Consider the following 115,343-nt stretch of genomic DNA (forward strand, 5'->3'; position numbering starts at 1 on the left):
CTCCTGTCGCTGTCTGTTCCCGAAGGCAAAGCTCTGATTAAAAAACATGGGATTACAGTTGAAGATTATTTCGTGGCTCGTTTAGATGCTAAAAATTATTTGCTCGAACAAAAAATTAAAAAGGATAGTATCAAATTAGAACGAATCTATGATAGGATTGAACGGAAACTTGGTATGAAGAAAAAGAATGAATGAATTTCTAAAATCTCCTGAAAATTCTCAAAAACCTACTCCCAAAAATAAGACAACAAAAGATTTTCAGAACCATCAAACCAAAGTAAAACAAATCAAAGCTGCGGAACAAGAGCAGTCCGTGACTGATTTTTTACATGAGAATCAAATAAAAAATTCAGAAAAAAACCGTCAGGAAATCAATCAACTTCTGGAGGAAAGACAATTGTTTGACGAGAATTTTTCACTTGAAGATTTGTCTCAGAGAGAAATCCAAAGACTTCGTAAGAATGAAAATTTAAACAAAGGAGAAAATACCTTGGAGAAAAATATTAATCAAGCTCAAACCGCCGAAAATCTCATTGACGAATGGAAAGCAGAAGGATTCAACAATTATGAAATTCTACAAAAACTCCTAAAAGCCCACGAAACAGGGCAAGTAAAATTACTGGTAGAAAAATACCAGCAATTTTCTCAATTTTTTGCCTTGCTCGAAAATAACGGCTTTGGGAGTGATACTGCCATAATTATCACCGTTATTAATCAGTCAAACCTAGATGTATCTTCTCCGAGAGCATTTAACCAAGTTGTCTTTGCGATTTTTGACGATAAAAACATCAGCGAAGCTACCAAAGCAAAGATTGGAAAACACTTCAATCTCAAACCAATTGTGACAGGCGCTGATTTACAAGAGAATCTGTTTACCAAACAAAAACAAATCCGAGAGCAAGAAGAACAGCAAAAAAACTTGGAGAAATCCCTTTCAATACTAAATGAGCAGACCGATCTCACCAAAACTCGGCTTAAAGAGCTCAAAGAAGCTATCCGAGATGAAAAAAACTTCGAGAAAAAACGAAAACTCGAACAACAATACGATGAATTGGAGGAATTACTCAAAAGACTGGAAAAAGATACCCAAACCCAGGAAAAACAGAAATCTGAACTCGAAAACAAAGCTATTTCCGATACTATTTTTGTCCGAGGAGTTACGGCAAATCTGAGAAATGGGGAAATTGTTTTGACCATTCCTAAATCGGAGACCAAAGTAACAGTTCCCAGTCATTTTGATAGCAAAGACATTGCCAAGGTCGTGAATGCTCATTTGATGTATGATTTGTTTCAGAACTACGGCTTGGAATCGTATTTGTTTTATCCGTCTGATTTTACAGGCGATTACCCGACTCAAGCAACGCTTGAGCGAAATAATGCGTTTCTGCACAAACTTGGAGTTTCCTATGATGGACTTATTCTGAAAAACTCAGAAATCATGGATTTACGAAAACTCTTTAATGATCTTATGTTGCCCAATATTTATTACTCAAACTTAACCCAGAAAGAGAATGCGACTCAGCGATTGCAAAAACTCGGTCTATTAGCCAATCGAGAGCTGAATTATCAGAAATTTACTGAAAAACTCCTCTGGACGAAACAGTTTGGAGAACCAGGGCTTAAAAATGCTACTTGAGTCTATGAGCAGGTTAACCCAACAAGTTAATCAAAACAATAAATATTGTGCGATGTAAATAGGGTTTGAATTTCAAAAATAACACGTTATATAATATGCTTCAAGACCATTTTTGAGTGTATCAGTATCTTCTACTTCACAATATCTACTCAAAATAATCGTAGCTACCTGATCTCGAAAATGCCACCCAAGAGAAAACAGAAAAACAAATCCGACAATAACTGTGCAGGTAAAAGATAAAAACGGGCTTTTCATTTTCGAAAGACAAAAACAGGGATATTTTTTCTTCTTTTTTTCTACAAATCAAGAGCCTCATTTAATGAAAACTAGGGGTTTTTTCGACAATGTTTTAGCTCATTTTTTCTACCCTCCTGAAAAGCTAAAATATCATGTTCAAAAAAGACTCTTCCACCAGAAGTTTTCTGATGAGGAATTTCATATCTGGTAATCAGGTAATTGAATCGCTGTTTTGAAATACCCAACAAACGAGCAGCATCTTTGTGACCGAGGACTTTTGGATTGTGCATATTAGTTTATTTTCAAAAAATCATAGACTAATATTTTTTCCGTCTGTATTTCATTTTGTCTTTTCTGGCTTCTTGGAATGCAATAATGTCTTCTTCAAAAAACACTCGCCCAGCGGAAGTCATTTGATGTGGAATTGAGTAGTGTTTGATTAAAACACCCAAACGTTGTTTAGAAATTCTAAGAAAATCTGCCACATCGCCAAAAGCCAATATTTTTGGTCTATCCATAATTTTAATGGTATTCGAAAAACTACCAAGAAATAGTTGCATGGAATGAAATAGCTTGGTATGATAAAACCAAATGCCTTTACCGCCTTTTACTGCAAATGATTTTGATGAAGTTATCAAACACCTTTGTGATGCGGATAATGTTTTTGACCATCGGGAAAAGTCAAAACACTATGAATTTATCCAACGTTTGGTTGCTTTGCTCTATGATTGGTGTGATGAGGAGAAGAAACAGCTTTAAAATCAGCCCAAAAGAGCCTGATATTTTCCTTTATTGATCCAAATCCCATCTAAAAACAAATTCCTTTTTTGCACCAATTCAACGTACTCCCCAAGAAATATTCTGGATAGTCCATATTTTTTTCTATCCTCTCTGTAAGTGTTTTCAGATGTGTTTCGCGTTCTGTCACAGTAAGTATTTGAAATGTTTCCGCATTGGTACCAATCTGTTCTTGCCAGTCATTGGATTGGAGAAATTTCTCATAGATTCTGTACTTATATAACAGAGAGCCTTTTGGAATGGTATCAAACTGCCCTCCAATAGCTTCAATGCCGCTATCAATTTCTACCATAAACACTCTTTGAATATCAGTTTGAACATTGCGTAAAACAAAAATCAAATCAGGAATAATAGAGACCCTGCCCAAAGTGAGTTTGGTTTCGGTAACATATTTTTTGCCGACTTGTTTTTGTCCTGCCTCGGTTAACACTGTTTTGAGCTTAATAGTAGGCAAGTGCAAAATATCCTGGTCTAGTTTGATCTGGAAATCCACCAGACATTTACGATGATAATAATGATTGATTGAAGAAAAAGGCTTTGTCACCAGGGATTTGGCATAGGTCTGATTGTCTGCCTGTTGTTCATTTAGAACAAGCTCCAGTCCTTGTTTTGTTAAATATGACAAGTAGCCAAAATTTAGGTTGTGACTTCTTGGGAGTTTGGCTCGTTTGATATAGCCTTTTCGGTCAAGATATTCTAAGGCTTGTTGGCAGGCACGGAGGGTTTTATCAGCATAAATTAAACGGTAAATTTGCTCTGTACACAGGTATTTATATCGAGCTAAAAAGACTAATAAACGGGTATGTTTGGTACTTAAGATATTCATAGGATGTCTTTGATTTTAGGGAGCTCAGTTTTCGGTTTGTTGACCTTAGAGACATCGCCTTTTTCGGTTTTTGGAGGCTCAACGGTTTTGGTATAGTAATTCTGTAAATTATGGTTTAATCGCTTACGATGTTGTTCTGGGCTGATATAGCAACTGCCTTTTTTTCCAACCAGAAAATCGTATACCTGAATTACAATCGGGTCATGGGCTCCCACTTTGACAATAAAGCGACCTTTCCCAAGTTTTGGGGTCTGTTTGCCTTTGAAATTCATCTCTTTGCTCATCTTCTCATAGTCTTTGTAACTACTGTAGCCAAGGCACTTGATGTTGGTGTTGGCAAGAATAGAATCTTTAAGGCGTGAATTCTGAACCTGTCCTAAAAATTGATTTGCTAATGTGATATGAAGTGCATATTTCCTTGCTTCACTTAATATTTTATCAATGCGTTCGGTAAGGTAGTTCTGACATTCGTCGATGTAACCCATCCATGGTTTGCGAAATTGCACAGGAATTCTCTCTTTTTGGAGTGCCAGAGTGGTGAGTTCCGCCATAATAAAACTGCCAAGCATTTTACTGCCTGATTCTCCTAATTTTCCTTGTGAGAGATTAAAAAGCAGACACTTTCCTTGATTCAATGATTTTTGGAGATCAAACGAACTCTCTTTGCAGTCAAATATCTTTGCCACGTGATAATTAGCCAGTGCATTTTCAAAACGGGTTAAAATTGAGGCTTTGGTGATCTCAAGTCGTCTCTCATTAAATTCATGTTCAAAAAATAGTCGCACCGATTCGGAATAATGCTTTTTTCCCAATAGTTCGTATGCCTGACTTGTTGGAGGTCTTAAAAAACGCAAAAAATCTCGTAGATTCATTCCTTTATGAGAAAGTAAAACTTGCATACAGTTAAAAATAATGCGCTCCATATTGGGCGAGAATTCCTGCGCCATTATGATTGAAAAAGCGTTTAGTAGTTCCTGTGATTTTACCGATACAAAGGCTTGTTTGACTGCATTAGGGCTATCATAGTATTGATGTTGGAGCGGATTAAAACGAAAATAATACCCGAGTTTACCCCCAAACGGGGGATAGATAAAGTATTTTATCATCTTTCCCTTTGAATTGTGATATTTCTGAGGCTAAATCGCCGTGAGGATCGAGCAAAAAACACCCTTTTCCATTCTGTAAATCAGAGTACATAAATAGTTTTATAAGCTCAGATTTGCCAGAGCCTGCTCCACCAAGTATCTGTACATTTCGCTGGCGATTCCCAAATGGAAATAAGGTCTTAAACCCTCCTTTGGTAAAAAAAAATACCTCTGGACGAAATTTAGTTTCCAGAAATTGAGCCTTATAAATGGCAATTTCTGCATTGATTTGGCTGAGTGATAGTTTTTTTTCATCAGGAGCTGGGTTTTGAGACATATATGTTAATCTCAACTGTGAAATTGTTAGAACGAATTTGAATTTTTTTTCTTTCTCTCCAAGCTCATAGCTAAATCGCCACCGAATTGCTGAGGGGATACTTTGTTTAAATTCATCAATTCGGGCTTTGCCCTGATGTGATTCTTGATTGTACCAATGAATCAGATAATCGCAGAGATCGTTCTGATCTCGAGCGGCTTGTAACAAGGTTTCGGGTTCAATGGAAAACGTTCCTATCTCCAGGGCGTTTGCTTGTTCTGATTTACTTATAAACGGTTCAAGGGGCAGACGTCCGTAGACTTGTTTTAGATAGCCTAAAAAATTGTATTTAGAGTTTTTTTTCAATGTGTTGTTTTATAAATTTTTCTAGTAAATCGCATTCTTTTTGTAGTTTTTGATATTGGGCAAGGTTGACAGAATTTTTTTTGAGACGATCTAATTCCTGCTCGACTTTGCGCAATTGACCCGCCAAAATTACATTAGCCCGCTCGGCAGCTCTTATTTCTGATTCTAAAGATTTGCCGTAAAAGGAATATTTTCGTCTGTAAGAAGCTCGTGGTCGAAACAATAGAATCAGGAGAATCAGGCTAACGGGAATGATAATATAATCGATCATTTTTTTACATTTTTTAGATTCTTCATTTGGATTTCATCAGGGCTTCGTTAGCGCTTCATTGAGGCTCTTTCTAATGAAGCTCAAAAACGCTGTAAAGTCACATTATATCTGTGTTTACTATCTTTTGTTTGTCTTGAATAACCTCCTTGCGAGGTAAATACAGACGTGTAGTGTCTGTATTTCCGCTCGCTCGTCGGTTAGCCTTGCGGATTCCAGGGAGAGTGCCAAGGCACTCTCCCTGGAATCCTCGCACGTGAACCTTATTATTTAAAAATTTTTTTGAGTACATATTTCTGGTATTTTGAATGCTTTTTTTCAATCTAAAATTTGAAATATATGTTCTCTATTTATTTGATATTTATCTCTCACTTTAGCAATACTATCCAATGAAAGAATTGAATAGATTCAACTACCCAACACCCAAGCACAAATAAAATCTCCTTTGAACTGAAAAACTCTTCGTAAATTTTTTTTGCCCTATAAATGTTGATGGTGTTTGAAGATGATTTTTCAACCTATCTTTTTTCGAGCGTATTTCAAATTATGCTTGCGATTTTTCTGGAAAGCCTCAATGTCTGATTTAAGAAAAACCATTCCTGAGCTTAAAACCGCATGGGGAATATTGTAGAGTTCTACCAATTCCCTTAAACGTGCATATTTAATACCTAAATATTCACACGCGTCCCCACTTCCTAAAAGATGTAATTTTTCTATATCCATGGCTACTCGACCAGATTTCGATCTAAATATTCAATGAGCGAATCGTACTGATACATAATACCTCTGGATGAGGTCATGGAATAACGGATTTCGTCGTTATTTCTGAGTTGCTGTAATTTACTAATACGCACCCCCAAAGTTTCCATCGCTGCTTTTGGAGTGACATATTTTGGGTGTCTGTTGGCGTTATATCGGTCAAATGCTTTCTCAATTGTTTGCTGTATATCGGCAATCAATTCGTCTTGATTGACTACCACCATTTTTTGTGATTTCATATTTTATTTTTTAGGTTGCATCTATAGTTTCGATTTGTGTTAGATCACGCTGTAAGCGTTCTCGCATAATTTTAAAATTGGCTAGATCAAGCTCAAAACCGATAAAATCTCGCTTCATAGTTCGAGCTACCAGTGCCGTTGTACCAGAACCACAAAACGGGTCACAGATTAAATCACCAATCTGTGAATGTTGTTCAATCATTTTTTGAATGAGTTCTTTGGGTTTTTGGGTAGGATGGACTTTGGTTCCATTAGTATATTTAGCCTCATTGCCAAAGCTATGGTTTCGCCATATATTTGAACCCCCGAGATGTAATTTTGTATTGGAGGTATGAAACAAAATCAACTCATGGCAGTAAGAGTAAAAAGATCCTGGACCAGAAAGTTTATCCCATATAATGAGATTTTTGGCAGATAAAACAGAGTCAAATAAGGGATAATAAAAGGCATACCCTCGCCAATCGGTAAAATAGAATACCACTCCATCAGGACGCAATATGCGTTTGAACTCTTTAAAAAGTTCTAGAAAAAAAGGCTTGCAAATTGCTAAATCGACAAAAGAACCTTTGCTCCCATTATGGGTCATGCCCAAAAAATAAGGCGGGTCAGCAATAATAAGTGTTACAGAGTTGCTTTGAATCTGTTTGATTCCGTCCAAACAGTCCATTTGGTAAATTGTGTTCGCTTTCATAGTGTGTGGAATTTTATGTTTTTGGTTTGAAAAATTGTTAGAAATACTGTTTTCCAGTAATACGAGATATAAGAAAACGTAGTGGCTTGATTGGTCATGCTCACGGGCAGATAGCAATCAACTTGTAAATCAGGATAAGAAGATTTAGAAAGTCCAAAATCTTTGATAATATTATTAGCATCTACGATGCCTTTTTTTTCTGCCTCAGATTTGGAACGCAAATAGAGTTTTCTTCGGGGGGAATATTCGAGCATATCGCTGAGATAAATTACTTGTAAGTTTCCGCTAAGCTGTAACTCTTCAAAAATTCTTGGGATTGATGCTAAAATATGCGTTTCGTTACTTTTGGGAACCTCTGTTTTAAAAACATTTAAAACTTTGCTATTGGCGATATTGCCACTGTTTTTTTGCAGATAGGAAAGAATCACTTGGTCGTCACTAGAATTAATGCGCTGTAAAAGCATTTTTTTTAAGATGGTTTCTCTTTTTTTGATTTGCTCTGCAGTGGGTTTTACCGATCCGCTTTTGTCGTCAAAAATAAGGGTGGTTTGGGCGTTTAGTGAAAACACCCAAAAAATGGAGATAATGATTGGAATTTTTTTCATGATTTCTCTGGTTTTTCGGATTTATAAAGATTGTTGTATTCTTCTTCGCTTAAAATTGGTTCGGTTGGTTGTTCGATTTCTTCACTATTTTTTTCTTCTTTTTTTTCTGTTTCAACTTTAAATACTTCTGTCTCGGGTAATTTTTCCTCAGGTGTTCCCTGTTTAGAGTCTTGGGCTTCTATGTTTTTTAGGTCAGCCTCAGCCTTTACCTCTTCTATGATTGATTCGATGTCTTGAAAAGCATCTGTTTTTTCAGGATTGATGAGTTCCTCTGCGGTTGGACTCATCACTTGTAGACATTCCAAAGCCTGATACCTGCCTAATTGAAATAAATAATCTCCAAGAATCTCACGAGCTTTACGCTGAACCGATAAATAGTGCTGATAATCAGTTTTGACCGCCACGATCTGATGAGCGCATCGCTCGTATTTGTGTTTGTATTTCAAAACTTTGGCAACCGTCAATTTGACTGATAAAAGGAGAGCCGAAGTAAGCAAGGCAATAAAACCTGCCAAGATGTAGAGCAAACGAGCAAGAAAATTTTCTAACTCAGAAGGTGTTGATAGCGTATTTTCAATTTGCTTTACTTTTTGCTCTTGGGTTTGAAGTTCGTTTTGTAAATCCCCATCTTCAGGATTGGTAAAAGCAGTCATTTGGAGATTTCCCAGATTTTCAATTTCAAGCTGATATCTGTTTTCGAGTTTGTGGTACTGATACTGCTCAAAGTTTAAAAACCCTGTTGCTAGAACATACAGAGCAATTGCCACAAGATAGACTTTGAATACTATAGGGATAAAACGCCTATCAGATTGAAGAAATAACTTGATAGGGGCGTAAAAATAAATTCCTAATAAGAAGCTCACGCCTAGAATGGTAAGTGCAAAGAGCCAACTTTTGAGTTCTGCCAATCCCAGTAAATTTTCGGCAATATTTTGGAAAACGGTAATTTCGGCGGCTAATGCTGAGATGTAAGCTATCAAAATAATCACAACTCATGTTGTGGTAATAGCCGATAAGATATTTTTTTCTTTTACCCCTTGGCCTTGCTGATAGTTTGAATTATCAGAAATAATTTCTGGAAATACTCTGAACTGAGTAACTTCACGGATAAGGCGAGAAAATTCTTCATAGGAAAGTTTGTTGATCGCATTAGAAAGTTCGCTAATTACTTTTGAAGAAATTCCAAGATTTTTTAATGAGGGGGATACATTAATTGGTGAGATATAGCCCTCTTTTAGGTTTTCATACTCGTGCGGTTCATCATCATCAAAGACTGGAACTTTTAAATCGTGATTTTGATCTTCCTTGGCAACTGCCTTTTTGGTATGCTTATCTATCAGGGTTATGAGTTTATAGTAAGCATTTTCCGCTTCAATCTTTGCTTTCAAAAGATATTTCCACTTGTTATGCAGAAAACTGAGTTTGGCTTGATTCTTTAGATACAAAGAGTGTGCAATTGATAAAAGTTTGAAGTGATTGCGTTTTCGAAACCTTTGAAAAAACCAAAAATCTTTTTTCCCAAATAATTTGTCAAAATCCAAGGATAGACTTATTAATGTCTCCCTAGTGAATGTGAGTAAAAAAGCAATGACTGCCGAGATGTTTTCTTGTGAGTCTTTTGTGTTCATAGGATTAGATTTTTAAAAGTGAATTGAAATGTTTTTTTATGCTTAATAGTGCTTGCCATTCCATGTTGCGCCGATTTATAAAATCTCTGTGATAAATCGACACAAAAAAATCTGTCCAAGGCTCAAAAACAATACCTGCTGAGATTTGGGCTTCTTTTAAAATGTTTTGGAGTAAAAGCAGTTTTATAATAAGTGGCAAAGTGGAGCGAAAAAAAACTCCTTTGAATCTTTGAAATTCTTTGATGCCTTGAAATGGGAAAAAGATGACTTGTTCAAAAAAATCGACATCACTCGGTGCAAACTTCAAAAGAAGATAATCAACTTGCTCTTGTGGGATGAGTTGTTCTGGTTTTTCAAAGGAGAAATTAAGGCGGTAGATTTTTTCTCCAAACTTTTGTTTGATTGCTTTGGAAAGGAGGTTTTTGTAATTTATTGGATTCATATTTTCTCTAAAATTTTTTGGGAATTTCAGAAAAGTAAAATGAGTCATATGCACAGAAAGGAACGTTAGAATGCACACTTAGAAATGCACTAGAAAATAAAAGACTTATCTAAATCCAGTATTTATAAGGCTTTAAAAGAAATAAAAATTCCTCTAAAAAAAATTTAATCTTTTTTTGTATTCGTATTATCTTTCGTTAAAAAATCCTCTAATCCTTGAGGAATTTTACCTGAACGATGAATAAAATACCCTCTAGGGATTTCAGTTTTTAAAAAACTTTTTGAAAATCGATCGCTTGGATTTGTATCAATAATGAAATGATTTTTTGTTAAGCGTTCTGGGTATTTAAAATCTCCTTTCCAATATAAACTAGGCTGTTGTTTTCCTATCATTTGAATTATTGATTTTGAGGGTAAATGAACAAAATATTGATTAGATGCAAACCCATAAAATTCTCGCTTATCATTTCCAAACATCTCTATCCTTGTTTTTACCATCTCTCGTATTTTTTGGCAGATGAACTCTACTCCCTCTTGCTTTATAATTTCGTAGGTATCATTTGTTGCACAAGGAATGCCATCAAAAACGAATTCTCCTTTGCGACGATCTGGAACATATAAAATTTCTGTTTCTAATAATTTAGGCATGACTTTTGCCATATTATTTTTTATCTAAATTTTATCAAGAATTTTAAATGGATCGATATCAAGAATTATTGTGTAAGCATGTTGAACAGCAATTAAAAGTAGACGGATATTTAGAAAAATCCTTAAAGAATCAAGCTGGTTTGATATATCAAGTGGTCGATGGACGCCTTGATTGTTACAAAAAAGAACTCGACCAACAAATACAACAAGAAACTGATACAAAAGAGAAAACTGCCATTAAAAAAAATTTCCTAGATAAATTCATTTCAAAAGAGTTCCATAGTTTTTTAAAAACGATGACTACCAAAAAAAGTGAACGTCGAACTTTATTAAAAAAATGTTTATTGAATCGTGAAACTGCACTTAATAATTTATTATCAGGCAAAAGCATAGAACCTAGAAGCAAAGATTTTTTTTGTGTTTACATCGGTAAAAAAGGTTGGAACGACTTTGTCAATTACTGTATTAGCGTTGAGTCTGACACTGAAGAAGACCTAGATATTGTCTGGAATAAGATAAATAAATCTTTTAAGCGGAATCCCATTGAAGAAATTCAAAAAAAGGAAAAATGGAAACAGATTTCTCAATACTCATCGATTTCTACTTTTTCTCTAATCCTTTTAATCAGTTTTCTACTTCTCTCTAAAAAAGAAGTTAATACATCTTCAACAAATATCGACGGAAATAATAATGTCAATGTTCAAGGAAAAGCTGTCTTTGTAGGAAAACAAGGAGAAACAAGTCAAGAAAGATTAAAGCTCAAAACAGAATTTTATAGGCAATATCAAGGAAATTACAATCTTTTTTTTCTTGAAGAAGGAGATGAAATTACAGCCATTCGTTATGGTGCCAGTAATTTGATGATTAATGAGAAAGGAATTTCATTATTTTATCAGAATTTTCAGAGCAAAAAAATTGTAGAGTCTCCCATGGAGCTTATAGAAGAGATTTCTACAAAAAGTAGTTTTTATTTTCGAGAAATTGCGAGTACTTGGTCTTATATGGCATCATCCCCCCGTATTCTATGATAAAAACAAGTAAAAGTTGAGATATTATTTTTACTAATTTATGCAGCAAATTTAAAAGTATCTACATAGGGTGTTTGTCGTTTGACAACGGCAAACACTCTTGCTATTAATTTGTTTCTAATAATGTTAACGGTACTCATTTTACTTTTGCCTTGTTTTATTCTTTTATGATAGTATAATTTCATTTCTGGGTTATGTTGTATAGCAGAAATAGCGCACATATTAATAATTGCTTTCAATTTTTTATTAGCCAAATGAGAGACTTTTGTACGTCCTTTAATACTAGTTCCAGATTGGTAAGGAAAAGGAGCAACACCACAATAAGAGGCAAACTTTCTCCAGTTTTCAAATTTTGAAAAATTGTCAGTAAACACAATCATCATTATAGCAGTTTGCATTCCTATACCTTTAACACTAGTAACAAGTTTATAGGTTTCTTTTAACATTATATTTTGGTCAATAATAGCTTGCATTTGAGTATTAATCTTGTGTATTTGTTTGGTTAGTTCTGCAATCATTTTTTGTTGAACGTCAAAGATTATTTTATACTCTTTTGCTTTATAAATTCTTTTTTGTTCTTTCAAAGTAACTTTAAAACCAGCTCTTTGTTTGTTAAGTTTTGTCCTTAAAGATAAGAGACTTTTTAGTTGTAATATACTTCTTTTAGGTAGCTTACTGGGTTTAAGTTCTTCTTTTAATCGATACCCATATAGAGCAATGCGTTTGGCATCAATTTGGTCATCCTTTCCACGAGCAATACCAATAGATCTTTTAATTTCTAAACCAGAAGCTATGAAAAAAGATAATTTTTGTTCAGTTAAAGACACAGATAATAAATGAGAGTACATTCCTGTATGTTCAAATACAAACATGGTTTCTTCTTTAGAGAAAGACGAATTTTTAAAACTCCACTTTAGCATTAATTTAAATCCAGATTTACTGTTCTCAAACTGTTGAACAATTTGTTTAGAATAGATACAAACATCAATTAATAATTTACTGACATCGATTCCGATAATTTCATTTGTTTTCATAATTTTGTAATTAGATATTAATAATAGTTACTTAAACTAAGACCTTTAATAAGGGCAGAAACTGAAATTCTATATGGTTCTAAGTAACTTTTAAAAAGAACGGAGACTAATACGGGGGATGGCTCTAAAAAGCTAGCTGGCCGCTAAAGTTCACTCCGTTCTTTTGTGTTTTTGGTTATCAACAAAATAAGAGTTATTAACAAAGAAAAAAAGAAGCAAAAAAAGAAATTTCATCATAACTATTATGTTTTTATTTTAAGTAATTATTTCTATTTGCTAATCTAAAGGATTATCTCTAAAAGAAAAAGTACGTAAGGAATTTTTGTTTCCCTATATTGGAGTTCGGGAAACTTCTTATAAGTCATTTGCCGCTGGAGCTTATGCTATCAAAGTAGAAAACTCCAAAAAATTTATCTTACCAACTAGAATGATTGAAAATTTCAATGTAGATACTCTAAAATACTGGAGAGATTTACCAATCAGTCAAATAGCTTACAACATTAAAATGAATACCGAATTTTCTGGAGAGAAGCTCTATAAGAAATTACACAATGATTTAAAAACTTTGACTGATACTCAAAAACGAGCTGTTTCGCATGTTCTTGAAATTTTGAAAAGTAAAGGCAGACCAATTGAATGGGAAGAGTTTTAGAATTTAAAAGTAACTCCTTTAAATAAAGTCATAAAAAGCCAAAAAAGACCTCAAAATGGATCAAGACTAATTGTTGTGTTTATGCAAAAATTGTAGTTAATCTATAGAGGAAGAATTCTGTGTTTTTGACCCCTCTAAATTGTAATCTAAAGGCTTTGATTTTGGCATTGAAAGATTCTGCCGCTGCATTAGTACTTCTATTAATGAAGTAATTCAATATTGATCTATAGTTAAGCCTGATAGAGTTTGCTATGGTATTAAAAGCCTTGTATGCTGTTTGTTCTACATCTTTATACCAATGCGCTAGTTTTGTATAAGCGACTTGTATTGAGTTTGCTGTGTTGAAGATATTTCTAAGTCCTTGTACGAGCTTAAAAGCTGTTTTGATATCAGGATATCTTTTAAAGAGGATGTTAGCTCTTACTCTTTGATCTTCTGTCCAATTACTTGGTGCTTTGTAGAGTAAGTATCTGCTTCTAGCCAAGAGTTGCTTTATGGTATCTCCATTTTCTAATATTTCAGGGTAATATTCTTTGTTATTGGTTTTGGCAAGTTTGATCCGTTCATTTTCTGTATCTATGGCTTCCCATCGATGTTTGATCCTAATTTCTTGAAGTGCTTCTAGAGCTAGTTTCTGTACATGGAATCTATCGGTTACTTGTATGGCTTTGGGGAAACACCGTTTGGCAATCAGCTTCATGGAGTTCGCCATATCTAGGGTAATTTCTCTGACCTTGTTTCTTTTCGCAGATGAGATTTTAAATAGGTGTTTGATAATAGGTTCTGCTTTGGTAGTAGCTATGATCGCCACAATACTTCCTTTCTTTCCTTTAGCTTTTTTATTGGTAACGATGGTGTAGAGTTCTCCTTTTGATAAGGCTACTTCGTCGATAGATAATCGAGTTCCTATATTCTCAGGGAAGATCAACCACTCTTTGGCATGAGACTTTTCCTTCCACTGTTTAAACTCACTCAAATAATCTCGATACTGCCTTTGGAACTTCTTCCCATTCACGCCATAGATTCTTGCAATGGTTTTGCAATCACTCTTCTCAGTATCGACTAATCTCTTTTAAAAAAGCAGCAAACTCACCTGTCATGCGAGTTCCCTGAGCTACTAGATTCCAATCTCTTTGAATGATTTGCCTAGTCTCTTTATCTAACCATCTACGTCGCCTTACGTGAAGATACACAGTGTTTCCACGCAAAGGAAAGTCTTCAATAGTAATCTCTTTGTGGAAACCATGAGCAATTACATTAGGATTTATGACTTCTTTAGGAACAACATTACGCTCTTCAAAATACAAATGAAGTTCCTCATTTCGATGAGTGTGTCTTACCAAATCAAAATGTTCTACGAGCATCTCAGGTAAGATGAATTTTAAAAGGTCTAAGGATAATTCCAATCTCTGTTTTTTTTTACAAAGATCAAAACTTTAATTCAATCCACACAAAACTTTTGACCCTGATCCCTAATTGCTTCGTTTCACTCGCAAAGACACACTTCATTCAATCTTCAATTAACAATTAATCTTCATCTGAACTCACACACAACTTTTGTGACTGATCCCTCAAAATGTTTCCTAATAGTTTCCTGATTTTCTGTAAACAAAAAAGAGTCACAATAATTTCGACTATAACTCTTTGGTAATCAAAGTGGACCCAGAAGGGCTCGAACCTTCGACCCCCTGATTATGAGTCAGGTGCTCTAACCAGCTGAGCTATGGGTCCTCAATAATTGGAGCAAATGTAAAAACTTTTTAAGAAAATAACTTGTTTTTCTAATACTTTTATCTAATCCGATTCATTAGATAATGACCAAATTCTCTTAGCTTGCTTTTATCCCTGTCATCAATACTTAAAGCAGAAAGCGTATCAAAAGATTTTTGAGTATATATACGAATCCGTTCCCGGATGACAGACGGAATGTTGTATTTTTCAAAAATTCGGGTAACCTCTAAAATTTTTAAAGAATCGTCTTCCGATTTCTGACGGTAATACTGTAATAATTTTTTCTTATCCCCGACATCTGCTAATGCCATAGCCTTTAAATACAGGAATGTTTTTTTGTTCTCTATGATATCTCCTCCCACCTGTTTCCCAAATGTTTCCGGATTGCCGAACGTATCTAGATAATCATCCTGCAATTGAAAAGCAATACCCAGATATGAACCAAAATCATATATCAGCTGACTGTCTTTGGCATTAGCTTCCGCAACAATGGCACCCATTTGTAGAGCAGCAGCAACTAATACCGACGTTTTTAAACGAATCATCGTAACGTATTCTTCAATCGTGATATCATCTCTCAGCTCAAAATCCATATCTAGTTGCTGTCCGTTACAAACCTCCAAAGCTGTTTTGCTAAATAACTTCGCCAATTTTTGAAAAATTGCGGGTTCGTAATTTTCAAAATATTGATACGCCAGGATCAGCATGGCATCTCCGGAGAGTATCCCTGTATTCACATTCCATTTCTCATGAACCGTTTTTTTACCTCTTCTTAAAGGAGCATTGTCCATGATATCATCATGAACCAAAGTAAAATTGTGAAATACCTCTACGGCCAAGGCCGCAGGCAATGCTTTTTTAAAGTCATTCGAAAAAATATCCGCTACCATCAATGTCAATACCGGCCGTATTCTTTTACCTCCCAACTGTAAAATATAATCTATCGGAGTATACAGACTCTCAGGTTCTTTAATCCATTTTTTTGTCTTTAAATAATGTAAAAACTCGGTTTGATAAGTTAAAATATCCAAGGCGAATAAAATTTTTGTAAAAATAATGCAATGAAAACGTCTATTTACTAAAAAATAATTAAAACTAAAGAAACTTTTTTTGTTTCTAAAGTTTCCTTTTGTATTTTTGCAACCGGAAATGAGAGAAGAAATACTACATAAAGCAGGAGAAATGTTCTTAAACTTAGGGTTTAAGAGCGTTACGATGGACGATATTGCTGCGGAATTAGGAGTTTCAAAAAAAACGATCTACAAGTATTTTGAAAATAAGCTAAAGCTTGTAGAGGATTCGACCGTAGCATTACATGAATCGTGTTTGACAATGATTAATATGATTATTGATCAGGGTCATAACCCGATTAAAGAAAATTTTGAAATCAAAAAAATGTTTAAAGAAATGTTCCAAAACGCTTCCTCTTCTCCTATCTATCAGCTTAAAAAATACTATCCCGCCATTTATGAAAAAGTAATGAAAAAAGAAATGGTTGCTTTTTCCGATTGCTTGAAATCTAATTTGGAAAGGGGAATTGAAGAAGGGTATTACAGAACGGCTATTGATATTGAACTTTATATTCAGTTCTATTTTTCCTTGGTTTTCAGTATTCATGAATCTGTAATTGAAAACTACAAAATACCTGATTTGGAAAAAGCGGCATTAGAATATCATACAAGAGCTATAGCTACTGAAAAAGGAATTGAAGAACTAGAAAAACATTTATAACCCGGATATGAAAAAAATTAAAATTTTAAGTGCATTCTTTTTTGTCAGCATATCAATTCCTGCTCAGGAAGTAGCAAAAAATATATCCCTGCAAGAGGCGATAGCATATGCTATCAGGAATAGTTATAATACCAAAATTGCAGCAAATGATATTGCATCTGCAAAAAAGAGAGTTTGGGAGACCACAACTATTGGCTTGCCACAAATAGATGCGAAAGCGGATTATCAGAACTGGCTACAACAGCAGGTTTCATTACTCCCCGCAGAAATTTTCGGAGGAAATGCGGGGGAGTTTGCAGAAGTAACTTTTGGAACAAAACAAAATTTGAATGCAGTCATTACATTAAGACAACTCATTTTTGATGGTTCCTATTTGGTAGGATTGCAATCGGCAAGAACGTTTTTAAAAATATCCGAACAAGCCAAAGAAAAAACCGATCGAGGAGTCAGAGAAGCCGTTATCAATGCATATGGGAATGTACTGATCACAGAAAAAAGCATTGAAATCCTGGAGAAGAATAAAAAACTCCTGGAAAAGAATTTAACAGAAGCTCAGAAAATCTATGAGAATGGCCTCAACGAAGAAGAAGATGTAGAGCAATTGGAAATTACATTAGGAAATATCAATAACCAATTAAATAGTGTCTTGAGAATAAAAGCCATTGCTTATCAGATGTTAAATATCACGCTGGGAAATCCAATTACGACAAAATTAAACCTCACAGATACTTTAGACTCTTTAACCGAACAAAACATCGACCTTAATTTGATTTCTCAATCATTTGATATGGAGAATCATATTGATTTTAAAATTGCCAAAAATAACAGAGAATCCAAACGATTGTTAATGCGTTATGAGCAAAGCAAAAGCTTACCTGTTTTAAAAGCTTTTATTAATTACGGAAGTACCGCAAACTCTAATTCATTTACATTCTTTAACAGCGATCAAAGATGGTTTAATTACTCTCTATTAGGCGTTAGTCTGGAAGTTCCTATTTTTAGTAGTTTACAGAGAAATTCAAAAACAGCTCAGGCAAGAATTGCGCTGGAAACAGCAGACATACAGTTAGAAGAAACAAAGCAAGAACTGAATTTACAGGTACAACGAACAAAAAGCGATTATCAGCTGAGTATTGAGGATTACAAAAACGCCAAAAAAAATGTAGCACTGGCAGAAAGAATTGAAATGAAACAGCGCATCAAATTTTTTGAAGGCATTTCTTCCAGTTTCGATTTAACTCAGGCACAAAATCAATTATATACACAACAACAACGTTACATACAGTCTATGCTGGATTTAATCGCTAAAAAAGCAGCATTGGAAAATGCATTAAACAACTAAAACAATCAATCAAAGATGAGAACACTATATATTGTATTAATGACCATTTTATTTTTCTTTTCCTGTGGAAAGAAAGAAACATCAATAGAAGCTGTTTTAGCCACCAGGGATGTTAAAAAAATCCGGGAGAAAAAAGCAGCACTGGACAAACAACAAAAAGAATTAGCTGAGCAAATACAACAATTAAATGATACGATTGCTAAGTTAGATCCTAGTAAAAACATTCCTTTAATCACTACTATTACAGCAGGACAACAGGTGTTCAAGCATTACTTGGAGTTACAAGGCAATGTTATGACCAAGCAAAATGTATTGGTATATCCCGAAGTGAGCGGCCTTTTGGAAAAAGTATACGTAAAAGAAGGGCAACAGGTTTCCAAAGGACAAGTATTAGGAAGAATAGATGATGCGGGAGCTACTCAGCAATTAGCACAATTGGAAGTAGTGGCAGAGCTGGCTAAAACTACTTTTGAGCGTCAAAAGAGATTGTGGGACAATAAAATAGGTTCCGAAATTGAGTTTTTACAGTCAAAAACAAATTATGAATCGACAAAAAATCAGGTCATACAAGCCAAAAAACAACTGGCAAAATTCAATATCAGAGCCCCTTTTTCAGGTGTTATAGACGACATTATCAAAGATCCGGGAACCGTTGTGAGTCCCGGTCCAAATGCTGAGATTTTTAGAATTGTAAACCTGAACAATATGTATATAGAGACCGATGTTCCCGAAGCTTATATTACCAACATAACAAAAGGAAAGAACGTAAAAATTGAGTTTCCTGTCTTAGGAACCTCTATGAATACTAAAATACGCCAGGTAGGAAGTTTTATTAACCCGGAAAACAGAACATTTAAAATAGCCGTTTCTGTTCCCAATAAAAATAACAGCATTAAACCTAACTTAACTGCCAAACTAAAAATAAATGATTATACCAATGAGAAGGCAATCCTAATTCCGCAAAGTATTGTTTCTGAAAATAGTCAAGGACAACAATACGTATATGTGATCAAAGAAATAGAGAAGGTCAAAAACCCGGAAGGAAAAGAGAGATTACGAGGAATTACAAAACAAGTGGTTATTGAAACCGGAAAGACACAGGGGGATCTTATAGAAGTGCTATCTGAAATAAATATAGAAGATCAAATTGTTAACGAAGGAGCGAGAAGTGTAAAAGAAGGACAATTGGTTACTATAAAAGAAGAGAGAAAGTAATGCATTTTAAAGTTTTAAAGTTAAAAAGTTTTTCAGCTCTTTTAGCATCGTGAGAGAGAAGATTCTTTTTTCGAGAAAAATAAAAGTTAAAAAGTATCATACGTTATGGCGAACCAACAGAAAAAAGTAAACAAAGAGTTTAAATTGTCCTCCTGGGCAATTAGCAATAAAACCACTATTTACGTCTTAATGATAGTCATTTTCTTCTTAGGCATTTCAGCATTTTTAAGTATGCCAAGAGAGAACTTTCCGGAAATTAAAGAAACTAAAATCTATATTAGTTCCGTATTTCCCGGAAATACCGCCGAGGATATAGAAAAATTAATTACAGATCCGTTAGAAGATAAGCTAAAAACGGTGAGTGGTGTCGTCGAAATTACTTCCACATCTCAGGAAGATTACTCCATTATTATGGTAGAATTTGATGATACGGTTACTGTAGAGGAAGCCAAGCAAAAAGTAAAAGATGAGGTGGATTCCGAAACATCCGGTGAAGATTGGCCCACATTCAATAATGCCAAAGTAGACCCCACTATTTTTGAGCTGAGTATTTCCGAGGAGTTTCCGATTTTAAATATCAATATACAAGGCGATTACCCTGTAGACAAACTAAAAGAGTATGGAGAGTATTTACAAGATGAAATAGAAAGTTTAGCCGAAATAAAGAAAGTAGACATTCGAGGAGCTCAGGAAAAGGAAGTAGAAGTTGCGGTGGATATTTATAAAATGATGGCAGCCAAAGTCAGTTTCAATGATATCATTACAAGTATCAACAATGGAAATATGACCACATCTGCAGGTAATTTGATAACCAGCGGACAGAGAAGAACGATTCGGGTGATTGGAGAAATCAGCCGACCTGAAGCTTTGGAAAACTTCGTGGTAAAATCAGAAAAAAATAATCCTATTTATCTGAGGGATGTAGCTACCGTTACCTTTAAAGACAAAGAAAAAATCACCTATGCAAGAGAGAAAAAAGCAGATGTGGTAATGCTGGATGTAAAAAAGCGTTCCGGGAAAAACATGGTAGCGGCAACAGAAAAAATCAGAAAAATAGTAACCGATGCACAAAAAAATGTCTTTCCAAAAAATCTGACGATTACCATTGCCAATGATCAATCTTCAAAAACCATTGGTCAGGTTGATGACCTGGTGAATAATATCATCTTTGGAGTTATTCTTGTAGTTATCGTATTGATGTTTTTCTTAGGCTTTAAAAATGCACTATTTGTCGGGTTTGCAATTCCTATGTCCATGTTCATGTCTTTAATGATTCTAAACATGGCCGGATATACTATGAATACCATGATTTTATTTGGACTCATTATGGGCCTTGGAATGTTGGTGGATAATGGAATTGTAGTGGTAGAAAATGTGTATCGCTTAATGTCTGAGGAAGGAATGTCAAGGGTTCAGGCTGCTAAAAAAGGAATTGGAGAAATCGCATTTCCAATCATTATCTCTACATTAACAACGGTAGCCGCATTTGTTCCTTTAGGTTTGTGGCCGGGGTTTATGGGGCAGTTTATGAAGTATTTTCCTATCACGCTTTCGGCGGTGTTAGGTTCCTCTTTATTTGTAGCCATCTTCTTTAATTCTGTTTTGGTCTCTCAATTTATGAAAACAGAAGATAAAAATATGCCTTTAAAGCGCATTATCATTATTTCCTCCACGGTAGCAGTCATAGGTATGTTAATTCTTCTTTCGGGAACCCCATTTAAAGCTATCGGTTCTATCATGGTATTCACGGCCATCATGTTGTGGGTATATCGCCTGGCATTAAGACCTTTGGCCAATGGGTTTCAGACTAAAGTATTACCGCGCTGGGAACGTTTTTATGAAAATATGCTTACATCGGCATTAAAAGGTTGGCGACCGGGGTTTATTATCGCAGCTACTTTTATGCTATTAATCATGGCTTTTGCAGGCTTTGGTGAGTCGATGAGAAGTAAAAGAACAAAAGTAGAGTTCTTTCCGGATAATGAACCCAACCAGATCATTGTGTATATAGAATATCCGCAGGGTACGGACATTGAAAAGACCAATGAGATTACCAAAGAGATTGAAAAAAGAGTACAAGATGTTATTGATTCGGAAGAATATATAGATGAAAACGGAGAGAATTTTTTAGTAGAAAGTGCCATTTCTCAGGTAGGGTCGGGATCCGGAAACCCACAAACAGATGGGGGATCAAATGCCGAAATGCCGCATAGAGGCAAGATTACTGCTACTATGAGGGAATTTAAGTACAGAAAAGGAGCAAAATCCAGGGTATTGCAAAAGAAAATTCAGGAAGCAGTAAACGACATATATCCCGGAGTTGCCATATCTGTTGAAAAAGATGCCGTAGGGCCGCCGGCGGGATATCCTGTCAATATAGAATTGGAAGGGCAGAACTATAAAGAATTGATAGAAACCGCAGAAAAAATGCGAGACTTTATCAATTCGAAAAATATCGAAGGAATTGACGAATTAAAGATTGATGTAAATAAAAAGAAACCGGCAATGCTGGTACAAGTTGACCGGAAAAAAGCAGGGGAATTAGGTGTGAGTAACGGCCAGGTCGGGCAACAATTAAGAAATGCCGTGTTTGGGGCAAAAGCAGGTATTTATAAGGAAAATGGTGAAGATTATGATATTTATGTACGCTTTAAAAAGGAAGACCGGTACAATACAAATGCCATCTTTAACCAGAGAATTACCTTTAAAGACCAGGCATCAGGGAAGACAAAAGAGATTCCTGTTTCTGCTATTGCAAAACAATCTAATACTTCCGGATACAGCGCTATCAAACACAGAGACGTAAAACGTGTCGTTACCGTATATTCCGCATTATCTCCCGGATTTAATGATGCCGGAGCGATTATTTCCCAGATTCAGGATGAAATGAGTAGTTTTACGGAGATACCTGCTACTGTAAAAATTGATTATACAGGCCAGATAGAAGAGCAAAATAAACAACAAGCTTTTTTAATGGGAGCGTTCTTTACCGGGTTGGCACTGATCTTTTTTATTTTGATATTTCAATTTAATTCCATTTCCAAACCCGCCATCATCATGCTCGCTATTTTTTTAAGTTTGATAGGCGTATTTGGCGGTATTGTAACTACCGGATCATCTTTCGTGATCATGATGACTATGATGGGGATTATATCGCTGGCAGGAATTGTAGTAAACAACGGAGTTGTGCTTCTGGATTATACCCAGCTTTTAATCGACAGAGAAAAAATAGAAAACAACAAAAATGAAAATAATATAGATATCAACGATATCAAAAATGCTATTATCAGAGGAGGTAAAGCACGTCTAAGGCCTGTATTATTGACAGCAATTACTACTATTCTCGGATTAATTCCGTTGGCAACAGGATTAAATATTAATTTTTATACATTATTTAGCGAGTTTAATCCCAATATCTATGTCGGAGGAGACAATGTTATTTTTTGGGGGCCGTTGGCCTGGACAGTAATATATGGGTTGTTTATAGCTACATTTTTAACTCTCATAGTTGTACCCATCTTATTCTTTTTAATCACCAAATTAAAAATAAGGTTACGACTGAAAAGTGTTTAATAGTTGAAATTTGTATGCCATTATCGGGAAACCAAATGTACATTTATGATTTTGACTTCCCTCTCGTTGGATATATAACTTGCTTTTCTTTGAATTGACCGATTTCTTCCCTTAATGTTTGATTGATGTTTTGAATCAAATCATTTTGGAATTTCATAATTCTCAATAAATCGTGCATTGCGTTTAAATTTTCCAATTGTTGAACTCATTTAAACTTTTTCAATTTGCTAAAAAATGGGTGTTTTCCGCTCTGTTTTTATCTTTTTTTCCTTTCGTAACGCTGCCTATGCAACTCAAAAAAGCTTTCAGCATATCTAAAAACTTCTAATTTTCGCTTACATCCAAAAAGTTTAAATGAGTTCGTTTATAAACAACCTCTTATAAATCAGCTTTTGTATATCTTTTGCTCATGTTCTAAATTTTTTGATGGATAAAAGAACACGTCAAATGTAAAATAAAACTGCATTAATGCAAAATAAATATACATTTGTTTTTCATTTATGAAAATCATTCGTTCAAAAGTGTGTTAATACATTACATTTTGTACATTTGAAGCGATGAATAATAAGCTTAACAGAATTAAAGAGATTTTGGTAAGACAAGGTGTTAGTCAAAAAGATTTAGCGGCTCATCTTGAAAAAAACGAACATACGGTTTCAAATTGGTGTATTAATAAGTCTCAACCTCATTTAAAAGAGTTATACAAGATTGCTGAAATCTTAAAAGTTAATGTTTGTGATCTGTTGGTTAATAACAAGGACAATTAATAATGTATTATAGACGTAAATTAATATTAGGAGTACTAGAGGAGTTTGGAGGAAAACTGAACCATACTAATTTTCAAAAAATTCTTTTTTTAGTAACAAGGAAACAAACCCAAAAATATTTTGATTTTGTTCCGTATAAGTATGGGTGTTTTTCTTTTCAGGCAAATCAAGATTTACTTACTCTTGGGAAGTACGACTTGATAAAATCAGCTACAACTCAAAAATCGTCCAATTGGATATTAACTAATGAAGATTCAAATTTCTTATATGAATTAAAAAAAGAAGACCAATCAGCAATAAAATCTGTAAAAAGAAAAATAGATGGTTTAGTACAAAAAGATTTAATCAAGTATACCTATTTGAACTACCCCTTTTATGCAACCAAAAGTCAAATTGCAAATGGCATTCTTTCAAAAGAGGAGTTTTCCAAAATACGTAAGCAGCAAAGAAATATTGAGAGACAAGAGTTTTTTACAATAGGATATGAGGGTATTAGCCTAGAAACATATCTTAATAAACTAATTATTAATGATATAAAATTATTGTGTGATGTTCGTAAGAACTCTTTGAGTATGAAATACGAGTTTTCTAAATCTCAATTAAGAAATGCTTGTGAAAGTATTGGTATTAAGTATGTACATATTCCAGAATTAGGTATTGATTCCGATAGAAGACAGGAACTAAATACTATGTCTGATTACAATAGATTGTTTGAAGAGTATGAGAATACTACCCTTAAGAAAAATCACCAATCATTAAAAGATTTATTTCAACTTGTAAATGACTATAAACGTGTAGCCATTACTTGTTTTGAAAAAGAAGTTTGTATGTGCCACAGAGGAAGAGTACTTAAAGCTTTAATTGCGCTTCCTGATTGGGATATACCTTATAAACACTTGTAAATGGCACGCAAAAGGTTTTACTAACTGTAACAACATATCCTTTACCTTCGAGAAGCTATGACGAACTTGTATGTACGGCAGGAGTTTTGGAAGATGGGAATTGGATAAGAATATATCCAGTACCACTAAGCTTTTTATTAGGTCAGCGAAAATCAGGCAAAATAGAATCCTTTAAGTATTCATGGATGGAATTAGACCTCAATAGACGTACGGATGATTTTCGACCAGAAAGTTTCTCACCTAAAAATTATGACTTTCGAGATTTAGAATTACTTGATAGAATTGATACGAAAAATAATTGGGCTTTTCGAAAAGAATTTTGTTTAAAAAATGTTTACACAAATTTCGACAAGCTAATTGAGGAATCTAAAGCTCCAACGAATAAATCACTAGCTACATTTAGACCTTTTTCCATAGAGCGGCTGGAAATTGAAGAAGATGAACGTGAATGGAAAAATGAATGGCAAGAATTGAGAAAGCAAGGCGACCTCTTTTCTCAAGATAAAGAACCCGAAATACTAATCCCTAAATTACCTTAACCCGTTGTCCATTTTGAACTAAAAAGTAAATTTAAACGTCAGTTCGAGTGATTTTGAGCTACGAAAAATCGTATCGAGAACATATTTAGAGCAAAAATTCTATTCTCGATACAAATTTTTCTCATTTTCAATCGAAAAATTTACTCGAATTGACGAATTTTATCAAAATGCACAACGGGTTACCTTATAAATTTTATTATCGATTCAAGGACGAAACAGGAAAATCAAGACGATTGATGATTGAAGATTGGGAAATAGGTCAGCTATATTGGAATTGTCTAAAAACCACAGGAGGAAATGAGGAAGAAGCATTGAAAAAAGTGTGTCAACGTTATGAAGAAGAATTCATTAACAAAAAAGACATTCATTTCTTCTTAGGAACCACAAGACAATGGCATATGAGACGTTCTCGGAATCCTTTTGTAATTATTGGTGTATTCTATCCTAAGACAGAAAGTCAATTAAATCTTTTTAGGTAATGAATATTAAAAAGAAATAAAACGGCATACAACAAAAATTGGTCATTTGACGGATAGTGCTAATTTTAAATATGGTAACATTTAATAAAATATTTAGCGGTTTGATAGGTTGGAGTTTCAAAATGCCAAACACTCCATATTTAAACCGTTGGAAAGTATAGAAGTTAAAAAGTTTCGAGTTAGAAACTTAACTTTTTAAAAACAGGAAAGACAGGTTATTTTTTATAAAATATGGAGAAATTTTTTTTTGCTGTTGATGAAGTTAAAAAAAAGTTAGAGCAATATTGTGTCTACCAGGACAGATGTCATCAGGAGGTTGAAAAAAAATTAAAGGAATTTAAATTAATAGCCATCGCAAGAGAAGAAGTTCTTTTACACTTAATACAACATGACTTTTTAAATGAAGAACGTTTTGCCAAAAGTTTTGCAAGAGGAAAATTTAGAATTAAAAAATACGGAAAACTCAGAATTGTAAAAGAATTAAAGTATAGAAATCTCTCCGAATACAATATCAAAATTGCCTTAAAAGAAATTGACGAACAAGAATATACAATAACAATACATAAACTGATAGAAAAGAAAGCAGCGATGCTTTCGGAACAAAACCTCATAAAAAAGAAAAAAAAGATATTGGATTATATGTTAAGAAAAGGATATGAATATGAGCTGATAATTGAAGCAATAGCTTTACTATACTCAAGTTGAAAATTTTGAAAGCTTCAAGTATTTTTAAAATCAGAGTTGAAATATAATCGACAAATATGTAGTATAAATTTTATTTATAGTGCTATAAATAAAATTTATGATGCTGCCAAAAAGTTTAAATAAGTTTCTTTTAAAAAGAGTGACAAATTTTTAAAACTTAAAACTTTCAAACTTGAAACTATATCACTTTTCTCGATGTAATGTGAAACTCTTCGTAGACCTGTAACAGGCTCATCAGAGTAGAAATTAAATCCTGAGTTTCTAATAATATGCTAAAATATAACGTTGTATTTTTAGGGCTCGTTTCATCTGTTCTGATTCTGGATACCTGATTTTCAATAGAGTAAGAAACATCTTTTAATAGTTCCTGCTTTTCTTTAAGAACTTCATTCAAATTATCAAAAGACCTGTTTTCAAAAGCATTACTTACTTTTTTCAGTAAACCGGTTAGCTGATTATCAATTTCTTTTAAATCCTTTAACTGAGCTTTCTTTAAATTTTTGTGATTGTTATTTACATGTTTATAACTTGCTTTGGAAATATAACTGATAGACTGTGCTACGTCCTGCAAATATCCTAATACTAGGATATAAAACTTACTGGCTTGTACGGAAGTATCGTCTAAAGATTTGATAAAGTAAAAAACACCGTTTTTCAGGTCGTCTATTTCATCGTTTAGTTTCCCCACATGTTTGCCTGTTTTTCGCAACTTATTCAAATCGTGTTTTGCCAGATCATTGACTACGTTGGTGTATAGGATATTGACACGTTGAGCTACTTCGGCAATATGATCTGAACTTTCTTCAATAACACCACTAATGGTAATCAATTCAGCCCTTTCTATATATTGCTGTTTTTTTACCTCTTTTGATTTTTTTCTGTGGCGTAAGGTATTTCTAATAATCAATATGGCCACCAATATCAGCAATATGGGAATAGTAGCCGTATCCCAATGAATCAGAAATGCTACAAAAGCAGCTGCTATAAAAGCGGTGATAGCAGTCAGGAACCATCCGCCGATCACATTGATAACTCCGGCCACTCTGTAGACCGCACTCTCTCTTCCCCAGGCTCTGTCGGCAAGAGAGGTTCCCATAGCAACCATAAAAGTTACATAAGTGGTAGATAGCGGAAGTCTCATTGAAGTAGCAATAGATATCAAAATACCCGCAACAATTAAGTTAACCGATGCTCTGACCATATCAAAAGCCGGTAATTCATAGGTTTTATCCTTAGGCAGTTTTATCATAGGTTTTTGGAATTTGGAATCTATGAATGCTACTGTTTTTTTTGATAACATATAACCAAGACCTACATTAATTCCCATAGAAGCTCTCACGATAATTCTTGACAAAGGATTAGGTCTGAATTTTTCATACCCTTCTCCCTGACGAGATAAGTTAATTCCGGTATCAATTACATTTTTGGCTTTTTTGGAAGTCCATAAGGTAATCACCATAATCCCTCCCGCAGCTAATAACAGCCAAACATTAGAAGACACTTTTTTTTCCAGAATTCCCATTGAAAAAGATTCGGCCATCACCCCGGAATCAGCAAAAGCCTGATAAGAATTCCATGCAGCAATAGGTACTCCGATAAAGTTGACCAGATCATTCCCGGAGAATGCCATAGCCAGAGAAAATGTTCCGATACCAATGATTAATTTGAGTATGTTTAATTTAAAAACTTTGATCGAAAATTGAGAAATGAGCGTCCAAAAAGCAAAACTTCCCATAATAATTAGTAGCGTATTATCTTCTATCATATATTTTATATTTGCATAAAAAGGAGTTCCTTTTAAGCCTTTGATAATGATAAAATAAGTAATTGCCGTAATGGCAAACCCTCCAAATAATGCGTTGATATATGTTGCTCTTTTCTCAAAATTAAACGAGTAGATGAGGCGGGAAATAAACTGTACAATAGCTCCGACAGAGAACGCAACCACCACCGATAGCAATATCCCGATAATAATTTTTGATGCGGTTTCATAGTTAATATATTCCCGGATAGCACTAAAAGATTCAGCATTATTTCCTGATATTTTTATGAATGAAATGGCTACGGCAGCTCCTAATAATTCAAATACAATAGATACAGTTGTTGATGTCGGCATGCCGAGAGTGTTAAATACATCTAAAAGCAAAATATCAGTCATCATTACCGCCATAAAAATGAACATGATATCCTGAAACATGAACATTCCCGGATTAAAGATTCCTTTGCGTGCTACTTCCATCATACCACTGGAAGTAATTGCTCCAAAGAATACCCCTATACTGGCAATAATCATGATATTTCTGATAGAAATGGCTTTGGAACCAATTGCTGAGTTCAAAAAATTGATGGCATCATTACTAACTCCTACCACCAAATCAACAATAGCCAGAGCAGCTAAAGCAACAAGCATTAAAATATATGGATCGTCCATAATTTGGCTTTTAAGTTTTTACAAATGTATACGCCCTTACCGGTACACATGTTAGGTTTATGTTATTTTTAAGCGTGAACTTTATACTTGTTCTTGCAATAGAGTATATTACTTCATTTAAGTTGTTTCAATGATCGGTACTGCACATTTCACAACTATACTTGAAATAAATGTTTTTAAAATTTTAAATAAATGTTAAGATCTGAGTTCTTATTAACAATTACTTAATCTTTCAATAATATTATTATAATTTCCAAATAATCTTCTTTTTACACTATTGTTTCAATTTTGCGAAAATAAATCATTACACAGAAATAATGCGAAGAAAAGTGCTACTAATGCTTTTAATAGCAATTGCCCATATGGGAATTGCTCAAGAGAAAGGAACAATTAAAGGGAAAATATTAGATAAAGAATCAAATGATGAGCCTCTGCCATTCGCCAGTGTAATTCTAAAAGGAACTACTACCGGAACAGAAACAGATTTGAACGGAAATTTTAGTTTAACCGTAGATTCCGGATCATATAAGGTTGTCTTCAGTTTTCTGGGATATAAAACCATAGAAATTCCTGTTGTTGTAAAACCGGGAGAAACAGTAATAATTAATAAAACACTCACCGCAGAGGAAGGGGTTGCATTAGATGAGATTCAGATAACGGGTTCTAAGAGCAAGGAAAAAATATCCTCCTTAATTATAGATCAAAAGAGGGCTATATCGATCGAGGCAAAAATCGGAGCCCAGGAGCTTTCTCAAAAAGGAGTTTCTGATGCAACAGAGGCTGTGGCAAAAACAGCAGGGGTCTCTAAAGGGTCAAAAAATATAGTAGTAAGAGGTCTGGGAGATAGATATAATTCTACTTCCTTAAATGGACTTCCGTTACCTTCCGAAGATCCTGAATATAAAAACATATCATTGGATTTTTTTGATACAAGTATTATTAAGAATATAGGAGTCAATAAAGTATTTTCTCCGGGCATCATAGGAGATGTCGGAGGTGCCAATATTAATATTGTATCGAAAGAGCTGATAAAAAAAAAATTTGCAAATGTCGGATTTTCTACCGGAGCCAATACACAAACACTAAGTAAAGAATTTTTAACGATTGATGGCACAAACCGTTTTGGAACGGGAAATGGATTTTCAATTCCGGTAAATAACCTAACACAATATACCTTTGCTGACTCCTGGAGACCTAATACCCAAAATCTTCAATCAAACAATAGTTTTTCTTTTTCACTAGGGAGAAAGTTTACTATTGGAGATGAAGGAAAGTTGAGTATCTTTTTAACAGGAAGTTTTGATGGAAAATACAACTATGTAGACGGCAATATCAAGCAAACCAATAGCATAGGAGCCATTTTTCTTGATCAGGACTTTAAAAAATACGAGTATAATGTTTCTCAAATCTTAATGGGAAATATAAAATACAAATTCGGAAAAGGCCATGAGCTCTCTTATAACCATTTGTTCATTCACAATAACAGACAGGTAATAGGAGATTACTCCGGATTTGTAAATCCGGAACAAACAGGGGATCTGGAATTTCAAAGAAGGCAACAGGTAAATGACAATAGTTTATATGTCAATCAACTTCTAAGTACATTTTTATTATCAGATAGATGGACCATAGAAGCAAAAGGTTCTTTAAATTTTGTTCAGGGGAATGAACCGGATAGAAGAACAAATAAATATCTTTTTAGAGATAACTTCTATAGTCCGCAAACCAATAGTGCGGGAGAGAACGAACGTTATTTTTCCAAACTACAGGAATTAGACAACAATGGTTATGGAAAATTTATCTACAAGTTAAAAGAAGATGAAGAAGATAGTAGCATACTAGCATTTGGAGAACATTTTAGATATACCGAAAGATTGTTTTCCGCAACTATTTTTAATCACGGATTTAATACCAGAGCCACTATAGATATTAATAATCCTGATGCTGTATTTAGTCAGGAGTCATTAAATAACGGTATTTTTAGACTGGAAACGGGTAGGGGAACGGCAAATAATCCTTTTGCTTTTGTGCCATTTACTTACAGGGGAAAAAAATTGATCCAATCCGGGTTCTCCAATGCTGTCTATCAATTTAATGAAAACTTCATTGTATCGGGAGGAGTCAGAGTTGAATCTGTTCAGCAAAGAGTTACCTACAATACAAATATTGCCAATAGTAATGATAACGGACCTTCTAATATTAAAAAATTATATGTGTTGCCGAGTTTCAATATTAAGTATAACTTTAATGAAAACAGTATTGTAAGATTTGCTGCAAGCCAAACATATACATTGCCTCAATTCAAAGAAACAGCTCCTTTTAAATATCAGGATGTCAGCTTTTCAAGTCAAGGAAACCCCAATTTAATTCCTTCTGACAATTATAATTTTGATGTTAAATACGAATACTATTTATCTTCAAGCGAATTGATTACAGTGACAGGGTTTTACAAACTCATTCAAAACCCTATAGCAAGAAGCGAGATACCAAGTGGAGGGAATACATTAACCTATTTAAATGTAGGGAATAATGCTTCGGTTTTTGGAATGGAAATAGAAGCGAGGAAAAGCCTTCTGAAAAGTGCTGAAACTGTTGATAATGAATATTCTTTGGATGCAGGATTAAATGCTTCTTTACTATCATCAAAAGTGAATCTTGATACCGCTTCAGTTGCCCAGTTTACAAACAGCTCAAGTGATTTGGAAGGAGCAACACCTTTTTTAATCAATGCAGATGTTTCATTTAATAAAAAATATGAGAACAGCGAATGGCAAACTTCGTTAGTATTTAACTATTTCAGTGAAAGAGTATACTCAATAGGGACCAGAGGTTTTGAAAATATTCTGGAAAAAGGAATCCCGACATTAGACATTGTTTCTTCATTGAGATTAGGCAAACACTACAACATCAAATTAAAAGCCCAAAATTTACTAGACCCGTCTTTTGAGCTAAGCAGAGAAGGAGCAAATAACGGAGGAAATGTCGTGTTAGGAAATTATAAAAAAGGTGTTAACTTAAGTTTAGGACTGACGTATGATTTCTAAAAAAACCTTGTTTTTAATAACAATTCTTTAAAAAACAGCTAATACATAAATAATATATACAATGCAATTTTGTATCAGTTAAATAAAACAATAAAAATGAAAAAAAATCTTTTAACCATTTTAGCAATTATTGCTTTCGCCTTTGCAGGATGCACATTAGATAATGATGATGCAACTGTAATTGTTCAAAACCCGACTACCAGTCAAAATTTATCGGGGAATTTAACATCGGATTTAACATTACAATCAGGTATAGAATATACATTAACCGGAGCACTTTTTGTAAAATCCGGTGCTACATTGACCATTCAAGCCGGAGTAACCGTAAAAGCATTAGCCTTTAGATTAGCAAATAGAAATAATTACTTAAAATAAAAACATAATAGTTATGATGAAATTTCTTTTTTTGCTTCTTTTTTTCTTTGTTAATAACTCTTATTTTGTTGATAACCAAAAACACAAAAGAACGGAGTGAACTTTAGCGGCCAGCTAGCTTTTTAGAGCCATCCCCCGTATTAGTCTCCGTTCTTTTTAAAAGTTACTTAGAACCATATAGAATTTCAGTTTCTGCCCTTATTAAAGGTCTTAGTTTAAGTAACTATTATTAATATCTAATTACAAAATTATGAAAACAAATGAAATTATCGGAATCGATGTCAGTAAATTATTAATTGATGTTTGTATCTATTCTAAACAAATTGTTCAACAGTTTGAGAACAGTAAATCTGGATTTAAATTAATGCTAAAGTGGAGTTTTAAAAATTCGTCTTTCTCTAAAGAAGAAACCATGTTTGTATTTGAACATACAGGAATGTACTCTCATTTATTATCTGTGTCTTTAACTGAACAAAAATTATCTTTTTTCATAGCTTCTGGTTTAGAAATTAAAAGATCTATTGGTATTGCTCGTGGAAAGGATGACCAAATTGATGCCAAACGCATTGCTCTATATGGGTATCGATTAAAAGAAGAACTTAAACCCAGTAAGCTACCTAAAAGAAGTATATTACAACTAAAAAGTCTCTTATCTTTAAGGACAAAACTTAACAAACAAAGAGCTGGTTTTAAAGTTACTTTGAAAGAACAAAAAAGAATTTATAAAGCAAAAGAGTATAAAATAATCTTTGACGTTCAACAAAAAATGATTGCAGAACTAACCAAACAAATACACAAGATTAATACTCAAATGCAAGCTATTATTGACCAAAATATAATGTTAAAAGAAACCTATAAACTTGTTACTAGTGTTAAAGGTATAGGAATGCAAACTGCTATAATGATGATTGTGTTTACTGACAATTTTTCAAAATTTGAAAACTGGAGAAAGTTTGCCTCTTATTGTGGTGTTGCTCCTTTTCCTTACCAATCTGGAACTAGTATTAAAGGACGTACAAAAGTCTCTCATTTGGCTAATAAAAAATTGAAAGCAATTATTAATATGTGCGCTATTTCTGCTATACAACATAACCCAGAAATGAAATTATACTATCATAAAAGAATAAAACAAGGCAAAAGTAAAATGAGTACCGTTAACATTATTAGAAACAAATTAATAGCAAGAGTGTTTGCCGTTGTCAAACGACAAACACCCTATGTAGATACTTTTAAATTTGCTGCATAAATTAGTAAAAATAATATCTCAACTTTTACTTGTTTTTATCATAGAATACGGGGGGAACGGATGTATATATTTTAGTAGAAAGAGGAGGAAAAATTATTGCTGATGGAACAGCTACTGCTCCCATCACTTTTACATCCGGTGCAACAAGCCCACAAGCCGGAGATTGGGGAGGTTTGATTATTAATGGAAATGCACCTTTAAGCCGTCAGGCAGGATCAAGTAGCAATGCAGCAACAGAAGTAAATAATACTATTTTCTTTGGAGGGAATAATACTACAGATAATTCCGGGATTGTAAATTATGTAAAGCTGGAATATACAGGAGCGAGAATTGATGACGAATCAGAACACAATGGATTGACATTAAACGGAGTAGGCAATGGAACTACAATTAGTAATATAATGATCATTAACGGAGATGACGATGCTATTGAGTTTTTCGGAGGTACTGTTAACGCATCTAATATTTTGGTAATAAATGCAAAAGATGACATGTTCGATTTTACTCAGGGATATGCAGGAACTTGTACCAATTTATACGGAGTACGAGAGAGTTCCTATACAGCAGTAACCTCAGATCCCAGAGGAATTGAAGCAGATGGAAATTTGGATGGAAATTCTCCAACAGATATCAACCAATCTGTCTTTACCGTAAATGGCCTGACAGTTATAAACGACGGGAATGCAGTGCAAATGTCCGATGCTGTTAAAGTGAGAAGAGGTGCTACTGCAACCATTACAAATGCTTACATAGCTCTAGGGCCCGGAGCAACTTACTCTGATTTTATTGACTTAGATGATTCTAAAGGAACAGCAACCATGGCAACATCAATTACTGCCGTAGGAAATCCTGCAAATGGATTAGACATTACAGATAATAAAAACACTGTAGGTGCAACCATTAATACATCTTCAGGAGCCACAGGAGGGGCAGACACAAGTGCTTTTGCCTGGACCGGATATAGCTTTAATTAGAAAGAGACAAGGAATAGATTTTTTAGAGGAAGCTGTCTAAAAAGGCAGCTTCTTTTTTTGATAGATAAGCTCAAATTATACCAAAAAGAATATGAAAGTGGTCTAAAGATGGTGTGAGGAAAATTTCAAAGTTCGAGTTAAAAAACACAGGTATAGCCTTAGTTACGCGGAGTATTTTTAGCGATGAAATTTGGAATTTTCATAGCAAGATAGGACTATTTTTATATTCTTTTTGGTATTAAATGCTCACTGAAAAGAGTGAGTTTTAAATTTCATTGTTAAAAGGGATTGATTTGTATTGTAAAATTGCCCCACCTTTGTAGTATAATCATGATATTATTTTAAAATTACAAAATATTACTCTCCCCCTTTTAATTAATATTTGCAAAGCCCAAGCCAAAAACTTGGGTTTTTGTTTATGAACTCATTTAAACTTTTTCAATTTGCTAAAAAAGGATCAATCCGAAAACTTGTGGGATTTTAAAGATATTATTGAAAACATTTAAGTTGAGTCAATCGCAAAAGCATCATTCAATAGAGTTTAAAAACTTAATAAACAGTTATTTAATGGATATTCATTTAAAAAAAATCTGAAATGATAAAATTTTTATTCAAGTCTTCCCCACAACTTTTTTGCTTGATCCCTAAAAAATTACTGTTTTCCGCTCTGATTTTGTCTTTTTTTTTCTTCCGTAGCGCTGCTATGCAACTCAAAAAATCCTTCAACAGCCCTAAAAACTTCTAATTTTCGCTTACATCCAAAAAGTTTAAATGAGTTCTATTGATACGCAATATGCTGTGTGCTTTTTAACAATTTGAAGTTTTAAAAACTCTAAATGAGTTCCATGTAAGTTTTTAAACTTTTCAACTTTCTAACGGTTCAACTATATTTTTTTGAGAAAAAGAAGAGACTCTTGAGTTTGACAGTTTGAGGTCAAAAAAAGGCATTTTCAAAAACTGAATCCTTGGTTTTACTGGGTTTATTGGGCTCAAGTAAATTTTATGGGTATTAAGCGAATAATTTTTCAAGTCTAAAGAGGAAAAATTGTGTATCTCTTACGCCTCTTTGATTGGCTCTAAAGAGTTTTATTTTTGAATTAAAAGACTCTGCATTTGCATTTGTATTCCTATTGTCAAAAAAGTTTAAGATGGTATTAAAATGATGTTTAATACTGTTCATTGCTGTATTGAAATTTTTAAATTCCAATTTTTCTGTATCCTCAAACCAATGTTCAAATCGTTGTTTGGCTTTTACTTTACATTTTTCTTGATAAATGCTTCTAAATTCTAAAGTGTGTTTATAGGCTTGTTGGATGTTTGGATAAAGATTACATAATAATTCTGCTCTTTGTTTTCATCTTCTATTGCTTTCCACCGATGCTGTACTCTAACATGCTGTAAAGCTTCTGTTACCAGTTTTACCACATGAAATCTATCGGTAACAATTTTAGCATTTGGAAAACAAATCTTAGCTGTTAAATTCATATTATTTGCCATATCTAAAGTTACTTCTTTGACTTGTTTGCGTTGTTCTAAGGGTATTCTTTCAATAGCAGTAATAATATCATCACTTTTAATTCCTTTTACACAAGCCACTAAAGTTCCTTGTTTACTTCGTCCGTTCTTGTTGGTCAAATAGGTATAAAGTTCACCTTTAGATAGACTTACTTCATCAAGACTTAAATACTCTCCTATATTCTTCGGATAAATAAGATAATCTTCACAATGGGGCTTTTGATTCCAACTATCAAACCCACTTATCTGTTTCTTATAATGGCGTTGTAAAGTTCGTGGGTAAATACCGTAATAACTCGCTATATTACTGATCGTATCTTCTCGGGCCTCTACCTGTAGCTTTTAAAAAATCAGAAAGTTCTGACGTTAATTTAGAACCTTCTGCAATGAATGAATAATCATTTTTAATCGCTCCCTTTTTAGTCTTCTTATCTCGCCATCGTCTTGTTTTTATATGTAGATAAACTGCTTTACCGCGTATGGGAAAATCTTGAATCTGTTTACTGCTAATAAAACCTTTGGACTCATAATTACCCTTTGAGTAACCCTCTGGTAGAATATTCTTCTCTTCTAAATAAATGTGAAAAGCATCCTTTTTAACTGAAATATCTCCTAATTCTTCAAAAAATACAATATCAAAATGAAGTAATAAATCTTGAGGGAGGATAGATGCTAATAATTCTAAATGCATCGTCTTTTTTTATGCATCTAAAATAATCAATCCCCATAAATTGTCGTTGACCCGTTTATTGTCTCGATTTGAAAAAATCGGCGTATTGCGAAACTATTTTTTTCTTCGATTTTCACAACCTAAATTTGCTCCATGGCATTCCTCAGAGCAGAGAAAAAAGCATCAGGCGCTTACCTTCGCATCATTCAATCTTATAAACTAGATGGCAGATACAAACACAAAACACTTTACTCACTTGGTAAGCTTGAAGACTATGATGTCAACCAACTAGAACGTATTACCAAGAAGTTATTGGAACTGTCAGGAAAGAATGTTGATGTTCTTGATAGTGGTCACCTTCATGAATTGGGTAGATACAACTATGGTTATGCTTTTGTAGTAAACAAACTTTGGGGCGTTTTTAATTTGGACAAGTTAGCTAGGGTGATTACTTAAAGGCATCGTATTCGATTTGATTGGCAAATGATCTTTCGCTTTATGATTGCCGAACGTATCAATGAGCCTTGTTGTAAGCTGCAAAGTAGTTTTAACCAATCTGAATACCTTGGTTTTGGTGATACTGAGATTCCTCTGCATCAATTTTACAGAACTTTGGATTTGCTGAGCAATGAAGAAAACTTTATCAAAGAACATCTTTTTACCCAACAGCACAGTTTATTTTCTACTGTACTTGATGTGGTTTTCTATGATGTGACCACACTTTATTTTGAATCTCAAGTAGAGCAGGATAATGCATTAAGACAAAAGGGCTATTCTAAAGACGGTAAAGCACACAAGATACAAATCGTACTAGGACTATTGGTTGATAAAAACCGTAATCCTATATCGTATCAAATCTATAGGGGCAATAGCTATGAAGGAAGTACGATGATTGATGCACTAAACACAATGAAACAACAATTTACCATAGACCGTGTGGTTGTGGTAGCCGATACTGCCATGATCGACAAAGAGAATCGCACCTTTATGGTAAACAACCAAATTGATTATATCATTGGAGATAGTAACAAAACACTTCCCAAATCGATCAAAGAAACATTAATTGATATTGACAATCATAAAGCTATAGAAGGAATATCAAAACAGACCTTTAGTTATAGTGAGACTACCTATAAAGGAAGACACATTGTTTGTAGTTACTCTGCAAAACGTGCACGTAAAGATGCATATGCTAGAGAAAAACTTATCGTTAAAGCCAAACAATGGCTTGAAGAACCTTCAAAATACAAGCAAGTGAAAAAAAGAGATGCAGGAAGGTTTATAACTTCAACCAAGAACGGACAATCTATCACACTAAATCTACAGGTCATAGAAAACGATGCCAAGTAAGATGGTTTTAAAGCCCTGTCTACGACAACAGATTTACCCATAGAAACTATCCTGTCAAAATATAGTGACCTTTTTGAAGTAGAACATACCTTTAGAGCTTTAAAGAGTCAACTGGAAATACGTCCAGTATTCCATTGGGCAGATAAAAGAATCAGAGGTCACATCGCAATGTGTTTTACAGCATTTACTTTTATCAACCATTTAAAAAATACAACCAATCTTCAGTACAGAGCTATCGTAAAAGCCATAGCGCTATGCAGGTCTCTTTAATAAAAGATGACAAGGCAAAGTCCAACATATACCTACGTTCCAAAGTTGATGAGTCTCAGCAGACCATCTTAGACAAATTAAAACTAAAAGTGCCAAACGATACAATGCCTCAAAATACTATAAATCAACAGTTTACAAAATAAAGTAGTGCACAGACTATTTTGTATATATCTATATATCAAATACTTAACACTTTAAACTGTCAAACTCAAGAAATTAAATGCTCACTGAAAAGAGTGAGTTTTAAATTTCATTGTTAAAGGGGATTGATTTGTATTGTAAATTGTCCCACCTTTGTAGTATAATCATGGCATTATTTTAAAATTACATATTACTTCCCCCCCTTTTAATTAATATTTGCAAAGCCCAAGCCAAAAACTTGGGTTTTTGTTTATGAACTCATTTAAACTTTTTCAATTTGCTAAAAAATTACTGTTTTCCGCTCTGTTTTTGTCTTTTTTTCCTTCCGTAGCACTGCTATGCAACTTAAAAAACCCTTCAACAGAGCTAAAAACTTCTAATTTTCGCTTACATCCAAAAAGTTTAAATGAGTTCTATTGATACGCAATATGCTGTGTGCTTTTTAACAATTTGAAGTTTTAAAAACTCTAAATAAGTTCCATGTAAGTTTTAAACTTTTCAACTTTCTAACGGTTCAACTGTATTTTTTTGAGAAAAAGAAGAGACTTTTTGCCAAATAGAGATCCTTCTAAAAATTATGTTATGCGCTCTATAAAATCTTCCGTAAGAATAGACTCATTACCAAATCTCAACATTAACTGAGCTACGGCAATGGTATCTTTTTCACAATATGTGACTATTTTATGTATATTTTTTTCTTTATAGTATACCTTAGCTACGTCACTTCCTTCCATATCCTCTTTTGGTGATGGAATATTTAAAATATGTGTTAATAATTTTAGGGAAGAAAAGTGTTTATAATCACCAAATTTCCATAGTTCCATAGTATCTATATGAGGAACTTCCCATGGTTTTTTCCCAAAAAGACGAAGTTTCTCAGGCAATACTATTTGGTGAATAATCATTCTTCTTGCTATAAAAGGAAAATCAAATTCTTTTCCGTTATGTGCACACAGCAATTTATTGGGATGACTAAAATAGGTATCCAGTAATTCTTTAAAATTAATCAATAGTGTTCTCTCATTATCTCCGTAAAACTATTTCAATCGGAAAATCCTCTTTTGATTTTTTTTAATAAAATAGCCAACAGATATACAAATCACTTTACCAAACTCAGCCCAAATACCGGCACGTTCGTAAAAATCTTCAATAGGAATTTCTCCTCCGCGCTGATAAGCCGTTTTTTGCTCAAATAATATTTTTACCTTATCAGGAACCAATCCCCAATTTTTATACTCAGGAACTGTTTCTATGTCTAAAAATAAAATGTTACTTAAGGATGCATTTAGATTCATAGTATATTTTTTGAGTTACTTAAAATAAAGTTGCTATTTTAAGCAAAATAATCTAAACTGAAGGCAAATTAATCGACTTTTTGTACCTAATAGGGTATTTTTAACTCCTTAAATCTCAAACTATCTAAACCGATTTTTTGAAGGGAAGCACCTATTTTGGATCAATCTCAAAAGTTGTGTGTGAATTTAAAATAGTATTGTGATCTTTGTAAAAAAAGGAGGTTGGATACTTATATAGATTTACTAAAATTAATTTTACCAGAGTTGTTAGTTGAACATTTTGATTTGTCAAAACATAGTGTTGAAAATGAAGTGATGCATTTGTATTTTGAAGAACGTAACATAGTTCCCAAAGAAGAATCAGAACGTATCTTGATAGCTCACGGATTTCATAAAGAGCTTACCATTCAAGACTTTCCATTACGAGGCAACACAGTATATCTTCACATTAAACGTCGTAGATGGTTAGATAGGAAGACCAAACAAATTGTACAAAGAGATTGGAATTTAGTAGCACAGGGGACTCGAATGACAGAGCAGTTCGCTGCTTTTTTAAAAGAAATTAGTAGATAGAGAAACCAGTGATTGTAGAACTATAGGTAGATTTTACGGAGTTGATGGTAAAAAACTTGGACGTCAATATCGTGATTATTTAAGTGAGTTTAAACAATGGAAACAAAAAAAACATGCTAAAGAGTGGCATGTTTTTCCTGAAAATATAGGTGCTTATTTATCTATTGATGAAACAGCATTGTCTAAAGGAGAACTCTACACCATTATTACCAATAAAAAAGCCAAAGGTAAAAAAGGAGCTATTGTAGGGGTTTTTGCAGGCACTAAGATAGAACCCATTATAGAACAGTTACTTAAAATATCCTCTAAAAAAAGAAACAAAGTCAAAGAAATTACACTAGATATGGCGAACTCTATGAAAAATATAGCCAAAACATGTTTCCCTAAGGCCATACAAGTAACTGATAGATTCCATGTGCAAAAACTAGCTCTAGAAGCGCTACAAGATATTAGAATAAAACATCGATGGAATGCAATAGACCTAGAAAATGACCTAATCAAGTTAGCAAAAACAAAAGGTAAAGAGTATCAACCTGAGATATTTGACAATGGGGACACTAGAAAACAACTCTTAGCTAGAAGTAGATATTTACTCTATAAATCTCCTGAAAAATGGACACAAAATCAATATCTAAGAAGCAAAATACTTTTTGAAAAATATCCTGATATTCAAAAGGCTTTTAACTTAAATCAGAGCCTTAGAAATATATTCAATACAGCTAAATCAATACAAATTGCATATACAAAACTAGCACATTGGTATAATGATGTAGAAAAATCTGGTTTTAAAGCTTTTAATACAATAGCAAATACAATTTCTATAAATTATCGGTCAATACTCAATTATTTTATCAATCGGAGTACAAATGCTTCTGCTGAATCTTTTAATGCTAAGATTAAAGCCTTTAGAGCGCAGTTTAGAGGTGTTAAAAATGTAGAATTCTTCCTGTTCAGATTAACACAAATTTTTGCCTAAAACACAACAATTAGTCTTGATCCCCTATTTTAAACCTGACAGGATGGTCCAAAAGAGCATTTAACCCCGAATGATGCGTTAGAAAATCCCTATTACAGTTTAAACTTGTTTTTAAAAAACCAATTTAAGTTTACTGGTTCCCGGCAATCTCTATATCAGTTAACTTTCGAATTTGAATACCTGCTATTTTGTTGTTAGCATACGTAACTTCTTTTCGTGTTTTTTTATTCCAAAAAAACCATTTGCCAACTTTTTTACCTTTTTTATAATAACCTATTTGAATTTTATTTCCTTTTTTGTCAAAACGAACCCACTCGCCGGTTAATTTTTTATCTTTAAAAAAACCTTGTGCTTTGATAGCACCATTTTTATTATAATACGTAGCTTTTACCAGATCTCCTTCTTTAGTAAAAACAGGCTCTTTCTTTTGTGAAAAAACCATCGTAGACATCATCATCATCAATATAAGAACAGAGTTTTTCATCGGTTATAGATTTTATATATAATTAACTTACACAAATGTAACGTTTTTCTAACAATAAAAAAACATTTACATAACTTTAATTTAACATTAAATTTAATCACTTCTGCTTTCTGTAAAAATCATTGTTATGAACTCGTTTAGACTTTTTGGGTTTAAGCGAAAATTAGAAGTTTTTAGGGCTGTTGAAAGCTTTTTTGAGTTGCATAGGCCTTAGCTACGCCGAGTATTTTTAGTGGTGAAATTTGAAATTTTCATTGCAAAATTGGACTATTTTAGTATTCTTTTTGGTATAAATTAAAGGGGCCATCGTTTTTAAGAAAAATATATCGTTAATTTGTGTAAAAGTCAAAATCATTTGAAATCATTTTTTAGATACTTTTTAGTTGTTGTTTTAATTTTCTTATTACAATGTGCGAAAAGAGGAAGACCTTCCGGTGGTCCTAAAGATGAGAACAAGCCTCTGTTTGTCGTGGCCAACCCTCCGTACGAATCTTTATATTTTACCGCTAAAAAAATTAAAATTACATTTAATGAATATATTAAACTAAAAAATGTAAATAAGCAGTTAGTGGTGTCTCCTCCTCTAAAATATCCCCCTTCTATTTCTCCTCTGGGGTCGGCAAGCAGGCACATCATTATTCGAATTTTAGATACTTTACAAGCCAATACTACCTATACATTTGATTTTGGCAATAGTGTTGAAGACAATAATGAAGGAAATAAATTAGAGCGTTTTAAGTATGTTTTCTCCACCGGATCATTCATAGACTCTCTTACCGCCAAAGGGCGCGTAAAAGACGCATATGAAAATGCATTTGATAAAGATATCAGGTTATTACTTTATAAAATAGACAGCAGTTTTACAGATTCTGTTGTTTACAAGCAAAAACCTAAGTATGTAACCAGTACTTTAGATACCACTTTATACCATTTTACAAACCTGCAGAAAGGGAAGTACCTGTTGATTGCTTTAAAAGATCATGCAGGTGATTATTTGTTTGACCCCAAACAAGATAAAATAGGTTTTTTTACTGATACGATAGTATTGCCTAAAGATAGCGTTATCAATACTCCCATTGCTCTTTTTAAAGAAACATTGCCTTATAAATTTAAAAGAGGAAAAGAAGCTTCCAGAGGGAAAATACTATTTGGCTATGAAGGAAAGGTCAAAAATATGAACATACGACTGCTCTCTAAAGTATCAGACAGTTTCAGGAGTGTTTCCAGATTTGAAATGGGCAAAGATTCCCTCAATTACTGGTATACTCCCGTTGATGTTGACTCCTTAAATTTTGTAGTTTCCAATGCGAATATATCAGATACGGTAACAGTAAGGCTAAGAAAAAAGAAAATAGACTCTCTGATGTTTGATTCTCCCATAAGATCAATATTAGAACTAAAAGATACTTTCAATATTACGACCAATAACCCTATCGTAAAACTTGATACCAGTAAAATCTCTTTAACAGATAAAGATACTATAGGTATCCCTTATCGAAGTTTTATCTCAAAAAAAGAAAATAAATTCGGGTTTATCTTTCAAAAAGAGTATAAACAAAAATATGCCTTATCTATCCTTCCGGGAGCTGTACAAGATATTTACCATCAGGAAAATGATACGCTTACCTATACATTTACTACCAAAGATATAGAAGACTATGGTGCTGTCAATTTGCAGGTAAACAATCCGAAATCTCAAGATTTAATTATTGAACTCACTTTAAGAAGTGGAAAACTCGTCTATAGAAAATTTACAAATAACTCTTCTGTTGTAGCATTTCCTCTGTTAATACCGGCAGAATATCAGATACGGATAATTATAGATGTCAATAATAATGGTCAATGGGATACAGGTAATTATTTAAAAAAAATACAGCCTGAAAAAATTATTTACTACGACGAGATTTTAAAGGTGAGACCGTACCACACATATAACCAAAATATTATGATAAAATAGAGCAGCTGTCAGATATCAAAAAGCGTGACGTATTGTTTTCAACTTTCAGACTTTCTAACTCAAAACCATATAAATTATATTTAGAAATCCTGCTAAAAATTTAGGTATAATTCATACATTAGCAGCTGCATAAAAAAAAGCCGTATTTCTATGTATACAAGCTTTCCAATACCTAAAAATGTTTAGACACAATGTCTCAAAAACTTACTATCTATTATACCCTAACGGATGAAGCACCGGCTTTGGCTACGCGTTCTTTATTACCTATTATTAAAGCATTTACAAGTACCTCCGATATAACGGTAACGACCAAAGATATTTCACTGGCTGCCAGAATCTTGGTAAACTTTTCCGAATATCTGCCAAAAGAACAGCAAGTAGAAGATGCTTTGGCTTTTTTGGGAGATTTGGCAAAGAAGCCCGATGCCAATATTATTAAACTTCCTAATATCAGCGCATCCCTACCACAGTTAAAGGCCGCTATTTCGGAATTGCAAGCCTCCGGATATGCGTTACCGGACTACCCGGATACTCCTGCTGATGACAAAGAAAAAAAAATAGCAGCTTTATACAATGTAATAAAAGGTTCTGCCGTAAATCCGGTATTAAGAGAAGGCAATTCTGACAGGAGGGCTCCAAAAGCTGTAAAAAATTACGCAAAAAAGAACCCGCATACCATGGGGTCCTGGCTTTCGGATTCTAAAACACATGTTGCTACTATGGAAGCCGGCGATTTTACCCATACCGAACAATCGGTTACCATTCCTTCAGCAACCACCGTAAAAATAGTCCATGAAAATTTCCATGGCGAGCCGACGGTTTTAAAAGAAGATATTGCTTTGCTCAAAGATGAAATTATCGATGCTGCCGTGATGCACAAAGAAGCATTGCTGTCCTTTTTAGAGGCTCAAATACAAGATGCCAAAGAACACAATGTGCTATTTTCGCTTCATATGAAAGCAACTATGATGAAGGTGTCCGATCCCATTATTTTCGGTCATGTGGTTAATGTGTTTTTTAAAGAAGTAATGACAAAACACCGAGATACTCTTGATGAAATAGGTTTCCATCCGAATAACGGGTTAGGAAGCCTGATTTCAAACCTCAATACGGTAACAGGGAATAAAAAAAATGAAATACTAGCCGATATTAACAAAGTGTATGAGAACAATCCTGATTTGGCTATGGTAAATTCCGATTTGGGAATTACTAACCTACATGTTCCTTCCGACATTATTATTGATGCTTCCATGCCTGCCATGATCAGAAATTCAGGCCAGATGTGGAATAGCAGGGGAAATCCGCAGGATACAAAGGCAGTGATTCCCGACAGTTCATATGCAGGAATTTATCAAACTACCATCGATTTTTGTAAAAAACACGGAGCTTTTGATCCTACCACTATGGGGACGGTTCCAAATGTGGGTTTAATGGCTCAAAAAGCAGAAGAATATGGTTCGCATGATAAGACTTTTGAAATTACAGCCGACGGTGTTGTCAGAATAATAGATGCGAATGATAGGGTTTTAACGGAACATACCGTAAAAGCCGGTGATATTTGGAGAATGTGCCAGGTAAAAGATGCTCCTATTCGGGATTGGATAAAACTAGCCGTAAAAAGAGCCAGAGCTACCAGTACTCCGGCTGTTTTTTGGTTGAATAAAAACAGAGCCCATGATGCGGAAATCATAAAAAAAATCAATGCTTACTTATCTGAACATGACATTACAGGATTAGATATCAGTATTTTATCGCTTGCGGAAGCTACTCAATTCACCTTAGAAAGGATTAAAGACGGAAAAGATACCATTTCGGTAACAGGAAATGTATTACGTGATTACCTTACGGATCTTTTCCCCATTTTAGAATTGGGAACATCGGCAAAAATGCTTTCCATAGTTCCGCTAATGAACGGAGGAGGATTATTTGAAACAGGAGCTGGTGGATCGGCTCCAAAACACGTACAGCAATTTATAGAAGAAAACCATCTTAGATGGGACTCATTAGGGGAGTTTTTGGCACTAGCCGTTTCTTTAGAACACCTGGGAGAAACCACAGGGAATACCAAAGCAAAAGTTTTAGGAGAGACGCTGGATAATGCTATGGAAAAACTCTTGGAAAATAAAAAATCTCCATCTAGAAAAGTAAATGAGCTAGACAACAGAGGGAGTCATTTTTATTTAGCTATGTACTGGGCACAAGAGTTGGCCAATCAAAATACAGATACTGAATTGAAAGTTACTTTTACTGATATTGCCAATGCATTGGCAAATAATGAGTCTGTTGTTATAGAAGAATTGAATTCGGTTCAAGGTCAAAAGGTAGATATTAACGGGTATTACCATACAGATGAGGTGTTGACTTCTAATGCCATGAGACCTAGCAACACTTTAAATAACATACTGGAAACATTGAAACTTCTTTAGAGATATTTTTTAGAAGTTTATGATTATATTTAGGTAATGGATTTTATCAAAACTACCGAGCAAGATTCCAAATATGACCATTTGGAAACCATGGAGGTTTCCGAACTAATTCAAAAAATAAATGCAGAAGATCAAACCGTTGCCATAGCGGTAGAAAAAAGCATTCCGCAAATCGTAAGACTGACAGAACAAATTATTCTCAAACTACAAAATGGCGGTCGGTTATTTTATATTGGAGCAGGAACCAGTGGCCGGTTAGGTATTTTAGATGCCTCGGAATGCCCTCCTACCTTTGGCATTCCTCACAATTTGGTTATCGGGCTGATTGCCGGAGGTGATGCAGCCATTAGAAAAGCAGTTGAATTTGCAGAAGATTCCTTAACACAAGGTTGGGAAGATTTGCAAGAACATGCTGTTTCGGAAAAAGATGTTGTTGTTGGGATTGCTGCTTCGGGAACCACACCTTATGTTATTGCTGCCATACAGCGTTGTAATGAACAGGGTATTCTAACCGGATGCATTACCTGCAACAAGAATTCGCATTTAAGCACTATTGTCCGATTTCCGATTGAGGTGGTAACAGGCCCTGAATTTATTACCGGAAGTTCCAGGATGAAAGCAGGGACGGCGCAAAAAATGGTGCTAAATATGATAACTACTGCTACTATGATACAACTCGGAAAGGTAAAGGGGAACAAAATGGTAGACATGCAATTGTCAAACAATAAATTGCTCCGCAGAGGGATTTTAATGTTAGTCGATGAATTGCATATAAGCGAGTATGTGGCTTCTCTATTGTTGGAAGAATACGGATCGGTAAGAAATGCTATAAAAAATTATACGGATGGCAACTCATAAGAAACAGTTAGTAAAGGGTTTAAAATACTTAGGTGTTTTGATTTTGCTTTTTATTGTTTCCCCTGTTGTATTGAGTATTTCTTATAAAGCATTGCATCTTTATAAAGAAGGATATCAATATATGCTTTCCATTGGTGCTGTAATGATTTCTTTTTTACTGCTATTGTTTACTGTTTTCTTTGCTTTTAAAACGTTTAAAATTATTGTAAGCGCAATTTTTGATTCCAAATGAGTTCATTGGTATTAAACTTCACAGGTTTTAAATGACGATTTTTACATATTTTGATTTTTAAATGCAACTTTTACACTTTCAAACTTTATAACACATGTCAACACACTATGAATTAGGAAAAAAAGGAGAGCAGATAGCTATCGATTATTTGGTGGAGAAAAAATATGAGGTTTTGGAGCACAATTGGCGCTATCAAAAGGCAGAAATAGATATTATTGCTAAAAAAGGAAATATACTGATTGCTGTTGAAGTAAAAACAAGAACTACCGGAAATTTTGGAGATCCCCAACATTTTGTAAACCCCAAAAAGATAAAATTAATGGTAATGGCCATGAACTCATATGTATTCCAAAAAGAGTTGGATATTGAAGTACGGTTTGACATTATAGCCATTATAAAAAACGAAGTAGCTACTTCTATTGAACACTTAGAATACGCATTTTTATTTTTTTAATCCGGAAATAATATTTTTTAAATGATTTAATGGTATAGGTGCTCCGATAATTTGCTTATCGGTGTCTAATACAAAATAACTGGGCGTAGCAACAACCTGATAGATTGCAGCTACCTTGTTATGCCATTTTCCTAAGCCTAGAGCATGGCGCCATCCGGGCAATGATGTTTTAAACTTATCCCATTTAGTTTGAGTTGTTTCCATGGCAAAAGCAATCACTTTTACATGGGTTTTATCTTTCATAAATGTAAATAATTGTGGAATTTCTTTCATACAATGAGAGCATTCCGTACTATAAAAAACCAATATATAATGATTCGCTTCATTTAATTCGGAAAGTGTAACTGTTTTTCCATTTTCTTCCCAGGAAAAATCCGGGGCAGTTCTGCCAATAGCGACTGACAGTTCGCGTATTACTTTGTTTTTAAATTCGGTATTTTGGAGTGCTTCGGGAAGTTGATCATAGTGTCGGGCAATCATGTAATCTACAATTAAAGCATATTTTATATCGGAAAATTGAGTCATTAAAAACTCTATAATAGCGACCTTAAACTGCTGATTCGTAATTAATTCCAGTACTTTGTCAACTGCTTTTTTGTGCAATGTCAACTGCTGGTCCGAATCTTCCGAATGGTTTACATAAAATACATAATCGTTAATACTGCTGATTAAAAAAGAAGAATTAAAAAGGTGTGGATTAGTAAAATCTATATAGTCAAAGAAATGAGTGCGTATATTGTCTTGATGTTCCTGAACGGTTTTTATTACTTTCGGAGCATTATAACGAGCTGCAGCCTTGATAAAATGAGCTATCAGAAAGCCGGTTGCTTTTTGGGAGTAGTCTTCCTGAATTTTTTTTACGCTAGCTACCGAAGTCTTATATGCTCTGGCACTTGTTCCCGTTGGCATATTTAAATATAAAGCCTGTATGGAATCTGTTTTTGATTGTGCTACGGAAATTGTTTTTAGATAATCCGTATACAACCTGTTTTCTTTAGACTTCTGAAATTCAACAAAAGGTCTGGGTAAACTCAAATCGATAGAAAAAACAATATCTTCTTTATTAAATAAAAAATCTACAAAACCTCCTTTTTGCAAATCGTAAGCAATTCTGTAATAACCGGGGGTGTCATTATCATTAAACAGGAACTCAAAAGAATCTACTATAACTTGTTGGGCATTTCTTTGCAAGGTATCTTTTTTAACAGCAACATTTCTTAAATACAACTGATTGGTACCTTCTATTTTATACAAATAAGCATTTTTAAAATCTTTAGAAGGGCTTAAAGTACCCGATATTTTATATTGCCCCTGCACAAGGGCACTTGTCAATAACAAAAAAACAACGATTTTTTTCATACGGATTCACTTGGTTTATATTGAACTCATTAAGAAAGTTTTTAATTTGAAGCATTCAAACGTATCAACTACAAAGCCTCCTTCTCAAGGAGTGTTCCAAAAGTACTGTTTCCGGAAGAAAATAAACTGATTTCTCAAAGATTTTTACACTGGGAACCTTTTTAAAACTTATTCAAAATGAGTTCAATAGTTCAATTGTTCAAAGTAATGTATAATTGCTTCTTTCATGAGTACGGTTTGTTCTCCGGGTTTTAAGTTTGGGAGCTCGGTAATGGTTTTATAATGCGGCCAATTATCATTGTCAAAATAATCAAAAGCATAATAACCATAAGGTTCCAAAAGTCTACAAATGGCAATATGCATCAGATGTATTTTTTCATCTTTTTTAAACCTTCTTTTTCCCTGTCCCAATTCCTGAACGCCAATTAAATAAATAATACCATCTATCTGTAAAGTAGCCCCGTCTGCAAATTGACGGGAAAGTTTAGCAACCAACAGATCCCATTTTTCCTTTAAAGAAATATTTTTGGTCATTGCGTTATTAAAAAGACAAAGGTATGAGATTTTACATACATTTGCGTTGATGAGGTTTCCGAAAAAACTAGATGATAAACTAGAAAAACGTACCGGCAAAAATGCAATGAGAACATTGCAAACCCGCACTCACCTGATTGATTTTTCCTCTAATGATTATTTAGGCATCGCTGCATCCACAGTTATTTTTGACCGCGTATACCAATACCTGCTATATCATAACATAAAAGCTAATGGAGCTACCGGATCGCGACTGCTATCGGGAAATCATAGAACGTATGTTATATTGGAAAAAACAATATGCGAATTTCACGCCTCAGAGTCGGCAACTGTTTACAACTCCGGATATAATGCCAATATAGGTTTTTTTTCTGCGGTTCCTCAACGGGGGGATATTATCTTATATGATGAATTTATACATGCTTCTATAAGAGATGGTATCAAAATAAGCAATGCAGAATCATACAAGTTTAGACATAACGATTTAAAAGATCTGGATAAAATATTGAAGTATCATATGACGTCTGCTAATGCAATAGCTGCTGACAAATCAAAATATCGCCAGGAAATTTTTGTGGTTACCGAAGCTGTTTTTTCTATGGATGGCGATACTCCGGATTTCATTAAAATGATTGCATTGGTAAAAAAAAACAATGCTTTTTTGGTGGTCGATGAAGCACATGCCGTTGGTGTTTTTGGAAGACAAGGACAAGGAATTTGTCAGGATATAGGTATGGAAAAAGACGTATTTGCCAGAATCATTACCTTTGGCAAAGCGTTAGGTTGTCACGGAGCAGCCATATTGGGAAATGAAAAACTCAAACAATATTTGGTTAATTTTTCAAGAAGCTTTATATATACAACCGCATTGCCGCCACATACCATTGCAACGGTTTACGAGGCTTATCATTATTTAAAAAATGCTGACGGAGATAAAAAACGACAAGCATTAAAAGAACGGATTACTTTTTTTAAAAAAGAGATCATACGATTGCAACTTCAACATGTATTTATCACAAGCAATTCGACAATTCAATCTTGCATCATTCCGGGAAATCAGAAAGTAAAGAATATTGCGCAAAAGCTACAGAAAGAAGGGTTTGATGTACGACCTATTTTATCACCCACAATCAGTGAGAATGAAGAACGGTTGCGTTTTTGTCTCCATTCCTATAATTCAAAAGAAGAAATTCGCAACGTTTTGGAGTTGTTAGCTATTTTTGTAGCCGGTTAAAAATATTAGGGCGTGTTAACACTAAACGAGAATCATGGATTTTTTAGCTATTTTTTTGGATTTTGAGGCAGTTTTTGCAGAACATAGCCGAGCTACGTTTAAAAAAGCTAACGAAAAAAGGCAGAAAAAGAGCAAAAAAGACAATTTTTGGCTTAGTGTTAACACGCCCTAATTGAATGCCCGTTTAGATACCGGAAAGGGAATGGTTAGACTGTTTTTAAATCTTTTAATATTCAATAAAAACAAAAGACTTTTCAAATGGCAAAAAAATATTTTATCACAGGAATTTCAACAGGTGTAGGAAAAACCGTCGTGGCAGCTATTATAACGGAAGCTTTGGAAGCCGATTATTGGAAACCTGTACAAGCAGGGGACTTACACAATTCGGATACAGCCAGAGTAGCGGCACTCATTTCAAATCGAACATCTGTTTTTCATAAAAATGCAATTGCCCTGCAAACCCCGATGAGTCCGCATGCAGCAGCAGAAATTGACGGAGTTCAAATCAAATTACACAACCTTACGGAACCTGAAACAAAAAACCATTTGGTGATAGAAGGCGCCGGAGGGTTATTGGTTCCTCTGAATGACAAGCATACAATTATAGATATCATTAAAGAGGAGTACAATGTTATTGTTGTTTCCCGCCATTATTTGGGCAGTATTAACCATACATTGTTAACTGTGAAAACCTTACAAGAAAAAGGGTATCATGTGTCTGTCATTTTTTCGGGAAACAAACATGAAAGTACCGAAGATATCATTGTAAAAATGACCCGTGTTCCCGTAATTGGAAGAGTAGATGAAGAACCCTATTTTGACAAGCATGTAATCAAAGAATATGCAGAAAGATTTAAAGCGAAATTATGAGTTTACAGAAAAGAGATAAAAAATACCTCTGGCACCCTTTAACGCAGCATAAAACACACCCTGACGCCATTGCTATAAAGAAAGCAAAAAACTGCATTTTAACAGATGAAGAAGGAAATGAATATATAGACGGAATTGCCTCTTGGTATATTGCCATGTACGGGCATTGCAATAGCTATATTATCTGGCGGGTTTCTAAACAAATGCGACGATTAGACCAGGTGGTTTTTAGTGGGTTTACTCACGAACCGGCAATACAATTATCGGAAGAATTGATGAAGATCTTACCCAAAAACCAGCAAAAAATATTCTTTAGCGACAATGGGTCAACCAGTGTTGAAGTAGGAGTTAAAATGGCATTGCAATATCATTTTAACAGAGGGGAAAAGAAACAGGTATTATTAGCTTTTGAAGAAGGGTTTCACGGAGATACTTTCGGTGCTATGAGTGTTTCGGGATTCTCAGTATACAATGGTGCTTTTGAAGATTATTTTATAGAAGTACAAAGGATTCCAACGCCGGGTAAAGAAAATACTCACCATATTATACAAACCTTAGAAAAGACAGTTGCAAAAAACAAGGTAGCAGGTTTTGTGTATGAGCCTTTGGTACAAGGGGCTGCCGGCATGAAAACGTATAGTATTGAGGGCTTACATCGTATCCTGAGTTTTTGTAAAAAACACCACATCATCACCATTGCAGATGAAGTAATGACAGGTTTCGGAAAAACAGGTACTTATTTTGCGTCCGATCAAATAGAAATCAAACCGGATATCATGTGTCTTAGCAAAGCACTTACAGGAGGCTTGATGCCTATGGCACTGACCACATGCTCTCAAAAAATATACGATGCCTTCTACAGTGATGATATTGCAAAGGGATTATTTCATGGGCATACCTATTCTGCAAATCCTTTGGCATGTGCTGCGGCTTTAGCTGCTACGGAATTATTACAAACTGAAAAAATTCAGAAAAAAAGTAAAAAAATTATGGCTTCCCACAAAGCATTTAATCAAAGAATAAAAACCCATCCAAAAGTAAAAGCAACACGCCAGATAGGAATCATCTTTGCTTTGGATTTGGATATCGAAGCGGATCGTTATGGCAATATAAGAGATCAATTATTTCATTTCTTTATAAAGAAAGGTGTTTTTTTAAGACCTCTTGGGAATACCGTTTATATAGCTGCCCCTTATACCATTTCAAAAAAACAATTACAGAAAATATATCAAACCATTGAAGAGTCGTTGACAATATTTTAAATTTGCTGAAAATTTATCATTTGAAAACCGCTGTTTCCATAACTTCAATTTCATCTCTTTCCGCGCTGGGGAAAAATCAAAGTGAAATCTGGAAGAAATATCAAAACCGTCATCATTACATGGTATCGAAATCATTCGATTCTTTTACTGCCTGGGTAGCAGCCATTTCCGATGAAAATAAAGAAGAACTACATGCACTACGGCTATCAAATTCTGCCTATAAAAACTTAGATCATACCGTACTATATGCCATCTATACTTCAAGAGAAGCAGTTAAAAAAGCAGGTTGGAAAGCCTCAGATTGTTTTGGAGTCAATATAGGTTCTTCAAGAGGAGCTACAGCATTATTTGAAAAGTATCATCGCTCTTTTTTAAAGTACGATTTTGCAGAAATACAAACATCACCAACAACGACATTAGGAAATATTTCTTCGTGGGTAGCACACGATTTACAAACCGACGGGCCGGAAATATCGCACTCTATTACCTGTTCAACGGCTTTGCATGCTCTGCTAAATGGAGTTGCATGGATACAGGGAGGAATGGCGGATAAGTTTTTGGTAGGAGGGAGCGAAGCTGCATTAACGGCTTTTACCATTGCTCAAATGCAGGCGCTGAAGATTTATACAAAAGAAAGTACTTTACTTAACGGGCAACACCAAAATAATATATATCCCTCCAGGGCTTTTGATTTGAATAAAAAAGAAAATACGATGGTTATAGGAGAAGGTGCTGCTATATTGTGTCTGGAAAAAGGAAAACCTAAGAACTCAATGGCCGCCATAGAGGGAGTCGGGTTTGCTACGGAAATTTTAGAGCATAGTGTTTCCATATCTACAGGCGCACAGTGTTTTCAGAAGTCAATGTCTATGGCCCTGGAGAATAGTAATCCAGACGAAGTAGATGTAATTATCATGCATGCACCGGGAACCGTAAAAGGTGATATTTCGGAGTATCAAGCCATAAAGAAAGTATTTTCTGACAAACTTCCTTTTTTAACCACTAACAAATGGAAGTTGGGTCACACTTTTGGTGCTTCGGGAATGTTAAGTTTGGAACTGGCACTTTTGATGTTACAGCACCAGCAGGTTGTTCTTGTTCCTTATGCCAAAAAGCAACATCAACCGGAGAGCATACGCAAAATTTTGGTAAATGGCGTAGGTTTTGGCGGAAATGCAGTATCCGTATTACTGGGGAAATAAAGGATTTTAAATAGTTTAAAGTTGGAAAGGTATAAAGTTTAAAGTCAGTTTTGGTATCGGTAAAATAGCACTAAAGGTAAAAGTTATATCAAAAAGAACCATATAAGATATTAGAATTTTTATATTTACGACTTAAGCTTTTTAGTGCTATATTTTTTGGTAAAGAGCATTTAAACTATAACAGAGATAAAGGCTTGGATTTCGTTGAACGCTTTAATGGGAAATATGTAATAGGAGAAGCCAAATTTTTATCAGATTTTTGGGGTTCTCAAAATTCCGATTTTGAAGATGCAATAGCAACACTTGAAGCAAAAGATGTAAATGCAATTAGAATTGCTATTCTTGATGGTATATTATATCTGCGCGGAAGATCGAAAATACATAAGTTATAATTCCCCCCAAAAATCGGACAGTAATTTAAGTTAGATTTTTAATTATAAATTTACTGTATCATGAGTAGAAGAAGATTCACATCAGAGTTTAAATTCAAGGTGTTTTTAGAATCCTTGAGCGAGCGTTATACGATTCAAGAGTTGGGTCGTAAATATGAGATCCATCCAACCCAAATTACCAATTGGAAGGCTCAATTTTTAAAAAATGGTCAAGCTGTATTTGATCGTCCGGTAAAGGATTCAAAAACAGAGTCATAAGAGAAAGAAGATCGTTATTTAAAGAAGATCGGTCAGCAAAAGATGGAGATTGATTTTTTAAAGAAAGCCTTGTCATGAATAAGAGTTCAAAACAGCGTAAAGAACAGGTTGACAAGGCAAGTAAGCTGTCTATTGTAAAGCAATGTGATTTATTACAAATTCATCGTAGTAGTGTGTATTACATTCCAAAGGGAGAGAGTTCATTGAATCTGGAGATCATGAGATTGATAGATGAGGAGCATCTGCTTCACCCATGGCTTGGAGTTCCTCGTATAACTACTTGGCTCAATATGGATAAGGGTTATAAGATCAACAAAAAGCGCATAGAACGCCTTTACAGACTCATGGGGTTGTCTGCCGTTGGCCCCAAGCCTAATACTTCCAAAAGAGGTAAAGGGGGGTCAAGCAAAAAAGTTGTGGGATTTAGATTTTTACGCATAAATTTTAGATAGTCTGAATAGGAAGAAAGGAACAGATCTTACGCCTCTAAATTGTAGTCTAAAAGTTTTTATTTTAGCATTAAAAGATTCAGCAGAAGCATTGGTACTTCTATTATCAAAGAAATTTAAGATGCTTCGATAATGACTTTGTATTGATCTAGCTACTGTTCCAAAACTTTTACTGAACTCTGATTTTTCTACCTTATCATACCATCTAGCTAGTTTTGTATATGCTACCGCCTTGTCTTTTGTCTTTTGATAAATCGTTGCCAGTTCTCTAGTAAGCTCATAAGCTCGTTCCAAGTTGGGGTATCTTTCAAAGAGTAATTCTGCTCTAAATTTTTGTTTGGCTGTCCATTTGTTAGGGGCTTTAAAGAGTAAATACCTACTTCTAGCTAGTAGTTGTTTGGGAGTATCTCCATTGTCAAGGATATTCGGTTTAAAGTTTTTTCCTGTTTCTTTAGCCAATGCTATTTCATTATTTTCTTGTTCTATGGTTTTCCATCTATACTGTATTCGAATTTCTTGCAAGGCATCATAAGCTCGTTTTTGTACATGAAATCGGTCTGTGACCTGAGTAGCTTTAGGAAAGGCTTTTTTAGCAATCTTTTCCATAGTAGGTGCCATATCCAAAGTGATTTCTTCTACTAAATATCGGTCTTTACTTGGAATTTTCCTTAACACTTCTATGACTCGTTCACTTTGTGTGGTAGCTACTATGGCTACTAAACTGCCTCGTTTTCCTTTACCTGCTTTGTTGGTAATCACTGTATAGAGCTCGCCTTGAGTAAGTGCTACTTCATCAATACTTAAATGAGTTCCTATATTCTTCTTAAAAAGCAGCCATTGGTCGGCATGAGCTAATTGATCCCAAGTCAAAAAGTTACTTAAATGATTGCGATATTGTTCTTCTAATCGCTTGCCGTTAAGGTGATAGTAGGTAGATAAACTTTTACAACTTACTGGAATACTATCTAACAAGCCTCTTTAAAAAAAGAGAGAACTCTTCTGTCATTCGAGTTCCCTTTGCTACCAAATTCCAATCTCTTGAGAATACTTCTGAGGTATCAACATCTAACCATCGTCTACGTTTTACTTGTAAAAAACAAGCCTTGTTACGTACTGGAAAATCTTGAATATATACTACTGGGTAAAATCCTTTGGAATGTAATTTACGATGAGATAACTCATCTGGTTGTATAGGTTTTTCTTCTAAAACCAAAGTAAGTTTGTTCGTTGAATCTTTTACCTCTTTAAGTTCAAAGTAATCTAAAATACCTTCGGGTAAAAAATGCTTCAGGAGCTCTTGTGTATGCATTTGAGTTTTTAAACCAAAACTCTAAAAAATTAACCTACTCCACAAACTTTTTGCTTGATCCTTTTTTATTTCAGACCATTTATCAAATTCCTTTTTATACTCTTCAAATATTTCTGTTGCCAATAAAGCTGTACTTGGCTTTCCTTCTAAGAGAGTTTGATAATCTTTAAACTTCAATTCCAATTGATTGCAATACCGTTTGAGTAAATGTTCGTCTTCAAACAGACCATCTTTTGATTTATCGTAATTAAACCAAGCAGTAACTCGATTTTTGAAATGATCGGCTGGGGCAGGGTTTTCATTTTTACGCCTAATAAACAGTGTAACCGTATTGGTGCCAGTTTTTCCGAATGTTCCGCTACCAAATTCAGCAATAGCAACAATGTCAAAATACTTTAGTAAGATTTCACGGGTTGCCACATAAATATTAGTGGATTTAGAGGTGCTTTTTGCGTTTCCTTTGGTTAGGATAGAAGAGGGCACAATGATAGCAGCTACTCCACCTGGTTTTAACAACTGTTTTGCTCTTTCAATAAAGAAGGTTTCAATACTGTTATTATTTGGGTAGCTTTTTTCTCCAATCGTTTCAATCAGCTCATATTTTTTTCTTTCGGTTTCAGAAAGTGTTTCCAAGAACCCTTTTACACTATACGGAGGATTAGCAACTAAAACAGAGAAACTATTGTCTTTGATATTTTTGTCATCCATAGCTTTACCAGAAGACAAAGCATCTGAATAAACAATATTGATGTCATCCTGACCGTACATGAAAGAAGAAACTTTGGCTACTTTCGATAATCTGTATTCTTTTTCAATACCATAAACATTTTCATAGAAGTCGGTGATTTTTGCTTCCTTCTCTTTTTCTACAATAGGTTTTATTTCTTTGGCATATTCGTTTAAGAAGTGTCCAGCACCACAAGCAAAATCAATCACTTTAGGGATCTCATCACCTTTTGTAATGATGTTTTCCAGAGGTAATGATTTCAAGATGAATTTCACAATAGGCATTGGTGTAAAAAACTGCCCTTCTGATTGTTTCACACCTTGATCTAAAAAGCCTTCGAACATATCACCTAAAAATTGATGCTCTTCTTTTGAGTCAGCTTCAGACTTTAATCTAATGTCTTGAAGCATTTGTACTATTTTTAAGAGTATAGCGGTATTTTGATAGAATAATTTTTCATTGTGGACATCAATAAATCCAAAATCGTTGTTGTTGAAGAATTTTAGTTCTTTAAAATACTTTTTAATAGTGTCTTTTGTAGCATCTGGATCATTCTTGAAAAAATCAAACGCTTTGTCTATTTGATCTGCACTAATGTAAACCACATCCTCTCCTAAGAATCGTTGCATCCCATCTTGATACAATTTTTGTAAACGGTCAATCAAACTAAATTGGTCATCATAAGCAATTCCTTTCCAATAAAATTTTAGTTCTTCTGGATTGTTAGTTTCGTCAACTATTTTACATAGAAATAAGTTGACGAGCTTATCAAAAGCATTTTCACGTCCCGAAACATTGTGCTGTCTCAAGATTGTAGCAAACTCATGGTATTTCCCTTGAATATCTTTACTACTAATGGTGTTTAAATCTTTTAGAGAGTATTTGGTTTTCCCAATTTTATAGGCTGGTATATCTTCTTCAAAAATTCCTTTTGTTGCGTAGTCCTGACTATAGGTTTCTTTCCATGCTTTGAAAATGTCTTCAATATCTAAACCTTTTGCTTTTTCGAATGAAAGAGGCTTTTTGTCTGCGAGTTCTGTCAGTAGTTTTTTATTGTCTTTCAGTGTAATAAGGCGATAATCTGCTATAACCTTGCTGTCCAAATAATCAGAAGCATACAAGCAAACAAACTAAGTACTTCCCGCTTGCTTTACATAAGAAAGTAACTGTCCTCCATTGATTAACGTTTTCTTCCAAGCATCATCAAACTCTTTTCCTTCTGTTTTGCATTCGATAATGAGCAGTGATTTACCTGAATTATCTTTTACCATAATGTCTGCACGTCCGCCACTAGTACCATGCCCAACTTTCCATTTGGGTTCAAGTTCAATATGCTCTGGTTTGTAACCTTGTTCAAAAAGTCAGTGAACACATTCAAAAACAACAAAGTTTTCTTTCTGCTTGAAGTTGCAAGTTTGCTTCTCGTTTATTGTGAAACCTTTGTCTTCTGGGTAGATAAGCTTTTCAGCTTTGAAATCAACTTTCAAATAAGCATTTGTTTCTTTGAATTTTTTAGAAAACGTGTCACCCTTACTTGAAAATCCAAGTTTTGTCAGTAGGTCTTTAAAATTATCTTTTGTAATCATTAGAGTTCAAGTTTTTTCAGATGACGCATTACTTCTCTTAATACGGTTTCAAAATCTGGTAAGTCCTGAATTTGGTCAGCCATAGATTTTTGCCACCTTCCTTTATATTGTGGTAACCGCTGTTCTAATTTTTGGTGAAAATCAGCTGGGTTTACATCTTTGTTTTCGCATTTCGTTTTGAATTCATTGATGTAGAAATCAACAGACATGTCATGAACTTCTAGTAAATACCAGATGTCATAAAAATCACGAGCCTGCATTCGTTGCATCACGGAACGCAATTTTTCTACCAGAACTTCCTCTAAAGAATAGCAGAGTAATTGATGTTCCTCTTGATCGCTATATCCAAGAAAAACGTTATTCATGATAGGCTCAAAGACTAAGTTCTCACTTCTTGAAATATCTACTTTTACCTTTTTATTTGCTCCTATTCCTCCAAGTGGACCAACATAGCTGATATAGAAGTTGATTCCTCCGTCTTCATGCTCATTGTTATCTATTATTTCTAATGGAATGTTAGCTTCTTCACTTATATATTCGAATACTTCTGCAAACCATTCAAATATTTGCTCGTTGGTAATATCATTATCAAGTAGTGTATAATCCAAATCTTCAGAAAATCTGTAATCTTCAAAATAGACTTTCTTTAAAACAGTTCCGCCTTTAAAAGCAATTACTTTAGAGAGGTCTTCATGCGAAGATATCCCTTGCAGAATCCATGAAAGGATGTAATCCTTTTCAATCTGCTGATCTCGAACACCGAATTCACGAGCTTTGTTTTGTATTTCTCCTGGTTTAATCATGTGTAAATAGCAGATTTAATAGTTTCAGTTTCTAAATTTTGTTGAATACTCCAACGGCTAATCATCTTTCCAGATTTTGGTAGTTCAGTATCTAAAAGTACATAAGAAGCCGTTTTTAGCTTATTTAGTTTAGGAATAATGTCTGTTTCTATTTCTAGGATTTCTATTAGAAATCCTAGTCGTTTAATAACTGCTTGTGATTTGAATTTTTCAGCATACTCCAAAAGTTTACTAAACTTGATCTTATTTTTTGATGTATAGATTGCTCTTGCCACTTCAACAATTCCACCTGCATAGTCAGGCTTAAATAAGCAATCAATAAATGTTTTTTCTAAATCAGAGCACAGTACTTTGTTGAAGCTATCAATCCATATTTTCTTAGCACCGAAAAAGTGTTTTTCATTGTGATAAATGAATTGAAAATCAATATCCTTTATTTTGATTTTTGAGGGGCGAATTTGTTTTGCAACAACTATTTGTTCCTTTAAAGAGGGTTGAGTAATTAAGTTATGAATTTGTAAAGCAGAGTAGTAGCCAATATAGTGGTTAGCTTCTTTAACTAGATGTCCAGCTATTATATGCCAATCGGGCATAAAGGATTCAGCATCTTTTTCGAAGGGAATTATATAGTACAACCCTTTTTTTAATCGCATCAATAATCCTCTTTTTACCATGTCGCTGAGCAGTTCTTTTAAAGCACTGTCACTTGATTGTGGTAGTGCGTTTATTGCATCAGTATAAACAAAACAGTCCTTATCCATCTGGTTGAAGTAAGTCAGAATTTGATTGGATTGAGTTGAAATATTTTTAGCTCTCATAGTTTGTAAGTCAGCTTTTAACTGACTACAATGATACAAATAATAAAATTTAAAACAATTATTTAAAGTAAAAAAGTCAGCTTTAAGCTGATTATTTCGATATGAAACATAATTTAGACTGCTAGTCTTTGAGTAGTGGGGAGGTGAAAGCTCTTTTGATTTTGTGAGGTACGAGCAAAATTAAATGTGCTTGAACGTGTGGTGGTTTTTCTTTTCCGCAATGGCATACAACGTCAGTTCGTCTCAAAAGCACATTAAATTATAGTTTAATTTTTCTGAAGCGCTAGAAATTTGCAAAAAGCACTTGCGTTATGATTTTTAATCAAATTCTCAAATCGTTTAGAAAATGACGTTATTGACTCAATACGATATCTCTTATTTGCTTAAATATGGCTTTATATAAACTAAAACAGCTTGTTTTCAGGAGTTTCATCAATGCTTTTACACCAATAATATTGATGATCCTTTTTAAATTGTAAGCTGTAGCTATCAATCCAAAGTCAGCCGAAGCTCTATTGATTCCTTTTTTAGTGATAATATGGTCAACTCCCCATTGCCGTTTTATGGTGCCATAGGGATGCGCTACAATTGCCTGTCTTTGTTTATAAGCATTACCACTATTTTTAATACGTTTGGCATTGTTTTCAATGTTTTGTGCGTATTGACTACGTTGCACAATTTTACCATTCACTTTAGCGGTGGTGCATTGTTCACGCATAGGGCAAGATTTACAGGCTTTGGTTTTGTATTGTTTAAATGTATAATTTCTGGTTTTATACCAACTGCCATTACTGGTTAAGGTTTGATTTTCAGGACAGGTGTAGCTATCGTTTTCTTTTTTGTAAGTAAAGTGTTCTACGTTGTAATTAGGGTTAGGTGGACTTGCTACATTTAGAGTGACAAAGAGTTAAGCTAATTTTATCTAAAATAACTTAACCATATGAAACGAAGAAAATACAGTAAAGAGTTTAAAGTTAAAGCAGTAGAATTAAGCAATGTACGAGGTAACACAAAGCAGATTGCCATGGAATTGGGAATCAGTGCAGATCTTATTTACAGATGGCGTAGAGAATTAGAACAGCGTCCTGATTTAGCTTTTAGCGGTAATGGCGTCAAACAACTCACAGAAGATCAGAAAGAGTTAGAGCGATTACGTAAACAGCTCAAGGATGTTACCATGGAGCGGGATATCTTAAAAAAGGCCGTGAGCATCTTCTCCAAGAGCGATCGGAAGTATTGAAATTTATCAAAGATTACAGTAGAGAATATCCGGTTGGGAAGATGTGTAAAATTTTTAAAATTAGTAGAAACAGTTATTACAGGAGTAAGAATTATGTTCCATCAGATAGAGATGGAAAAAATCGTATGCTACTCTCTGAGATTCACCGTATCTGTGAGCGAAGTAAATCCACTTATGGAAGTCCTAGAATTACAGAGGAACTCAAAGCTAAAGGGTTTAAAGTATCTAGGCCTAGGGTAGCACGATTGATGAAAAAACACGGGATTAAAGCAGTTCGTAAAAAGAAATTTGTTGTCACGACAGATTCTAAGCATCAATATCCAGTAGCTGATAATGTATTGGATAGAGATTTTAAAGCTACCGCTGCTGCACAGAAATGGGTTTCTGATATTACCTATTTAAAGACTGCACAAGGATGGCTGTACTTAACGGTAATTATTGACCTGTTTGATCGTAAAGTCATTGGTTGGTCTTTGAGCAATGGACTCAAAGCAAGACAAACTATCATTGCTGCATGGAGAATGGCTGTAAACAACAGAATGCCTTGTGAAGGTATGATTTTTCATTCTGATCGAGGTGTACAATACGCATCTCATGCGTTTGTTAATATCCTTAAAAGTTATCATGTAACACCCAGTATGAGTAGAAAAGGAAACTGTTGGGATAATGCAGTAGCTGAATCTTTTTTTAAAACAATCAAAACAGAACTAATGATAGACAATAAGTTTATATCCAACAAAAGTCTTCAAATTAAAGTCTTTGAATACATAGAAACTTGGTACAACAGATACAGAAGACATTCTGCTCTTGGTTACAAAAATATCATCGAATTTGAAAAATTATATCAAATCAAAAATGTAGCTTAACTTTTTGTACCATTTTTTGTTGCATATCCAAGGTGCTTGACTGCTTCTACCAATACCAGGAATAGCTACAAGAGTGTTAATACCTAAATGATCGGCGACATTAAATTCGCTAGCTGTATGATAGCCTTTGTCATATAGTGCAGTGAAGTTGGTGTGCCTAAGACTGGTCTTTGCACGTCTAAGCATAGTACCCATCGTTTTTTTATCATTGCTATTGGTAATTTTATAATCAATCAGTAATTTGTGTTTGTGATCTACTGTGGTTTGTGCGGTATAGCAAACTTCAGTGATGAGCCTGCGAACAATTTGGTGTCTGCTATCAGGATCAGTGGTTGATATTTGAGGGTTTTCACAAGAGTTGTCATTATCGAGTTGTTGCTTAATATGGTGGTACTTTGCTTTATGTGCCCTGTGGTTTTGGAGTTGCTTTTCGATGAGTTGTTTTTGATTGCTATGATCATCGTATGGTGCATCCCCGTCAGCGTTGGCTAAGGTTTGGTTATGCTGATCTAACTTTTTATCAATATAAGCTAAATGACGTTCTATTTTCTTTTTATTGTAATTGTTTTTTTTAGAATTTTGAGCCCTTAGTTTGGTAGAATCCCCTGCAATAAGCAAGCCTCCAATTAGGTTAAAGTTTTTGGCTATTGCTACACTTTGTCTAAATACTGGCTTGATTGCTTTGGGATTGTTTTTTCTAAATCGGTTAATGGTGTTGTGGTCAGCTTTGAGATTGCCTAAGAGCCACATGAGTTCTACATTGCGATGACATTCTTTTTCTAAAGCACGTGAAGAACCTATACGGTTCATGTAGCCGTAGATGTATAGTTTGAGTAAATCACAGGGATTATAGGGTGGTTTACCAGTATGTGAGAGCATTTGAAAGCCTAATGCCTTTAGTTCTATAGAATCTACAAATACATCAATAAAGCGAACAGTATTTTCTGAGTCAATTAAATCATCTAAAGCAGTAGGAAAAAAACTGAGCTGATTGCGAGGGATTTTCTTAATATATTCCATAGCTTTAAAATACAACTTTTTAAGAAATCTAAAAAGAAAATTAAACAGAGTTTTGAGACAGTCTGACGGGCTAGTATAAGAATAGTAGCCGACTGCATGGCACTTTCCTTTCGAGTTACAAGAAAGTTGAAGCGAGCTAAAGCCCTATAAAATACTACTGTTGCGGCTATTATTTTTATACTTTGTTGTGTTTTCGTGCTTTATTTTTCATTCTGTTTGTAGGGTTGACAAAGGCATACTCTTTGACAAGTTTTGGCTCTTGCGGCTGTCTCTTGAGCGACTTGGCAATGTGTATGGCTTTATGCGTTGGCAGTTTCATAATGTAAATTCTTAGTTAAGGCAAACATTATTTATTTTCTTTTTTATTAAACTTTAATTTAGGTAGCACAATCTTATATTCTTTATCATCTTTCTTATCAAACCAGTAAACTAAATACTCAACATTTCCACCTGTTAGCTGATAACCATCCTTGATAAAAGTGTTATATTTTTTATCAATGAAATGTCTTGAAAACAATAGCACATTTCCTCCATCTTTTTTGGCTAATCCTATTCCTACGTTATCCGTAAACTGTACAGTGTCATTCTCAAGGTCGTCTCCTGATTTGAGAGTATTAATTCTATTTAATGTTTTAAAATATTTTTGAGAACCCAAGTTAATGTCTTTGTGTCCTAATACTAATTCAAAATGTTTTGGCTGTTCTGTTATTCCTGTATATCTGATCATGTCTAGTTTGCTAGAGTCAAAGTCATCAAAAAATGATGAGTTACAATGTATCTGCAAACTTTTCTTTGCTCTAGAACAACCAACATACAAAACTCGTTTAGACTCCGTGTTATTAAAATTATAATCTTCTAGGAGCAAATATACATGGTCAAATTCTTTCCCTTTTGCTTTATGCATGGTTGCTATAATAATTGCATTGGCATCAGCATTTATCGCATCTTCCATTTTTATTTCTCGGATATAATCGTACCAATCTATAAGCTGTTTTTGTTTGTCATAATTCACTTCAAATTTCATAATAATTTCTAAACAGATATCAATGTGAATACTAGAATGATGTTTTGACTTAAAATGGTCTTTTGCTTCATTCCATTCGTTATTAAAAATTATACCAGCATCATTTTTTTTCTGTTTAAGAAATTCTGTAAAGGTTCTTAGTTCAAATAAGTGATCCAAACTAAATCCTTCTAACCCAGTAATTAATCTTGTTTTTTGATCAAATTCATTTAGAAAAGTTCTTAACATTAAAGCTTGTTTATTCGTCCTAACTAAAATGGCTCTTGTTCCATTAAAATTGTCTTTAATTACCATTTCTGCTAGTGATTTCTCCAAAAAAGAAGTAGTATATCTAACTAATCTGATATTGGATAAAACTTGTTTATTAACTGGCTCTAACACTTGAGTCTTTAACCGATTTGGCACTTTATTAAGTAATTCATTATTGAAATGAATGATATTTGAACTGCTTCTGTAGTTTTTAATTAAAGAATACTGAGTAGCATTATACTTCTTTTTAAACTCTAGCATGTTCTTATTGGAAGCCCCCCTAAACCCATATATGTTTTGATCGTCATCACCAACAGCAATCACTCTAATGTTACCCGCTTTCGTTATTATTGTTTGAATTAGTTCCCATTCAATATCGTTTACATCTTGAAATTCATCCAAAAGCAATACGCTTTTATTAATAATAGATGAGATATCAATTTCTTCAGTATTAATTGCTTTAATACAATCTTGAATTACATTTTCAGATTTCTTTAAATCTCCCAACTGTCCCATTAATTGAAAACAAAAACCGTGAAAGGTTGTAATTTTAATAAGCCCGGAGTATTCGGGAACAAGTTTTCGGGCTCTGGCTCTAAATTCTAAAGAAGCTGCTTTTGAAAATGTGAGCATTAAAAATTGTTCAGGCTTAATATCTTCTAATAACAATAGGCTAGCGATTTTATGAACCAAAACCTTAGTTTTTCCGCTTCCAGGGCCCGCTAAGATTAATATATTGTTAGACTTCCCATCATTTACAATTCTTGATTGGTCTGTATCTAATTCACCTATTATTTCTTTAAGGCGAGTAGGAGTTAATGGTGTTCCTATTTCCTTTTTTCGTCTTGGAAAATACTTGAATAGAAACTCTTCATAAGGTTGACTAAAGTAGTCATTAACATATGCTAAGGCAGATTCGTAGTTTTGGAGCCTTCTTTTGGCATATTCACCAACAATATGGATTTGTTCTGTCTTATGGTGGTAATGCTGATCCATTTTCTTAAAGTTCTCATTTGTGAACCTTGGTATTGAATCGTTAATTTCTTCAATATTCAGTCTATTGTAAGACACCATAAAACCGCCTTCTAACTTTATTGATTTTATTTGATTTAGAAATAATAGTGTCTTCTCATATCGTTTAACATCCTCCTCTTTTATTTGTCCGAATAGTTGATTGGAATTTTTGAGTTCTAACATTGAAAAACTAACAGGCAAGTCTTTTTTATCTTGAGTTTTTAGTTTTTCTTTTTGTTCAATATGAAATTTTTCAAGAAGTTCATACACATCTAATGTCAATTCATGCCTCCATTTTATATCCTCAGTTAATGAATCATACTGTTTAACTTTTATTTGGTATAAATCATTTTCTCGGTCTACTCGCTTTTTTTGAATAAAATTTCTTATTTCCCAATAATTAAGAATATTCTTTACTGCATCAATTGATGTTTTTTCGACACCTTCATCTATTATGTTTTGATTCAATTGCCGCATTGATATTTTAATATTCTTAGGCAATATTTTATGCATTGTAATTTCAATTTTCCGATAACGCTCAAGTATTTTTTTTGAGCTGTTGCTAGACTGCGTCAAATTAATAAATGCAGTTAAGTCTTTTGCATCTCCAAGAATTTGTAGGTCTCTTAATAAATCAATGACATCTCTTATTTCTTTTAGTTTCAACCCTGTTCTATCTGCCAAATAGTCAATTCTGCATTCATCATCCTTAACTATACGTTGAAGAACCCTTGAACAATGTTCTATTTGAATTTCAGTAATACCTTTACTTTGGTGTATTCTTTTGAGAGCTTTGGAAATGTTTGGAACCATCAAACTATTCGCAAATATGCTTGGTGAATTTTGCTTTCGTTTTAAAAAACCTTGGTATTCCAGTGCTGCAACTGAAGCCTTAACTCTAGTTTCTAATTCTTGAATTTCAGTATCCCAACCTGCTTTTTGTGCTATCTCTAAAGCAGAGTTACTTATCTTCTTTGTTTTTTTATATTTCGATAAATACTTGAGTGCTTGCCAAATTTGCTGAACCTCTTTTTGATTAATTTTGGTTTGTTGCAACAAACTAAAATGTTTGTTTAAATCCTGTTCGTTAAATAAAATGTAACATTTTGCTTGTATTTTTTCATCTCTTCCTGCTCTTCCTGCTTCTTGTACATAGTTTTCTAAAGAATCGGATATGTTATAATGTATTACTGATTTCACATCATCCTTATCTACTCCCATTCCAAAAGCTGATGTTGCCACAATAATGTCTTTTTCATTATTCATAAAAGCATCCATGTAATCCTTTTTTACATCCTTATCTAATTTACCATGAAAATAGGTAGAGTTAAAACCAGCCTTTTCTATTAAACTATGTATTTCTTCAACTCTCTTCGTCCTTGACGCATAGATGATTGCTGGTTTTTCACAACGGTCTAATAGAGGGAGTAATGCCTTCATCTTTCGATCAGGATCTTCAACATCGATTACTTCATATTTTAAGTTAGTTCTACTCGCTCTTGTTACAAATTCATTTAATTCAATATCAAGTTTAGTCTTGAAGTACGTTTTGATATCCTCTATCACTTGGGGCTTTGCAGTTGCTGTAAAGCATGATACAGGTATTTTACCTGACATCCTATTTTCTTCAAAGTTTTGAATGAAATCTGCTATGTATAAATAATCGACTCTAAAATCTTGTCCCCAAGAAGAAAAGCAATGTGCTTCATCAATTACGAATCTAGCTATTGAACGTTGTTTTAGAATCCTTGAAATTGTCGGTGACCGCAGAGATTCGGGAGATAAATATAATAATTGGACACCTCCTTTTTCTACCCTTTCAATGGCATCTTGTCTTTCCAATGGAGATAACAAGCCATTAATAGCTACAGCCTTTGTAATATCAAAACGTTTTTCAAGGTTCTCAACCTGATCTTTCATTAACGATACTAAAGGAGATATAACTACTGTTAATTGACGAGATAAAGAGCCTTTCATTAAGGCGGGTAATTGAAAGGTGAGAGATTTTCCTCCTCCAGTAGGAAAAACAGCTACAAATGAAGCTGACCTTATTCCGGCTCTAACTGTTTTTTCTTGTAAACTTATTTCTTCATTTTGGTCAAATTTTCTAAAATCTTTATAACCAAAATAGGATTGTAACGCTTTTTTAGGGTTTAGATTCGAATTACAATAATTACAACTCGGGTTTCCACAAAACTTAAACCTGATATCATCTAATATTTGTTTTGTTTTAGGTAGAGCCTTATTTATCCAATATGCTAAAACAGATTTATCTTCTTTAGTGTTTATTAGTGAAAAAGCATAGGCAAGTTCAATAGGATTGTCTTTGGCAAATTGAGAAATATTGGCACTATCACAAATTTTATTTTTGAATAACTCACTTATTTCAATAGCAGTATCAATGTTGCTGATTTTAAAATTAATTAATTTTAAAAAGCCTGAATAAGCATTTGAGCTAATAAGTAAATTAGCATAAACTTGTTGAATAACAGTATCTAATTCATTGAATTTATTGAGTTCGTCTATTAATAATTGCTTTGTAAGCTTGCAGTCTGACAGAGGATTATTATAATCACTATCGTTAACAATTTTATAACCTTTTACTAATTTGTTATACGGGTTATCGCTGAAAAGCAATGGAGACCAAAGCAGTGTATCTACTATTTTTTTATTTCTAAAAATTTCATGCCCAAGTACTTTTTCTAAAAATGGAATATCATGAGCAACTATATTGTGACCACATATATATTCAGTTTGATTAATCCATTTTTCAATTTTAGTAAGCTCACTTTCGTGTAATTCTTGTCCATTAAAAAGTGCTCCAACATCCTTTATCTTGCCATTCTTGTTGGTCTCAATGTCTATATATAGAATTTTGTTTATCATAATTTAGAGCATTGGCAAAAAATAGCTCTTTTGGTTTTTTTAGCGTTTGTCCATGTGTTGGCAAAAAACCAAATGTGCTATTTGTGCGGTTGGCTCTTTTTTCGCATGTCTCGTCCTAAAATAGGGCTACAGTTAATTATTAAAATTTATGCTACATTTTTGTGCACGTAATTAGGTGTTTTATAATCTAAAGATAAATGTAATCTTTTATTATTATATAATTTGATTGCATTTTTTGTTGCTTTTTTGGCGTGATTGATATTTGTAAATGTTTGGTCGAGGAAGAATTCATCTTTTAAAATTCCGTTAACTCTTTCGGCCATTGCGTTTTCGTAGCAATGATTTTCTTGGGTCATACTGATTTGTATCTTTTTTCTTTTCAAAATTTGAGTATAAACATTGCTACAATATTGTATTCCTCTATCAGAATGATGTATGATTTCTTCGGTATTTTTAGTTTGATAAATAGCTTTATTTAAAGCTCTAACACAGCCTTTAAGTTCTAAACTATCACTAATATCATAGCCTACTATTTTTCTTGAATACATATCAGTAATAAGTGCTAAATAACAAAATCCATTTATAGTTCTTATATAGGTAATATCCGAAGCCCAAACTTGGTTAGGTCTATTAATGATCAGGTCTTTTATGATATTTTTATATTTATAAAAACGATGGTAAGAGTTGGTTGTTTTAGAAGAATATTTTTTCCTTCTAATTAACAAATTATTTTCTTTTAAGATTCTAAATAACTGGTCTCTACCTATATTTATATTCTGTTTCCTAAAATCATTATGTAAGGATTTCATTAGCTTTCTAGTACCTTCTCTGGGTAATGTTTTCCTGCTTTTTTTAACAAGCATTATTACATTTTGTTCTATTTGTTTTTTAAGAACAAACCTTTTTTGATATTTGTAATAAGCATCTCTTTTTAACTCGAAAGCATTACAAATAGTAGCGATGGCGTACCTTCTTTTTTTTCTATTAATCGGTGCTATTTTCATTAAGGCTTTATGTTTAAGTTTTTTTTTAATTCTTCAACATTTTTATAGCCAAGATTTTCAGCAGCTACTTCAAGATAACTATCATTCACAAGTTTATCTAGATCCTTTTTAATAAGAAGATCTTTGAGTTGTTTTAGCTCTTTTTGAAGGGCTTTAATACGGGATAATTCGTCGTCTGTTTGCACGGTTACACGGGTGTTCATTAAATCTTTACGGTCATATTTTTTAATCCATACGTTTATCGTACTAGATTGTATGCCGTAAGTTAAGGCAATTTGTCTTTTGGAATGGTTTCCTTTGGTAAGTTCTGCTAATACTTTGAGTTTAAAACTCTCACTATAACGTCTTACATATCCATCATTTTTATACATATACTTGTTGTTTTTTGTATACATATTTCAGGACGGGTCACAACGGTCTTGTATATGAAAAGTAGCGGATTTTAGGCACTAGTTTTTCGGTTAAACGCAGACATTAAATATATGAATTTCACTTCGATTAAGCACTAAAAAGCTATTTTTTATATACGTTGTTACCCACTGGCTTTATTCCGTTCAGCTTGTTTTTCAGCGTTGGCAAAGACATACTCTTTTGCAATTTTTGGCGTAGCGTTGGCTTGAGCGAATTACAAATGTGTATGACTTTTAGCGTTGGCTTTATTTTTAAATGTTACTTATAGTCTTTGATTTATAGTCAACATTTCCTCAACTTTGCAATTGTGGAAATAAAGTCTAAAATAGGAAATCGTATTAAAGAATTAAGAGATGTTAAACAGATGTCTCAAAAGGATTTAGCTTATGCATCAGATTTAGACAGAAGCTACATTGCAAGTGTCGAAAACGGTCAAAGAAATATTTCAATTGTTAACATTGAAAAAATTGCTAATGCGTTAGGAGAAAACTTGACTACATTTTTCAATTCAAAGATATTTATATGACATTACAAGATTGCGTAAATAGCATTAAAACGACAGTAGAGAATGCAATTACAACTAATGGAACTGCAGGAAAAACATCTGTAATTAGGTCGCAAGGTGTAATTAATATGTTACACGAAGTTGTTAAAACGTCACTTATACAAAAAGGCGTGAATGCCAATTTAATTCATCCACCATTAATTAGGTCAATCAAATGGTGAAAAGACGTTAGCAGGATTTTTAAAGTTTAAAAAGCAAGATATTTGTGTTTTCCCAAATAATAAACCTCAAATTGTTGAACTATTAGATTTTAATGGATTGTACGCTACTGGAGTTACAGAACCTTATGGCGAATTATTTACAGAGCATATTTTGTCAGTAAATGTTAGAAGTCAATTGAGTAGCATTGGTAATAATATTGATACTATGTATGAAAGAACTTATGCAGAACCTTTAAATTTGCACAGAATACTACCTAAAATGGTTTTGGGAGAAGTTTATTTACTTTCTGTTAGAGAATTGGATTCCGCACAAGTAGCTCTAAACAATGTTGCATATAAATCTCATACGGCTTCTGTCGGTAGATATATTGAAAGGTATATTAAAGGTTTTGCAGCTTTGAATATGAGAAGTAGTCAAAGAGATGATGATTTTAAATATGAGAGAATAGCGTTAATATTGGCTGATTTTTCTCAAACTCCTGTTAAGATTTATAATAATAATGCAGAATTAAATGCTGATGGCATTCTACCTGCTGGCTCGACTGCAGATATGACGAATTTGAGTTATGATGGTTTTGTTGATAGATTGACAGAAGTCTATGATAAAAGATTTGGAACAGGAATATTAAGCTGATATTTATCAATTAAAAATTCATCAATTTTCATTCTGTCATCAAGACAATTTAATATTTGTATTTCTTCTTTTGTAAAGTTTGGAATAGTAAATTTCTCAATGAAGTTCTTCTGATAACAAGGGAAACCACCTTGAATAGAAACACTTGTATTGCTCACATAATAATCCATAACAATAGAATTCAAAATTTTCTGAACGATTGAAATGTTTTCTTCCTTTGACATTTCGTGAGTTGAATCCTCAAATAATGAAGTTTTATTGGAATTGTCTCGGTCAAAATAAATTCCGTAACCATTTGTGTAATAAGCATCTTCTTCCAGAACGAATAAAAATCTTGGATGTTTGCTAAATGTTGGGTTTAATATTTTTTTTCCGAAACGTGTAATTCCTTGTGTTCTACCCCAAACGTAAAAAGGTGAGAATACTTTTTTACCTTTTTCACGACCTTCTAATTTCTCTTTCTCCGAAAGTAAAAATTCGTAGCATTTAGGGTATTTAGCAATAAACTCTTCTTCCAAAATTGGAACTGCATTTTTAGAGTTTGTCTGATATGGAGTAATAATTCTTAAAGTGTTGTTTTCAATATCTTTTTGACTTTTAAATTGAGATATTTTATAAACAGGTCTTGTTATTTCTTTTTCAATTAAGAATGTTCCGTTTTCTGTGGTTTTTGTTAAATACCCGTTTTTTTCGTTTACAGAATCTATAAAAAAGACTTCGTCTTTTAAGGTTGCAATTCCTACAGCAATATTAAATAATTGTTTTATTGGAGTTCCAATGCTCTCAATTATTTTAATGTTTTCCTGTTCTTTGGTTTTTAATAAACGCCATTTTCCAACCTCCAAGTTTTCTAAATAATTAGGTGAGCCATTTGCTGAAATTAAAAAAGCAGAACAAGATTGCTCGTCTTTAATTTTGTCAAATAAAATAGATTCGTTTACCTTTTTATTAGCAAATGTAATTGCTGTGTAAGTTTGAGCATCAAAAACTTTTTTGTCTCTAAAATCTACAATTCTTGTTATACATTTATTTTGTAAAAAATATTGACGAAGTGATAAACCTGCTAAAGAAGTAAAATAATTATTTGGCGTAATGTATCCTAATTTTCCGTTTGTGGTTAATAGTTTATGTCCTAATTCAAAGAATGCGAAATATAAATTGAAAGTTCCGTTTTCGATACTTTTACAATTGTTGATTAAATACAACCTATTATCGTCACTTAAATCTTGGAACTTAACATAAGGTGGATTTCCAACGATTATTTCAAATTCGTTTTCCCAATCTGTTTTTAAACTATCTTGATTATAAATATTGAAGTCAGATTCTACAATAACTTCATTGTTTAGAAGTCCGAAAAGTGATAAAATTACTTTTGAACGTTTCACGTTGTAATTTAATATGTCAGAACCATAGATATTTTCTTTGATTGTTTCCTTTATGCTTTTATTGAAAGTCTTTTGGTAATATTCTACCAAGCCTATTAAAAATGCTCCGCAACCACAACTAGGGTCTAAACATTTGTCTTTGTTTTTTGGAGAAACTTCTTTGATTATAAAATCTACAACATAAGTAGGAGTAAAGAATGCTCCATTTACTTTTCGGTCATTTGTCGGAATTAAAAGCTCAAGATAATTTTCTAAAAGTTTTAATTCTCTAATGTCAAGAGTTGAAACAAGTAAAAAAATTTCTGGTTCTGTTTTAAAGTCAGCTAACAGTTCTGAAATTATAGGGCTTTTGTTTGTTTCTAAATTATTGTTTTGAAGAAAAGAATAAATGAGATGTTTCTCAATGAGGTTTATCTCGTGAGAATTAAGTAGTTCATTTATTATGCTTTTATTCATTTTTATTCCTGTTGACTATAAGTAACAAAATTAGACTTTTTATTTGAACTATCCAAATCGTAGCGTTGGAAAATTTTAGCTCTTTTGGTTTTTATAGCGTTTGATTTATGTATCAGAAAAAACCGAAAGTGCTAAAATGGGCGGCTGGTTTTCAGCTTGTGGGTAACTTGTTTATATACAGAACTTTCTTCCTCTTATTCTGCCATTATGGTGGTATATGCAGAAGTTTTGATTGTCTTTATGTTTTTTAGCTTTCATCATAAAACTAAGAAAATTCTAAAAATTCCCTTACAATTTAATGATATTTTACAGACCATTAAAAGGATTCTTCATTTTTTGAATACCGAGACTTTTGCAGCATTGATTTGGCAAAAAAGTTCGACACCCGAAGAACATTTTCAACCGGAATAACCTATTGGTTTTGAGGATTTAAAATTTTCGAGAAGGAAGAAATTTGAAGCCAAATCAATTTCAATACGGAATATATCGCTATTTTGGCAAAGGTCTCTATATATTTGTTTGATTTTTTAAAATAGCCTTATTTATGCCGCGGTGGATTTTATTTTTAATTATTTTACTGGCCATTATATGTACATTGGAGTTTTATGCTTTTCAGGCGGTTAAAACCATCACTAAAAACCGAATTGTTAAATGGGCTTGGATACTGGCAGGGATTGGAATTTACAGCAACTTTTTTTATATCGTTTTTACCACTCCAAGATCTGCCGGGCAAACCAGAGAATTTCAGATGGCAATGGGGTTGATGTTGACGATTTTGATCCCCAAAATAATTTTATTGTTAGTATTATTTGGTGAAGACGTGTATCGTTGGGTTGTAAAAATAAGTTCTTTTATCAGCGGCCCCGTACAACCTTTGGCAGGAAGGAGAAAATTTATTTCACAAATTGCCATGGGCCTGGCAGCCATTCCTTTTACTTCTTTTATCTATGGAATGGTTCGGGGAAGATATAATTACAAAGTAATGACATATCAATTATTTTTTAAAGACTTGCCGGATGCTTTTGATGGTTTTACCATTACTCAGATTTCGGATATTCATTCCGGGAGTTTTACCAATAAAGAGAAGGTGCAATATGGCGTTGATATGATTCACAGCCAACCATCGGACATGATTTTATTTACAGGTGATATTGTCAATACCAAAGCAGAAGAAATGGAAGGTTGGATCGATATGTTTGCAGCTTTAAAAGCTCCGTATGGCAAGTATTCTATTTTGGGGAATCACGATTACGGAGAGTATATCAGTTGGAAAACAGAAGAAGAGAAGCAAGCTAATTTTAATGCCATAAAAGAACTGCATCCCAGAATGGGTTTTGATTTGTTGCTAAACGAAAGCAGGTATATTGAAAAAGATGGCGAGAAAATGGCACTTATAGGCGTAGAAAACTGGGGAAGAGGGTTTAAGAAATTAGGAGATTTACAACAGGCAACTACAAAAGTTGAGCAATCGGATTTTAAAATATTAATGACCCACGATCCTTCTCACTGGGATGCACAGGTAAAAGACAATGATTTTAATTATCATCTTACATTGAGTGGCCATACACATGGGTTGCAAATGGGAATTGAAATTCCGGGAGTCATCAGGTGGAGCCCTTCTCAATACCGCTATAAGCAATGGGCAGATATGTATGAAGCATTTGGAAGGTATATAAATGTAAACAGAGGGTTTGGTTATCATGCCTTTCCCGGAAGAGTAGGTATCTGGCCCGAAATAACCGTGATAAAACTGAAAAAGAGTTGAAAATCAAGGCATTTTATTAAAAGAGATCTTTGCAGCATTGATTTGGCAAAAAAGTTCGACATCCGAATAACATTTTCAACCGGAATAACCTGTTGGTTTTGAAGATTTAAAATTTTCGAGAAGGAAGAAATTTGAAGTCAAATCAATTCAAATACGGAATATATCCCAATTTTGCAAAGATCTCTAAAAATGTTATATTTGTATATGTTATACACAACCATTGCCTTCAAAATATTGGCAAAAACGATAACAAATGACAAAATTTGGTGAATTAATTGGCGGTGATGAAAAGCCGGTTTTGATAGATTTTTATTTTGATTGGGAAGGTGAGGATACCAATTTAGATACTTTAAAAGATGTTGCTGCTGCTCTGGGGGATAAAGCGAAAGTAATTAAGATTGATATCAAAAAAAATGAATTACTGGCAGATGCTTTACGCGTTAAAGGAAACCCTACTTTTATGATATATAAGAAGGGAAAAATGAAATGGCGGCAGACAGGAGAACAGGATGCAAACACATTAATTAGTTTAGTACAACAATATCTTTAAAAAATTGCTTTAAAGGTTTTACCACTTTAAACCCGGAACTTTCAGGCTTTAAACGGTATTATAGGCTTTTTACCAGTCGTATAAATTCTGCTCTGTATCCCTGCTTATCAGTTCCCCTGCCCTCTTCGGCTAATTTAATCACATCTGTTAGTTTTGCATTATTGTGAAATTCGGATTTCCTTAATTTCATGCCAAACAAAGCTACGGCAGAGGCAAATTTCATGTCTTCCGATAGTTGATTTAATTCATCTTTCTGGATATGAATCATTTCTATACTCTGTAAACCTGACGGTTTTTTGTATCTGAATTTTACTGTAAATAGCTCATTGGGGTTAGATTGATGGTCCGAAAATTTTGTGTGCTTCAATGCCGGAACATCCTTTAAATAGCTGCTTTTTACTCCTATGGGAATGATTTCATATAGAGCGGTAACCGTATGACCGGAGCCTAATTCTCCTGCATCTTTGGTATCGTCCATAAAATCTTCATCGTTTAGCATTCTGTTTTCATAACCAATGAGCCTATATGCCTGCACTTTTTTCGGGTTAAATTCTACCTGAATTTTGACATCTTTGGCAATGGTATATAAGGTGCCTCCAAATTCTTTCCCAAAGACTTTTTGAGCTTCTTGCATTGAATCTATATAGGCGTGATTTCCGTTGCCTTTGTCTGCTAAGATTTCTAATTTGGAATCTTTATAATTCCCATATCCAAAGCCTAAGACGGATAAAAACACACCTGATTTTCTTTTATCTGAAATTAGTTTTTCCATAGCTTTATTGCTGGATTTGCCAACATTAAAATCTCCGTCTGTTGCCAGGATAACTCTGTTATTACCTCTTTTTTTGAAGTTTTTTTCTGCTAATGTATATGCCAATTTCAGGCCTGCTTCTCCGGCAGTAGACCCTCCGGATTCCAAATTATCTAAGGCAACAATTATCTTTTCTTTATCACTCCCTGAAGTGGGTTCTAATACAACCCCTGCAGCACCGGCATAGACAACAATAGCTACTTTGTCTTGTTTTCTTAATTGGTTCACTAAAAGTTTAAAAGCAGATTTCAGTAAAGGTAATTTGTTTTGAGAGTTCATAGAACCGGAAACATCAATCAAAAAAGTAAGATTAGAAGGGGGTAGTTTTTCTTGCAAATACTCTTTCCCTTGTAAACCTATTCTCACCAATTTTGTTTGAGGATTCCAAGGAGTTTTTACAACTTCGGTATGTATTGAAAAAGGATGATTGTCTCTAGGTTGAGGATAGTCGTAGTCAAAATAGTTGATCATTTCTTCAATTTTAATGGCATCAAACGGTATTTTTTGACCGTTATTTATCATTCTTCTGATATTACTGTAAGAAGCTTTGTCTACATCTATGGAAAAAGTGGACAACGGAGCTAATTGTACTCGTTCAAATTTATTTTCATTGATTTGTGCATATGACTCATCATTTTGTAACCTGTAATTTCCTTTTTTAGTAATAATCACAATGCATCCGTTTTTTGCTGATGTTCCGAACATTTTTTTGGCTCTTCCGGGTTTATAAACATTGACATGTTTTAGAGCGTCTTTTCCCAGGTTTTTAACGATACTGTTATATTGAGATTGAATGGGGATTCCATCTACAATATAAAGCGGTTCTTTATTGGATGTAGTTCTTCCGGTACTGCTGTTTTTATTGTCAGGAGTGATCTGTATTCCGCCGGTTTGCCCTCTTAGTTGATTGCTTATTTTATTGCGGTATGCTTTTCTCTCTTGCTTTTCCACACGTTTTGCAGATACTGAAACAGCATCATATTCCGGGCTAACTCCATAACCTATAACCACAAATTCATCAATTACTTTACCCCCTTCAACCATTTTTATATCAATACTATTAGCAGTTCCGACAGTTCTTTCTACTGTTTGGTAGCCTAAATAGGAGAAGATCAAAACATCGCCGATATTTGCTTTGATAGTGTATTTTCCGTCAAAATCTGTCTCGGTTCCGTTAGTAGTACCTTTAATTATAATAGTAACTCGGGGCAAAGCTCCGCTTGCATCCGAAACCGTTCCCGTAATTTTTTTCTGTTGTCCGTGAGTTGCTACTATCATTAATAGCGTCAGTGTGCTTAAGATTTTTTTTAACATGGTTGCAGGTTTTAAATTCCGGGTAAACCTACAACCGGCTTATTGTATAAAAAACAACAAATGAGTGAACGCTATCATTATGGCAGTTAACCCTACTTTTTGATTAGGGAACTATTGAGTCTAAAATTTTTATTCGTTGAATTTTTCCTGTTTCGGTTTCTTTAAATTGAGGAATGAAGTATATCTTTTTGGGGATTTCATATTTGTTGAGATTCGAATAGGTTTCTTTTGGAATGTGAAATTCGGTTCCTTCAATAAGTAATATTAATTTTTCTCCGAGAAGCTTATCATGCATACCTGCTACAAAGAAACGCCTTTTGATTTGTGGAGCCAGTTTTCTTTCTATCTCTTCCGGGTGTAATTTGATTCCTCCCGAATTGATCACATAATCACACCTGCCTTTCCAGTTGAATTGAGTAGGAGTTATTATCTCTACGATATCATTTGTAATTAATGGTGTATCGGAGATTTTTGGGGCATCAATTACCAAACAGCTCCTGTTGTCTTTTGAAATAGTAATATCGGGCAATACCTCATAATGTTTGGATGAAGGTTCGGAATTTTTAAAATGATTCAGTTTTTTTACGGCGATATGTGTACTTGTTTCTGTCATTCCGTAGGTGGCAAAAACTTGTGTAGATATCTTTTGTATTGCCCTTTCCAAATCGATATCAACTGCTCCACCGCCAACAATTAATTTTTTAACTCTATGGATATCCTGCAGCGAGTTTCTTAACTGCATTGGAATCATTGCTGAAAAATCATAGGTTTTTGAGGTGTTTTTCAGCGGATTGGCATCTGTTTTCACAATATCCAGGTGCCAACCCAATACCATAGCTCTTACCAGCATCATTTTGCCGGCAATATAATCTGCTGATAAGCACAAGAGGGCAGTTGTATTTTCAGGGAGATTAAAAAATCTTCCCGTAGTTTTTGCCGAATGTATCATGTGCCGTTTTTTTAATTCGATCTCTTTGGGCGTTCCGATAGAACCGGAAGTTGTTAAGGAAAGTGTGGGTTTTTCTGAAAACCAATCTCGCAAAAACAAAAAAACAGCATGAGGTGTGGTAGCGGCATATCTTACTAATTCTTCCTTTGATTCAAAAGAGTTCCCGTTTAGTTTAAAGTTACTGTGAAATGAACTATTCTTCAATAATGATTGGGTTTTCTATTTTGCCAAATAGTTTTTCTTTCCAGTTTGTCCAGCCGTATTTTTTAGAAAATACAATAATAATAATTGGGTATACTACCAATACCGGGAAAAATAATTCCCACCCGGCAGAGGGCTCTGAAATGTCTATATACAACGCATCTGTTTGGAAAACAGTCCAGTCTGTAGTAACAAACAATGCAGCAACAATATTATTGACCGCATGCATTCCCATAGCCAGCTCGGTGCCTTCGTCCATTAAGGTTATGATTCCGAATAAGAAACCTGTCCCGATGTAAAAGACCAGTGCTATATAGCCTATTTTTTCAATTTCAGGGTTTGCTGCGTGTAAAAGTCCAAACAGAATAGCAGTGAGAAATAATGGAACCCAATTGTTTTTAATGAGCATTCCGATTCCCTGCATCAAATAGCCTCTGAAAATAATTTCCTCGAAACTTGTTTGTAGTGGGATAAAGAGGATGGATACGACTACCAATATAAGGAAAGGTATCGGTTTAAAATTCCAAATGAAATAATCGGGGAATGCTATAATTCCAAGAGTAATCATTACACAGGAAACAACTGCCCACAAACCGGCTCCGTAAAAAATCCGATGCCAATCTATTTTTTTTCTTGAGGTAATGACTTCTGTTATCTTTTTTTTATGTAGTTTTTTTATGCATAAAATCAACACCGGCAATCCAAAAATAAAGGGCAATAACATCATAAACAGGTAGAAATTAGAGTTCAAACCAATATCCGTAAAATAGTGTTGAGTACTCTCCTGAAACCTGTCCATATCTCCCCCGACTTTAAAAAGTGCAACTATTCCGAGGGGTAGTGAGCCCATTTGTGTGGCTATAAAAACAGCCAATAATGTCACAATATACATCCACCAGTCATTTTGTCCTTTGTATGCTTGTTGTATGAAATTCATATCGGTTAAGTATAAACGCAGTAGCGGGTTTAGTTACTGAATTTTCATATTTTTAACTGGTGTTAAATTTACAGAATTAAATTCGATTAAAGACTTAACCCGCTATTGTGTTTATAGAATACTGTGTTTTCGTACTTTTTCGACTGTTTGTCAGTCAGCGTTGGTAAAGATATAACCTGAGTTCGACCAAAGAAAAGTGATTTTTTACCAAAGAAAAAGCAGATTATTTAGTATATTAAAGTATTGAAATTCAATATTCTAAAATAATTTCTGCTTATGGTTTCTATAGATAAAGTTACTGATATTTTTTGTTCCATTGATGATTTTTGTCAAGTTTTTGAACCAGCTTTACAAAAAAGGCTCATTTCTGAAGGAAAAAAGAAAAGAAAACGAGTTTTTACAATGTCGACCAGTGAAATTTTAACCATAACTGTACTGTTCCATACTAGCGGTATTAGAACTTTCAAACATTTCTACCTTTTTTATCTTCAAAAGCATCTAACAAAAGAGTTTCCTAATACTGTTTCCTATAATCGCTTTGTAGAATTGATGCAATCTAACATGCTTCCTTTAATAATCTATATGAAAACTTGTTGTTTGGGACAATGTACAGGTATTTCATTTATAGATTCTACGCCTTTGAGAGTTTGCAACAAAAAGAGGATTAGAAACAATAAAGTATTCAAAGGTCTTGCAACTACAGGGAAGTCTACTATGGGGTGGTTTCACGGTTTCAAACTTCATATTTTAATCAATGATAAAGGCGAACTTCTCAACTTTATTATTACTCAAGCCAATGTCGATGACAGAACTCCTATTAAGGAACATAATTTTCTCAAAGAAATAGTTGGAAGTTTATATGACGATAAAGGCTATATCTCTAAGGAAATTACTCAAATGCTTTTTGATGACGGATTACATTTAGTAACTAGCATTAAGAACAATATGAAAAATATGCTAATCACAATGCGTGATAAAATACTTTTGAGAAAACGTTCTGTTATAGAAACCATTAATGATCAACTTAAAAATATAAGTCAAGCAGAACATTCCAGGCATAGAAGTTTTGGAAATTTCATAACAAACCTAGTCGCAAGTCTTATTGCTTATTCTTTTCAAGAAAAGAAACCAGCTATCAAATTTGACAATCAAAATTCTACACAATTAGAACTCTTTTGCTAAATTCTTACGTCGAACTCAGGTATATAGTCTTTTGCAATTTTTGGCTTATGTGTTGACTTTAGCGAATTGCAAATTCTTTAGCAAAGTCGAAATAGGTGGAAAAACGACAAGCCCAACGTTTCTCAAGCCCTGCTTCTTTGTGATGTTGTGGATTGTTTTCACAATTCAAAATCATCTGAAATATAATTATCTGATTTAATTAAGGTAAACTCATAATAGTTACATAATTCTTCTAATGTATTGGATAATATTGACTTTTCTCCCTCTTCAGAAAAATTACCCAATAAAAGATAGTTTATTAATGATGTTCTAACCTTATTTTTGCTTTTCGAGTTTTTATCGCAAAACTTTTGATTCTTCCGGTTTGATTGTCATAAATACTGTAATACATAGCTATCTTCCTTTATAAATTTTACCGTTTGCAGTTAGTGTATAATTCCCTCTATCAACTCTTTCAAAAAGTTTCATCCCATTTGATGAATTACTGTTTAACTCGTGATGATTTAACTCACCTCTGATTGAGTTTCGGAATGTTTCTATTTTATATTTATCTTCCATTTCTTCTGATTTTACTCTTTCCAATAATGCTTCATAAATTTCAGGTATCGTTACTGTTTGAATGTCTTTTTTGATTTGTTCGTTTATAAAATCAACAATCATCGATTTTATAGAAGGAATAGTTCCGGGAAGTTCTTTTTCTTTTTCCTCTATATCCTTAATCGTTTTTTTTAAACCTTTATCTTTCAAGGTTTGATTTTCATTTTTTGTAAAAGCTTTGAAAACATCTGAGTATCCGCTTAAATATTCTTCATTTGGTTCGAAAACACTATCTGTGAATTTTATAGAATTGTAAATAGCTTTTAATTGAGAATTATAAATCGGTTTCTTTTCGTTAAAAATTGTATTGACTTCAAAATTAGTGAGTAAACCACCACCTGTCATATTCGCACTACCGACAATAGACGTTGTTTCTTTACCATTATTAAAAAGATATATTTTTGGGTGAAAAACTATACTTGTTTTGTTTGATTTTCTATCTCCGTAACAGTAAAATTTTAAATTTGGATGTAGTTTTTTTAGATTGATAAAATATAATATAGATTTAGGATCTGTGGTTTTAAAATCAAGTCCAGTAATTATTTCAAACTTACCATCATTATTTAGAGAAGTTTTTAAAGATTTTTCAATGACTTTAATACCCGTATATTTTAAAAATGCAACTGCTATTTGTGTGTCAATAGAATTCTGTAATTCTTGATTAATTACTTTTCCTATTGGATAATTTAAATTTGATAATATTTGAATTGAACTCATAATTTTCTTTTGTGTTAAAGATTGAGGCGGAAATCCTTTTTGTAAAAATAAAAAGATGTAATGTAAAGCCTGACCCAATAGGGGAACACCCAAATCCTTAAAATTCTACTTCTCTGTTATCAATAATGACTCTTTATATTTAATTCCTTTAATCTCATAAATTGTATGAAAAATTTTAGTTTTTCCAACATTATTTAAAATCTCAACTATTTCATGATATTCAATTTTATTAGCTGAAGATTTACTCTTTGGTTTGTATGTATTGTTGTATGAAACTGCGAAATACTTTACATCTAAATTCTCTGCCAAATCCTTGAAAGCACCTTTCGCTTTGACCGTACAATATTTACTCATATTTTCCGGTTCGGGTTTTAGAGCAACTCCATATAATTTTGGTTTTTCCCATTGAACCAAATTTTCATAAATATGATAAAATCGACTGTATTGTCTTGAGTTGTAAGGTGGATCGATGTACGCAATATCGCCTTTTAATTTTTTAACCAATTTGTTGGAATCTTCACGATAAATTTTTGTTCCTGCAAAATCTTCGGTTTGAATTAAACGAAAATTCAAAGGTCTTTTTGCAATTGGTTTTTTAATATATGCATCAAAATGCCCGACTGTATTGGCAAGTCTGTCTATAGTGTAAATTAAAGATGTTAAAAGGATTGCATATTCTTTTGAGTTTAATTTGTTTTTTTGGTTTTCAATATCTTGTCGAATATGTCCGATTAATTTTGAAACGTCTTTTTCATAAAATTTTCCACCAAAATTTTTAGAAAAATAGTTTTCCTTAATATTTTTTGGACTTAATGTATTGTATTCATTAACAATATCAATTAGTTTTTTTGAGTCCCATTTTTTGTTTTTAAAAAATGCTTGATAAGCGATATTATTTGAATATAAAATATCGTTTAATACAACACTTTTATACATTTTCATTGCCTCTTTTGCTACGATTGCTGTTCCCGAAAAGATGTCTATAAAAGTGGACTTGCTACATTTAGAGTGACAAAGAGTTAAGCTAATTTTATCTAAAATAACTTAACCATATGAAACGAAGAAAATACAGTAAAGAGTTTAAAATTAAAGCAGTAGAATTAAGCAATGTACGAGGTAACACAAAGCAGATTGCCATGGAATTGGGAATCAGTGCAGATCTTATTTACAGATGGCGTAGAGAATTAGAACAGCGTCCTGATTTAGCTTTTAGCGGTAATGGCGTCAAACAACTCACAGAAGATCAGAAAGAGTTAGAGCGATTACGTAAACAGCTCAAGGATGTTACCATGGAGCGGGATATCTTAAAAAAGGCCGTGAGCATCTTCTCCAAGAGCGATCGGAAGTATTGAAATTTATCAAAGATTACAGTAGAGAATATCCGGTTGGGAAGATGTGTAAAATTTTTAAAATTAGTAGAAACAGTTATTACAGGAGTAAGAATTATGTTCCATCAGATAGAGATGGAAAAAATCGTATGCTACTCTCTGAGATTCACCGTATCTGTGAGCGAAGTAAATCTACTTATGGAAGTCCTAGAATTACAGAGGAACTCAAAGCTAAAGGGTTTAAAGTATCTAGGTCTAGGGTAGCACGATTGATGAAAAAACACGGGATTAAAGCAGTTCGTAAAAAGAAATTTGTTGTCACGACAGATTCTAAGCATCAATATCCAGTAGCTGATAATGTATTGGATAGAGATTTTAAAGCTACCGCTGCTGCACAGAAATGGGTTTCTGATATTACCTATTTAAAGACTGCACAAGGATGGCTGTACTTAACGGTAATTATTGACCTGTTTGATCGTAAAGTCATTGGTTGGTCTTTGAGCAATGGACTCAAAGCAAGACAAACTATCATTGCTGCATGGAGAATGGCTGTAAACAACAGAATGCCTTGTGAAGGTATGATTTTTCATTCTGATCGAGGTGTACAATACGCATCTCATGCGTTTGTTAATATCCTTAAAAGTTATCATGTAACACCCAGTATGAGTAGAAAAGGAAACTGTTGGGATAATGCAGTAGCTGAATCTTTTTTTAAAACAATCAAAACAGAACTAATGATAGACAATAAGTTTATATCCAACAAAAGTATTCAAATTAAAGTCTTTGAATACATAGAAACTTGGTACAACAGATACAGAAGACATTCTGCTCTTGGTTACAAAAATATCATCGAATTTGAAAAATTATATCAAATCAAAAATGTAGCTTAACTTTTTGTACCATTTTTTGTTGCATATCCAATAGTTGTGTATATGGTAAATAGACGCTCTAACTGTAAATTATCAAACGTTAGAAGCGCCTTCAAATCATAATCGCTTCCCTTAAATAAACGAAGATAACCATTGACGGTATTACGAGATATGCCAAGGGTTATACCTATTTTACGATTACTTAAACCATCTAAATGAAGGCTTAGTATTTGTTTTAAATCCATAGGATCAAGTGTGTTTGCCATGCTGTTATTTTTATAATAAACAGCAAGGTAATTGCTTACTTAATCTCTATAAGTGGTCACTGTGTAATGTCAATGTGTGGCACAAATCAAACCGTAAAACTAGCACAGTTTAAACCGTAATTAATGGCACTATGACTCCGAAATCAATGGCACAAATCGAAACGGAATAGCCAGATTGTAAAAAACCCTTCTAAAACTGCCCAAATTAAGGCATTCCTAGGGTATGAATGGAGTGCGGCAAAAGGCAATGAGGGAATCAAATATTTAGGAGGTATTCAACTGGACAAGCTCGAAGGAGAAGATGAAGAAGTTGGAGATGTTGCCTTAGAAGAAGAAGACAAACGAGTATTAAGTAATATTTTTAACCTGAACAATATCAATACGCCTCTTTATGACCCACACAACAAAAAGAATGAGGAGAAGATTAACCATTTGATTAATCAGAGTTTTAAGGGTGAAGATTTTGATATTTCAGAAGAATTAAAAAATTCGGTAACAATGGCTTCCTTACTTGACATGATGGAATTCTCTCGAATCGATTTTTCTAAATCAATTAGTTTAACATCAAAACAACAAGCTTTTGAATTAAAAACTAAATGGGATTCAGAGCGATTAGGTGATGTTATAGATGTAAAAATTGGAGGCACTCCTTCAAGGAGTAATTCAAATTACTTTACTGGAGATAATTTATGGGTTTCCATTTCAGAAATGAAAGGACAGGTTATTACAGACACAAAAGAAAAAATAACAGAACAAGGAATTAAAGATTCAAATGTAAAACTTATCCCAAAAGGAACAACTCTATTAAGTTTCAAGCTTTCTATCGGAAAAACTGCAGTTGCAGGAAAAGATCTATACACAAATGAAGCTATTGCTGGACTTATACCAAAAGACAAAAAGCAAGTTCTAAGCCCATACATTTTTCATTTGTTTAATGCAAAATTGATTGACTTAGAAAATGTTGGTTTAAATACATTCGGAAAAAGCTTGAATAGTGGATATCTAAAATCTGAAGTAAAAATCCCACTCCCTCCACCAGAAGTTCAACAACAAATTGTAGTTTCTTGCTCTCTAATTGATAAAGAAGGGGAAAAGGCGGAAAAAGAGATTGAGAAGGGTTACGATATAATTGAAAAACTAATCACAGACTTTTCAAATCAAGGATACCCAACTAAAAAAGTTTCCAATTTATCCGAAGTCAACCCTTCAAAATCGGAAGTTAGAGAGGTTGATGAGAACACAGTAGTTTCTTTCATAGAAATGGCTTCTGTAAGCGAAGAAGGCTTTATATCTCATAAAGAAGATCGTTTACTCAAAGATGTGAAGTCTGGAAGTTACCGCTATTTCAAAGAAAAAGATATTATTATTGCGAAAATCACTCCCTGCATGGAAAATGGTAAATGTGCAATTGCAACAGGTTTAACTAACCAAATTGGATTTGGAAGTTCTGAATTTCATGTTTTTAGAGTAGATGAAGCGTTAACAACCAACAAATTCTTATTTGCTTTCCTGAACAGAGAGGTTATCAGAAAAGAAGCTGAACAAAACATGACCGGTTCAAGTGGGCATAGAAGAGTTCCAGATACATTTTACAAGAATCTACAAATTCCGGTTCCAACTGACAAAAAAAATCAGACGGAACTGATTTCAAATATTGAAAAGGCTGAAAAGAAAATCAAAGCCTCACAAGACATCATTGACGGGGTAACCAAACGAAAAGAAACTGTGATAAAGTCTTACTTGATGGGAGAAGTAACAGAACCTGAATTAGCCATAGCAGCAGAACCAAAAGTAGATTATAAAAAGAAATAGCCAACGCAAGTTCAAGCACATTGCAATCCTCCTACGTACGGTTGCAAAGAGCTTTCTCTCCAACGCTAAAAACGAAATGAATAAAATAAAAACGGCATATAACAATGTGTATAGTGCATAGCACCCTGCGGGATGCTACGACACCATACACGGACCGTTAGCATTCATTAAAACAGAGATGACAATCCAAGAAATAATATCTGCAATAGGACTTATTGGTTTAGGTGGACTACTAAAAGGGCTTCTTGATTTTTTCATTGCTGATAAAAAAAGAAAATCCGAGACAAAACATCAATTCAAAGAAACTAGATACAAAGCAATTATTCTACTCTGTTATACCTATGTTAATTTTGAAAGAGAAGGGACAACAATCATTGTACAGAGACCTGATATTGATTCAAAAGAAAGACTTTATAATGAACTAAATGCAGAATGGATTAATATGATACTTTATGCCTCCGATAAAGTTTTATTATCAATGAAAAACTTTTTGGAATCAGGTAAAGAATCGGAATTTAACGAACTTATCATTTCTATGCGTAAAGACCTATATGGAATCAAAACTAAGATTTCAATGAGAAACTTGAAACTACTAACAAAGCCTGATTAATTTGATTTTCTTCTTGTTTTTGGATATTGCTTCTGCTTAAACTCTGAAATCTCATCTCGTAATTTTTTATTCGCATTTTGAATCAATTCATTTTGGACTTTCATAATGCTCAAAAGGTCATTCATTGCATTCAAATTCTCTAATTGAGTAAAAACAATCCTTTCTAAATCTGCTTTTGTGTACTTCATCATAATAAAAATGATTTTTTAATTTTAGTTACTCATAATACATCATTGAATCTTCAAACAAATCAATAGTTACGTAATACGATTCAAATATAGTTTAAAAAGTTAAAAATTCAATTCTTTTTAATAAACTATTTTTACACTAAATGCTATTTACATAGTCTAAAACGATTCAAATGACCAGTAAAAAGAATTATAATAGAATACGGGTAGTTTTAGCTGAACAAGACAGAACAAACAAATGGTTAGCTGAAAAAGTAGGTAAAAATAGGACGACTGTTTCAAGATGGTGTACAAATGATATGCAACCGTCTATTGAGACTTTAGCAGAAATTGCTGAAATTCTAGATGTTGATATTAGAGAATTATTATTACCGACTAAAAAGTAAATCTCTCACAGCTGTGAGAGATTTGAAATTTACCAATCTCTATCACACCTGTGCGAGAATTAGAAATATCCAAATGAATGATTTAACTACATATAATGAATTTTTCAAAGAGATTGTCAACACAATCAGTTCTACTAAATATGAAGCTTATAAAGCACTAAACAAACATCATATTGCTCAAAATTTTGAAATTGGGAAACTGATTGTCCAAAACCAAGAAAAGAATAATTGGGGAAAATCTATTGTTGATACCTTATCCAAAGACATTAATAAAATCATTGATGGTGTAAAAGGCTACTCTCCTCAGAATTTATGGAGAATGAGGCAATTCTACTTAGAATACAAAGATAATGCTGACTTATTAGAATTAGCGTTAACCATTCCTTGGGGGCAAAATTTATTAATCCTTCATCAAGTAAAAGATATTGAAGAAAGAGCATATTACTTAGACGCTACGAACAAATTGGGTTGGAGTAGAGCCGTTCTACTCAACCAAATAAAAGCAAATGCTTATCAACATCATTTAAAAGACCCTAAACAAAGTAATTTTGAAAAAGCATTGCCAGTTCATTTATCCGAACAAGCTAATGAAGCAATGAAGAGTGAATATAATCTTGACTTTCTTGGAATTACCAAACCTATTTTGGAAAAAGAACTAGAAAATAGGTTAGTTGAAAATATTCGTGATTTACTCCTTGAACTTGGTTACGGTTTTAGCTTTATAGGCAATCAGTACCGACTAAAACTGAACCAAAAAGAATACTTCATTGACCTTCTGTTTTATCACAGGATATTGAAATGTTTGGTAGCTATTGAATTAAAGACTGTTGAATTTGAGCCTGAATTTGCAGGTAAGATGAACTTCTATCTTGAATTATTGGATGAACAAGAGAAACAACCAGACGACAATCCATCTATCGGAATAATTCTTTGCCCAATAAAAGACAATCTTGAAGTTGAATACACATTGAGAACAAATAATAAACCGATTGGAGTTTCTTCGTATAAGTTAACACAGGAATTACCTAGCAATCTGAAAGGAAAGGTTCCTACATCAGAAGAATTAAAACGAATGCTAACAATGGCTATAAATAATAGCGGGGATAGTGATAAATCAAAGAGCAATGACTAATAGGAAAGATAGTAGTAACCCGAAAGTTAATTACCTTAAAATCCGCTACTATTCATAGCCGGAACGTTACCTGCAACCCTGACCCGTCCTGAAATATGTATACAAAAAACAACAAGTATATGTATAAAAATGATGGATATGTAAGACGTTATAGTGAGAGTTTTAAACTCAAAGTATTAGCAGAACTTACCAAAGGAAACCATTCCAAAAGACAAATTGCCTTAACTTACGGCATACAATCTAGTACGATAAACGTATGGATTAAAAAATATGACCGTAAAGATTTAATGAACACCCGTGTAACCGTGCAAACAGACGACGAATTATCCCGTATTAAAGCCCTTCAAAAAGAGCTAAAACAACTCAAAGATCTTCTTATTAAAAAGGATCTAGATAAACTTGTGAATGATAGTTATCTTGAAGTAGCTGCTGAAAATCTTGGCTATAAAAATGTTGAAGAATTAAAAAAAAACTTAAACATAAAGCCTTAATGAAAATAGCACCGATTAATAGAAAAAAAAGAAGGTACGCCATCGCTACTATTTGTAATGCTTTCGAGTTAAAAAGAGATGCTTATTACAAATATCAAAAAAGGTTTGTTCTTAAAAAACAAATAGAACAAAATGTAATAATGCTTGTTAAAAAAAGCAGGAAAACATTACCCAGAGAAGGTACTAGAAAGCTAATGAAATCCTTACATAATGATTTTAGGAAACAGAATATAAATATAGGTAGAGACCAGTTATTTAGAATCTTAAAAGAAAATAATTTGTTAATTAGAAGGAAAAAATATTCTTCTAAAACAACCAACTCTTACCATCGTTTTTATAAATATAAAAATATCATAAAAGACCTGATCATTAATAGACCTAACCAAGTTTGGGCTTCGGATATTACCTATATAAGAACTATAAATGGATTTTGTTATTTAGCACTTATTACTGATATGTATTCAAGAAAAATAGTAGGCTATGATATTAGTGATAGTTTAGAACTTAAAGGCTGTGTTAGAGCTTTAAATAAAGCTATTTATCAAACTAAAAATACCGAAGAAATCATACATCATTCTGATAGAGGAATACAATATTGTAGCAATGTTTATACTCAAATTTTGAAAAGAAAAAAGATACAAATCAGTATGACCCAAGAAAATCATTGCTACGAAAACGCAATGGCCGAAAGAGTTAACGGAATTTTAAAAGATGAATTCTTCCTCGACCAAACATTTACAAATATCAATCACGCCAAAAAAGCAACAAAAAATGCAATCAAATTATATAATAATAAAAGATTACATTTATCTTTAGATTATAAAACACCTAATTACGTGCACAAAAATGTAGCATAAATTTTAATAATTAACTGTAGCCCTATTTTAGGACGAGACATTTGAGTTAACCAATCGGCGAGTTCGTATAGGTTCTCATTGTAAACCCCGAATTCTTTAGCATCCGAATCGGTTTGCCCTACTGCCACCCAATGGCTACGGCTGCCAATGTCAATACCTGCAGCATTGGTATTGACTACGTTTAAAGACATTTTTTCTTCCATTGTTAATATGTGCTTAAAGGCTCTAAGAGAATGTGCTTTAGGCAAAGAGATTATTCTGAACGGGACGGTCGCCAATGGACTAACGGCAAACATTCCAACCAGGATTGCGCTCGTGCTTACACAAGGTAGCAACACTTTGAAAAACGGTTTTGCAAAGAGCTGTAATTTAAAACCATAAGGTACAAATTTTACGTTAGCCAAGAGGCTAAAGTTTCCACGAGTCTATGAGGGGTGTCTCGTCCTAAAATAGGGCTACAGTTAATTATTAAAATTTATGCTACATTTTTGTGCACGTAATTAGGTGTTTTATAATCTAAAGATAAATGTAATCTTTTATTATTATATAATTTGATTGCATTTTTTGTTGCTTTTTTGGCGTGATTGATATTTGTAAATGTTTGGTCGAGGAAGAATTCATCTTTTAAAATTCCGTTAACTCTTTCGGCCATTGCGTTTTCGTAGCAATGATTTTCTTGGGTCATACTGATTTGTATCTTTTTTCTTTTCAAAATTTGAGTATAAACATTGCTACAATATTGTATTCCTCTATCAGAATGATGTATGATTTCTTCGGTATTTTTAGTTTGATAAATAGCTTTATTTAAAGCTCTAACACAGCCTTTAAGTTCTAAACTATCACTAATATCATAGCCTACTATTTTTCTTGAATACATATCAGTAATAAGTGCTAAATAACAAAATCCATTTATAGTTCTTATATAGGTAATATCCGAAGCCCAAACTTGGTTAGGTCTATTAATGATCAGGTCTTTTATGATATTTTTATATTTATAAAAACGATGGTAAGAGTTGGTTGTTTTAGAAGAATATTTTTTCCTTCTAATTAACAAATTATTTTCTTTTAAGATTCTAAATAACTGGTCTCTACCTATATTTATATTCTGTTTCCTAAAATCATTATGTAAGGATTTCATTAGCTTTCTAGTACCTTCTCTGGGTAATGTTTTCCTGCTTTTTTTAACAAGCATTATTACATTTTGTTCTATTTGTTTTTTAAGAACAAACCTTTTTTGATATTTGTAATAAGCATCTCTTTTTAACTCGAAAGCATTACAAATAGTAGCGATGGCGTACCTTCTTTTTTTTCTATTAATCGGTGCTATTTTCATTAAGGCTTTATGTTTAAGTTTTTTTTTAATTCTTCAACATTTTTATAGCCAAGATTTTCAGCAGCTACTTCAAGATAACTATCATTCACAAGTTTATCTAGATCCTTTTTAATAAGAAGATCTTTGAGTTGTTTTAGCTCTTTTTGAAGGGCTTTAATACGGGATAATTCGTCGTCTGTTTGCACGGTTACACGGGTGTTCATTAAATCTTTACGGTCATATTTTTTAATCCATACGTTTATCGTACTAGATTGTATGCCGTAAGTTAAGGCAATTTGTCTTTTGGAATGGTTTCCTTTGGTAAGTTCTGCTAATACTTTGAGTTTAAAACTCTCACTATAACGTCTTACATATCCATCATTTTTATACATATACTTGTTGTTTTTTGTATACATATTTCAGGACGGGTCAAAAACAACATCAAAACCGTAGCTATGGAAAGTACAGGCAACTACTGGCAAAATCTGCACGCTGTCCTTACCGCCAAAGGTTTTGAAATTACCCTTTGCAATGGAAAGTTTACCAAAAACATTAAAGGTAAAAAGACCGATGTGAAAGACTGTCAATGGATACAAAAGCTACACAGCTTAGGGTTACTATCAGGCAGCTTTTTACCTGATGAAGATACTGAAATTCTACGCACCTTTACAAGACACAGGAGTAATTTGATAAAACAAGCTGCATCAGCTACCAAGAAAATACAAAAGTATCTTAGACTGATCAATATCCGTTTGGATGTGGTCGTTAAAGATATTGTTGGACTTACAGGACTTAAAATTATAAGAGCCATCGCAATGGGAGAAACCAACCCTAAAACATTAGCAAGTTACAGACACTATAACTGTAAAAAAAGTGAAGAAGAAATCGGCAAAGCCTTGCACTCTAATGGCAGAAAAGATTTTCTTTATGCCTTAAAAGACGAATTAGACACTTATGAATTCATTCAAAAGAAAATTAGAGAATGTGATGACCAAATTGCTGAAAAACTTGATGATATAATCAGTAAAGACCCGGAGAAACAAGAACATCACATTGCTAAAAAGCCTTACAAACGTATCAATAAAAATACCCCAAAATATATAGATATCAACTTAAAATCCTATCAAATATTTAAAAGCATAGATTTACTTGCTATTGAGGGCATGATGAGTTATAATACCGTATTAGCCATTATGAGTGAAGTAGGCTATGATGGCATAAAAAAGTTTAAAACCGCTAAGCAATTTACCTCTTGGCTCAGACTTGGACCAAACAACAAAGTAAGTGGCGGAAAGGTGCTATCGACTAAAGTAGGCAAGGGAAGTAATCGGCTTAAAATAACACTTCGTAATGCTGCAAATGCTATTGGAAATTTAAAGGATAGTAACCCATTAAGAGATTTCTTTCATAGAATTAATTTTAGAAAAGGACGTGTCTCTGCCATCACGGCTACGGCAAGAAAATTAGCAGTAATCATCTGGAATATGGTCGTCAAAGGAGTACCATACCAAAACCCAGAAGGCTACCTTTACCTTGACCAAAAAAGAAAACTTGGATTAGTTAAAAGAATTAGAAAACAAATCGATAAATTTGGATTGACTAATGAAAACTTAGAACTAAATTTAAAACAACTGCTAGAGGCTAAATACTGAATGAACAAAATTTTATTAATATTACCCTTTTTTCTACTGACTATTGTAGGCTGTAAAGCACAGGATAAAGAACCATCTGATTTTATTCCGAAAGGATATACTGAATTTGAAAAATATTTTGGAGACCTTAATAAAGATGGATTGGAAGATTGTGTTTTGATAATCAAAAAGTCTGATACAGCAAATATTGTTACGAATCGATTTGACAAAAAAGTTGATAGAAATAGACGTGGAATTATTGTATTGTTTAAAAATGAAAAAGGTTATCAACTTGCTGATAAAAACTATGATTGTTTTTCATCCGAAAATGAAGATGGTGGAGTTTATTTTCCGCCAGAATTATGGATTGAAATTAAAAATAACAAATTGTATGTTCATTATGGACACGGCAGATATGGATATTGGAAATACAATTTCCGATTTCAAAACTCGAATTTTGAGTTAATTGGATATGATTCAAGTAGTAATCGTGGACCGATCACAATGACGGAAACAAGTATTAACTTCTTGACAAGAAAAAAATTAATCAAAGAGAACATTAATAAAAATGATGAAGGCGGAGAAGAAAAGTTTAAAGAAACTTGGAATGATATTGAAATAGAAAATCTAATCAAACTGTCTGAAATAAAAGACTTTGACGAATTAGATATGTATAATCATTAAATAAAAAACTGCCCACAACAACACCTAAACTGCATTAAAACGCAGTTTAGCCAAACCGCCGTCGGCAATTCACGAAGACAAGAACATGAAAGAAAAATATTTTTTCTGCTTGTTTGATGTTTTAGGCTTTTCTAAAAAGCTAGCGGATATTAGGGTGGAAGAAATGAATAAACTCTATCAGGTTTTAGCGAAAAGAGTAAATTCAATAAGTGGTTTTATTGCAATGGTTCCTAATGTTTCAGGTCATATTGGAGTTTGTTCAAGAGACATTGATAGCCATTATTTTAGCGATACATTTATTTTATGGACTAAAGCATTATCAGACCCCACGGCACGACTATTCACTGAATTGGTGAGCGACTTAATTTGCGATGGAATTGAAATGAATTTGCCTCTCAGAGGAACAATCACTTATGGCGATTTAATATTGGATAAACCCACAAATACTTTTATTGGCGAGCCTATTATTGAAGCTCATAACATAGAGGTTAATCAAGATTGGATAGGTGTTTCTTTTGGAAAATCTGTATCGGCAAATGAAGCCCGGCTGCGCCCGATAAGCAGCGGTGGATTTTTGTAGGCGACTCATAGGAGCCGTCAGCAAAAATACAGAGTAGCTGCGGGTGAGCGGAGCAGAAGCAGGGAGGCAGCAGCTTTTTTTAAAGCCAAGCGCAGCGGATAGGCGTAAAAAAGTGCTGCACAGAGGGGCGTAGCGAACACCTTTGATTCCGCTACTAAAGTTTGTTTCAAGTTTGAGGAGTTTCCAGTTCCGGATGCTGCTAAATCACCCACTATAAGTGGTATACTATCAATTTTTCTTATAGCACTATCAATAAAATTTATGGAAGATCGAGGAGTTAAAAAGTTTTTGGGTTTCTGGTTAAACTCATCCTGCTTTTTCAATAATACTTTTTATATCTTTGTATAACTATGGACGTGAAAACAATAAAATTAGACTTGATTAATTGGCTTATTCATCTTAAAGATGAAGCAATCATTAATAAGATAAATTCTATTAAAAATAATGATAAAGATTCTATTGACTCTTTTTTTGAAGAAAATAATCAAATTAGGCGGTTGTTAGATCAACGTCTCAAAGAAAGACCTACAACATTTACTGACGCCAGAGTTTCTTTAAATAAGATTAAAGAACAACATGGGCTTTAATCTTGTTATTTCTCCTTTAGCAGAATTAGATATTGCAGAAGCTTATGCACATTATGCTGCCCTACTCTTCATAAGCATAACTTTTTATTCTTATCCCTGACGGCACTAGCTACAAGCTAGCACTAGCCTTTAGATTAGCAAATAGAAATAATTACTTAAAATAAAAACATAATAGTTATGATGAAATTTCTTTTTTTGCTTCTTTTTTTCTTTGTTAATAACTCTTATTTTGTTGATAACCAAAAACACAAAAGAACGGAGTGAACTTTAGCGGCCAGCTAGCTTTTTAGAGCCATCCCCCGTATTAGTCTCCGTTCTTTTTAAAAGTTACTTAGAACCATATAGAATTTCAGTTTCTGCCCTTATTAAAGGTCTTAGTTTAAGTAACTATTATTAATATCTAATTACAAAATTATGAAAACAAATGAAATTATCGGAATCGATGTCAGTAAATTATTAATTGATGTTTGTATCTATTCTAAACAAATTGTTCAACAGTTTGAGAACAGTAAATCTGGATTTAAATTAATGCTAAAGTGGAGTTTTAAAAATTCGTCTTTCTCTAAAGAAGAAACCATGTTTGTATTTGAACATACAGGAATGTACTCTCATTTATTATCTGTGTCTTTAACTGAACAAAAATTATCTTTTTTCATAGCTTCTGGTTTAGAAATTAAAAGATCTATTGGTATTGCTCGTGGAAAGGATGACCAAATTGATGCCAAACGCATTGCTCTATATGGGTATCGATTAAAAGAAGAACTTAAACCCAGTAAGCTACCTAAAAGAAGTATATTACAACTAAAAAGTCTCTTATCTTTAAGGACAAAACTTAACAAACAAAGAGCTGGTTTTAAAGTTACTTTGAAAGAACAAAAAAGAATTTATAAAGCAAAAGAGTATAAAATAATCTTTGACGTTCAACAAAAAATGATTGCAGAACTAACCAAACAAATACACAAGATTAATACTCAAATGCAAGCTATTATTGACCAAAATATAATGTTAAAAGAAACCTATAAACTTGTTACTAGTGTTAAAGGTATAGGAATGCAAACTGCTATAATGATGATTGTGTTTACTGACAATTTTTCAAAATTTGAAAACTGGAGAAAGTTTGCCTCTTATTGTGGTGTTGCTCCTTTTCCTTACCAATCTGGAACTAGTATTAAAGGACGTACAAAAGTCTCTCATTTGGCTAATAAAAAATTGAAAGCAATTATTAATATGTGCGCTATTTCTGCTATACAACATAACCCAGAAATGAAATTATACTATCATAAAAGAATAAAACAAGGCAAAAGTAAAATGAGTACCGTTAACATTATTAGAAACAAATTAATAGCAAGAGTGTTTGCCGTTGTCAAACGACAAACACCCTATGTAGATACTTTTAAATTTGCTGCATAAATTAGTAAAAATAATATCTCAACTTTTACTTGTTTTTATCATAGAATACAAGGGGTTTTATTTTAGCTTGATTAAGGTTATTATTTGTAGGCTTTAGGATTATTACTAAAACTAATTTCTACAATACTATCTTTGATATAATTAACTTTAATCAAATTAGTTTTCACGTCACCTAACTCTATTAATTTTCCTTTATTAATATTAAATTTAACGCCTTTAAAATTAGAGAGTTTACCTAAGTCTAAAAAATCAGCATATCTCGTGCTTCTATCTGTAGTTATATGATAGATTTTTTTTCTCCATTATAATTTACATTTAATAAGTCATTATCAAAGTTTGTCTCAAAGACTATATATAAAGCATTTCCATTTAATTGGTAAATAGTATCTTTTTTACTACCTATAATAACTTTATATTTATCTCTAATAACTTCATTATCTTTTCTTTACAACCGAGGAGAAAACATATAAGCGTGAAAAATAAGGCTCTTACAAATATTTTCATAATTAATTCTTTTTCTCTTTATAAAATCTTCCTTTAGGCTGACTTTTCGTGTTTTTATACATAACACTTTTTTGCTTCTTATTAACTACTTGTTGAGTTATTAACTACTTGTTGAGCTCTACCATCGGTTCTCATTAAGTTATTTTGCTCAAAAAGGAATATTGTTTTTAAAAGATACTTTTTTATTACTATAACTCTGATGATTAAGTCCAACCGCATGTCCAAACTCATGTGCTCCATTACTACCTATATCCTCTTTTAATACTGCTTCATAAGGTCCTGGGGCTGCTCTCCCTGGAATTAAAAGCTGCATTCTATTCACTTCTGTATTACCTATTTCATCTGTTTTTCCATCAGCAGCAGCCACTCTGTCTTTACCTGTTATTGGACTTTTCTCCATAACTTTATCTGTAAATTCAATTGCAAAATCAGATTTAGTATCAATCTCATCAACGAATTCTAATTTCACACTCATACTTATTATATTTCCGTCCGCATCTGTTCCCGAAAACTTCTCTGAAATAGTATTAGCTACATCAGTTGCATAGCTTATAATGTCTTTTTGTGAGGCACTTGAATTATTAAGGACTTTTATATTAGCTGTATAGTCAACATGATTTTTACCCTCCTTATCCAGCCATTCATGCTTTCTTAATTCAAGCCCTTCAAGTTCTGTTCCCAATCCAAGCTTGTTTTCTTGGAATGCATATGTAGAGTTATATACATAGTCAGCCGCTAACGGGTCAATAGCCATGAATCTACCTATTGAGGGGTCATAATGTCTAAAGCTATATTCATACATATTGTATCTGCTGACCGTCCGAACCATACTTGGCACATGGATGTGTCTCAATTTAAGACTTTAGATAATGTGAGATTCTATATCTATACGGTAGTGGATAATTTCTCTCGTAAGATTGTATCGCATTATATTTCAAAACGTTTGTCAGCTCGTATTCGTGTTAAGAGTTTACGTCAAGCGATTAAGAATGAATTTGATGTTGAAATTAAAGACCAGAGTTTGGATTTAATTGTAGATAGCGGTTCTGAGAATAATAACAAAACGGTTGCCAACTTTATCAAAAATTGCGAGGTATCTATTCAAAAGAAAATAGCACTTAAAGATGTTACATTTTCTAATTCCATCGTTGAAGGACCTTATAAAATCATGAAGAGTTTTTACTTTAGAAAGCAAGATATTTATTCATGGACAATCAAAGATGACCTTGAGTATTTTGTGTTTGATTATAATTATAATAAACCCTGTCATAAACATAAGTATTTCATGCCTAACGAAGTCCACCTCAATCCTGATATTCTGGAATCTAAACCTATTTTAACAAACTGTAATCACGCCCGATTGGATGCCAACAGAAACTACTGTTGTAAACAGATTGTGGCATAAAGATTAAGATTCTAACAAACAAAGTGTTATTTTCTATTAAAACGTCCCTTTTTAATCTTTCAATACGTCAAAGAACTTTATTTATATTTTAAGAAATCTCGTGATTTCTATGTTAACAAACCAAACTAACCCTTTTAAGAATTACGTCATTTCTTAGCAGTTTGTTCGAATATTCGAATTGCCTGTATGTAAGCCACTTACTCTTGTTTTCTTTTGTTCCGTCATTTCCAACCAACCTTGTAAGTCGCCGTATTCAAAACTAAATAATTGTGAGTAATTGACCTAATTTTTTGAAATATAAAAAAGCGACAGCAATTTTATGATTCAGGCAATTCATTGGATTTATTTGAATCTAGGTAAATATCCTCTGATGTTTTCTTTATGGACTTTAAAAAATCTTGTTTATCCAGTATTTCTTTTTGATACTGAGCTATTTTATAAAGTTTGGCAAAACGTTCTTCTTTGCTTATGCCTTCTCTTATCATATCAGCGTTAGCAGATTCTAAATTCGATAAAACTGCCAATTCATTAATGCTAGCAATATCGCGTAAGTTTTTACCTTCTTTCTCTAATTTTGGATTGGCATCCCGCCATTGTTTCGCCGTGCATTTGAATAGTGCCACATTCAAAATATCAGCTTCTTCAGCATAGGCTAACCATTGAGTGTCTTTGGTGTAATTCGATTGCGGTAATATATAATCTTTAACAGCATCTGTTTGAATGGTATAGTTTACTTTACTCAATATACGTTTTACATTCCATTCTAGGTTGTACTGATTGTTTTCAATTTCTTTTAGCCTCTGAAATTCTTTTATGAGTAACAATTTGAACATTGGACTTATCCAAGCCCCAAATTCAAATGCTAAATCTTTATGAGCGTATGTACCACCATATCTTCCGCTTTTTGAAACTATTCCGATAGCATTTGTACTTTCTATCCATTTTTTTGGAGTAAGATTAAATGAATTTAGTCCAGCTTCTTTTTTAAACCTGTCGAATTCGACACCTTTAAAATTAGGGTTATACAATTGTTCCCAAATACCTAAAAATTCAACCGTATTTCGGTTTCTCATCCAATTTCTAATATGGTCACTTCCTTCTTCACCTCTTACCATATCCGTTAAGCAGATATAATCATTTTCATTATAACTAGTTATGGAAATAATTTTTTCTTCGACTTCTATTTTTTTAATCTTTGAACTCATATTTATGTTTCTGATATTTTAAAGTGGTCGAATTCGACCACTTTAAATATTTTATCATTTGTATATATACTCTATTCTAATCCTTTTTATGTTAAAACTCAAAGGTAGAGTTTTTACAATAATTTAGAACAAAATATTGCAGAATTACAATCAAAAATTCAGTACTTTACTGCTCTTAATCTAATAAAAGATATGGCTTCAGATAAACTAACACTTATTAAAAAGATAATTGAACAGCAACTTGATTCTTTTGATTTTAATAAAGAGATCGACAGGAACGAAAAAATGCTTTCAGACCTTCGTGAGACTCCTGCTGATGAGTATTCGCTATCTGGAAATATAGAATATGGCATCATTAATCTTCTTAGTTCTGCTACGGGTGTAACACATCCTATTGGATATTTGACAGCCAAAAAAGGAGCATTAAAAGAATTTCTTGATCTTTTGGATAAGGACACCCATCAATTAGAAGAAATCTTAAATCCTGTTCCACAGGAGAAAGATTCTTCTTGGAAAGATGACTTTCTTGAAAGGTTGGAAACAAAAGATAAGTCAGAGAAAAAACATTTTTTTGATTGTACACTTACCGATGAAGATTGGGGTAGCGAAAACTGTATTTGTCCTGGAGCTTATATTTACAGAAAATATTTAAGCATTGGCTTATCTGAAGAAGAAGCCAAATTAATTTCTGACTATAGAGAACTTGATGATTTAATGGAAGATAAAGAGAAATTTGCTAAAGGGAAAACACTTTATGAAAAGCATAAATTTTTGAATGTTTCTAATCAGAGGTAGTATCTATCCTTCAAAATACAATTAAATGCTGATAGCCTCATTTATTGGTTTGGTGTTGATTAGTTTTAATTGTAGTTTGAGTTTTTGAGCCTTCAATCATTACCTTCAAATTATTACCTTCTTCTGTTATCCAATGATTTTTTGCAATTAGCTCTTTGATCTTATTTTTATCTCTTTCCGAATATAAATCAGAATTTAAACCTGATAATAGTTCTGGTCGTTCTGGATATAACCAATAGCTTTTATGCTCTGTTTCTTCTATACTTCTAGAAATACCATCTGGATGCAATAATTTTAAATCTGGGATTATTTCTTTTGCCAATTCATATATCTCCAGTCCATCTTTATCCCAATCAGCAGAGTAGTAAATTGGAAGCCCTCTTCTAATCTCAAAAGTGTATTCAAGTTTGGGAACATTTTTTCCACCAGTATAATTCCCCCCATTGATAGGACAGATTTTATTAAAACTTAAATGAGATAATGATGTTGAAAGAGGGGGTCCGGGTGGAGACTGATAACTCTCATTTTTTGTGAATAACTCCCCAAAGTATCATCATATCTCATGCTGCTATTTTTAGGGTTTGTTGATAAATGGTTTGAGGATGTTGATTACCGATACTTTGATGTCTTCTTTGTGTATTGTAATACTCGAAATACTCCTTTAAACCTCTATAACATTCTCTACCATCACTAGCTGGAAACAAATATACATGTTTTGTGCCGTGAATCTTGAAACAGGGCGTTCGCCCTGATTAAAAGAATGTTGTGTAGGAGATGGTAGTAGGTCTACCAAAGTCGTTGTGCAAGCGAAGTCTTTAAACCGCCCCTCGGTGCTTGGATAGTAATAGAAAGGTATTGAAGGGAAAGGGGAAAAGGCTAACAAGATTAGTCAGGTGCGAATAAGAGAGATGAATGCAAATGAACCACTGAAGAAGTAATGAGAGATATTTACCCCACTGTCAAAAGCTGGTTATTGTGTGCACTTGTGATAACTGTAACGGGAACTTGCATGACTGGTTACAGGGCAGTCGTTATTGAGGTGGCATGACTCTTATTTAGGCTCTTACATGGAACACGGGAAGTCCTTATTAAATGCTAAGCGAAATACTCAAACAAGATATCCCTGTAAGGTAGAATAACAAAGTTAATAAGGATGGCGGATGAAGCCGTAGTAGTGATGAAGCTTCTGTAATGGAAGTAGAGCAAAGGGCTTCAGTTATACAGTTTTAAATGATTTAACAACTTAAAAAAAAAAAGGAGGATGACTTCATTATTTGAAACAGAATTAAAAACGGTACCGATTACCAAACAAATGGTTCGGGAAGTCTACCGGAAAGTTTTGGCGAACAGGGTAGTGCAGGAGTAGATAAAGAAAGTCTGGAAGCCTATCAGAAAGACTTACTTAAAAATCTGTACAAACTATGGAATCGACAAGCATCAGGCAGTTATTTTCCCAAACCAGTACGAGAGGTAACAATACCCAAGCCAAATGGGGGCGAACGTAAACCAGGTATTCCTACAGTAGAAGACCGCATAGCCCAACAAGTACTCAAGACGTATTTAGAACCCAGATTAGAAAAGGTTTTTCATGAAAACTCATATGGATATCGACGATCCAAAAGTGCGCACGATGCCGTGGATGAAGTCCGCAAGAACGTTAAGCAATATTGGTGGGTCATTGATATAGATATCAAGAACTTCTTTGATGAAGTCAACCATGAATTATTAATGAAAGCCTTAGAACGTCACGTAGAAGAAAGATGGGTAAAGTTGTACATCAAACGTTGGCTGGAATGCCCCAGTCAGTCAGTAGATGGTACACTAACACCCAAAAACGGAAACGGGACACCACAAGGAGGCGTAATTAGCCCTCTTTTAGCAAATCTGTTTCTACACTATGTTATTGACAAATGACTTCCAAAACAAAGTAAGTACATGAAATTTGTACGCTATGCAGATGATATTATTGTGCATTGTTACTTAGACTGGGAAGCAAAACGCTTGTTGAAAGCGATACGAAAACGACTAGAAGAATGCCATTTACGTTTAAATGAAGAGAAAACAAAACTGGTGTACTGTCAAACTTACAGAAGAAAACGAGTAAGAGGCTATCCAAAGCAGTTTGATTTTCTAGGTTTTACGTTCAAACCACGCACAACCACCTATAAAGAGGATGGGAAATATGTCCTGTTCCTAGGCTATGATTGTGCGATAAGCCAGAAGTCCAAAACACGCATACTAAACGGTTGGTTCAAAATGAATCTGAACCGCAGAAGCTCACTAACACTACAAGATATAGCAACAATGATAGAACCTCAAATGCGAGGCATTATCCGTTACTATGGAAGGTATAGAAGATGGGAACTACAGCGAGTTATGTGGTACTTCCAAAGACGGCTAGTGAAATGGGCGTTGAATCGGTACAAACGATTTAAGGGAAGTTTTGATAGAGCATACAAATGGTTAAAGAAAATGAAACTTCAATATCCAACCATGTTTTATCATTGGACAATCTTTCCATCAATTTAATTGTATAACACGAGCCGTATGAGACGAGAGAATCATGTACGGTTCTGTGAGAGACTTGGGGTGAAATTCCCCTTGTCTACTCAGCCTTTGTAGCACCACACAAAAGCCATCATAACAAGTAGTATCAATTTTTCAATACGCTTAATATCTTGCAGGTGGGTATTTTCGATATCAAAGCCACTTGATTTGATAGCTTTAAAACACATTTCTATCAGCCATCTTTCTTTGTACTGCTCCATAGCTTTATCTGGTGCGTTGAACGAAACGATAATTAAGAAATCCTGTTTTCCGTTTTTGGGATGAAGTTTACATTCTGTTGTATGCAAGCGTAAAAAAAGATAGTTCATTGTCTAAGTACATGACAAAAATTTAGTCAAGTTCATATTGTTTTGATTTACAGGGTTTAATAGCACAGAAGCGATATAATCTAATCCATATTTGAATATGCTTTTAGCCATTCTTCCATGCTTTTTTATTTTGATAGGCTTAATCTGATGTAAATATATACCAACTTTGTAACACCATACGAAAGCCATCATTACAAGCAGTACTAATTTTTCAATACGCTTAATATCTTGCAGGTGTGTGTTTTCAATATCAAAGCCACTGGCTTTCATTGCTTTAAAACACATCTCTATCTGCCATCGTTCTTTGTATTGTTCAAAGGCCTTATCAGGAGCGTTGAACGATACAATGATTAAGAAATCAGGCTTTCCATTTTTTGGGTACAACTTGCATCCGGAAAGGAAACAAAGCTGACCATTAACACGTACAATTTTAGGATAATACACAAACTCATTGATCTTATGTGGATTAAACAAGTGAAATACTTTGATGGTTTTGTTCTTATCAGGAAGCTCTACCTTAAAGTTGTTTCGAATGCGGATATAATATTTGATTCCATTTGTATTCAAGAAATCCAACCAATGATTACCTACAAACTCTCTATCGGCTACAATGGATTTAATAACATCTTTGCCAAAAAGTCTTATGAAACGATTCACAAGATCAATACGCTCCTGACTGTTAGAGTTCCCTGGCTTATCTAACATAGTAAATAACAATGGGAAGGCAACACCTTTATAGACAACTCCCAACTTAAAAATGTTGATGTTGGTCTGACCAAACTTCCAATTGGTCCTATCAATACTCAAGATCAATCCCTCTTGCTTAGGAAGGAGACTAAATATAAGACGAGCGATCAAATCTCCATCCAACGAATAATCAGCAATAAATCTTTGAATACGTCTGAGTGATGACTTCGAATCTACTGAGGTCTCAAAAGCGTTGGCTACCTTTTCAAAGGTAACTGTCTGTACCTTACAGAGGGCGATAATGAAATGTGATATGAGTTTGATTCTTGCCAAATTGATCTTACCTTGGAAATGAGAACTTAAAACTGAATTTAATTCACTACTTTTAGTGGAAGCATTGGTTTTTTTCATTAGAAAAATGAGTGATGTTATTCTTCTAATATACTGAAAATCAATGCTTTATTTTAATTATTTAACATTTAATTTACTGATAATCAATTAATTATATTTTTTGTCATGTACTAAAGTTCATTGTAGATAAGTCAGTGCAAACTTGAAGGAATTTATTTTGTTTCCCCCTCGCGCCGCTTTTATGATATTTTGGTACAAAATTGAAACCCCTATCGCAAACAGCACATTTGCAAATCACACGAGCCAACTCACAACCAAAATTTGCAAAAGAGCTGTTTCTTTGCCATCGCACTCACAGCTTTGTTGGTGAACTCGTTTATACTTTTTGAATTTGCTAAAAAATTGCTGTTTTTAACTCTGTTTTTATCTTTTTTTCCTTCCGTAGCGCTGCTATGCAACTCAAAAAATCCTTCAACAGCCCTAAAAACTTCTAATGTTCGCTTACATCCAAAAAGTTTAAATGAGTTCAATGCCAATTGCTTAAGCAATAAAATGATCTTAAATAAAAGACGAAAAATTCTAAGAGTAAATTACCAAATTACAATGAATGAATTTTTCTATAGTATGGTTGCTACTTGTCGGCATACAAAGACTAACAATTCCTCATCTTTTTTAGTAAACGGATGAGATGTATGGGAATCTATGTCTATCTGGCCGACATTTTCTCCATTTACCAAAATGGGAATCACAATTTCCGATTTTACTTTCCATCCGCAAGAAATATAATTTTCTTGAGAAGTTACATCTTGTACCACAAAATTTTTATTACTCAAAGCTACTTGCCCGCAGATTCCTTTTCCAAAAGGGATAATGGTATGTTCGGTAGGTTCACCGGTAAATTGAGCTAATTTCAATTCTTCTTTATTTCCATTTTTAAAGTAAAACCCAACCCAGTCATAATGTGGAACAGCACTTTCGAGAAAGTCACAAATCCCTTGCAGTTTTTGTTCTTTTCCGGAACTTGAAGAAATCATTTTTTCTATACTATTTTTTAGCGCATTTATCTTCATATCAAGAGTAATAATTTTACAAAAAAATTAAAAAAATTAGTAGTAATACCAAAAAGTGTAGATAAATTTTACGGAAAATCACAATTTTTTTATGGACTTATGTACAAAAAAATTAACATTTCTTTTTGAAAAGAATACAGTACATTTGTAATACCTTATGAAACAGATATTTATAAAAATACAATCTGTTCTGTTAGCATTTATGATCTTAATTGCATCAAACTCGTATGCGATTACTTCTCATTTTTGCGGTACGGAACTAGTAGATGTTTCTCTCTTTGGGAATCCAAAAGCTTGCGGTACGGAATCTTTTGATGCTGATTGTAGCTATGAAAAAGCTTCAAAGAAAAAATGCTGTAAAGATGTCATAGAGATTATAGAACCTGAAGTTTTAAATAAAATTGTTGAATTTAAATTCAGCAAGAAAGAATTGCAGTTTGCAGACTATTTCGTCGTTTCTTATATTACTTCTTTTCAAAACTACTTATTTCACAAAAAGGTTTTTGATACTACAACACCCCCGCCCGATAGCATTCCCGATATTTTGGTGTTGCATCAAACCTTTTTAATTTGATTTTAATTTTTTAACTCGTCTCTTCATCTATAGTCAGATGAAAAAAACCTTGTTTTAAAATTAAATTACAAAAAAAATGAAAATAATCATCACTAGTATCTTATTACTGGTCTCTTTGCAATCATTCTCTCAACAAACCCTGAAAGGGATGATAATGGATAGAAACAATCCCAAAGATAGTTTAGGCGTTTTTGGGGTTAATGTTTACTGGTCGGGCACTACTGTCGGAACGACAACTAATGAAAAAGGATGGTTTTCCATTCCATACAAAACTACATATACAAAACTGGTGGTAAGTTATGTAGGTTATCAAACGGATACGATAACCATTACAAATACAGCACCCATTCATCATTTTTTAACTCCGAAAAATGATTTGGATGAAATTCGTATTTCAAGTAAGAAAAAGGCAACTCAAAAATCGTTTTTGAAAACCCAAAATGTTTTTACCGTGAATAAAGACGAGCTGTTAAAAGCAGCTTGCTGTAATTTAGCAGAAAGCTTTGAAACAAACCCGTCTATAGATGTTCATTTTTCCGATGCTCTAACAGGCACTAAGCAGATTCAAATGTTAGGTTTAAAAAGCCCTTATTTATTAATTGCCCTGGAGAATATTCCATCTGTCAGAGGAGCTGCCCAAGTATATGGTCTGACCTTTACTCCGGGAACATGGGTAGAGAGCATTCAAATTACAAAAGGATCCGGAAGTGTCATCAACGGATTTGAAAGTATATCAGGACAGATCAATGCAGAATTGGTAAAACCGTTTTCAGATAAAAAGTTATTTTTAAATGCATACGGATCTCTTGGCGGAAGGCTGGAATTAAATACACATGTGAATAAAAAATTTTCCGATAGATGGCAAACAGGGTTCTATATCCACGGAAATTACAGAGGCGAGAAGTTTGATAGAAATAATGACGGGTTTTTAGATAATCCTCTAATGGAACAAATCAATATCATGAATCGCTGGCAATATACAGATGCCGAAAAAGGATGGGTAAGCTTCGTCAATTTTAGATATATGGACGATGAAAAGCAAACGGGTGAAACAGATTTTAACCCGGATGTTGACAGAGGGACAACAACAAATTGGGGTAGTGAAATCAATACGAAAAGGTTTGATTTTTCATCAAAATTAGGATATGTTTTTCCGGAACTGCTCTTTCAGAGTTTTGGATTTCAATTTGCATATAGTAATCACAAACAGGACTCGTATTTTGGTTTAAACAGCTATAACATAAGCCATCAGAGTATCTATTCTAATCTTTTATTCAATTCTATCATAGAGGATACCAAGAATAAATTTACAACAGGTATTAGTTTTATATATGATTCGTATGATGAATTAGTGAATAACAGCCCATACAACAGAAACGAAAATTCAGTCGGAGCTTTTTTTGAATATGCTTATGATAATTTAGATGATTTCAGTTTCACCGCCGGACTAAGAATTGATACACATAATCTGTTAGGAACTTTTTTCACCCCAAGACTACATATGAGATACGTTCCTTGGGAAAAGGGAGTTTTTAGAGCTTCTGTCGGACAAGGAAGAAGGAGTGCTAATATTTTTGCTGAAAATCAACAATTATTTGGCAGTTCAAGACAAATTAGTATTCAGTCAACTCATGGAAAAATTTACGGGCTGAATCCGGAAGTAGCCTGGAATTATGGAATTTCGTACTTGCAAGGATTCCATTTATTTGATAAAAAAGGAGATATTACATTTGATTTTTACAGAACAAATTTTCAGAACCAGGTAGTAGTAGATTGGGAAAACCCAAGGAACATTTCTTTCTATAATTTGAATGGGGAAAGTTATGCAAATAGTTTTCAAGCAGAAATCAACTATACTATTATTGAGCAATTAGACATACGTTTAGCTTATAAGTATTATGATATTGAGGCAACATATCAGTCAGCAAAGCTGGAAAAACCGCTTACACCTAAAAACCGGTTTTTTGCAAATGTTTCTTATGAAACCGATAAAAAAGAAGGTGGCAGGCAATGGAAGCTAGATGTAACCTATAACTATATAGGTGCTCAAAGGTTACCCAATACTTCGAGTAACCCTATTCAATATCAATTATCAGCATTTTCTGATAGTTACAGTTTGTTAAATGCTCAAATTACCAGGGTGTTTTTCGAGCAATTTGAAGTATATTTCGGAGGAGAGAATCTTACAAACTTTCAGCAGAAAATGCCTATATTAGCTAGTGATAATCCTTTTGGCAACCATTTTGATACAACCATTGTCTATGGCCCCATATTTGGCCATATATTTTATGCAGGATTACGTTTTAAACTAGATTAACGATGAAAAAAATAATTTTACTATTTAGCTTACTGCTGATAGGATTTTCGGCTGAAGCTCAAAAAAAGAAAAAAAATGCAAAAGTAGCTATTGAAGTTGACGGGGTTTGCATGATGTGTAAAAAAAGAATTGAAAAGGCGGCTTTGGGGACTAAAGGAGTAAAATTTGCCGTTTGGAATGTTAAAACTCATATGCTTTCTTTGATTATTGATGAACGGAAAACAGATGTAAAAACTATTCAACAAAATATAGCAGCAGTGGGTCACGATACTAAAGAAATAAAAGCAAAAGATCATGTTTATGAAGGTATTGACCCGTGTTGTAAGTACAGAGGTAAAGAAATTGTAGAACACCATAAAGGTGGAAAGCATTAAAAAAATAGAGCTATCTTACAAAGAGAGCTTCTTTTTTGTTTTGATTTCGGGTGAAAGAAATCATAATCCGGAGCAAATCAGACATTGAAAACAGCGGTGTTGGAAAATGAAAGGGCTCAAGTTTAAATTAGGTATTATATCTTAACCCCTTGATGTTACCAGGTTTTGAATATCTTTTGGATTTAATTTTGATGCAAAATTCAATAAAAAGAATGGAAAACTCATATTTACCAACACTATTTCAAACTAGAACCAATGAAAGCACCTTTTTTAAACATTGATTTCTTAATACCCATACCCTCCACTCAATACTTGATACTTAATACCCGATAACTTGAAGAATCAAAAACCTGCCCAATAAACATTAAAAATGGCATAAAGAAAATCGCCTATAAATTGCTTTACAGACGACCTTCATTATCATTAAATATATTTACATTTTTACATCATCCCCGGCATTCCACCGCCCATTGGAGGCATTCCGGCTGCTGCAGGAGCATCTTCTTTAATATCTATCAGTGCGCACTCCGTAGTTAAAATCATGCCCGCAACAGAAGCGGCATTTTCCAATGCTACTCTTGTTACTTTTTTAGGATCTATGATACCGGCTTCTAACATGTCTACATATTGATCGGACTTAGCATCATAACCAAAATTCTTTTTGCCTTCCAGCACTTTGTTAATTACTACGGAACCTTCACCGCCAGCATTTTCAACAATGGTTCTTAGAGGCGATTCAATGGCTTTGTTTACGATTTGTACACCTGTCGTTTCATCTAAATTGTCTGTAGTAATTTTTTCCAATACTTTTTTAGATCTTACAAAAGCAACACCTCCACCGGCAACAATACCCTCTTCAACAGCGGCACGAGTAGCATTCAAAGCATCATCAACTCTATCTTTCTTTTCTTTCATTTCTACTTCGGAAGCAGCACCTACATATAAGACAGCAACTCCACCAGCCAATTTAGCTAAACGCTCTTGTAGTTTTTCCTTGTCATAATCAGAAGTAGTAGTTTCTATTTGAGCTTTGATCTGGTTTACACGAGCTTTTATATCTTCTGCCTTTCCGTTACCGTTTACAATAGTTGTATTATCTTTATCTACAGTAACTGTTTCTGCAGTTCCCAATAAATCTAAAGTAACATTTTCCAAAGTAAATCCTCTTTCTTCGGAAATCACCGTTCCTCCGGTTAGAATAGCAATATCTTCTAACATCGCTTTTCTTCTGTCTCCAAAGCCGGGAGCTTTAACAGCTGCAATTTTTAATCCACCTCTTAGTTTGTTCACTACCAAAGTAGCTAGTGCCTGACCATCTACATCTTCTGCAATAATTAATAGCGGCTTTCCGGATTGTGCCACCGGTTCTAAGATTGGCAGAATTTCTTGTAAGTTTGATATCTTCTTATCAAATAATAAGATGTATGGATTCTCCAGATCTGTAATCATTTTATCTGCATCGGTTACAAAATAAGGAGATAAATAGCCTCTGTCAAACTGCATCCCTTCTACAACATCTACATAGGTGTCCATTCCTTTTGCCTCTTCAACGGTAATTACGCCTTCTTTGCCTACCTTATCAAAAGCAGTGGCAATTAAATCACCTATAGTATTGTCATTATTAGCGGAGATTGCAGCTACTTGTTTTATTTTTTCAGAAGAACCTCCAACTTCTTTTGATTGCTTATTTAAATCCGTTACAATTGCAGTAACAGCCTTGCCAATCCCTCTTTTTAAATCCATAGGGTTGGCCCCGGCAGCTACATTCTTTAATCCTTCTTTTACAATTGCTTGCGCTAAAACAGTAGCAGTAGTAGTTCCGTCACCCGCCAGGTCATTGGTTTTGGAAGCAACTTCTTTTACCATCTGAGCTCCCATATTTTCCAATTCATCTTCCAACTCTACTTCTTTTGCAACAGATACTCCGTCTTTAGTTACATTCGGAGCTCCGAAAGATTTGGAAACAATTACATTTCTTCCTTTAGGACCTAAAGTTACTTTTACTGCATTTGCCAATGCATCTACACCGCTTTTTAATCCGTCACGTGCTTCAATATCAAATTTTATGTCTTTTGCCATTTTCTTAAATTGTTTAATTATTGATAAGTTTTAATTGTTACAATTGCCTATTGCAACTGCAACCAGATGTTTTTTTTAAATGATCGCTAAAATATCACTTTCACGCATCATCAGATAATCTTTACCTTCCAGCTTTAAATCGGTTCCACCGTATTTACCATATAAAACAGTATCTCCGACTTTAACTGTTAAAGGCTCGTCTTTTTTTCCCGTACCTACGGCAACGATAGTCCCTTTTTGAGGTTTCTCTTTTGCGTTATCAGGAATAATGATTCCTGAGGCAGTAGTAGTTTCTGCGGCAGCAGGCTCTACAAGAACCCTGTCCGCTAGAGGTTTGATATGTATTCCCATTCTTTATATAAATTTTGATTAATTAAAAATTAGTTTTGCTCTCTCAAATCATAAAGTATGCCATTACGTGAAACCTGACATTTTTTCTAAATAACACTTTAAAAATCAAAAAGGAAGTAAAAAAAAATGCCAACGTGTCATTTTGTCGGCATTTTTAATATGGAATCCATCTTGATTTTTTGTTTTTTAGCCTTTAGAAAAACCAAGATTATTTTATATGGAATCGTTAGTTGACGGTTGGTTTATCGTGTTAGTTGTCGTTTGACCACCCTCTAATTTGTTGTCAATATTTACAGGATTATCATTAGCTCTGGGAATGGCAAAGTTTGCTAACAATATCAGGGCAAACATGGTGATGGCCAATGTCCAGGTTGTCCTGTCTAAAAAATCATTTGTGCTTTGCACACCTCCTAAAGATTGTGCTCCTCCGCCTCCGAAAGAAGAAGATAAACCTCCGCCTTTAGGATTTTGTACCATGACAATTAATATTAAAGCTATTGCTACTATAATGATTAATATTAAAAATGCAGTATAACTCATGACGTATTTTTTTGTAACGTTTTTATTTTTTTAATCTGGTCTGCAAAGAAACCACTTTTTTCCGGATATTTCAAACTTAAAATTCGATATGCTTTCATAGCATTTTCATACTTTTTTTGTTCCAAATATACCCTTGCAAGGGTCTCTGTCATTAAAGACGAATCCTCTTTATTTTCAGAAATACGAACATGTATTTCACTTTTATTTTTAGGGCGGGATATAGTAGGGTTGTTCTTAATAAATCGATCTATAATAGCTTCTTTGCTTATGGCAGTTGTTGATTGTTCAGAACGATTTCTGATAATGGGTTTTTTAACTAAAAGTTGTAACCATTCATTAAAAGAATACTTTTCGTTTTTGCCAAAGTCTATAGGTTTTTCAATTTCCAGGCTTTCTTCAACAATGGTATTTTGATTCTTAACGGGTAGCTTTTTGCGAGTCTCCGGATGAATATTATTTTTTTTAGTAAAGTTATCCGAAGTGATAAAATCAAAAAGGAGTGTCCTGTCCATTGTATAAGCTGCCGTTATTTTTAGCTCATGATTATATTTAAAACTATCCTGATTCTTTAATCCTTTTAAGTATAGTGCTCTGGCTGACTGAAAATAAGGATAGAGATTTACAATGGATTTTATTCCCTGTACCTGTTCTGACGTTAAGGATTCAGGTTGTTTTAAAAAAGAAATATAATCTTTTAATGTAATTACCATTTTGCAATAGAAGCGTTAAATATATCTTGCGTTATTCTCTCTAAAATTTCACTTAGGGCAGCATCCAATACACCACCGGTTAATTGTGAACTAGCATCAAAATCGGAATAAAAGGAAAACTGCTTTTCAAAATCATCTTTTTCATTCAGCTGATTATAATACCTGACATTAACAGTAATGGTCAATCTGTTTTGAGCAGCGGTTTGCTGAGAGGTTGCACTCATTGGGTTTATCCTATATCCTGTAATTTCGCCTTCAAATCGCAATTCTCCGCCGGTACTTACTAAGCTTAAATTAGTTTGTCTTAAAAAAAGATCTTGTAAGTCTTGAGTAAAACGCTGACTCAACGTAGGTTCTATTAAAGAAGCTTGATTAGGGAAAAAATCTATCTGAATCGTTTTTGCATCCGTTGCCCCTCCTGTAAAGGAGTATATCCCGCAACTGATTAATGTAGTTGCTACCATCAGAAAAAAAAGAATCGAAAGATGTTTTTTCATTGTAAATATGGTTTTGTTATCGTAAGTTTTTTTATTGAACTTATTTATAAATCATATTGTTTGATTTTTCTGTACAATGTTCGTTCCGAAATTCCCAATTCTTTTGCAGCCAACTTTCGCTTGTTATTATTTTTTTCCAATGACTTTTTAATCATCTCTATTTCTTTGTCTTGCAAAGAAAAGTTTTCTTGTTCTTCTATCGTCTCTACAAAATCATAATTTTTTTGTAAAGTTGAAGGGCTTGCTATTTGCAATACTTCCACCTTATTATCTTCTTTGGCTTGTTCTTCGTGAATTTTCTTTAATAATTGATGATTGTCTTCTTGTAATTTTTCTATGTTTCCGTGCTGCATGATATCCAAAGTAAGCTTTTTTAAATCATTAATATCATTTCGCATGTCAAATAAAACTTTATACATGATATCTCTTTCGGTAGCAAAATCATTTTCAGAACCTGCTCCGACTACAGCAGGTAAATGACCTTTATTATCAGGTAGATATTGACCTAATTTTTCCGGGGTAATCAGCCTGTTTTCTTCAACTACAGAGATTTGTTCGGCAATATTTCTAAGTTGCCTGATATTTCCGGGAAAACGATAGTTTAATAATAAATTTGTAGCATTTTCATCTAACCTGATGGCAGGCATTCTATATTTTTGAGCAAAATCCGCAGCAAATTTTCTAAATAGCAGGTGAATGTCTTTTTTTCGATTTCTTAAAGCAGGCAAATAAATTTCAATGGTACTTAACCTGTAATATAAATCTTCTCTAAATTTTTCTTTCGAAATAGCTTCCTGCATATTCACATTGGTTGCAGCAACAATTCGGACATCTGTTTTTTGCACTTTTGAAGAACCTACTTTTATAAATTCTCCGTTTTCTAAAACACGTAATAGGCGGACTTGCGTTGTAAGCGGCAATTCGCCAACCTCATCTAAGAAAATAGTACCCCCGTCTGCAACTTCAAAGTACCCTTTTCTATCTTGAGTAGCACCGGTAAATGATCCTTTTTCATGACCAAATAACTCACTATCTATAGTTCCTTCGGGAATAGCACCACAGTTTACAGCAATATATTTTGCGTGTTTTCTATGAGATAATTGATGGATAATTTTTGGAATACTTTCTTTACCGACACCGCTTTCACCGGCAACCAATACCGAAATGTCAGTAGGCGCAACACGAATAGCTTTTTCTATAGCTCGGTTTAGCTGCAGATCATTACCGATAATTCCAAAACGTTGCTTAATTGCTTGTAAACTTTCCATTAATTTTCATTTAATTTTTTTAATAATTCTTTTTTAAAATCATATAAAGATACATCTTTGGTATTGGCAAGAGCCAATTTTTGATTGATTTCCAAAGCCTTATTTACATCCTCCAAAGCTTTTTTATATTCCCCTACCTGATAATAAGCATTTGCCCTGTTTTTATATAATGAAGGGAAATTTTTCTGTATGGCTATACCTTTCGTATACGTATTTATTGATTTAAGATAGTTTTGTTGTGTAGTATATAAATTAACTAAGTTATAAAAAGCCTCATATTTTTTAGGGTTCATCTCAATTGATTTTAGGTAGCTTCTTTCTGCCTTATCTAATTTGTTTTTGTTGTAATTAATGATTCCCAAATAGTAATAAGCAGAAGATTTTTCTTTTTTATATGAATGATCGTCACTCTCTTTTAGAATGAATTCAATATCTTTCATAGATTTGTTGTATTGTTTTGATTCAACATGATAAGAGGCCCTGTTGACACGGGCAATCAATGTTTTTTGAGATTTTAAATTATGTGTCCAGAGCGTGTCGGAGTTTTTCCAAATCTTCGTTTGTTGTGTTGTTAAATAACTAAAAAGTAAAATATATGCGATGCCTGCATATACGGTATAGGTACTCTTTAATCTTGAGATGATTGCAAATAGCGCAATTAAAAACCCCAGATAGGGTAAGTATCCGTACCTATCTGCATAAGGAGATAAAAATCGTATAAATAATGTGGTGTGCAAGCCAATAGTTAGCAGGAAAAACAGGATTCCAAAAACAAACAATCGATTCCGCCTTAATGCATAGACACTAAAAAGCAAGACTAAAAATAAGAATGAAAAAAAGCATTCTCTTATTCCTAAAGAAACAGGCCAGTCATATAAAATGGTCAGTGAAAAAGGAGCTATGTACTTATATACATACCATATTACCTGATTTGGCGCAATGAGCCAGCTAGGATAGTCTACCGTAAAAGAAGAATGATCGGTTCCTCTAAAAGAAATCGCAACCATAATAAAAATACCTGCGAGTAAAATAAAAGGAAGTGTATAGAATACTCTTTTTAACTGAAATCTTTTTTTAGTGTAAAACCAATCTATTAAAAACAGAACAGGAATGAAAATGATGATTTGAATTTTACAGAAAAGCCCCGGAAGAAATAATAAAAAAGCGATGAAATAATACACTTTTTTACCGGATTTATAAAAATTTAAATAACACAGAGTGGCAAATAAAAAGAAAAACACATACAACACGGTACTGGTAGCGGAAACCCACGAAACAGCTTCTGCCATTATGGGGTGTATTAAAAAAAATAAAGCGATCCACACAGATTGTATTTTACTTTTA

Annotated in this window: 111 protein-coding genes, 1 tRNA gene and 9 pseudogenes (2 of these 121 running past the window's edge); 58 read left to right on the forward strand and 63 right to left on the reverse strand. The window is 33.5% G+C overall.

All coding sequences use genetic code 11. The features are described from left to right. Together GKR88_18025 and GKR88_18030 are read left to right on the forward strand one after the other, a co-directional pair. Window positions 1–195, forward strand: partial view of a hypothetical protein gene (locus GKR88_18025; GenBank protein ID QMU65987.1) — the final stretch only. It extends 228 nt beyond the left edge of the window; the window shows 195 of its 423 coding nt (coding positions 229–423); its start codon lies off the left edge, out of view; its stop codon occupies window positions 193–195. Beyond that, on the forward strand, window positions 188–1,636 hold the full coding sequence (locus GKR88_18030) for a hypothetical protein (GenBank protein ID QMU65988.1): 1,449 nt from the start codon (window positions 188–190) through the stop codon (window positions 1,634–1,636). The genes GKR88_18025 and GKR88_18030 overlap by 8 nt, the downstream gene beginning before the upstream one ends. 326 nt (window positions 1,637–1,962) lie before the next feature. Here the strand turns inward: GKR88_18030 and GKR88_18035 are convergent, their stop codons facing one another. Together GKR88_18035 and GKR88_18040 are read right to left on the reverse strand one after the other, a co-directional pair. Next, window positions 1,963–2,163, reverse strand: a complete 201-nt coding sequence (locus GKR88_18035) for a helix-turn-helix domain-containing protein (GenBank protein QMU65989.1) — start codon at window positions 2,161–2,163, stop codon at window positions 1,963–1,965. Window positions 2,164–2,190: 27 nt separating this feature from the next. Beyond that, window positions 2,191–2,391 (reverse strand): hypothetical protein, encoded by a 201-nt coding sequence (locus GKR88_18040; GenBank protein ID QMU65990.1) that lies wholly within the window; start codon window positions 2,389–2,391, stop codon window positions 2,191–2,193. A 73-nt stretch (window positions 2,392–2,464) separates the two neighbouring features. Here GKR88_18040 and GKR88_18045 point away from each other — a divergent pair, with 73 nt between their 5' ends. Further along, complete coding sequence (locus GKR88_18045; GenBank protein QMU65991.1) at window positions 2,465–2,632, forward strand: hypothetical protein; 168 nt, start codon at window positions 2,465–2,467, stop codon at window positions 2,630–2,632. Window positions 2,633–2,681: 49 nt separating this feature from the next. Here the strand turns inward: GKR88_18045 and GKR88_18050 are convergent, their stop codons facing one another. The 12 genes from GKR88_18050 to GKR88_18105 form a co-directional block, all read right to left on the reverse strand. Continuing rightward, a complete protein-coding gene (locus GKR88_18050) occupies window positions 2,682–3,497 on the reverse strand; it encodes a hypothetical protein (GenBank protein ID QMU65992.1) in 816 nt (271 codons plus the stop codon). Beyond that, a complete protein-coding gene (locus GKR88_18055; GenBank protein QMU65993.1) occupies window positions 3,494–4,603 on the reverse strand; it encodes a hypothetical protein in 1,110 nt (369 codons plus the stop codon). The genes GKR88_18050 and GKR88_18055 overlap by 4 nt, the downstream gene beginning before the upstream one ends. Continuing rightward, window positions 4,566–5,264: a hypothetical protein gene (locus GKR88_18060; protein QMU65994.1), complete on the reverse strand. Its 699-nt coding sequence runs from the start codon at window positions 5,262–5,264 to the stop codon at window positions 4,566–4,568. Before GKR88_18060 ends, GKR88_18055 begins: the two co-directional genes overlap by 38 nt. Next, window positions 5,248–5,535, reverse strand: coding sequence for a hypothetical protein (locus tag GKR88_18065; GenBank protein ID QMU65995.1), 288 nt, complete (start codon window positions 5,533–5,535; stop codon window positions 5,248–5,250). Before GKR88_18065 ends, GKR88_18060 begins: the two co-directional genes overlap by 17 nt. 510 nt (window positions 5,536–6,045) lie before the next feature. After that, on the reverse strand, window positions 6,046–6,255 hold the full coding sequence (locus GKR88_18070) for a hypothetical protein (GenBank protein QMU65996.1): 210 nt from the start codon (window positions 6,253–6,255) through the stop codon (window positions 6,046–6,048). Window positions 6,256–6,257: 2 nt separating this feature from the next. Next, window positions 6,258–6,515 (reverse strand): hypothetical protein, encoded by a 258-nt coding sequence (locus GKR88_18075; GenBank protein ID QMU65997.1) that lies wholly within the window; start codon window positions 6,513–6,515, stop codon window positions 6,258–6,260. A 25-nt stretch (window positions 6,516–6,540) separates the two neighbouring features. Beyond that, window positions 6,541–7,221 carry a site-specific DNA-methyltransferase gene (locus GKR88_18080; GenBank protein QMU65998.1) on the reverse strand — a complete coding sequence of 227 codons (681 nt, stop codon included), beginning with the start codon at window positions 7,219–7,221 and terminating at the stop codon, window positions 6,541–6,543. Next, complete coding sequence (locus GKR88_18085; protein QMU65999.1) at window positions 7,218–7,826, reverse strand: hypothetical protein; 609 nt, start codon at window positions 7,824–7,826, stop codon at window positions 7,218–7,220. The genes GKR88_18080 and GKR88_18085 overlap by 4 nt, the downstream gene beginning before the upstream one ends. Then, window positions 7,823–8,806, reverse strand: a complete 984-nt coding sequence (locus GKR88_18090; GenBank protein ID QMU66000.1) for a hypothetical protein — start codon at window positions 8,804–8,806, stop codon at window positions 7,823–7,825. The genes GKR88_18085 and GKR88_18090 overlap by 4 nt, the downstream gene beginning before the upstream one ends. Before the next feature lie 12 nt (window positions 8,807–8,818). Further along, entirely contained in the window at window positions 8,819–9,454 is a 636-nt protein-coding gene (locus GKR88_18095; GenBank protein ID QMU66001.1) for a hypothetical protein, read from the reverse strand. Window positions 9,455–9,458: 4 nt separating this feature from the next. Then, window positions 9,459–9,896, reverse strand: coding sequence for a hypothetical protein (locus tag GKR88_18100; GenBank protein ID QMU66002.1), 438 nt, complete (start codon window positions 9,894–9,896; stop codon window positions 9,459–9,461). Between the two features lie 164 nt (window positions 9,897–10,060). Further along, window positions 10,061–10,555: a hypothetical protein gene (locus tag GKR88_18105; GenBank protein QMU66003.1), complete on the reverse strand. Its 495-nt coding sequence runs from the start codon at window positions 10,553–10,555 to the stop codon at window positions 10,061–10,063. A 35-nt stretch (window positions 10,556–10,590) separates the two neighbouring features. On the opposite strand from GKR88_18105, the gene GKR88_18110 reads away from it, so the two are divergent. Then, the gene (locus tag GKR88_18110; protein ID QMU66004.1) at window positions 10,591–11,571 is read left to right on the forward strand and encodes a hypothetical protein; all 981 of its coding nucleotides are present in this window, start codon (window positions 10,591–10,593) and stop codon (window positions 11,569–11,571) included. A 38-nt stretch (window positions 11,572–11,609) separates the two neighbouring features. On the opposite strand, the gene GKR88_18115 is transcribed toward GKR88_18110, so the two are convergent. Then, window positions 11,610–12,605, reverse strand: coding sequence for a transposase (locus GKR88_18115; GenBank protein QMU66005.1), 996 nt, complete (start codon window positions 12,603–12,605; stop codon window positions 11,610–11,612). A 322-nt stretch (window positions 12,606–12,927) separates the two neighbouring features. Between GKR88_18115 and GKR88_18120 the strand changes: the two genes are divergently transcribed. Continuing rightward, window positions 12,928–13,257: a hypothetical protein gene (locus tag GKR88_18120; protein QMU66006.1), complete on the forward strand. Its 330-nt coding sequence runs from the start codon at window positions 12,928–12,930 to the stop codon at window positions 13,255–13,257. A gap of 79 nt (window positions 13,258–13,336) precedes the next feature. Here GKR88_18120 and GKR88_18125 read toward each other — a convergent pair whose 3' ends face one another. The 4 genes from GKR88_18125 to GKR88_18140 all read right to left on the reverse strand — a co-directional run bounded on the left by GKR88_18125 (window position 13,337) and on the right by GKR88_18140 (window position 16,019). Further along, complete coding sequence (locus GKR88_18125) at window positions 13,337–14,290, reverse strand: DDE transposase (GenBank protein ID QMU66007.1); 954 nt, start codon at window positions 14,288–14,290, stop codon at window positions 13,337–13,339. Between the two features lie 19 nt (window positions 14,291–14,309). Next, a complete protein-coding gene (locus GKR88_18130; protein QMU66008.1) occupies window positions 14,310–14,663 on the reverse strand; it encodes a transposase in 354 nt (117 codons plus the stop codon). 251 nt (window positions 14,664–14,914) lie between these two features. Continuing rightward, window positions 14,915–14,988 (reverse strand) — tRNA-Ile (locus tag GKR88_18135). 59 nt (window positions 14,989–15,047) lie between these two features. Then, window positions 15,048–16,019, reverse strand: coding sequence for a polyprenyl synthetase family protein (locus tag GKR88_18140; protein ID QMU66009.1), 972 nt, complete (start codon window positions 16,017–16,019; stop codon window positions 15,048–15,050). A gap of 118 nt (window positions 16,020–16,137) precedes the next feature. Between GKR88_18140 and GKR88_18145 the strand changes: the two genes are divergently transcribed. The 9 genes from GKR88_18145 (at window position 16,138) to GKR88_18185 (ending at window position 26,241) form a co-directional block, all read left to right on the forward strand. Next, on the forward strand, window positions 16,138–16,719 hold the full coding sequence (locus GKR88_18145; protein ID QMU66773.1) for a TetR family transcriptional regulator: 582 nt from the start codon (window positions 16,138–16,140) through the stop codon (window positions 16,717–16,719). A gap of 7 nt (window positions 16,720–16,726) precedes the next feature. Beyond that, window positions 16,727–18,061 carry a TolC family protein gene (locus GKR88_18150; protein QMU66010.1) on the forward strand — a complete coding sequence of 445 codons (1,335 nt, stop codon included), beginning with the start codon at window positions 16,727–16,729 and terminating at the stop codon, window positions 18,059–18,061. Window positions 18,062–18,076: 15 nt separating this feature from the next. Continuing rightward, window positions 18,077–19,276 carry an efflux RND transporter periplasmic adaptor subunit gene (locus GKR88_18155; GenBank protein ID QMU66011.1) on the forward strand — a complete coding sequence of 400 codons (1,200 nt, stop codon included), beginning with the start codon at window positions 18,077–18,079 and terminating at the stop codon, window positions 19,274–19,276. Window positions 19,277–19,381: 105 nt separating this feature from the next. After that, window positions 19,382–22,849, forward strand: a complete 3,468-nt coding sequence (locus tag GKR88_18160; protein ID QMU66012.1) for an AcrB/AcrD/AcrF family protein — start codon at window positions 19,382–19,384, stop codon at window positions 22,847–22,849. Between the two features lie 557 nt (window positions 22,850–23,406). After that, the gene (locus GKR88_18165; protein QMU66013.1) at window positions 23,407–23,616 is read left to right on the forward strand and encodes a helix-turn-helix domain-containing protein; all 210 of its coding nucleotides are present in this window, start codon (window positions 23,407–23,409) and stop codon (window positions 23,614–23,616) included. Next, the gene (locus tag GKR88_18170) at window positions 23,616–24,518 is read left to right on the forward strand and encodes a DUF488 family protein (protein QMU66014.1); all 903 of its coding nucleotides are present in this window, start codon (window positions 23,616–23,618) and stop codon (window positions 24,516–24,518) included. Before GKR88_18165 ends, GKR88_18170 begins: the two co-directional genes overlap by 1 nt. 86 nt (window positions 24,519–24,604) lie before the next feature. Further along, complete coding sequence (locus GKR88_18175; GenBank protein ID QMU66015.1) at window positions 24,605–25,057, forward strand: hypothetical protein; 453 nt, start codon at window positions 24,605–24,607, stop codon at window positions 25,055–25,057. 149 nt (window positions 25,058–25,206) lie between these two features. Further along, entirely contained in the window at window positions 25,207–25,536 is a 330-nt protein-coding gene (locus tag GKR88_18180) for a hypothetical protein (protein ID QMU66016.1), read from the forward strand. Between the two features lie 231 nt (window positions 25,537–25,767). Continuing rightward, entirely contained in the window at window positions 25,768–26,241 is a 474-nt protein-coding gene (locus tag GKR88_18185; protein QMU66017.1) for a recombinase RecX, read from the forward strand. A gap of 178 nt (window positions 26,242–26,419) precedes the next feature. Here the strand turns inward: GKR88_18185 and GKR88_18190 are convergent, their stop codons facing one another. Continuing rightward, window positions 26,420–28,672 carry an inorganic phosphate transporter gene (locus GKR88_18190; GenBank protein QMU66018.1) on the reverse strand — a complete coding sequence of 751 codons (2,253 nt, stop codon included), beginning with the start codon at window positions 28,670–28,672 and terminating at the stop codon, window positions 26,420–26,422. A 317-nt stretch (window positions 28,673–28,989) separates the two neighbouring features. Here GKR88_18190 and GKR88_18195 point away from each other — a divergent pair, with 317 nt between their 5' ends. From GKR88_18195 to GKR88_18210, 4 genes are all read left to right on the forward strand, one after another. After that, window positions 28,990–31,716: a TonB-dependent receptor plug domain-containing protein gene (locus GKR88_18195; GenBank protein ID QMU66019.1), complete on the forward strand. Its 2,727-nt coding sequence runs from the start codon at window positions 28,990–28,992 to the stop codon at window positions 31,714–31,716. Between the two features lie 96 nt (window positions 31,717–31,812). Then, complete coding sequence (locus tag GKR88_18200) at window positions 31,813–32,091, forward strand: hypothetical protein (protein QMU66020.1); 279 nt, start codon at window positions 31,813–31,815, stop codon at window positions 32,089–32,091. Window positions 32,092–32,341: 250 nt separating this feature from the next. Further along, complete coding sequence (locus GKR88_18205) at window positions 32,342–33,337, forward strand: transposase (GenBank protein QMU66021.1); 996 nt, start codon at window positions 32,342–32,344, stop codon at window positions 33,335–33,337. Between the two features lie 173 nt (window positions 33,338–33,510). Then, window positions 33,511–34,311, forward strand: a complete 801-nt coding sequence (locus tag GKR88_18210) for a hypothetical protein (protein ID QMU66022.1) — start codon at window positions 33,511–33,513, stop codon at window positions 34,309–34,311. A 1,009-nt stretch (window positions 34,312–35,320) separates the two neighbouring features. On the opposite strand, the pseudogene GKR88_18215 reads toward GKR88_18210, so the two are convergent. Both GKR88_18215 and GKR88_18220 read right to left on the reverse strand, forming a co-directional pair. After that, window positions 35,321–36,006 (reverse strand): annotated as a pseudogene (locus GKR88_18215) (DDE transposase). Between the two features lie 124 nt (window positions 36,007–36,130). Next, entirely contained in the window at window positions 36,131–36,517 is a 387-nt protein-coding gene (locus GKR88_18220; protein QMU66023.1) for a hypothetical protein, read from the reverse strand. A gap of 132 nt (window positions 36,518–36,649) precedes the next feature. Here GKR88_18220 and GKR88_18225 point away from each other — a divergent pair, with 132 nt between their 5' ends. Both GKR88_18225 and GKR88_18230 read left to right on the forward strand, forming a co-directional pair. Beyond that, the gene (locus GKR88_18225) at window positions 36,650–36,952 is read left to right on the forward strand and encodes a hypothetical protein (GenBank protein QMU66024.1); all 303 of its coding nucleotides are present in this window, start codon (window positions 36,650–36,652) and stop codon (window positions 36,950–36,952) included. Between the two features lie 27 nt (window positions 36,953–36,979). Further along, the gene (locus tag GKR88_18230) at window positions 36,980–37,846 is read left to right on the forward strand and encodes an IS1634 family transposase (GenBank protein QMU66025.1); all 867 of its coding nucleotides are present in this window, start codon (window positions 36,980–36,982) and stop codon (window positions 37,844–37,846) included. A 986-nt stretch (window positions 37,847–38,832) separates the two neighbouring features. Here the strand turns inward: GKR88_18230 and GKR88_18235 are convergent. Next, window positions 38,833–39,552 (reverse strand): annotated as a pseudogene (locus tag GKR88_18235) (3'-5' exonuclease). A 222-nt stretch (window positions 39,553–39,774) separates the two neighbouring features. On the opposite strand from GKR88_18235, the gene GKR88_18240 reads away from it, so the two are divergent. Both GKR88_18240 and GKR88_18245 read left to right on the forward strand, forming a co-directional pair. Continuing rightward, window positions 39,775–40,125, forward strand: a complete 351-nt coding sequence (locus GKR88_18240) for a transposase (GenBank protein ID QMU66026.1) — start codon at window positions 39,775–39,777, stop codon at window positions 40,123–40,125. Between the two features lie 22 nt (window positions 40,126–40,147). Next, entirely contained in the window at window positions 40,148–41,101 is a 954-nt protein-coding gene (locus GKR88_18245) for a DDE transposase (protein ID QMU66027.1), read from the forward strand. A gap of 130 nt (window positions 41,102–41,231) precedes the next feature. Here GKR88_18245 and GKR88_18250 read toward each other — a convergent pair whose 3' ends face one another. Beyond that, window positions 41,232–41,585, reverse strand: a complete 354-nt coding sequence (locus GKR88_18250; GenBank protein QMU66028.1) for a nicotinic acid mononucleotide adenyltransferase — start codon at window positions 41,583–41,585, stop codon at window positions 41,232–41,234. Window positions 41,586–41,940: 355 nt separating this feature from the next. Here GKR88_18250 and GKR88_18255 point away from each other — a divergent pair, with 355 nt between their 5' ends. The 5 genes from GKR88_18255 to GKR88_18275 all read left to right on the forward strand — a co-directional run bounded on the left by GKR88_18255 (window position 41,941) and on the right by GKR88_18275 (window position 47,512). Further along, window positions 41,941–43,542 carry a hypothetical protein gene (locus GKR88_18255; GenBank protein QMU66029.1) on the forward strand — a complete coding sequence of 534 codons (1,602 nt, stop codon included), beginning with the start codon at window positions 41,941–41,943 and terminating at the stop codon, window positions 43,540–43,542. Between the two features lie 191 nt (window positions 43,543–43,733). Then, window positions 43,734–45,968, forward strand: a complete 2,235-nt coding sequence (locus GKR88_18260) for an NADP-dependent isocitrate dehydrogenase (GenBank protein QMU66030.1) — start codon at window positions 43,734–43,736, stop codon at window positions 45,966–45,968. 36 nt (window positions 45,969–46,004) lie between these two features. After that, the gene (gene murQ, locus GKR88_18265; protein ID QMU66031.1) at window positions 46,005–46,826 is read left to right on the forward strand and encodes an N-acetylmuramic acid 6-phosphate etherase; all 822 of its coding nucleotides are present in this window, start codon (window positions 46,005–46,007) and stop codon (window positions 46,824–46,826) included. Next, window positions 46,813–47,058: a hypothetical protein gene (locus tag GKR88_18270; GenBank protein QMU66032.1), complete on the forward strand. Its 246-nt coding sequence runs from the start codon at window positions 46,813–46,815 to the stop codon at window positions 47,056–47,058. The genes murQ and GKR88_18270 overlap by 14 nt, the downstream gene beginning before the upstream one ends. Before the next feature lie 94 nt (window positions 47,059–47,152). After that, window positions 47,153–47,512 carry a YraN family protein gene (locus GKR88_18275; protein ID QMU66033.1) on the forward strand — a complete coding sequence of 120 codons (360 nt, stop codon included), beginning with the start codon at window positions 47,153–47,155 and terminating at the stop codon, window positions 47,510–47,512. On the opposite strand, the gene GKR88_18280 is transcribed toward GKR88_18275, so the two are convergent. Further along, complete coding sequence (locus GKR88_18280) at window positions 47,501–48,871, reverse strand: redoxin domain-containing protein (GenBank protein QMU66034.1); 1,371 nt, start codon at window positions 48,869–48,871, stop codon at window positions 47,501–47,503. The genes GKR88_18275 and GKR88_18280 overlap by 12 nt on opposite strands. Before the next feature lie 183 nt (window positions 48,872–49,054). Further along, a complete protein-coding gene (locus GKR88_18285) occupies window positions 49,055–49,405 on the reverse strand; it encodes a hypothetical protein (GenBank protein ID QMU66035.1) in 351 nt (116 codons plus the stop codon). A 49-nt stretch (window positions 49,406–49,454) separates the two neighbouring features. Here GKR88_18285 and GKR88_18290 point away from each other — a divergent pair, with 49 nt between their 5' ends. The 7 genes from GKR88_18290 to GKR88_18320 all read left to right on the forward strand — a co-directional run bounded on the left by GKR88_18290 (window position 49,455) and on the right by GKR88_18320 (window position 55,075). Beyond that, window positions 49,455–50,639, forward strand: a complete 1,185-nt coding sequence (locus GKR88_18290) for an aminotransferase class I/II-fold pyridoxal phosphate-dependent enzyme (GenBank protein QMU66036.1) — start codon at window positions 49,455–49,457, stop codon at window positions 50,637–50,639. 258 nt (window positions 50,640–50,897) lie between these two features. Continuing rightward, window positions 50,898–51,509, forward strand: a complete 612-nt coding sequence (gene bioD / locus GKR88_18295; GenBank protein QMU66037.1) for a dethiobiotin synthase — start codon at window positions 50,898–50,900, stop codon at window positions 51,507–51,509. Beyond that, on the forward strand, window positions 51,506–52,771 hold the full coding sequence (bioA, locus tag GKR88_18300; GenBank protein QMU66038.1) for an adenosylmethionine--8-amino-7-oxononanoate transaminase: 1,266 nt from the start codon (window positions 51,506–51,508) through the stop codon (window positions 52,769–52,771). Before bioD ends, bioA begins: the two co-directional genes overlap by 4 nt. A 20-nt stretch (window positions 52,772–52,791) precedes the next feature. Beyond that, entirely contained in the window at window positions 52,792–53,973 is a 1,182-nt protein-coding gene (locus GKR88_18305; GenBank protein QMU66774.1) for a beta-ketoacyl synthase, read from the forward strand. Between the two features lie 107 nt (window positions 53,974–54,080). Next, window positions 54,081–54,365 carry a hypothetical protein gene (locus GKR88_18310; GenBank protein QMU66039.1) on the forward strand — a complete coding sequence of 95 codons (285 nt, stop codon included), beginning with the start codon at window positions 54,081–54,083 and terminating at the stop codon, window positions 54,363–54,365. A gap of 60 nt (window positions 54,366–54,425) precedes the next feature. Then, window positions 54,426–54,623 (forward strand): transposase, encoded by a 198-nt coding sequence (locus GKR88_18315; protein QMU66040.1) that lies wholly within the window; start codon window positions 54,426–54,428, stop codon window positions 54,621–54,623. A gap of 74 nt (window positions 54,624–54,697) precedes the next feature. Continuing rightward, a complete protein-coding gene (locus GKR88_18320) occupies window positions 54,698–55,075 on the forward strand; it encodes an IS3 family transposase (protein ID QMU66041.1) in 378 nt (125 codons plus the stop codon). Here the strand turns inward: GKR88_18320 and GKR88_18325 are convergent. From GKR88_18325 to GKR88_18350, 6 genes and pseudogenes are all read right to left on the reverse strand, one after another. Then, the gene (locus GKR88_18325; protein QMU66775.1) at window positions 55,055–56,032 is read right to left on the reverse strand and encodes a DDE transposase; all 978 of its coding nucleotides are present in this window, start codon (window positions 56,030–56,032) and stop codon (window positions 55,055–55,057) included. The two genes, GKR88_18320 and GKR88_18325, sit on opposite strands and share 21 nt — an antisense overlap. A 1-nt stretch (window position 56,033) precedes the next feature. Beyond that, window positions 56,034–56,381, reverse strand: coding sequence for a transposase (locus GKR88_18330; protein ID QMU66042.1), 348 nt, complete (start codon window positions 56,379–56,381; stop codon window positions 56,034–56,036). 63 nt (window positions 56,382–56,444) lie between these two features. Next, window positions 56,445–58,694 (reverse strand): annotated as a pseudogene (locus tag GKR88_18335) (N-6 DNA methylase). Continuing rightward, window positions 58,694–59,497 carry a nucleotidyl transferase AbiEii/AbiGii toxin family protein gene (locus GKR88_18340; GenBank protein ID QMU66043.1) on the reverse strand — a complete coding sequence of 268 codons (804 nt, stop codon included), beginning with the start codon at window positions 59,495–59,497 and terminating at the stop codon, window positions 58,694–58,696. The pseudogene GKR88_18335 and the gene GKR88_18340 overlap by 1 nt, the downstream one beginning before the upstream one ends. Next, window positions 59,494–60,315 carry a transcriptional regulator gene (locus GKR88_18345; GenBank protein QMU66044.1) on the reverse strand — a complete coding sequence of 274 codons (822 nt, stop codon included), beginning with the start codon at window positions 60,313–60,315 and terminating at the stop codon, window positions 59,494–59,496. Before GKR88_18345 ends, GKR88_18340 begins: the two co-directional genes overlap by 4 nt. 451 nt (window positions 60,316–60,766) lie before the next feature. Beyond that, a pseudogene (locus tag GKR88_18350) lies at window positions 60,767–61,201 on the reverse strand (IS1182 family transposase). A gap of 54 nt (window positions 61,202–61,255) precedes the next feature. Here GKR88_18350 and GKR88_18355 point away from each other — a divergent pair. Then, a protein-coding gene (locus GKR88_18355) for an IS3 family transposase (protein ID QMU66045.1) occupies window positions 61,256–62,421 on the forward strand; the annotation gives its coding sequence in 2 pieces (ribosomal slippage) (window positions 61,256–61,505 and window positions 61,505–62,421; 1,167 coding nt in all). A gap of 30 nt (window positions 62,422–62,451) precedes the next feature. Here GKR88_18355 and GKR88_18360 read toward each other — a convergent pair. The 4 genes and pseudogenes from GKR88_18360 to GKR88_18375 form a co-directional block, all read right to left on the reverse strand. Beyond that, window positions 62,452–63,441, reverse strand: a pseudogene (locus GKR88_18360) (hypothetical protein). A 346-nt stretch (window positions 63,442–63,787) separates the two neighbouring features. Continuing rightward, window positions 63,788–68,611, reverse strand: a complete 4,824-nt coding sequence (locus tag GKR88_18365) for a RecQ family ATP-dependent DNA helicase (GenBank protein ID QMU66776.1) — start codon at window positions 68,609–68,611, stop codon at window positions 63,788–63,790. A gap of 149 nt (window positions 68,612–68,760) precedes the next feature. Further along, entirely contained in the window at window positions 68,761–69,618 is an 858-nt protein-coding gene (locus tag GKR88_18370) for an IS3 family transposase (GenBank protein ID QMU66046.1), read from the reverse strand. Further along, entirely contained in the window at window positions 69,618–69,989 is a 372-nt protein-coding gene (locus GKR88_18375) for a transposase (protein QMU66047.1), read from the reverse strand. Before GKR88_18375 ends, GKR88_18370 begins: the two co-directional genes overlap by 1 nt. A gap of 347 nt (window positions 69,990–70,336) precedes the next feature. On the opposite strand from GKR88_18375, the gene GKR88_18380 reads away from it, so the two are divergent. Continuing rightward, the gene (locus tag GKR88_18380) at window positions 70,337–70,555 is read left to right on the forward strand and encodes a helix-turn-helix domain-containing protein (protein ID QMU66048.1); all 219 of its coding nucleotides are present in this window, start codon (window positions 70,337–70,339) and stop codon (window positions 70,553–70,555) included. A 297-nt stretch (window positions 70,556–70,852) separates the two neighbouring features. Beyond that, window positions 70,853–71,389: a hypothetical protein gene (locus tag GKR88_18385; protein ID QMU66049.1), complete on the forward strand. Its 537-nt coding sequence runs from the start codon at window positions 70,853–70,855 to the stop codon at window positions 71,387–71,389. On the opposite strand, the gene GKR88_18390 is transcribed toward GKR88_18385, so the two are convergent. Further along, window positions 71,353–73,230, reverse strand: a complete 1,878-nt coding sequence (locus GKR88_18390) for an N-6 DNA methylase (protein ID QMU66050.1) — start codon at window positions 73,228–73,230, stop codon at window positions 71,353–71,355. The two genes, GKR88_18385 and GKR88_18390, sit on opposite strands and share 37 nt — an antisense overlap. Window positions 73,231–73,774: 544 nt before the next feature. On the opposite strand from GKR88_18390, the gene GKR88_18395 reads away from it, so the two are divergent. Beyond that, on the forward strand, window positions 73,775–74,995 hold the full coding sequence (locus tag GKR88_18395) for a metallophosphoesterase (GenBank protein ID QMU66051.1): 1,221 nt from the start codon (window positions 73,775–73,777) through the stop codon (window positions 74,993–74,995). Window positions 74,996–75,248: 253 nt separating this feature from the next. Beyond that, window positions 75,249–75,545 carry a thioredoxin gene (locus GKR88_18400; GenBank protein QMU66052.1) on the forward strand — a complete coding sequence of 99 codons (297 nt, stop codon included), beginning with the start codon at window positions 75,249–75,251 and terminating at the stop codon, window positions 75,543–75,545. Between the two features lie 58 nt (window positions 75,546–75,603). On the opposite strand, the gene GKR88_18405 is transcribed toward GKR88_18400, so the two are convergent. The 3 genes from GKR88_18405 to GKR88_18415 form a co-directional block, all read right to left on the reverse strand. Continuing rightward, window positions 75,604–77,670, reverse strand: coding sequence for a DUF3520 domain-containing protein (locus tag GKR88_18405; protein ID QMU66053.1), 2,067 nt, complete (start codon window positions 77,668–77,670; stop codon window positions 75,604–75,606). Window positions 77,671–77,773: 103 nt separating this feature from the next. Then, window positions 77,774–78,823: an AMP-binding protein gene (locus GKR88_18410; GenBank protein ID QMU66054.1), complete on the reverse strand. Its 1,050-nt coding sequence runs from the start codon at window positions 78,821–78,823 to the stop codon at window positions 77,774–77,776. Next, window positions 78,813–79,757 carry a CPBP family intramembrane metalloprotease gene (locus tag GKR88_18415; GenBank protein QMU66055.1) on the reverse strand — a complete coding sequence of 315 codons (945 nt, stop codon included), beginning with the start codon at window positions 79,755–79,757 and terminating at the stop codon, window positions 78,813–78,815. The genes GKR88_18410 and GKR88_18415 overlap by 11 nt, the downstream gene beginning before the upstream one ends. A 285-nt stretch (window positions 79,758–80,042) precedes the next feature. Between GKR88_18415 and GKR88_18420 the strand changes: the two genes are divergently transcribed. After that, complete coding sequence (locus GKR88_18420) at window positions 80,043–80,939, forward strand: IS982 family transposase (protein QMU66777.1); 897 nt, start codon at window positions 80,043–80,045, stop codon at window positions 80,937–80,939. 393 nt (window positions 80,940–81,332) lie between these two features. Here GKR88_18420 and GKR88_18425 read toward each other — a convergent pair whose 3' ends face one another. Then, on the reverse strand, window positions 81,333–82,253 hold the full coding sequence (locus GKR88_18425; GenBank protein QMU66778.1) for a restriction endonuclease: 921 nt from the start codon (window positions 82,251–82,253) through the stop codon (window positions 81,333–81,335). A gap of 105 nt (window positions 82,254–82,358) precedes the next feature. Continuing rightward, a complete protein-coding gene (locus GKR88_18430) occupies window positions 82,359–83,294 on the reverse strand; it encodes a DNA-binding protein (GenBank protein QMU66056.1) in 936 nt (311 codons plus the stop codon). An 11-nt stretch (window positions 83,295–83,305) separates the two neighbouring features. On the opposite strand from GKR88_18430, the gene GKR88_18435 reads away from it, so the two are divergent. Continuing rightward, a protein-coding gene (locus GKR88_18435; protein ID QMU66057.1) for an IS3 family transposase occupies window positions 83,306–84,471 on the forward strand; the annotation gives its coding sequence in 2 pieces (ribosomal slippage) (window positions 83,306–83,555 and window positions 83,555–84,471; 1,167 coding nt in all). A gap of 29 nt (window positions 84,472–84,500) precedes the next feature. On the opposite strand, the pseudogene GKR88_18440 reads toward GKR88_18435, so the two are convergent. Continuing rightward, window positions 84,501–84,716, reverse strand: a pseudogene (locus tag GKR88_18440) (IS21 family transposase). Window positions 84,717–85,232: 516 nt separating this feature from the next. On the opposite strand from GKR88_18440, the gene GKR88_18445 reads away from it, so the two are divergent. Together GKR88_18445 and GKR88_18450 are read left to right on the forward strand one after the other, a co-directional pair. Then, window positions 85,233–86,528 (forward strand): hypothetical protein, encoded by a 1,296-nt coding sequence (locus GKR88_18445; GenBank protein QMU66779.1) that lies wholly within the window; start codon window positions 85,233–85,235, stop codon window positions 86,526–86,528. Between the two features lie 178 nt (window positions 86,529–86,706). After that, window positions 86,707–87,138, forward strand: a complete 432-nt coding sequence (locus GKR88_18450; GenBank protein QMU66058.1) for a hypothetical protein — start codon at window positions 86,707–86,709, stop codon at window positions 87,136–87,138. Here GKR88_18450 and GKR88_18455 read toward each other — a convergent pair. After that, window positions 87,135–87,332, reverse strand: a complete 198-nt coding sequence (locus GKR88_18455; protein ID QMU66059.1) for a hypothetical protein — start codon at window positions 87,330–87,332, stop codon at window positions 87,135–87,137. The two genes, GKR88_18450 and GKR88_18455, sit on opposite strands and share 4 nt — an antisense overlap. 167 nt (window positions 87,333–87,499) lie before the next feature. Here GKR88_18455 and GKR88_18460 point away from each other — a divergent pair, with 167 nt between their 5' ends. From GKR88_18460 to GKR88_18475, 4 genes are all read left to right on the forward strand, one after another. Continuing rightward, window positions 87,500–87,712, forward strand: coding sequence for a helix-turn-helix domain-containing protein (locus GKR88_18460; protein ID QMU66060.1), 213 nt, complete (start codon window positions 87,500–87,502; stop codon window positions 87,710–87,712). A gap of 73 nt (window positions 87,713–87,785) precedes the next feature. After that, the gene (locus tag GKR88_18465; GenBank protein QMU66061.1) at window positions 87,786–88,844 is read left to right on the forward strand and encodes a DUF1016 family protein; all 1,059 of its coding nucleotides are present in this window, start codon (window positions 87,786–87,788) and stop codon (window positions 88,842–88,844) included. Between the two features lie 119 nt (window positions 88,845–88,963). After that, window positions 88,964–89,335, forward strand: coding sequence for a transposase (locus tag GKR88_18470; GenBank protein QMU66062.1), 372 nt, complete (start codon window positions 88,964–88,966; stop codon window positions 89,333–89,335). Continuing rightward, the gene (locus tag GKR88_18475; GenBank protein ID QMU66063.1) at window positions 89,335–90,192 is read left to right on the forward strand and encodes an IS3 family transposase; all 858 of its coding nucleotides are present in this window, start codon (window positions 89,335–89,337) and stop codon (window positions 90,190–90,192) included. The genes GKR88_18470 and GKR88_18475 overlap by 1 nt, the downstream gene beginning before the upstream one ends. On the opposite strand, the gene GKR88_18480 is transcribed toward GKR88_18475, so the two are convergent. The 3 genes from GKR88_18480 to GKR88_18490 form a co-directional block, all read right to left on the reverse strand. Continuing rightward, complete coding sequence (locus GKR88_18480) at window positions 90,168–90,383, reverse strand: hypothetical protein (protein QMU66064.1); 216 nt, start codon at window positions 90,381–90,383, stop codon at window positions 90,168–90,170. The genes GKR88_18475 and GKR88_18480 overlap by 25 nt on opposite strands. A gap of 284 nt (window positions 90,384–90,667) precedes the next feature. Beyond that, the gene (locus GKR88_18485) at window positions 90,668–91,525 is read right to left on the reverse strand and encodes an IS3 family transposase (GenBank protein QMU66065.1); all 858 of its coding nucleotides are present in this window, start codon (window positions 91,523–91,525) and stop codon (window positions 90,668–90,670) included. Then, complete coding sequence (locus GKR88_18490; protein ID QMU66066.1) at window positions 91,525–91,896, reverse strand: transposase; 372 nt, start codon at window positions 91,894–91,896, stop codon at window positions 91,525–91,527. The genes GKR88_18485 and GKR88_18490 overlap by 1 nt, the downstream gene beginning before the upstream one ends. A 45-nt stretch (window positions 91,897–91,941) precedes the next feature. Between GKR88_18490 and GKR88_18495 the strand changes: the two are divergent. From GKR88_18495 to GKR88_18505, 3 genes and pseudogenes are all read left to right on the forward strand, one after another. Beyond that, window positions 91,942–93,156, forward strand: a pseudogene (locus GKR88_18495) (IS110 family transposase). Next, window positions 93,157–93,819 carry a hypothetical protein gene (locus tag GKR88_18500; protein ID QMU66067.1) on the forward strand — a complete coding sequence of 221 codons (663 nt, stop codon included), beginning with the start codon at window positions 93,157–93,159 and terminating at the stop codon, window positions 93,817–93,819. A gap of 85 nt (window positions 93,820–93,904) precedes the next feature. Beyond that, window positions 93,905–94,399: a hypothetical protein gene (locus tag GKR88_18505; protein QMU66068.1), complete on the forward strand. Its 495-nt coding sequence runs from the start codon at window positions 93,905–93,907 to the stop codon at window positions 94,397–94,399. Window positions 94,400–94,416: 17 nt separating this feature from the next. Here the strand turns inward: GKR88_18505 and GKR88_18510 are convergent, their stop codons facing one another. Continuing rightward, window positions 94,417–94,722 (reverse strand): hypothetical protein, encoded by a 306-nt coding sequence (locus GKR88_18510; protein ID QMU66069.1) that lies wholly within the window; start codon window positions 94,720–94,722, stop codon window positions 94,417–94,419. A 33-nt stretch (window positions 94,723–94,755) separates the two neighbouring features. Between GKR88_18510 and GKR88_18515 the strand changes: the two genes are divergently transcribed. Together GKR88_18515 and GKR88_18520 are read left to right on the forward strand one after the other, a co-directional pair. Continuing rightward, the gene (locus GKR88_18515; GenBank protein ID QMU66070.1) at window positions 94,756–94,986 is read left to right on the forward strand and encodes a hypothetical protein; all 231 of its coding nucleotides are present in this window, start codon (window positions 94,756–94,758) and stop codon (window positions 94,984–94,986) included. A gap of 414 nt (window positions 94,987–95,400) precedes the next feature. Beyond that, window positions 95,401–96,396 carry a transposase gene (locus GKR88_18520; protein ID QMU66071.1) on the forward strand — a complete coding sequence of 332 codons (996 nt, stop codon included), beginning with the start codon at window positions 95,401–95,403 and terminating at the stop codon, window positions 96,394–96,396. Window positions 96,397–97,048: 652 nt separating this feature from the next. Here the strand turns inward: GKR88_18520 and GKR88_18525 are convergent. Beyond that, the gene (locus tag GKR88_18525) at window positions 97,049–97,654 is read right to left on the reverse strand and encodes a hypothetical protein (protein QMU66072.1); all 606 of its coding nucleotides are present in this window, start codon (window positions 97,652–97,654) and stop codon (window positions 97,049–97,051) included. 24 nt (window positions 97,655–97,678) lie between these two features. Here GKR88_18525 and GKR88_18530 point away from each other — a divergent pair, with 24 nt between their 5' ends. After that, window positions 97,679–98,305, forward strand: a complete 627-nt coding sequence (locus GKR88_18530) for a DDE-type integrase/transposase/recombinase (protein ID QMU66073.1) — start codon at window positions 97,679–97,681, stop codon at window positions 98,303–98,305. A 317-nt stretch (window positions 98,306–98,622) separates the two neighbouring features. On the opposite strand, the gene GKR88_18535 is transcribed toward GKR88_18530, so the two are convergent. Continuing rightward, a complete protein-coding gene (locus tag GKR88_18535; protein ID QMU66074.1) occupies window positions 98,623–99,510 on the reverse strand; it encodes a KilA-N domain-containing protein in 888 nt (295 codons plus the stop codon). Between the two features lie 192 nt (window positions 99,511–99,702). Between GKR88_18535 and GKR88_18540 the strand changes: the two genes are divergently transcribed. Beyond that, a complete protein-coding gene (locus GKR88_18540) occupies window positions 99,703–100,305 on the forward strand; it encodes a hypothetical protein (protein ID QMU66075.1) in 603 nt (200 codons plus the stop codon). Between the two features lie 37 nt (window positions 100,306–100,342). Here the strand turns inward: GKR88_18540 and GKR88_18545 are convergent, their stop codons facing one another. Together GKR88_18545 and GKR88_18550 are read right to left on the reverse strand one after the other, a co-directional pair. Further along, on the reverse strand, window positions 100,343–100,627 hold the full coding sequence (locus GKR88_18545; protein ID QMU66076.1) for a hypothetical protein: 285 nt from the start codon (window positions 100,625–100,627) through the stop codon (window positions 100,343–100,345). Window positions 100,628–100,865: 238 nt separating this feature from the next. Further along, on the reverse strand, window positions 100,866–101,009 hold the full coding sequence (locus GKR88_18550; GenBank protein ID QMU66077.1) for a hypothetical protein: 144 nt from the start codon (window positions 101,007–101,009) through the stop codon (window positions 100,866–100,868). Between the two features lie 608 nt (window positions 101,010–101,617). Here GKR88_18550 and ltrA point away from each other — a divergent pair. Beyond that, window positions 101,618–102,834, forward strand: a pseudogene (ltrA, locus tag GKR88_18555) (group II intron reverse transcriptase/maturase). Window positions 102,835–102,920: 86 nt separating this feature from the next. Here ltrA and GKR88_18560 read toward each other — a convergent pair. From GKR88_18560 to GKR88_18575, 4 genes and pseudogenes are all read right to left on the reverse strand, one after another. After that, window positions 102,921–103,157: pseudogene (locus GKR88_18560) on the reverse strand (transposase). 27 nt (window positions 103,158–103,184) lie between these two features. Beyond that, the gene (locus GKR88_18565; protein ID QMU66078.1) at window positions 103,185–104,279 is read right to left on the reverse strand and encodes an IS4 family transposase; all 1,095 of its coding nucleotides are present in this window, start codon (window positions 104,277–104,279) and stop codon (window positions 103,185–103,187) included. 248 nt (window positions 104,280–104,527) lie between these two features. After that, the gene (locus tag GKR88_18570; GenBank protein ID QMU66079.1) at window positions 104,528–104,749 is read right to left on the reverse strand and encodes a hypothetical protein; all 222 of its coding nucleotides are present in this window, start codon (window positions 104,747–104,749) and stop codon (window positions 104,528–104,530) included. Between the two features lie 87 nt (window positions 104,750–104,836). Then, window positions 104,837–105,289 (reverse strand): GAF domain-containing protein, encoded by a 453-nt coding sequence (locus tag GKR88_18575; GenBank protein ID QMU66080.1) that lies wholly within the window; start codon window positions 105,287–105,289, stop codon window positions 104,837–104,839. A gap of 157 nt (window positions 105,290–105,446) precedes the next feature. Between GKR88_18575 and GKR88_18580 the strand changes: the two genes are divergently transcribed. The 3 genes from GKR88_18580 to GKR88_18590 all read left to right on the forward strand — a co-directional run bounded on the left by GKR88_18580 (window position 105,447) and on the right by GKR88_18590 (window position 108,554). Further along, on the forward strand, window positions 105,447–105,863 hold the full coding sequence (locus GKR88_18580) for a hypothetical protein (GenBank protein QMU66081.1): 417 nt from the start codon (window positions 105,447–105,449) through the stop codon (window positions 105,861–105,863). Between the two features lie 154 nt (window positions 105,864–106,017). After that, complete coding sequence (locus GKR88_18585; protein ID QMU66780.1) at window positions 106,018–108,180, forward strand: TonB-dependent receptor plug domain-containing protein; 2,163 nt, start codon at window positions 106,018–106,020, stop codon at window positions 108,178–108,180. A 2-nt stretch (window positions 108,181–108,182) separates the two neighbouring features. Continuing rightward, on the forward strand, window positions 108,183–108,554 hold the full coding sequence (locus tag GKR88_18590; protein QMU66082.1) for a metal transporter: 372 nt from the start codon (window positions 108,183–108,185) through the stop codon (window positions 108,552–108,554). Window positions 108,555–108,995: 441 nt separating this feature from the next. On the opposite strand, the gene groL is transcribed toward GKR88_18590, so the two are convergent. The 7 genes from groL to GKR88_18625 all read right to left on the reverse strand — a co-directional run. After that, window positions 108,996–110,633 carry a chaperonin GroEL gene (groL, locus tag GKR88_18595; GenBank protein QMU66083.1) on the reverse strand — a complete coding sequence of 546 codons (1,638 nt, stop codon included), beginning with the start codon at window positions 110,631–110,633 and terminating at the stop codon, window positions 108,996–108,998. 75 nt (window positions 110,634–110,708) lie between these two features. Continuing rightward, on the reverse strand, window positions 110,709–110,984 hold the full coding sequence (locus GKR88_18600; GenBank protein ID QMU66084.1) for a co-chaperone GroES: 276 nt from the start codon (window positions 110,982–110,984) through the stop codon (window positions 110,709–110,711). A 213-nt stretch (window positions 110,985–111,197) separates the two neighbouring features. Continuing rightward, a complete protein-coding gene (gene secG / locus GKR88_18605; GenBank protein QMU66085.1) occupies window positions 111,198–111,524 on the reverse strand; it encodes a preprotein translocase subunit SecG in 327 nt (108 codons plus the stop codon). After that, window positions 111,521–112,228 (reverse strand): hypothetical protein, encoded by a 708-nt coding sequence (locus GKR88_18610; protein QMU66781.1) that lies wholly within the window; start codon window positions 112,226–112,228, stop codon window positions 111,521–111,523. The genes secG and GKR88_18610 overlap by 4 nt, the downstream gene beginning before the upstream one ends. Next, complete coding sequence (locus GKR88_18615; GenBank protein QMU66086.1) at window positions 112,228–112,731, reverse strand: hypothetical protein; 504 nt, start codon at window positions 112,729–112,731, stop codon at window positions 112,228–112,230. Before GKR88_18615 ends, GKR88_18610 begins: the two co-directional genes overlap by 1 nt. Window positions 112,732–112,775: 44 nt before the next feature. Further along, entirely contained in the window at window positions 112,776–113,999 is a 1,224-nt protein-coding gene (locus tag GKR88_18620) for an AAA domain-containing protein (GenBank protein QMU66087.1), read from the reverse strand. Next, window positions 113,999–115,343, reverse strand: partial view of a tetratricopeptide repeat protein gene (locus GKR88_18625; protein ID QMU66088.1) — the 3' portion only. 341 nt of this gene lie beyond the right edge of the window; only the last 1,345 of its 1,686 coding nucleotides appear in the window; its start codon lies beyond the right edge, outside the window; its stop codon occupies window positions 113,999–114,001. The genes GKR88_18620 and GKR88_18625 overlap by 1 nt, the downstream gene beginning before the upstream one ends.

This window comes from Flavobacteriaceae bacterium (assembly GCA_014075215.1).
Lineage (GTDB): Bacteria > Bacteroidota > Bacteroidia > Flavobacteriales > Flavobacteriaceae > Polaribacter.

Excerpts from the sequence above, each read along its gene's own strand:
- GKR88_18030 (QMU65988.1), top strand. The coding sequence starts at position 188 with ATGAATGAATTTCTAAAATCTCCTGAAAATTCTCAAAAACCTACTCCC.
- GKR88_18035 (QMU65989.1), bottom strand. The coding sequence starts at position 2,163 with ATGCACAATCCAAAAGTCCTCGGTCACAAAGATGCTGCTCGTTTGTTG.
- GKR88_18040 (QMU65990.1), bottom strand. The coding sequence starts at position 2,391 with ATGGATAGACCAAAAATATTGGCTTTTGGCGATGTGGCAGATTTTCTT.
- GKR88_18045 (QMU65991.1), top strand. The coding sequence starts at position 2,465 with ATGCCTTTACCGCCTTTTACTGCAAATGATTTTGATGAAGTTATCAAA.
- GKR88_18050 (QMU65992.1), bottom strand. The coding sequence starts at position 3,497 with ATGAATATCTTAAGTACCAAACATACCCGTTTATTAGTCTTTTTAGCT.
- GKR88_18055 (QMU65993.1), bottom strand. The coding sequence starts at position 4,603 with ATGATAAAATACTTTATCTATCCCCCGTTTGGGGGTAAACTCGGGTAT.
- GKR88_18065 (QMU65995.1), bottom strand. The coding sequence starts at position 5,535 with ATGATCGATTATATTATCATTCCCGTTAGCCTGATTCTCCTGATTCTA.
- GKR88_18070 (QMU65996.1), bottom strand. The coding sequence starts at position 6,255 with ATGGATATAGAAAAATTACATCTTTTAGGAAGTGGGGACGCGTGTGAA.
- GKR88_18075 (QMU65997.1), bottom strand. The coding sequence starts at position 6,515 with ATGGTGGTAGTCAATCAAGACGAATTGATTGCCGATATACAGCAAACA.
- GKR88_18080 (QMU65998.1), bottom strand. The coding sequence starts at position 7,221 with ATGAAAGCGAACACAATTTACCAAATGGACTGTTTGGACGGAATCAAA.
- GKR88_18085 (QMU65999.1), bottom strand. The coding sequence starts at position 7,826 with ATGAAAAAAATTCCAATCATTATCTCCATTTTTTGGGTGTTTTCACTA.
- GKR88_18095 (QMU66001.1), bottom strand. The coding sequence starts at position 9,454 with ATGAACACAAAAGACTCACAAGAAAACATCTCGGCAGTCATTGCTTTT.
- GKR88_18100 (QMU66002.1), bottom strand. The coding sequence starts at position 9,896 with ATGAATCCAATAAATTACAAAAACCTCCTTTCCAAAGCAATCAAACAA.
- GKR88_18105 (QMU66003.1), bottom strand. The coding sequence starts at position 10,555 with ATGGCAAAAGTCATGCCTAAATTATTAGAAACAGAAATTTTATATGTT.
- GKR88_18110 (QMU66004.1), top strand. The coding sequence starts at position 10,591 with ATGGATCGATATCAAGAATTATTGTGTAAGCATGTTGAACAGCAATTA.
- GKR88_18115 (QMU66005.1), bottom strand. The coding sequence starts at position 12,605 with ATGAAAACAAATGAAATTATCGGAATCGATGTCAGTAAATTATTAATT.
- GKR88_18145 (QMU66773.1), top strand. The coding sequence starts at position 16,138 with ATGAGAGAAGAAATACTACATAAAGCAGGAGAAATGTTCTTAAACTTA.
- GKR88_18150 (QMU66010.1), top strand. The coding sequence starts at position 16,727 with ATGAAAAAAATTAAAATTTTAAGTGCATTCTTTTTTGTCAGCATATCA.
- GKR88_18155 (QMU66011.1), top strand. The coding sequence starts at position 18,077 with ATGAGAACACTATATATTGTATTAATGACCATTTTATTTTTCTTTTCC.
- GKR88_18160 (QMU66012.1), top strand. The coding sequence starts at position 19,382 with ATGGCGAACCAACAGAAAAAAGTAAACAAAGAGTTTAAATTGTCCTCC.
- GKR88_18165 (QMU66013.1), top strand. The coding sequence starts at position 23,407 with ATGAATAATAAGCTTAACAGAATTAAAGAGATTTTGGTAAGACAAGGT.
- GKR88_18185 (QMU66017.1), top strand. The coding sequence starts at position 25,768 with ATGGAGAAATTTTTTTTTGCTGTTGATGAAGTTAAAAAAAAGTTAGAG.
- GKR88_18190 (QMU66018.1), bottom strand. The coding sequence starts at position 28,672 with ATGGACGATCCATATATTTTAATGCTTGTTGCTTTAGCTGCTCTGGCT.
- GKR88_18195 (QMU66019.1), top strand. The coding sequence starts at position 28,990 with ATGCGAAGAAAAGTGCTACTAATGCTTTTAATAGCAATTGCCCATATG.
- GKR88_18200 (QMU66020.1), top strand. The coding sequence starts at position 31,813 with ATGAAAAAAAATCTTTTAACCATTTTAGCAATTATTGCTTTCGCCTTT.
- GKR88_18205 (QMU66021.1), top strand. The coding sequence starts at position 32,342 with ATGAAAACAAATGAAATTATCGGAATCGATGTCAGTAAATTATTAATT.
- GKR88_18220 (QMU66023.1), bottom strand. The coding sequence starts at position 36,517 with ATGCATTTAGAATTATTAGCATCTATCCTCCCTCAAGATTTATTACTT.
- GKR88_18225 (QMU66024.1), top strand. The coding sequence starts at position 36,650 with ATGGCATTCCTCAGAGCAGAGAAAAAAGCATCAGGCGCTTACCTTCGC.
- GKR88_18230 (QMU66025.1), top strand. The coding sequence starts at position 36,980 with ATGATCTTTCGCTTTATGATTGCCGAACGTATCAATGAGCCTTGTTGT.
- GKR88_18250 (QMU66028.1), bottom strand. The coding sequence starts at position 41,585 with ATGAAAAACTCTGTTCTTATATTGATGATGATGATGTCTACGATGGTT.
- GKR88_18260 (QMU66030.1), top strand. The coding sequence starts at position 43,734 with ATGTCTCAAAAACTTACTATCTATTATACCCTAACGGATGAAGCACCG.
- murQ (QMU66031.1), top strand. The coding sequence starts at position 46,005 with ATGGATTTTATCAAAACTACCGAGCAAGATTCCAAATATGACCATTTG.
- GKR88_18270 (QMU66032.1), top strand. The coding sequence starts at position 46,813 with ATGGCAACTCATAAGAAACAGTTAGTAAAGGGTTTAAAATACTTAGGT.
- GKR88_18275 (QMU66033.1), top strand. The coding sequence starts at position 47,153 with ATGTCAACACACTATGAATTAGGAAAAAAAGGAGAGCAGATAGCTATC.
- GKR88_18280 (QMU66034.1), bottom strand. The coding sequence starts at position 48,871 with ATGAAAAAAATCGTTGTTTTTTTGTTATTGACAAGTGCCCTTGTGCAG.
- GKR88_18285 (QMU66035.1), bottom strand. The coding sequence starts at position 49,405 with ATGACCAAAAATATTTCTTTAAAGGAAAAATGGGATCTGTTGGTTGCT.
- GKR88_18290 (QMU66036.1), top strand. The coding sequence starts at position 49,455 with ATGAGGTTTCCGAAAAAACTAGATGATAAACTAGAAAAACGTACCGGC.
- bioD (QMU66037.1), top strand. The coding sequence starts at position 50,898 with ATGGCAAAAAAATATTTTATCACAGGAATTTCAACAGGTGTAGGAAAA.
- bioA (QMU66038.1), top strand. The coding sequence starts at position 51,506 with ATGAGTTTACAGAAAAGAGATAAAAAATACCTCTGGCACCCTTTAACG.
- GKR88_18315 (QMU66040.1), top strand. The coding sequence starts at position 54,426 with ATGAGTAGAAGAAGATTCACATCAGAGTTTAAATTCAAGGTGTTTTTA.
- GKR88_18320 (QMU66041.1), top strand. The coding sequence starts at position 54,698 with ATGAATAAGAGTTCAAAACAGCGTAAAGAACAGGTTGACAAGGCAAGT.
- GKR88_18330 (QMU66042.1), bottom strand. The coding sequence starts at position 56,381 with ATGCATACACAAGAGCTCCTGAAGCATTTTTTACCCGAAGGTATTTTA.
- GKR88_18340 (QMU66043.1), bottom strand. The coding sequence starts at position 59,497 with ATGATTAAACCAGGAGAAATACAAAACAAAGCTCGTGAATTCGGTGTT.
- GKR88_18345 (QMU66044.1), bottom strand. The coding sequence starts at position 60,315 with ATGAGAGCTAAAAATATTTCAACTCAATCCAATCAAATTCTGACTTAC.
- GKR88_18370 (QMU66046.1), bottom strand. The coding sequence starts at position 69,618 with ATGAAAATAGCACCGATTAATAGAAAAAAAAGAAGGTACGCCATCGCT.
- GKR88_18375 (QMU66047.1), bottom strand. The coding sequence starts at position 69,989 with ATGTATAAAAATGATGGATATGTAAGACGTTATAGTGAGAGTTTTAAA.
- GKR88_18390 (QMU66050.1), bottom strand. The coding sequence starts at position 73,230 with ATGAATAAAAGCATAATAAATGAACTACTTAATTCTCACGAGATAAAC.
- GKR88_18395 (QMU66051.1), top strand. The coding sequence starts at position 73,775 with ATGCCGCGGTGGATTTTATTTTTAATTATTTTACTGGCCATTATATGT.
- GKR88_18400 (QMU66052.1), top strand. The coding sequence starts at position 75,249 with ATGACAAAATTTGGTGAATTAATTGGCGGTGATGAAAAGCCGGTTTTG.
- GKR88_18405 (QMU66053.1), bottom strand. The coding sequence starts at position 77,670 with ATGTTAAAAAAAATCTTAAGCACACTGACGCTATTAATGATAGTAGCA.
- GKR88_18415 (QMU66055.1), bottom strand. The coding sequence starts at position 79,757 with ATGAATTTCATACAACAAGCATACAAAGGACAAAATGACTGGTGGATG.
- GKR88_18425 (QMU66778.1), bottom strand. The coding sequence starts at position 82,253 with ATGAGTTCAATTCAAATATTATCAAATTTAAATTATCCAATAGGAAAA.
- GKR88_18445 (QMU66779.1), top strand. The coding sequence starts at position 85,233 with ATGATGGAATTCTCTCGAATCGATTTTTCTAAATCAATTAGTTTAACA.
- GKR88_18450 (QMU66058.1), top strand. The coding sequence starts at position 86,707 with ATGACAATCCAAGAAATAATATCTGCAATAGGACTTATTGGTTTAGGT.
- GKR88_18460 (QMU66060.1), top strand. The coding sequence starts at position 87,500 with ATGACCAGTAAAAAGAATTATAATAGAATACGGGTAGTTTTAGCTGAA.
- GKR88_18465 (QMU66061.1), top strand. The coding sequence starts at position 87,786 with ATGAATGATTTAACTACATATAATGAATTTTTCAAAGAGATTGTCAAC.
- GKR88_18470 (QMU66062.1), top strand. The coding sequence starts at position 88,964 with ATGTATAAAAATGATGGATATGTAAGACGTTATAGTGAGAGTTTTAAA.
- GKR88_18475 (QMU66063.1), top strand. The coding sequence starts at position 89,335 with ATGAAAATAGCACCGATTAATAGAAAAAAAAGAAGGTACGCCATCGCT.
- GKR88_18480 (QMU66064.1), bottom strand. The coding sequence starts at position 90,383 with ATGTCTTTAAACGTAGTCAATACCAATGCTGCAGGTATTGACATTGGC.
- GKR88_18485 (QMU66065.1), bottom strand. The coding sequence starts at position 91,525 with ATGAAAATAGCACCGATTAATAGAAAAAAAAGAAGGTACGCCATCGCT.
- GKR88_18490 (QMU66066.1), bottom strand. The coding sequence starts at position 91,896 with ATGTATAAAAATGATGGATATGTAAGACGTTATAGTGAGAGTTTTAAA.
- GKR88_18500 (QMU66067.1), top strand. The coding sequence starts at position 93,157 with ATGAACAAAATTTTATTAATATTACCCTTTTTTCTACTGACTATTGTA.
- GKR88_18505 (QMU66068.1), top strand. The coding sequence starts at position 93,905 with ATGAAAGAAAAATATTTTTTCTGCTTGTTTGATGTTTTAGGCTTTTCT.
- GKR88_18520 (QMU66071.1), top strand. The coding sequence starts at position 95,401 with ATGAAAACAAATGAAATTATCGGAATCGATGTCAGTAAATTATTAATT.
- GKR88_18525 (QMU66072.1), bottom strand. The coding sequence starts at position 97,654 with ATGGCTATTGACCCGTTAGCGGCTGACTATGTATATAACTCTACATAT.
- GKR88_18530 (QMU66073.1), top strand. The coding sequence starts at position 97,679 with ATGTCTAAAGCTATATTCATACATATTGTATCTGCTGACCGTCCGAAC.
- GKR88_18535 (QMU66074.1), bottom strand. The coding sequence starts at position 99,510 with ATGAGTTCAAAGATTAAAAAAATAGAAGTCGAAGAAAAAATTATTTCC.
- GKR88_18540 (QMU66075.1), top strand. The coding sequence starts at position 99,703 with ATGGCTTCAGATAAACTAACACTTATTAAAAAGATAATTGAACAGCAA.
- GKR88_18565 (QMU66078.1), bottom strand. The coding sequence starts at position 104,279 with ATGAAAAAAACCAATGCTTCCACTAAAAGTAGTGAATTAAATTCAGTT.
- GKR88_18575 (QMU66080.1), bottom strand. The coding sequence starts at position 105,289 with ATGAAGATAAATGCGCTAAAAAATAGTATAGAAAAAATGATTTCTTCA.
- GKR88_18580 (QMU66081.1), top strand. The coding sequence starts at position 105,447 with ATGAAACAGATATTTATAAAAATACAATCTGTTCTGTTAGCATTTATG.
- GKR88_18585 (QMU66780.1), top strand. The coding sequence starts at position 106,018 with ATGGATAGAAACAATCCCAAAGATAGTTTAGGCGTTTTTGGGGTTAAT.
- GKR88_18590 (QMU66082.1), top strand. The coding sequence starts at position 108,183 with ATGAAAAAAATAATTTTACTATTTAGCTTACTGCTGATAGGATTTTCG.
- groL (QMU66083.1), bottom strand. The coding sequence starts at position 110,633 with ATGGCAAAAGACATAAAATTTGATATTGAAGCACGTGACGGATTAAAA.
- GKR88_18600 (QMU66084.1), bottom strand. The coding sequence starts at position 110,984 with ATGGGAATACATATCAAACCTCTAGCGGACAGGGTTCTTGTAGAGCCT.
- secG (QMU66085.1), bottom strand. The coding sequence starts at position 111,524 with ATGAGTTATACTGCATTTTTAATATTAATCATTATAGTAGCAATAGCT.
- GKR88_18615 (QMU66086.1), bottom strand. The coding sequence starts at position 112,731 with ATGAAAAAACATCTTTCGATTCTTTTTTTTCTGATGGTAGCAACTACA.
- GKR88_18620 (QMU66087.1), bottom strand. The coding sequence starts at position 113,999 with ATGGAAAGTTTACAAGCAATTAAGCAACGTTTTGGAATTATCGGTAAT.